The organism is Occallatibacter riparius (genome assembly GCF_025264625.1).
Lineage (GTDB): Bacteria > Acidobacteriota > Terriglobia > Terriglobales > Acidobacteriaceae > Telmatobacter > Telmatobacter riparius.
Window position 1 is genome coordinate 5,756,101 of sequence record NZ_CP093313.1, and the last position, 115,343, is coordinate 5,871,443.

Genomic DNA, 115,343 nt, shown 5'->3' on the forward strand with positions numbered 1-115,343 from the left:
GGCAAAGTGCCCTTCTATTCCCGCTTAGTCCCCTGCAGAGAAGCCAGATGCTGCTGGCATTCCGCGACTCCCTCTTCCACGCGAAGCGAAGCATACAGAGCCTTCGCTTCCAGCCAGGAAGCGCGCGCCAGCTCGCGGTCGCCCACAGCTGCATTCAGCAGTGCATACGGCCGCAAGGTGTTCGCCAGGTCCAGAACCCGCGTCTCCAGGCTCGCCCGGTAAGCCTCCAGCGCGTCCTCATACAAAGGCCGAGCAGTCTCAAACTCCGACTCCTCCAGCCACATATCCGCGATGTGGCGGATCGCATGCGCCCAGGCCAGCGTGAGCCCTTCCTGCCGGTATTGCGCAGCAGCCTCGGCGTAGTACTTCCGTGCAGAGTCCCGATCGCCGGCCGCGCGAGCCCGGCGTCCCTCATCGATCAATTCGGCCGCACTTTTCATGCCCGCAGAATACATCCGCCTGGACGCAAGAAGGCCGCTTCATTTCCTGAAGCGGCCTTCTTTATCCAACCTGTGATTACCTGTGCGGGCTGCCCGACACATGGCTTCCGCCGCCACCCGAAGGACGTGGCGCAGGAGCCGGAGCCGAACGCGGTGCCGGAGCCGGCGCAGGTGCCGGACGATATACCGGCGCTGGCGCGGGATGATACACAGGCGGTGGCGCCGGGTGATACACCGGCACGCTCGGCGTCCTCGGAGCGGTCACCGGACCCGGCGACGGCGCCGGCGTGTAACCCGGCCGCTGCACAGGAGCCGGTGCATAAACCGGCCGCGGCGCGGTCGCCACTGGAGGAGCCGCATATCCCTGCCTGCCCGGAACCAACGGACCGCGGATCGTGCCACCCGGATTCGCCGTCCGGCCCGGCTCCCCGTTCACCGGTCCCGCCGTCACAAAGGTCTTGTGGAACCCTTCACGCGGAATGGCCACCGGCTTCAGCGGCTGAGCCACTGCTGTGCCAATTCTGATCGGATGCCCGCCGTCGCGCGGCGGCAGAACGCCCGGGCCGCCGGGCTCATTGCGCATCACCCGCACGATGGGTAGCACCGGCCGCACTTTAATCGGTGTCCTCACTCCCGGTCCGCCCTGCACGGGTCTCGGCCTGGGCTGATGCGGACGCATCGGCAGCCGGTACCACACCGGCAAATAGCCCACGTTGTAGTACCAGCCTCCGCCGCCGCTCCACCACGGATTGCACACGCCCGGAGCCCATCCCCACCCGAACGCGCCATACCAGTTCCAGGCGCCGCATTGGTAGGGCATATAGCCCCAGCTATAGCCGCTCACCCACATGTACCCGTACGACGGCGTCCACATCCAGTAGCCGCTACCGTACGGATCCCAACCGGCATCCTCCGCCTCATAGGGAGACCACACGTAGCCCTGATCCGGCACGTTGTACCAGGTGCCGTTCGAATTCAAATCGCTCCATGCCGGATTACTGCTGTTGGGCTGGTCGGCAGTCGCCGCGGTCGTCCCAACATCGGCGGTGGTCATCTCCTGGTCGCGGTCGGAGTTCCACGCGTCCCACGAGTCCGGCTCGATCGTTGACGACAGATTCAGGTTGTTCAGCGCAACGCTCTCGCCGCCCTTCACGTCCAGCGACGCGCCATTGGTCCCGTCGATATGCGCATTGCCTGAGAACACCGCGAACTCGCCAGGCGCCTCATCCAGCCTCACGCGCAGCACCGTGAACCCGCTCACCGTGACCACGTCCCCTCCGAACCGCACCCGCGTCGGACTGGCCTGATTTCCATCCTGCAGCTCGAAGTAGCCCATGCCGCTGTCGAGCGTCATTTCCGTGTCGCCGGCCTTCAGCACGCTCAACGTCAGCGAGCTCTCAGGAGGAATGCGCGCCACGCTCCCATCCTCAAACTGGATCTCGGCCCGCCCGTCTTCGCCCGTGGTGATCTGCGTTCCCTCAAACAGCGGAGTATTCGCAACGGCATGGTCCGCCAGCACATCCCCGCCCTGCGAGACCTGCACCTGACCGTCCACGCTGCTCAGGCGAACCGCGCGCCCTGAACCGCCGGCTGTCCCGCCGCCGTTCGCGTCATCGGCCCGCACCGCCGCGCCCAGAATCATCACCGTCGCTACCGAACCAACCGCTACTGCCCGCCGCAACCACGCTCCCGATTTCATGACGTCCCCTAGCCTTTCGACCCCCGCGACGTGCATCTCCACTTGCCCAACACTACTTAGACACCTTCTCTAACCCGAAAGTCGCGCCGAATGCCGGCGCAATCTAACCCCTACTCCCTTCCCCCCAAACCCTGCTTTACTATTTCCTGTTCCCTACTCCCTTTTCCCTGCTTTTCTGTTCCCTGTTCCCTGATCCCTGTTCCCTGCCCTTACGCCCCTGCGTCCGCTTTCGTCAGCAATATCCGCGCCCGGCGCTTCACCCGCTCCAGCACTGCCGGATCCTCCGCCAGCCGCTCCAGAATGTCGCGAATCGAACCAATCTGCTGCGCCCGCCCATCCGCAGCCGACTCCACCAGCACCTGCGTCTCGCGGTCCAAACCCAGCCTGTCGTGCAGCAGCAAAGCCTGCAGCCGGGCGCCTTCAATCAGCGTGGTTGCCACGCTCACCAGCGAGTCCCCCAGCGCCTGAATCTCCGGATCCTTCGCATAGTTGAACTCGCAGGTTCCCTGCCCCGCCGGACCCGTGTAGGTGAACTTCTTCTTCCCCTGGAAAGCGACTTTCAAATGGCTCTCGCACCCGGCCTTGAACAGCTTCTTCTTCTCCGCTATCTCGAAGACGTGCGCCGCGAACTCGGCGCTCAGCTGAATGTCGCGATCAACATCGCGAGCTTCGATACCTGGCTGACCTTCCGCCGAACCTCGCTCCGTTCTGAAGTGCCCCGTTCCATCCGGATGAAACTCCAGCGTCCACTGTGCAGGAATCAGCCCCGGATTCGAGAACTCGACCTCGAACAGCGAGCTACCCTCAGCCCGCGCGTACGCCGTAACGGCAAAAGCGGCCACGAACAACAACGCGAACTGCCGCAAGCAGGACCTCATCGCCCCGCCCCCTGCATCTCCAGCGTCTGCGCCGTATGAATGTGGCAAATGGCGATCGCCAGGGCATCGGCCGCGTCCGCCGGCTGCGGCAGCTCCGCCAGGTTCAGCAGCCGCTGCACCATGAACTGCACCTGCTCCTTCTTGGCCAGCCCGTAACCCACCACGCTCTGCTTGATCCTCAATGGTGCGTACTCGGCCACCGGCAGCCCCTCGCACGCCGCCGCCAGCAGCGCCACCCCGCGCACCTGCCCCAGCTTCAGCGCCGACTTCGCGTTCACTGAATAGAACACTTCCTCCACCGCCACCACGTCCGGACGCCACTGTGCAATCTGTTCGCGCAATTCGCGATACACCTGCTCCAGACGGACCGGCAGCGGCTTGCTCTTCGGCAGCTGAATCCCCCCGAGTGCCCTGCATGCCAGCCGCGCATCCCGTTCGCCGTCACATGTATCCACCACACCGAAGCCAGTGACCTCAGTGCCACAATCAATTCCGAAGACGCGCATTGGGCCAAGTTTACCGCAGTCTCAACCTGCCCGGCAGCCCTCTTCTTGCCCCAACCCACTCCACCCCACAAGTGTCATCCCGAGCCGAAGCCGAGGGATCTGCGGTTGTTCTTGCCTTGGCTTCTTGAAAGACTCACCACCAAACCTCCCGTGCCCCATCCTGTCGCCTTTTCTCTGGCGACAGGGTGGGAAGCCACCGAACCTCACCCAGCCGAGCTTTTGCCTTTTGCTTTTGCCTTTGCTCTTCTTTCTGTCATTCCCGTAAGGGAATCTGCTTCTCCGTCCAGGGCTCGCCACCAAACCCACGCCACCCCAGAAGTGTCATCCCGAGGCGAAGCCGAGGAACCTGCGGTGAGCAGGTGAAGGCGTGCGACATACCCGCAGGATTCTAGAGAACGGCTCCAACGGCACAGGCATCCAGAAATCGCAGAATGTCAGTCGGTAAAACGGGCTTAGGGAGCGCGTTGCGAGGGCGACCACCCGGAGCAATGCGCCTTGCCTCCTCGATCAGGTTGAAGTCCGCCGAGATGAAAAGAATGCGTGCTTCCGGGTGGCGTTGTTCGATCCATTCGGCAAGTTCGAAGCCATCCATGCCCGGCATCATCAAGTCCGAGATGACCGCATGAGGTTTGAAGGCTTCAACTAGGCCCGCAGCCTGTACACCGCTGTAGGCGACGCGCACCGTGTGACCTTTGGCCTGCACAATCATACCGAGCGTGTCGGCGACGCTATGCTCGTCGTCCACGATGAGGACGCGGAGGGGAAAGGAATCTTGCATCGCTACAGGTCCGGGACACCAATATATCGCGAACGTCCGCCGACCGACATAGCTTTGTTCGGTTTCAGGGGTTCTCCCTAGTGTCACGAAAGTCGCCGCCGGTCTACGCTCGTTCAGAAAGACACAGAGAGCATTCTTGAGGGGCATGGCAGGGCTATGCCCCTTTTGTTTTTCGTGCTACTGGCATCATTACAGCAGGTGCCGGCGGTCTAGGGCTTTCTGTAAATCGGGCGGAAGTGGCTCTGGATCGGCTCAGAACTGGACTGCGAGGGATCGATGGAGATGACCTTGGTGGCGGAGGCTTGTTCGGTGCTGGTCGCGGGGATCAATGAAACGCTGTGGTTTTCTTCATTGATAGCGGCGACAACATAGATTTCGGGACGTCCGCTGATTTGGACGTGATCTCCGACCTTCGGAAGGCTCGTGTGGTCTTTCATAAGGTTTGACTAGATGACGTGCTGTCGGCCCAGGAAGTCTCAGACAAGGGAAGACACTAGAGCAGGTGGCGGCGGTCTAGGGCGTGGGCTAGGCTCGGAAGTTACCTTTTCGTCACTAGATGCGCGTGGTGCGTCAGAGCCGGCGTGGGCGTCTGCGAGACTCAGGCGCGCGCCGGACACGCGCGCCTGAGCTCCACCTGCTGAAGGAGAGTGCGGTCGCCATCAACAATGCGGTTGCGAACCCTGCTTTCGCACTCGCCAACCCCTACGAACTGCGCTTCGGGTTGACTCACGACAGAGCCACAATCGGCTTTGAACACGAGCGTGCATCAACGCGCCTTAATGTTTCCCGCGGGAAACGCTTGCGCAGCGCAGGCCGTGATGGCGCCCTTCTCCGCGCCGGTGATCACTTTGACCTGAGCCAAAATGTCCAGCCCCTGAGTGATGCAGCTGACGATTTTCCCATGGTTCTTGGCGCCGGCAGCACAATCATCCGCCAAGCCTCCCACCACCTGCTGCAGGAGAGTGCGGCCGCCGTCAACAATGCGGTTGCGAACCTTGGTTTCGCATTCGCCCACCCCAACGAATATCGCCTCGGGCTGGCTCACCACAGAGCCGCAATCGGCTTTGAACAGCTCGTCTTTACAGTAGTCGACGTGACAGTCTTCGTGAACTTCAAACTTTGTCCAGGTAACATGCGCATCGTGAATAATGCCGAAGCCTTTCACCGCGCAACTGTTGCTCTGATCGTCATACAAGTCGTAACCGTAAGCCCAGTTGGATTTGACGATCGCTGAATTGTTGACATAGGCGCTGTTCCACGCTGCCTGGAAGACTGCATCGTTCTGATCACCCGGGATCAGCATTTGCGATGAGATGGAAAGTATCTCGGCCCACACCTTTCGGCCCGATGTGCCTCCGCCAAACTCATACGAAACAGTAGCCCCGGAAGCGACATCTTTGACAGCACATACCTCATCTGTTCGATTGTTGATATAAACCCCGTCAGATGTTTCGTTGCTGTCGGCGCTGCCGCTGAAAAACTGAACGCAACCGACCGCCTTGAAAACTGCCCTCATCGGGTATGGGGTATTGTTGGTTACGCTCACAGTGGTTCTGGCAGCAGACGCGGAGATGGGAAGAAACATCGCAATCGTGAAAATTGCGACTCCTGCGGTGATAAGAGTTCTACCGGCAAACGCAAAAAGCCTTTGCATGGACTTACCTCCTCACTCGTATTTCGGTGTTTCCCACGGGGCGTTTTGGATTGTGTCTCAAGGGGGTGTGTGGAAAAGGAGGGAAATACGCCTCCGGGAGGCGAACCAATCCGTCGGCAATTAGGCCACCAAAATCAGACCCGATAAGTGATCATCAGCACCTTACTGTGTGACAAACCAGGAGTCGGGCCGTGCGCAGTTCGCTCAGTTCCGTCATGCCTACCGCCGCCTCACCTTCAAAGGAGATGATTCATGCCGCCCAACTCAATGTCCGCACGGGCAGTCCCCTGCTGATCCTATGGTGGACCTTTACGGTCTTCTTATTTGGGATCTTCATCGGCGACGCTGCGGTCGTGGTGCGTAGCCGCGCCCCCATATCTACAGGTCTCTATAGCTTTTGCCATTGGGATGCGTCGGGCGGAGGGGCGCGCCTTGCGGAGGCGCCTGCGCCCCGCAGCTTGAGATGGCCCCCGCTGAGTTGGGCTCTATGCTTTTGCGGTTGCTGTTGTTTTGTCCTGGGGCCCTGCTGAATTGATTCCCAGCGCTGGGATGGCACGCGCGCGGGACGAGATGCAAAGGGCGTTAGGGTGTCCGTCCGCGCGGATGGAATGAGCTTCGCCGGGGGGGGCGCTGAGGCAGGGGCTTGGGGGCGCCAACCACCAGGGAATTAGGAAAGCGAAGCGCTGTGCGGGCCGTGAACCTCGACGGCAGAGCCCGGGCGCTGATCACGCGCACACCGCAGCACGACGCGTGACACACCACCGAGGCGACCGACGGGAGCGTTTCGGTGGGTCGCGCGGAATGCGTAACCTCGGCCCTTCGGACAGACCAGCGCGTGGACCACGAATTGGGATGTGTCCAATGGCAATGGCTTGTGCGCGGTGTCCGCGGTGATGCCTGGCGCGCGATGCGTGGAGCGGAGCGAAGGGCGGACGGGTGAAGGCCGCGGGCGCATGGTTCGCGCGCGGTGTGTTCGGCCGTCACGAGCGAGACTCGGCCGATGGCGCGCAGCTGGCTACGAAATGAAGGATCTCCTTGGGGTGGGCGGGTTTGGCCAGCAGTGTATGAGAGTGTCCTCTGTGGTTCCCTTCCTCAGCTAACGCAACGCTCGCTTCGGCTCCCGAAAGCAGCAGAACCTTGGTTGCGGGCCAATGATGTGCAATCCAGTTGGCGAGGTCAATGCCGCTCATACGAGGCAAGACCACATCGGCAATCACGACCTGGGGGGCGAACTTGAGAATGCATACAACGGCCTCTTCGCCGGTGGAGGCGGTGCGCACATCGTTACCAGCGGCTTTCAGGATCGAGGAGAACATATCGGCGATGACTTGGTTGTCATCGACGACGAGGACACGTAGGGGAGGGGTATCCATGAGAGGCCTTGGGAGCAAGGGGGATTTGGCCCGGTCCTCAGCCTAGCGCCGGGCGAGGCGGCGGGTTAGTTGGGGAATACCCTAGTTATGTGACTAATTCCTCAATTTTTATTGCATGGTGAACATCACTTCGAGCGCAATTTTGGTCGGATGGAAGCAAGCCTACGAACTTGAACAGAAGATACCAAAGGGCGCGTATAGGTATAGCTACCTATGGTCTTTTATGGCATGCTTGCCGTGGTCAGAACGGAACCTAGGGCTCGCCCTAGTTGGTTCGGGCCAAGTTGTCCGGGTAAGTTGCTGTTACCCCCCCGGCCCCATGAAAGGTTACAGGGCCAGCTGAGAGGGCAGCATCTCAGGAGGTCCAATGCCTATTCCGAAACTATGCGAGCGGGTGCGCGTTCAAGGAGAGGGCGACAGAACCTACATGGTCATCAAGGTTGACGCACCGAGGGAGACTGTCGAAGTTATCGCAGAGTCCGGGCCGACGAGGGTCCTTGAGAATGTGCATTTCTCCATGATAGTTGGACCGAGTTAGAGCAGCGCGCGGCGGTCGAGGGCGTCTGCGAGACTCAGGCGCGCGCCGGATACGCGCGCCTGAGCTTCCGGGACACTGCACCGCAAACAGGAGGCAAGGGCGGTGAGAGATAGGTTGTCCCGGTAGGCCAGCAGTAGAGCGGACTGCTGGCGATCTGCGAGGGTGGAGAAGACCTGCTCAAAGCTGAGGACGCGCACTAGGCGCGAATCGTGGGCGCGCTGCTGGCGTGGTGTGTAGCCGCTGGCTTGCAGGTTGACCGTTAGACCGGAGCGCAGCGCGGAGCGCTCAGAACACCAGCGACGGAGGGCGGCGACGGCGAGGGCTTCAAAGCTGCTCATCGGGCAGGTGGCCCGTCATGAGGTCACCACAAACCTGAGTGCCCCATTCATCCCGAGCCTTATCGTGGATGAGTGTTTCAAATCAACGTAGAGACAACAGCTTGTTCCGGTGGAGCTATCGAAACAGAATGAACTCATCAGATTGGCGTTTAGTCGGCTTCGATGCGAATGAAACCGCACTGGATGGCGGGAAAACTCCCCTTCCCGGCCACGTACGCGAAGTGTTCCTGCTTCGCCCGGAGATCGAGTTACCGTATTCAGTGGACGGACATGTATGGCCTTCAGTCTGGGGCATGAGCGATCAATCGCAGGAAAATGAGAATGGCTTATGGCCGAATCTAGCCAGGATGCAACAGCGGTTAGTACAACAGGGTCGAACAGCCATCCTGGTCGCCGTGGAACTTCTCGTTCCGAAGAATCCTCCAGGTCTTGGTTTTCCATACTCTCTCATCGATTCGACTCCCGAGCCGCAAACGGTACCGGAAGGTAGCACCTGCCTTGGTTTCGACGTGGCGGACGCGGGCTTTTTGAGTGCTCTATCGAACTGTGGATACAGCGGGGAAGAACGGGCAGTGTTGAGGGCCAGGTGGCGTGACAGGATCAATGATTTTGGGCTTTTGAAGTCGGAGGAAGATGCTCTTGAATTCAAAGAACTGTCTGACGCGAGAGTGCCGGAACACGCTCCGTTCTGGGTCTACAGGCTCTCTCGATTGCACGTCTCTGAGAGACTTCATCGGATCCGCGAGAAGTTACAACATTTGCGGTCGGTCGATGTATCGCTTAAGCAGTATGGAGCGAAATCCCATGAATATCGGCTTGGCCCTTCTCTCGGAGAAATGCAGCTACAGCAATACGAGCGACAGCACGGGGTTGAATTGCCTTATGAATACCGCGGATTCTTGATGGAGGTTGGGCATGGTTGTGCGGGGCCATTTAATGGACTGTTCGCCCTCGACAGCCGAGACCCCGAATTCCTCAACATGTATGGCGGCGACTTAGCGAAGCCATTCCCCTGGACCTCGTCCTTCAATCCAGATCAATGGCAGCGAGGCGATGACACCGGCAATGTGGAAGGCATCGAATGGGATAAAGACGGAAAGTTTGTTGGAATGTTTCTTCCAGGCGCTCTCTACCTTTGCCATCAGGGATGTGCAATTCGGAACTTTCTAATTGTTTCTGGCCCATCCAAAGGGGAAGTATGGAGAGAAGACCAGGCCGGCGGAAAAGGAATCTTCCCCGAGGTTGATGGACACGGAAAAAGGATCGGATTTCTGGACTGGTACGAGCAGTGGCTTGATAGATCACTCCAGAGCTTCACAGCGTAGGCATGAAGCAGTTGGCCCGGCCATGAGGAGATCCCCAACAGCCCCCCCACTCTCGTGACCGCCATCACATACACGGTAATTCCGACGTCCTTATCATCGAACGGTCTTTCAGAAGGCAGGGAGTAGTGTCTCATGAATCATCTCCCGCAGCGATTCATCGAGAGAGCAAAGCAGCATTGGTCGCGCACTGCCCCACGAAAGGCAAAAATGGCGATTAACTACAAAGTAACTGGGGTTACTAGAAAATTAGCTACCCCTCCCCCTGTTTTTACTTCTCCATTTATTCGCCTAAAATCAAACTAAACGACACACTCCATTTATCTTATCGGACTACCAAATTCCATAGCGCCGAAACAAGTCGTTATAACGAAGAATGCCTGATTGTACTCATCAGTAAATGGGCTCCCCCGTGCGCGCGGCTGTCTGAGCCCGACCAGCGAGTTGAACTTTGCGGAGCGATTCCTCCATCTCATTTCATGACCAGCATTTCCTCTGGTTGTGAGCTTCAGAGTAATTTCGGTTGGCAGTCGGCCCGGTCGTGAGGTCACCAGAAACCTAAGTGCCCCATTCACCCGGGCCCCGGCATGGATGATTGCTTCGCGCGAGCGAAGTGTTCCTGCTCCCTCTGGAAATAGAGCACCGGATTCAGTCGACGGACATCTATGGCCTTCGGTCAGGGAAATGAACCATCAACCGCACGACAATGAGAATGGCTTATAGCTGAACCCAATGCGAGCGACAAGCAAATTGTTCAAACATCAATCTTTACAATTTCTTTACAAGTCTCTCGCTCGCCCACATTGTGAAGCAACAGCCCACGTAGGCCTCACATCCCACCCGACAAAGGAATGGTCAGCATAGGGGTCCGGGGGTGCTGATTCAGATCCAAACAGGAGAGGGATACCGCTATGAATCTGAATGCATACAGCCCGGAAATCATCATCGGCGCCTGCGTTGTGGTGCTCGTCGTCATGCTGCTGATCGCGTGCGGCGTGCACCTCCAGCGCAGCCGTCGCCGAACTGAGGACTTGCGCCGCCATTTCGGACCCGTGTACGAGACGGCGCTGGCCTACTACGGTTCGCGCCGGCGCGCCGAAGCCGCGCTGGAATCGCGGCTGCATCGCGCGGCGCGCTTCGATGTGCGACCGCTCTCGCCCACCCAGCGCGCCCGCTTCCTTTCGGAATGGGATACGGTTCAGGCCCGGTTCGTCGATCATCCGCGCGGAGCGGTCGTCGAAGCGGACGAGTTGATCAACGCAATCCTGGTGGCGCGCGGCTATCCAGGCACCACGTTCGAGCAGCGCTCGTCGGATCTCTCCGTGCACTACCCGCGCCTGATCGATTCCTATCGCCGCGCAAACTCCATTGCGATCACGGCCGGAAAGAACGAAGCCACCACGGAAGAGCTGCGCACCGCAATGATCCACTATCGTGCGCTGTTTGAGGAACTGGTCCAGACCAAGACCATCGAAATGCGCCGCGCGGAAGCAGCGTAAAGGCAGGGAATAGGAAGTAGGGAGTAGAAAGCTACCGAGAGCGCCATTTCTGCGAGCAGAACCGAAGACGAACGCAACGTAAAACGGATTGACCGGCGCTGTTTTGTTTGCTATTCCCTATTCCCTATTCGCTGTTCCCTGCCCTTCTCACTTCTCCGGCGCGTAGTACCCTTCAGGCGCGGACACCGTCCAGTCTTTGTTGCCGGCGGTCACCGCAATCTTGTGGAATCCGCCGTCTTTGTCTTCCTTGTCCGGCGTGTAGGTCAGCAGATACTGGTTGCGCAGCTCCTCCGAAATGAGCTTGTAGATCGGTTCCAGATCTGACGTGTGCTTGGCCTCGTAGGCGTGGCCGCCTGTGCGGGTCGCGATCTCCTGCATGATCTTCTTGCCGTCGATGCCATTGCCGCTGGTGGGCTCGGGCTGCTTGCGATTGCCGCCACCACCTGGATAGCCGCCTCCGCCGCCCGGGTAGCCTCCGCCTCCGCCAGGATAGCCTCCGCCGCGATGGCTACCGGGATACTCCGCGAATCCGGATTTCTCCTGCTCGCCTTTGAAAAAAATGGTGTAGATGGACAGGCCCGCCTTGTCGGCTGCATCCACCGCGTCGTTCAGCGTTTCCTTGCTGCCACGGTCGCCGCCGTTTGAAAAGATCACCAGCACCTTGCGGCCCTTCTTGTCCTTCATGACTTCATCAGAAGCCAGGTAAATGGCATCGTAGAGCTGGTCGGTCGCGCGCCTGTTCGTGGTGGGAGTCCGCTCGTCCCCGGTGGTCTCCGGGCCGCCGCGATCATCGTGCCGCGTCCCGGTCGAACCCATATCCTCGATCTCCTGGTGAAGCTTGTCGCGCGATGCGGTGAAGTCCTCCAGCAGCTCCACTTCGCGGTCAAAGTGAATGAGAAACGCCTGGTCCTTGCTCCCGTCCGCCGGCAATGCCTGGTCTACAAAGCCGCCGAGAGCTTTGCGCTCGGCCTCCATCGCGCCACCCATAGGGCGGCTCGTATCCACCATCAACCCGATCATGAGCGGCTGGCTTGCCGCATCGCGCGAAAGGCTCTCAATTGTCTGCGGACGCCCGTCCTGGGTCAGAGACAGATCGCTCTTCTGCACGCTCGAGACGATCGCGCCCTTCTTGTCGCGCACTACGACGGGCAGCGTCACCTGCTGTCCACTGGCCTTGGCCTTCGCAGGCGAAGCATCCGGAGCTTGCTGGCTGCGCGCTCCCTGGCAAGCGAAGGCGCCCAGAACCATACCCGCAACAACGAAATGTAATTTTGATCTCACAACACTCGTCCGTAACGACATAGCTTCCATGGTTTAGACGCAAACTGCGAGCCGGAAGTACTTTGCGGGGTAAATTGCCGCAAATCGCTCGCGCCCACAGTCCGTCGTGATCGACGGCATCAAGCCTCGCTCTTCTTGGCCTTAGAGCTTACACCGGATTATTTTCCCTCAACCGCCCGGGCCATGGGAGAATTGGAAAACTCTGCAAGCATATGAGTCATTCCAACTCGTTGAAGCCAACCGCCGGCAGGTTCTCTCCGTGGCTGGCGGCGCTGCTCGGAATCGTCGCAGTTAAAGCCGTCCTGTCCTTTTCCGTCGGGTCGGTGCCCTTCGTCTACTCCTACAGCGGCATCAGCTACCTGCTTCTGCTGGTGCTGGTCGCGGGCTTTTCGATTCGGAACGGAGTTCTGGACACCTTGCGCGGACGGCCTTTCTGGCTCCTGCTGGCAGGGGGTTGCGGGCTGTGGGCCTGCCAACAGTTTCTGGTTCTCTACTACGAACTCATACTGCACATCGATCCTCCCGACACGTCTGTCGCGGACGACGCGCTCTTTCTCCATCTAGCGCCGTTCATGGCGGCGGCGGCCACTCTGCCGAACGTATACGTGCAATCCGACCGGCGCTGGATCTGGAATTCGCTTCTCATCTTCTGCTTCTGGCTGTTCCTGTATGGCTTCGTAGTCGCTCCATATAAGTATTTCGCGGCCACGCCGGGCGCCTATGGCCCTCGCTTTGACAATCTCTACCTGATTGAGAGCCTGGCGACGATCCTGGTTCTGGGCGTGACTTCGTTCCGTGTCACTGCTCCGTGGCGACGCATTTATCTTCATCTGCTCGGCGCTTGCGCTCTGTATGCCGTCAGCTCCACCGCAGCGAACCTAGCCATCGATGCCGGAGGCTATATCAACGGCAAGCTCTACGGTATCGGCCTGCTGGCTTCGGCCTGCTGGCTGGTCTGGGTTCCCGTGTCTGCCCGCATAATTCCCAAGCCCGATACCGATGCGGCCAGGCTCATCAATGAACCAGGTTCGCGTACTTCAGGCTGGGCTCCGTTGGCCGTCGTGATGATCGCCATCCCCATGGTTTGGGAGTCGCTTCACCGCACCGAGGACGTCAATGTACGCAAGCTTCGCCTCATCGTGGCAAGCGCGACGGTTGCGCTGCTGGCCGGAGGTTCGTGGCTGAAGGAGTATTTCGAAAATCGCGAGCTCGCGGCAGAACGCAAGCGCGCCGACCTTGCGCTGCGTGCCAGCGAAGAGAGATTCAGGCTGGCGGCCGAGGCTGGAAGGATGTACGCGGTGGACTGGGATGCCGCAACCGATGCCATGGTTCGCTCCGGCAACGTTCAAGAAGTGGTTGGGGTGAGCGATGAGGAACTAGGCCCGACGCTTCATGGGTTCATGTCGCATGTCCATCCGGACGACCAGGACTGGGTCGCCGCTTCTCTGCGCGAACGAGATCCTGACCATCCCACCAGCCAGATCCAATACCGGTTGGTGCGCCCCGATGGCTCCATCGTCTGGCTGGAACGAACCGATCAGGCGTTCTTCGATTCAGAGCGCAGGCTGGTTCGGATGATGGGCATGCTATCCAATATCACAGAGCGCAAGCAGGCCGAGCACGCGCTGCGAGAAAGCGAAGAGAAATTCCGCAGAGTGTTTCTGGACTCCGGCGTCGGAATGATCATCGTCTCTCGCGAGGGGTGCTTCCTGGCGGCGAATGCCACGTTTTGCGGTGACCTGGGATACACGGAAGAGGAGCTTCTCACGCAGCCATTGCAGTCGATTGTATGCAGTGACGACTGGACCGAACTCCTAGCCAGACTGGAGGAAGCAATCGACGTGCGACGCGGCTTCCGCAGAGAGGAGGTCCGATGCCTGCACAAGAGCGGGCGCGTTCTTCACACCGAGTGCAGCGCCTCATGGATCAAGGACAGCGAAGGCCCCGCACAATTCTTTGTCGCTCAGTTGGTGGACATCACGGCACGCAAAGAATCGGAGCAGGCTCTGGCCGCATTCAATGGAAGGCTCATCCAGGCGCAGGAAGAGGAACGCACCCGTATCGCGCGCGAACTGCATGACGACATCAGCCAGCGCGTGGCCCTGCTGGCGATCCGTTTAGGGATGCTCAAGGCGGCACCGGGCGGACTGCCCGATGACATGCTCGATCAGGTTTCGAAGACGCAGCAAGAGACCGCTGAGCTGTCACTCAGCATTCAGCACCTGTCGCACGAGCTGCACTCATCGACGCTGAAGATCGTGGGACTCAGCGCGGCGATTAGGAGCTGGTGCGGCGAGTTCGGCGAGAAGCGCAACCTCGACGTGTCGTTTGTCAGCGAGGACGTGCCGGCCCAGATGCCTGCCGAGGTGTCGCTCCACCTCTATCGAGTGATGCAGGAAGCGCTGAACAACGCAGCGAAGTACAGCGGGAGCAGCAGTTTCGACGTGCGCCTGTGGGGAACTCCGGGGGAAATTCACCTGAGCGTGGCGGATTCCGGGAAGGGCTTTGATGTGCGTGCCGTGGAGAGCGGACGCGGGCTCGGCCTCAAGAGCATGCGGGAACGGATGCGGTTGATCGATGGATCACTTGCGATCGAGTCAGAGTCGGGTTGCGGAACAACGATTCACGCGTGCGTGCCGGTGAAATCAGACGAGCAGGCTGCGACGACGGCATCGCAAAACATAAAGGTTTGAGGAGCGCAGGGGCAAATCGATGAACAAGCTTCCCCGACCCGTTTGGATCGTCGTGATCTCCCTCATCGGACTCGCGGGAATCGTCTGCTTGTACAAGTTTGCCGAGGCTCTGAGGGCATTCCCGTATTCTCAGTGAGCAGCGCATTCAGATTTATTACGACCGCGTCGCTTCGCTCGTAGCTGTACGAAACAGTGGCACGCGTCGGGTGAGGCGCCACGCGCTTTGCAGCTGCCGCCACACAAGGAGGAAGAACCACCAATACCAGGCGAGCATCGCAAACAGCGAAGGAAACGCAGGTGCCTCGCGCATTTCTGGAAACGCCCACGGATGCGGTGCCTGCGTGCACAGCTGCACTAGAAGCCATATGAGTCCCGAGAGGGCCACCAGAGCGACCGAGCAGAGCGTGCAATAAGTAATGAAGCCGCCTGGTTCCTCGTACCACCGCGGGTGACGTCTTAGGGGAAACCCACCAACCAGAAGCCATGTAACCGCAACACAGACGCAGAGCCCCAGGGATGCCTTCTCCTCGACGGAGCGCGAGTGATGGAACCAAGTCTCGCCCGCCATGCCGGCGATCTGCCACCGACCCGGACACGTCATCCTCCAACCAGAGATGGCGATTGCCGGCATGTCCGCGCCAAGGATGAGCGTCCTTGCCGTCGAGAAATTCTCCCAGCCGCCGCATGGGCTGAAGTAGACCGTATTGCCATCGCTCGGCTGTACCACTGGCGGTGGCGTCACGGGAATGCTCTCCCGTTCGCGGAGCCACTGCCAGATATGGGATTCTTCCCAGACGACGCACGGGATCGCCACCGCCAGATGAATTGCAGCCAGCAATAATCCCCGCCGCCAGTTCATGGCTTAAGAGCTTACACCTCAGCAGATTCGCGCAAGCCGCAGCTTCGCTCCATCTTCGCCTTCCGGACGCGGCTATAATCCCTCCATGGACTTTCAGCTCGTCACCCAATACAAACCCAGAGGCGACCAGCCGAGGGCCATTGAAGAGCTCGTGTCAGGCTTGGCTGCCGGTGAAAAGCACCAGGTTCTGCTGGGCGTTACGGGCTCCGGCAAGACCTTCACCATGGCCAAGGTGATTGAGCAGGTGAACCGGCCGGCGCTGATCCTGGCGCACAATAAGACGCTCGCCGCCCAGCTCTACCACGAGTTCAAACAGTTCTTTCCCAACAACGCGGTCGAATACTTCGTCAGCTATTACGACTACTACCAGCCCGAAGCTTACATTCCCGCCGGCGACCTATATATCGAAAAGGAAGCCACTATAAATGAGGAACTTGACAAGCTTCGTTTAAGTGCTACGCGAAGCCTTTTCGAGCGCCGCGACGCCATCATCATCAGCTCGGTTTCGTGCATCTACGGCCTCGGTTCGCCGGAGGCTTACTACGGAATGCTGCTGCTGCTCGAGAAGGGACAGAAGATCGCGCGCAAGGACATTACGCGACGACTGGTGGAGATTCTGTACGAGCGGAACGATGCCGACTTCCGGCGCGGTACCTTTAGGGTGCGCGGGGACGTGATCGAGGTGTTCCCTACTTACGACGAGAATGCTTATCGCATTGAGCTGTTCGGGGATGAGATCGAGTCGCTGGCTCAGATTGATCCGCTGTTCGGGACGGTAAAGCAGAAGTATTCGCGACTGCCGATTTATCCGAAGAGCCACTACGTGGTGCAGCCGGAGCGGAAGGCGCAGGCGATCCAGTCGATTGTGGAAGAACTGACGGAGTGGACGGCGGTGCTGGAGTCGCAGGGGCGCATGGTGGAGTCGCAACGCGTGAACCAGCGCACGCGGTTCGACTTGGAAATGATCAAGTCGATGGGCTACTGTCACGGCATTGAGAACTACTCGAGGCACTTCTCGGGCAGGCTGCCGGGTGAAGCGCCGCCTACATTGCTGGACTACTTTCCGCGGGATTATCTGGTGTTTGTGGACGAGAGCCACGCGACGATTCCGCAGGTGCATGGGATGTGGTACGGGGACCAGAGCCGGAAGCAGAACCTAGTGGACTATGGGTTCCGGCTGCCGTCGGCGCGCGACAACCGGCCGCTGAAATTCGAGGAGTTCGAGAACCGGGTGCACCAGACGATTTACGTGTCGGCGACGCCGGGGCCGTATGAGCTGACGAGGTCGGCGGGGGTAGTTGTGGAGCAGGTGATCCGTCCGACGGGGCTGATCGATCCCGAGGTGGAGATCCGGCCGGTGAAGGGGCAGATCGACGATCTGCTGGCGGAGATTCGGGATCGCGCGAAGCGGAACGAGCGGGTGCTGGTGACGACGCTAACCAAGCGGATGGCTGAGGACCTGGCGGGCTACTACACCGAGGTGGGCGTGCGGTGCCGGTATATGCACTCGGAGATTGAAACGCTGGAGCGAGTGAAGCTGCTGCAGGGACTGCGGAAGGGCGAGTTCGATGTTCTAATCGGCATTAACCTTTTGCGGGAAGGCCTTGATTTACCAGAGGTTTCGCTCGTCGCGATTCTGGATGCAGACAAGGAAGGATTCCTGCGGTCGTCGGGGTCGCTGATTCAGACGATTGGGAGGGCGGCGCGGCACGTCGAAGGGCGGGCGCTCCTTTATGCGGACCGGATGACGGACTCGATGAAGCGGGCGATCGGGGAGACCGACCGCCGGCGCGATATTCAGCGGGCTTACAACGAGGAGAACGGGATCACGCCGCAGTCGGTGATCAGCACGATGGAGATGGGGCTGGCGCAGATCCTCAAGGCCGATTATGGCGACATCAGCGAAGAGGAAACTGCGGGCGTGCCGGAGTTTACCTCACAGGCGGATGTGGACCAGTTCATCGCCAAACTGGAGACGGAGATGCGGGAGTCGGCGAAGAAGTTCGAGTTTGAGAAGGCGGCGAAGCTGCGGGATCAGATTAAGGATCTGCGGGACAAGGAGTTCCTTTTCGGCTGATTCTTGTTTAACTCATTCAAAAAAACAGCTTACTATTGCGGGCCAGCTGCATAAGTCGGGACGGACGCTGCTGCTTTGCGGGGCGCGGGAACAGCTGGCAGAGTTGCTGGCGGGGTCGGAGTTTACGCAGCAGGTGGGCCGGGAGAACATCCTGCCGAATGTGGAGGCCGCGCTTAAACGGGCGCGGGAGATTACGGCGGCATTCAGCGGGATTGGGCCGGAGGTGGCTGCGGTACAGGAGCGAATGTCGCTGTGAACTAGCGGAGTCATCCGTATTGAGCCGCTTCCCTGCCCGGCCCCCAAAGGCGAGGGACCGGGGGCACCCGCAAAGGGAAAGGAAAAGCCCTCGCATTGCGCGAGGGCTTTTCCGTGTTTATTTCCTGGGGGCAAAGGCTACGCCGCGCAGGACTTCTCCGGAGGCGGCGGTGCGGATGACTGTGAACTGGCCGAGGCCACCTTCGGTGGGCAGCGTGGTCGCCTTGAGGAGGTCGATCACCTTGACGAGTTTGTTGGGATCGGCGCCCTGGTCGCCGCTGGCGCTGACGGTGGAGGTGACGGCGTAGAGTTCCACGGTTCCCTGCCCATTGACTTTGCCGGTGAGGTTACGGCAGCCGGCTGTGGCGGGGCTGGGATAGTTCGACACTGCGTAGGGAACGCCGAGGTCGAGACCGGCCTGGAGCGTGTAGAGAAGGTGCCAGATTCCGTCGGTCTTCGTCCACTTCTGGATACCTCCGGAGCCGGTTGCGGCGTCTGCGGCGACTCCGTCGCCTTCATCGCAGACATAGAGCGTGTTTGCGTTGGCGAAGAAGATTCCGAAGGGGAACATGACGGGGGCAGGGTTGCCATTCTGATCGACGCCGCTGGCCAGCGAGGTGGGAAAGCCCGGAAGGATGGTAATAGGCAGCGCTGCAAGCTCGGCCGGCGTGCCACTGGGAAGGGTGCCGGCATTGCCGACCTGATAGACGGTATTGATGCCGTTGCCGCCGCTCCCCTTGGTCACGTACATGGTGTTGTTGAAGATGGTCAGGCCGCGGAAGTTGTTGTCTTTGCCGGGCTTGTCAGGTGTGGAGTAGCCGACCTGCGTGGTCTCGAAATCGCCAATCATGGCGATGCTTGGCGGTACCGGGGGCGTCTGGCCGGGAATGAGCAACTCGGCGCCCGTGGACCTGACCAGGTTGCGACCGACCTGCGTGGTGGGGAGCTGGGACTTCGAGAGCCCGCCGTTGTTGTTGTTGCCGGTGAGGTAGTAAGTGCCGTTCGCCTTGAAAGCGGCGCGGCCGTTATTGCCGCTGTAGGCATTTCCGTTGGTGTACTGGATGTGGCCATTGGCGTCTACTTCAGCGACCGAGCGGTAGTACTGAGAGTTGACAGGATTGGTGGGGTCGATGACGCCGGGAGTGTTGGAATTGGACACGTCGAGCTGGTTGGGAGCGGTGAGGAAACCAGTGGCGCCGCGATAGCCAACAAAGGTGATCGACTTGCCGTCGTCTGACAGGTTCAGCGAGAGCTCGGACTTGGAGCTGAAGCTCGTCACGATCTGGTCGCTGGGGATAGCAAGTGTATTGAAGAGCTTGCCTTCCGTGGAGATGTTGTCGAGAAAGATCGGCGAGGTGACGCCAAAGGCTCCGTCGGGGCCGTCGTTGTTGAAGACGGTGGGGTAGGAGCCATCAGCGGTCGCGGTGGCGCAGGTTACGGTGACGCTGGTTGTGCCGCCTCCGATTTTGGGCAGAGTCACTTTGCCGGGAACGCAGTTCGGCGGGAGCGTCTGGCCCACGGTAACCGTGGAGGCATCGCCCGTGTACACACTGCGGCTGACGACCAACGAGTTGGGGTGAAATCCCTGGGCTAACACGGTGGGTACCGTGGCCATTGCCAAGGCACATGAAATCAGAGTCTTCTGCATTTGATCGGCCTCCTTGAAGACAGCCTGAAAGCTAACATTCGCGGGGAGGCGGCGTTCTTACTGAATGATGAAAGGTGGGTGAAAAACTTGCGGAGGGCTCTGGAGATCGAGTGCGAGGTGTGAATCCGTATTTGCGGTTTCCCGCCCTTTCGCCAGAAGCCACGAAAGGACGGGGCACGGGTGGTTCGTGGTGGAGCAGTGTCCAAAAAGCGGGTTCTTCGCTGCGCTCAGAATGACAAATCTGTGCGGGAGCGAGCGGGACTACAAGAGTTTGCAGTTGAAAAGTTTGCGAGATGGTGGGACGTTCTGAGGGGTCGATCTATGGTGTGAGGCATATCACATGCGGAACGCCTAAGATAAGGAAGAATGAAGACGCTGGCCTGTCCCCATCCGCGTCTTCAGGAATGCAGCGGGCCGGAAGCCAGGGAGGCGATACGGCGCGATGCAGGGTGCGCCGGGTTCCCTTCCCGGCCGCCGGTACGTCGAATCCCTGAAGACACTGAGCAGAGTCTGCTTGCGGGTCGGTTTAGGGGTCGTTGGGGTTGTCCAGCCTGCGAGAATGGACAGAGATAGCTTTGGAGCTCTCATGGCAACATTCGGAAGTTTTGCCCTCATAATTGCGCTGGCGCTGGCTGCCTATAATCTGTTTGCCGGGGCCGTATCGCTGCGCTTACTGGCTACGGGCCAGGCCGCGCGGGTAGCTCCGGAGCGTCTGGCAGACACCGCCCGCCGCGCCGGGATCGCCGGGTTTGTAGCCGTCACGGCCGCCGCGTTTGCGCTGGTGTTTGCCGCGCTGACCAACGATTTCTCCATCACGTACATCATGGAGCACTCGAACCGCGCGCTGCCGTGGCCTTATAAGTTTGCGGCTCTGTGGAGCGGGCAGGAGGGGTCGCTGCTGCTGTGGGCGTGGCTGCTGGGGATCTACGGATTCGTACTGCGGCTGCGACACAAGACGGACGTGAAGCTGTTTGCGTATGCCGGGACGATTCTGGCGGGCATTCAGCTGTTCTTCCTGGCGATATTGAATTTTGCGGCACCGCCGTTTTCGGTGCTGAAGGGCGGGATTCCGGAAGACGGCAACGGGTTGAATCCGCTGCTGCAGTATCCGGAGATGGTGATCCATCCGCCGATGCTGTATCTGGGCTACGTGGGCTTCGCGGTGCCGTTCGCGTTCGGACTGGGCGCGCTGATGATGCGCTATCCCGGCGAGAAGTGGATCAAGATTACGCGCGTGTGGACGCTGGTGAGTTGGCTGTTCCTGTCGTGCGGAATCTTTCTTGGCATGCACTGGGCGTACGCGGTGCTGGGCTGGGGCGGCTACTGGGGATGGGACCCGGTGGAGAATGCAAGCTTTATGCCGTGGCTGACGGGCACGGCCTTCCTGCACTCGGTGATGATGCAGGAGAAGCGCGGCATGATGAAGAGCTGGAACGTGTGGCTGATCTTCTCGACCTTCATGCTGACGCTGCTTGGCACGCTGCTGACGCGCGCGGGACTGGTGAGTTCAGTGCACGCGTTTGCGCAGTCGTCGATCGGGACTTGGTTCTACGTCTTCATGGTGATTGTGCTGGCGGTGTGCATCTTCGCTTACATTCTGCAGCGCAGCCATTTGAAGACGGACAATCACCTCGAGTCGCTGGTGAGCCGCGAGTCTAGCTTCCTGTTCAACAATCTTGTGCTGCTGGTTGCGTGCTTCGTGATCCTGTGGGGAACGCTGTTCCCGATCCTGAGCGAGTATGTGCAGGGCACGAAGGTGACGGTGGGCGCGCCGTTCTATAACGCAGTGGCGGTGCCGATTGGGTTGTTCCTGCTGTTCCTGACGGGTGTGGGTCCGCTGCTGCCGTGGCGGGCCGCCTCGATGAGGGCGATCAAAAAGAACTTCATTGTTCCAGTGATTGCACTGTGGGCGACGGTGATTGTGTGCATGGTGGGCGGAGCGCGGCCCTGGGACGATACGGGGTTTGTGCAAGGCAAGTTCTACGCGCTGGTGGGATTCGCATTGTCGGCCGCTGTGATGGTGGCGATCCTGAGTGAGTTCTATCGCGGGGCGCGGGTGATTGCGAAGCAGACAGGGAAGAACCTAGTGGCTGCGACGTATCTGCTGAGCCGGAGGAATACGCGGCGGTACGGCGGATACCTGGTGCACATCGGACTGGTGATCATCATCGTGGGTCTGTGCGGCGCGGCGTTCAACAAGAACGTTGAGAAAGAAATGGGCCTGCACGACAAGATGGAGATCGGGCCGTATGTACTGGAGGGCCTGGGGTTCAGCCAGGATTCGAACCTGAACTATGACTCGGAATTCGCCACCCTGGATGTGCAGAAGGGCGGCAAGAGCGTATTCCAGTTGAGCCCCGAGAAGCGCGTGTATCACGCGAGCCAACAGCCTCAGACGATGGTGGCGATTCACTCGAATCCGTTTTGGGATTTGTATGTGGTGTATGAGGGCGTGAATCCTGGGACGGGACAGCCGATCATCAAGGCATTCTTGAATCCGCTGGTGGGATGGATCTGGGGCGGATTTGCGCTGCTTGTGTTCGGAACGCTGTTCGCGATTGTTCCTCCGCTTACTCCTGCGACGGCCGCGCTGAAGGTTCCGGCGAGAGCAGCCACTGCTGAACCCGCGGTTGCCGGGTCGGCGCAGGGAGGCCGGGGATGAAGGCGCTGGGCCGGACAAGTTTCTGGATGAAAGGCGCCCAGGCGCTGCTGCTTGCAGTGGCAGTGTGCTTTGCGCTGGGCGCGAGCGATGCGGGATCGCGGTTCACGGACCTGGGGCACAGGCTGATGTGCACGTGCGGCTGCTCGCAGATGCTGGGCGAGTGCAACCACGTGGGGTGCCCTGAGAGTGACCGCATGCGTGGCGAACTGCGCGACGATATCGCTTCGAATATGGGCGACCAGGAGATTCTGAACGCGTTCTCGTCAAAGTATGGCGTGACGGTGCTGGCCGCGCCGACGACGCATGGATTCAACCTGGTGGCGTGGATTGCGCCGTTCGCGGTGCTGCTGGCTGCGACGTTCGGCGTGGTTCTGCTGGTGCGCCACTGGACCGTAGGCAAGACTGCCCTAGCCGGGGTGCCGGGCGGGACGGAAACGATTACCCCTGAAATGGCGGCGCTGCGCGAGAAGATTCGCCGCGAGACCGGCGCGGATGGAGGGTTTTAAGCCATGACACAGACCATGGGCCTTTTGATGGGCTGCATTCTGCTGATCGCACTGTTTCTGTATACGTTCTGGCCGGAGAACGGCTTTGCAGGCCAGACCGACAAGACCCGGCTGGAGTATCTGCTGGAGCGGAAGGAACAGCTCTATGAGAATCTCCGCGATCTGAATTTCGAGTTTCGCGCCGGCAAGTATCCTGAAGAGGATTACCAGGAACAGAGGACAGTGCTGGAACGCGAGACGGCTACGCTGCTGGCGGAGATTGAGCATTTGTCTTAAAGACAGCGGAGCTAGCGGGGTTAGCGGTGCTCGCGGCGCTAGTCACTCATTGAAGCGCGAAGTCTCATCAACACAGAAGAAACCAGGACTCACACAAACACATGAGATCGAAGAACCTTAAGCTTACCTCTGCCGTATTCTGCTCATTTCTCCTCGGCACGACGGCGTATGCGGCCAGCGTTTCAGGCACGGTGACCAACAAGACAACGGGCAAGCCGTCGGCAGGCGACAAAGTGACGCTGGTTTCGCCGATGAGCGGCATGGCCGAAGTGGCGACGACGAAGACCGATGCGAAGGGGCACTACACACTTCAGGAGCCTGGCGAAGGACGCTACCTGATTCGCGCTGATCACCAGGGATCGGGCTACTTTATTGAACCGCCACCGGGCGCAGGGCCAGGAGACATCGGCGTGTATGATGCGTCGCCGAGCGTGGCGGTCACGGTGGAAGACCAGATCTTCAACCTTGAAGCGCCGAACCCAAAGCAGCTCGACGTGACGGAACAGTACATTGTGCACAACAACAGCTCGCCGAAGATGACGAAGTCGGGCGACAGCACGTTTGTGTTTTCGTTGCCGAAGGGTGCGGTGGTCGATATGGCCGAGGCCACGCGGCCGAGCGGACTGCCGACGATGGCGCAGCCCAAGGAGCTGGGTTCGAGCGGGCATTACGCATTCAGCACGCCGATTGAGCCCGACCAGGGACCGGACAAGATGACGGTCTTCCAGGTGCACTACCACATTCCGTACACGGGCAAGTACACGTTCAAGCCTTCGGTGCTGATGCCCACGGCGAATCTGGCGGTGCAGTTGCCAAAGAGCATGACGTTCACGCCGGGATCGGGTGCGGCGTACCAGCCGATTCCGCAGGATCCTTCGCTGCAGACGTATCTGCTGAAGAATGCGCAGCCGGGCGGGTCGTTCGAGTTTACCGTTGCGGGAACTGGGTCGATGCCGCGCGAGCAGCAGCAGGGCGGTGGTCAGCAGGAAGCTGCGCAGGGTGGTCAGCCTGCGGGTGGCCCAGGTGGCGGTATCGGCGAGCCGATTAACCAGCCTGATCCGCTGACGAAGTACAAGTGGTGGATTTTGGGCGGGCTGGGGCTGATTCTGGCGGCAGCGGCGGCGTTCCTGCTGCGCAAGCCGGCGCTTCCCGCTGGTGCCGTGGCCGGAACTGCGCCCGTGGCGCCGCATCTGCCGGCGGCCGCGCATGCGCCTGCCCACGTGGCGAGCCCGGCGGGAAGAAACGGCGCGCTGCTGGCGGCGTTGAAGGAAGAGCTGTTCTCAATTGAGAGCGAGAAGATTGCCGGGACGCTGAGCGCGTCGGACTATGCCGAGCAGAAGGCGGCGCTGGAGATCGTGCTCAAGAGGGCGCTGAAGAAGTCGTAGGCACCTGCGGTGCGGCCAACTGCGCCTTCGGCGCCAACCACGGAACGCTCGCCTTCATGGCGGGCGTTTCTATTTGCGTTGGAACTAAACGTTGGCGGGAGCGGTCGGCATCTCGGGCATACGCCAGACTTGTTCAAGAACGACGGGGACGGTTGCGCGGAGGGTGGTGCCGCGGTCGATGACGGACTGGATGCTGAGGCCGCCGTTCACGAGCTTGAGCCTCTCGCGCATGCTGATAATGCCGAGGCCAGCGGCTTTGTCCACGTTCGTTATGTCGAAGCCGATGCCTGAGTCTTGAATGGTTAGCTGAATCTCGGTGTCTGTGCCGACCAGAGAGAGCTCGACGTTGCGCGCATTGCTGTGCTTGAGGATGTTCTTGAGCGCTTCCTGACTGACGCGGAAGAGGCAGAGGCGGATGTCGTAGGCGACATTGCGCGGGATATTCTCGGAATGGAACTCGATATCGATGCCGAGGCGTTCCCCCATTTCCTTGCACAGACGCCGGGTGGCAACGACGAGCCCGAAGTGCTCGAGGCTGCTGGAGTGCAGGCGGTGGGATAGCGACTGGAGGTCGAAGGCCAGCTCGCGAACGTGGTCGAGGACCTTGCCGGCTCCCTGGAGTTCCATGGAGATGACAGCGAGGCGCTGGCCAAAGTCGTCGTGCAGTTCGCGCGCGATGCGGAGGCGCTCTTCTTCCTGCGCCTGCAGCAGCCTGCGGCCGAAGGTGGAAAGGGCTTCTTCCATTGTTTTTCGGTCGGTGATGTCAAGGCAGGACCCGATGTAGCCGGCGAACTCTCCGTCGGAGCTGTAGCGCGGAACGCCCGTGTCGTAGATCCAGCGATACTCACCGTCATGGCGGCGGAAGCGCATTTCCTGGTGATAGAGCTCGCGTTTGGCAGCGGCCGCTTTGAACACCTCCAAACAGCGCTCCCGATCAGCGGGATGGATGGTCTCGGCCCAGCCGTCGCCTAACTGCCGCTCAAGCGGAACGCCAGTGAAGTCGACCCACGATTTGCTCAGATAGGTGCTCATAGCGTGTGGATCGGTCATCCAGATCATCACTGGAGCTACCTCGGCAACTTCGCGGTATTTCTCTTCGCCGCGGCGGCGCTCCAGCTCGGCGAGGTAACGATCAGTGAGGTCGACGAAGGTGACGACGCTGCGATTCCCTACGAACGAAACGCTGAATTCGATGTACTTCTGCGAGCCGTCTTTGCACCGGACCAGCGCCTCGAACGGCTCAAAGCTTTCGGACCTCTCGATGGCTCTCTTGAGACGGGCTTCCCACCGCTCCTTCATCGTCTGCCGATAGCCTTCATCCGGATAAGCGAGCGCCCACCAATGCCCCACGTCGGGGACATCTTCCCGGGTGTATCCGAAGAGCTCAGTAAATCTGCGATTGAGCATCTCGCATTTTTGTTCGGGCAGGCTTGTAACGACCATGGCCACCGGGCAGTGAAGAACAAGGTTCCGGTTGAAGGCTTCGCTCTGCTCGAGGGCGCGGCGAGCGTTGACTCGCTCGGTGATGTCGCGGAGAAGGATGCCGAAGAGTATAGCGCCTTCCACCTGCGTGCGCGTGATGGTGGCTTCGAAGGGGAACTCTTCGCCGTTGGTGCGAAGGCCCCAGAGCTGGTCTTCGGGGCCCATGGGCTGGGAGGTAGCACCGCTGTCAGCGAACGACTTCGCATGGCTGCATTGGATTTGGCGGAATCGCTCCGCTAAGAGCATGTCGACGGAGCTTCCCAGAACCTCGCTCGCGCGATATCCGAAGACCCGCTCGGCGGCGGGGTTGAAGAGCACAATCTTCCACTGCTCGTTGAAGGTGATGATGGCGTCCATAGAGGACGCTACGAAATCGCCTGCACGCTGCTGGATTCCAGGTATGTCGAAATTCGAACCGCCGTCACCGTGGTTCTCCACCAGGGTCTCTCCTCGTGTGCTCGTCCGACCTGGGAAGCAGCCTCTCGAACACTAACTATAGGCTTCTGCCGTGGCTTTCAGTCTGTATGCAGACTGGAATACAGCAACTCTTCGCCCAATTGCCGCGACGGGTGAAGTCTTTTGGGGGCCCGGGTATTTCGCATCATTCTAGCTCGAACTGGGATTTTGGCGCGCCTGCACTTGTTGACAGTATCGAAAATGTATCCGGATGTGGTTATGAGGTCAAAGGCCAAAAGAGGTCGTTTCCCACTAGAACAAGAAATGAGGCCCGGAGCGCGTGCTCCGGGCCTCGTGTTTGTGGCTGATTCTAGCGATTAGCCCTGATGACCGCCGCCCTGACCGGGGCGTCCGCCGCGACGACGACGACGACGGCCGCGGTTGTTGGCTCCTGCGCCACCGCCCTGAGGACGGCCGCCGCCGGGCTGCTGGCCGCCGACGGGAGCCGCGGCGCCATCGGCGCGGTTGAAGTTGGGCTCGTTCTCCTCGTCGAACTCCTCGCCGTCTTCTTCGTCGAAGTCTTCTCCGCCCTCGATGAGAATGGTGCTCTGGTTCGAGGTAGGCTGCTTCTCGTCGAACTCATGGCGAGGTTGCTGCGGGCGCTCCTGGCGCTCTGGGCGTTCGCGACGGTCTCCGCGATCTCCACGCTCGGAGCGCTGCGGCTGCTCGGCCTGGGGCTCTTCGCCTTCAGCGGCAGGTGCGCCGGATTGCGCTGCGAGCTTGGCCTTCTGCTCCTTGATGAGGGCCTTGCGGCTGAGCTTGATGCGGTTGCCCTCGATGGCGAGAACCTTCACCATCACCTGATCGCCTTCGCGGAGTTCGTCTTTGACGTCCTTGACGCGGTGCTCGGCGATTTCAGAGATGTGGAGGAGGCCGTCGGTGCCTGGGAAGAGCTCGACGAATGCGCCGAACTCCGCGAGGCGAACGACCTTGCCGAGGTAGACCTTGCCGACTTCAGGCACGGCGGTGATGTCGCTGATCATCGCGAGGGCCTTGTTGAGACCTTCGGCGTCGCTGGAGGCGACGGAGACCTTGCCGGTGTCGTCGACATCGATCTTGGCGCCGGTCTGCTCGACGATGCCACGGATGGTGGCGCCGCCCTTGCCGATCAGGTCGCGGATCTTGTCGGTGGGTATCATGACCGTCTCGATGCGCGGAGCGTACTTGGAGCGCTCAGTGCGCGGTCCGCCCAACTCGGCGTCCATCTTGTCGAGCAGGAAGAAGCGGCCGCGGCGCGCCTGATCCATGGCTTCAGAGAGGATCTGACGGGTGAGGCCGCCGATCTTGATGTCCATCTGAAGAGCGGTGATGCCCTTGCGGGTACCTGCCACCTTGAAGTCCATGTCACCGTAGTGGTCTTCGGCGCCGGCGATGTCAGTGAGGATGGCGTAGTCATCGCCTTCCTTGACGAGTCCCATGGCCACACCGGCAACTGCGCCCTTGAGGTTGACGCCAGCGTCAAACAGAGCCAGCGAAGCGCCGCAGACGGACGCCATGGACGAGGAGCCGTTCGACTCGAGGATGTCGGAGACGATGCGGATGGCATACTGCGATTCGTCAGGCAGGACGGCGGAGATGGCGCGCTCGGCGAGTGCGCCGTGGCCCACTTCGCGGCGGCCGACGCCGGTCATACGGCCGGTTTCGCCGACGCTGAACGGCGGGAAGTTGTAGTGGAGCATGAAGGGCTTCTTCATTTCGCCTTCATAGCTCTCCATGCGCTGCGCCTCATCGGGCGTGCCGAGGGTGGCGGTGACGAGCGCCTGGGTTTCGCCGCGGGTGAACAGAGCCGAGCCGTGGGTGCGGGGCAGGACGCTGGTCTCGATGCTGATGGCGCGAATCTCGTCGAAGGCGCGGCGATCGGGACGGATCTTGTCCTTGGTGACCTGCTCGCGGAACGTGCGCTCTCGGAGCAGCTCGTAGTACTCGGAGAGCTTCTTCTTGGCGCCGGTGGTGTCGTCGGCGGGAATTTCCTTGGCGAGCTCATCTTTGATCTGCTTGACGAGGGCGTAGCTCTCGGTCTTGGCGTGGGTCTTGGTGTCGAGGGCGTCCTTGAGGCGGTCGCCGATCTTCGACTGAAGCTCGTTGTAGTAGGCGTCGTCGTGGGCCGGAGGCGTGAAGGAGCGCTTGGTCTTCCCTGCCTTGGAGGCGAGATCTTCGAGAGCGGCAACAATCTTCTTGATCTGCTCGTGGCCAAACTCAATGGCGCCGATCACGACTTCTTCGATCTCTTCCTTGGCGCCGGCTTCAATCATCACGATGCCGTCTTTGTGGCCGACGACCATGATGTTGAGGCTGCTAGTGGAGCGCTCGGCGTAAGTGGGATTGACGATGTATTCGCCGTCGACGCGGCCTACGCGCACAGCACCAACAATGGCGCCGAAGGGGATGTCAGAGAGAGCCAGGGCAGCAGCGGCAGCGTTGATGGCGACGACGTCAGGATCGTTTTCCTTGTCGGCGGAGAAGACGAGGGCGATGACCTGGGTCTCGTTGCGGAAGCCTTCAGGGAAGAGCGGGCGGATGGGGCGGTCGATCTGACGAGAGGTGAGGATTTCCTTCTCGGAGGGGCGCCCTTCGCGCTTGATAAAGCCGCCGGGGATGCGTCCGCCGGCGTAAGTGTACTCGCGGTAGTCGACAGTGAGCGGGAAGAAGTCGATGCCTTCGCGCTGGTCAGGAGAGGCGACGGCGGTGGCGAGAACGACGGTTTCGCCGGCTGTAACCAGGGCAGCGCCACTGGCCTGCTTGGCCATGCGCCCGGTCTCAAATACCAGCCGCTTGCCGCCAGCCAGCTCGACAGCTACTTCATGCTTGGTAGACATAGTGTCCTCTTTTCGTTTGTTCGCTTGGGAAACTTGAGGGCGGCACGACCGCAGAGACGCGGGGCCGCAGAGCCACCATGCAGAAAGACGCCCACTTCGGCGGGCGCGTTGCTATCTGTGAGGTGGCGGATAAAGGTATCGCGGAGAAGCGACAACTGTGCGCAAGCCCTGGCAACAGGAGGAGTTCGCCAGGTTCGGCATGGCCCCAGGCCAATATAGGAGGGGCCATGACCAGCGTGCGGTCTGGGCACTTCCGCGTCAAGATCGGAATCTGGTTTGTTTCCTGTTACTTGCGGATTCCCAGCTTGCCGATCACATCGCGGTAGCGGTCTGTGTCGTGCGTCTTGAGGTAATCCAGAAGACGGCGGCGCTTGCTCACCAGCATCAGAAGGCCACGACGAGAGGCGTGATCCTTCTTGTGGGTCTTGAAGTGCTCGGTCAGCTCTCCGATCCGCTCGCTCAGAATCGCGATCTGGACCTCGGGGGAGCCAGTATCCGTATCGTGGGTGCGGAAACGTTGAATCAGGTCAGTTTTCTTTGCAGTCGCCAGCACGGCGTGTGTTACTCCTCTTACTCTCTTAGTCCACTCTCAAGTGTCTGGATCAGATTATCACGGATGCGAGGTAGAGCGAAACCCGGGAGGAACCCGGGCAGGCGCATGCAAATGCAGGGGTTTGTGAGGATTAAACGAGGAAACCGGGTGAAACGATTACACGGCGCATTGCGTAAGGACTTGATGCGGGAACGCGGCGGGGCCGGAGGTCAGGGGTGAAACGGATTCTGCGGGTCGGATTCTGGGTTTGCACCGCAATTGCGGTGCTGGTAGTAGTGCGCCGACTGATGGCGCTGGGGACAGGGGAAGGGGCGACGTCGCGAGCGCCGGAGCTGGCGAATCTGGACGCGTCGTTTGCGTCTCACATGGCTCTGACGCTGGCGCACATCATCCCCGCACTGCTTTTTGTGCTGATCGTGCCGGTCGTGATGTTCGGGCGGGGGCGGCTTGCCAACGTGCTGGAGCGGGTATTGTATCCGCTGGGTATGATCGTGGGCGTGACGGCCTATGCGATGAGCGCATTCGCGGTGGGTGGATGGGTGGAACGGGCTGCGGTGCTGACATTCAATACGTGGTTCTTGTGGTGCCTGGCGCGGGCGTGGAGGCTGGCTGGTTCCGGCGACGTGGAATTGCAGCGGCGGTGGCTGCTGCGGGGGATCGCTACGCTGCTGGGAATTGCAACGACGCGGCCGGTGATGGGCATGTTCTTCGCGACGAGCCGGTTAACGCACTGGCAGCCGGCGCAGTTCTTCGGATACGCGTTCTGGATCGGGTTTTCGATCAATGTGGTGCTGATTGAAGTGTATGTTCGGCGGCGTGTACATGCCTTCGCAGCATGAGCTGTGTGTGTCGACGGGGCTGCGGCGGGGTGAATCCCGACGCAACTCCCGTCCCTCCAGCTACTGCACGGTGAAGTTGAAGTAGTTCTGAGCAGTGACTGTTCCAGTGGCGGCGTCAACGGCTCGGATGGTCACGGTGTAGATGTCGGGAGTAGTGCCCGGGATCGTGGTCCCTCCACCGCCGCCGCCTGATCCGCCCGATGAGCCGCCGCCACCGCATGCCGCCATCGAGCCAAGCGACAAAAACAGCAAAGCTGCAACAACCAGATACCTACGACGGAATTTGCGAGCGGGCACGAAGCACAGCAGCAGGGATCCGAAGGCGATCGTCACCGGTCCCCACGATGCCGCCGCGCAATTCGGTTTTGCAATCGCGTTCTTGGTGGGAGCGGTTGTGGAGAGCGTCAGTATGGATTCGACGGCTTGAGCGCTGTTGACTATTGTCACCTTGGCAGGGTTGAAACTGCAGGTGGGGATGTGCTGATCGCTGGAACTCTTGCCAGCGACCGTGCAGGTAAAGTTCACGTCACCTGTGAAGCCACCATATCCGGAAACGTCCACGGGCGTCGTGGAGCTTACCCCTGCGGACAGCGGCCCGGTGGGCGTGGACGGATAAAAGCTAAGTCCCAGCCACTGCCCTGCCGCGTTCCAGCAGCTTGCCGGGCAGTTGACGGTTACCGGAGAGGAGTTTCCCGAGGCGTTGAAGTTACGGTCGCCGGAAAAACTCGCAATGATGGAGTTGTCACCTGCCGCCAATTGCATGGGATCAGTCTGGATGTAGGCCACGAAGCAGTAGGTCGTCGCTCCCGTGCACGATTCGAGCTGGAAATAGTTGGTGGTTCCGAGCACCACGTTGCGCGTAGTGTCAGTAAACGTAACGGTCCCCCCGGGTGAAAAGTTCGCCATGGAGCCGATGGGAGCTGATATCTGCGCTCTGAGCTGCGTCTGCTGCGGATTAGGCGGATAGGGCAGCGCCGCGAGTGAAATGGTGGTCCCGACCGGCGCAATGGTGAAATTCACGGTGCTTGCGGTGCTCGCGTTATAGCTCAGGTCGCCGCTGTAGGAAGCTGTGATGGAATGCGGACCGGCCTGCAGATAATTCGTGTTTGCTTCGCTGTTGCCCGTTGAGTCGAGCGCCGCCTGCGCGGCGAACGGATACGCTTCGCCGACGGCCTCGTCGCTGAAGATAACGGTGCCGGTGGCGTTGGTGACGGGATGCGCGCTGGCCGCCTGCGACACGCCCACGGGCTGGGCATTCACCGTAATGAAGGTGCCGAGCGGCAAGGTCTTCCCTGCCGCGTTCACTAACTGGTAGGTCGAGTTCACGCTGTCAACGGAGAGATTGAGCACGCTGTCTTCCGGCGCGACTGTGACTTTCACCGGCTGCGAGATGCTGCCGCTGTGGCTGGCGTCTCCACCGTAGCTGGCATAGACGTTGTAGGTTCCGCCCGGAAACTGGCTGTAACTGCCGGGGGCCGACCCGGCGCTCAGAGCCAAGATGGTTGACGTCGGACTGCTGGCGGTTGCGTTGGGCTGCGAGGCATAGTCGTTGGTGATGGCGACTGCGCCGGTTGCGGATGTGGGGTTCACGCCGGCCGTGATGGTAACGGGAGAGCCGTGTGTGAAGGTCGACTTATCGAGGCTCAGTGTGGTCGTCGTCGCGCCCCGGGAAGCGTCGTTCCAGTGATTCACCAGCTGAGTGGCGTCGATGCTACCGAGGCCAGTAGCCATGTTGTATTTCGCCTGGGCGTTGTAGCCCATGAGGAAATTATTAGAGCCACAGTTGGGCGAGCCGGTCTTGCAGTAGACCGAATTATTGCCATTGGTGATGGAGTGGAAGATCGAGGGAGTGGTCTGCGCCAGCTTGTAGAGCACCCAATTCGCCTGGCCTAAGCGGGCGCCTGCGCCAAGCTTTTGCGTCACCAGCGCAAGAATGCCGGCGAGCGCAGGGGCGGAGGTGGAGGTTCCGCCTACGCCATGGACAGTTGAGGACGATCCCGCACTGCAGTCACTCTGGATACACAGCGCCCACATGGCGTTGTAATGAGAGGCGCCGGCGAACAGCGACACGTCAGGCAAATCGCGCACGGAGTCAGTGTTGCTGGGCGAGAAGCCCTTCTGCCAATCCGGCTTGGGGTAGCCGCCCGACGAGTTTGCGGCGCTGCTTGCGCCGCCGCCGCCGGCCCAGATGTTGGTTTGGCCGGAACTCAGAAGAGGCTTATTGGATGAAAGGGCGCCGTTGGTCTGGGTAGAGTCGTTCCAGGGTTCCTCGGGGATGTAGCTGAGCGCGGAGGTGAAATTGGTACTGTTCGGCCCAACGTAGGTTGTGAAGCTGCTGCCGAGTGCGTCGAAGTCCGTGCCGCCGACAGCAATGTTGTAAGGCGTGGAGGCGAGGCCGTTCACACCGAAGCCCTGCGTTGCGGCGGTCACCAGATTCTGGTTGTCGCACCCTGCGGAGCCGGAGTCGCCGCTGGAGACCGTAACGGTGATGCCCTGCGCCGCGGCCTGCTTCCATGCATTCAGAACCTGCAGGTTGCCAGATGCGCCAAGCGCCGCTTCACACGCGCCGTAGCTAACGTTGAGGATGCTTACCTGGTTGTCGTCAATTGCGCGATAAATGGCGAGGAACAGCCCAGGCTGAAATGCGGTGTCACCGGCAGCGTAGTAGATGACGTTAGCGCCGGGGGCAAGGGCCCCGGCAATCTCAAGGTCAGCGGCGGCCTCGGTCTCGTCGGCGTACGGATCGAGATTTGCGGGGTTGCCGTCGATCACGCTGACGGCGCCCTGAATGTTGAAGCTCTCCAGGCCGAACATTTGGCGATAGAACGTATCACCGACGAAAGTAAGCGCGGTGGTGCCGGCAACGCCTATCGTGACGCCGGTCCCATCGTAGGGGCCTTGGCCGCTGGCGAGACGGGTATTGAGCGAATTGGGCGTGTTGTAGATGGTGGCTGCATCGCCAGGCCCAAGAAGCAGGTAATGAGTGCCGCTGCCGGAGATGGTCAGATCGGGCGTGAACCGGCGCAGGTTTGCATCCCATTTGGCTTTCGGCCCCGTCACGATATTGGGTTGGGGCTTGAAATCATTCAGGCTTGTAATGCCTCCAATCACGGGCACGAGGGCAGCGGGAATCTGCGGATCGCCTACATTGGCCAGGTGCTCGACCCCGGCGATGCTGAAGCGATGGATGGAGGTGCGGAAGGCCTGTTCGACTTGCTCGATGGTGCCGGAGAACTCGATGGCGGTGCGGCCCTTGTTCATGCCGGCCACGGTGAAGCCGCGGCTGCCAAGCCACTGCTTGACCTGCGCAGCGTCGGCATCCGAGATGCCGAAACTGCTACCAAATTCATCCGGGGTCAGAAACTTGTGAAACTGGTCCGAAGCGGGATCCTGCACATCATCCAGATAAGTATTGAGCGCGGCTTCCTGTTGCGGACTGCGTTTGAGAATGAGCATGAGGCGATCGGCGCGAGCCCCTGCCGGGGCGGGGCCCACATCAAATTGCGCCCGCGCCATGGGATGGATGTTGCCGCGGAGCGTGACCCGCGCATTCTCCATCACGGGTGACGTTATGAGCGAAGGGGCAATCGGGTTCTTATTCTGGGCTGAAGAACTTGTGGAGAAGGCAACTGAGATCGCGAAGAGACAATAGGCAACAGGGACATGGCAAAGCTTGCGCACGAGAGCACCCCGAAAGACACTGCAATTTGATTGTTGTTATTCGCGTCGGGAGTATAGCACGACAGGAGGTATGTCCGGCACTATACGGGGTGCATTCGATCGAGTGGCTTAGATCGGGAATGGGGACGCGCCGTCTTCGTTCCAGTTGTAGGTCATGGTTTGCGTTCCGTTGGCGCGATGAGATGTCCAATGCTGTGGAGTGGTGGTGAGGAGCGTGTCGTCGGCAATGGCGGAGGGCGTTGCCGCCGCGATAGCAAAGGCTTCACGCAGCACATCTTTCTGGGGATTGCCAACCGCGCCTGGCTCGAGCGAGACGATCAGCGCAGTTTCGCTTCGCGCGACCGCATCGAGCCACATGCGTGTCTTCTCCCATTCGATGGCTTTGGTGAGCGGGACACAGTCGGCGTCAACGATGAAGAAGGCGCGGTTCTGCGGGAGGCGGAAGGCAAGGGTGTTGACACCCATGCGGCAGGTTCGCTCCCAGTCGCGTCCGCTGACGTCATCTCCCGTTCGATTGGCTTCAAAGAGACCGGCCGCGAGATGACCGATAGTGTTGCAGCCGATGATGACGGTCTGGTCGCCGGCGGCCTGACGCAGGCCACGATACAAATCGAGAACGATTTCGGCGTTAGTGCGTGAACGATCGTTGAAGTGCCAATTGCCGGTGGTCATCGATGGACCCATCTCACTGCCCCACGCGCCGAACAGCTCGTAGGTGGAGTAGTCATGCTTCACGAGGTCGTTGCCCCACTCGACGGCCTGGCGCATGGTTTCGAGAACAGCATCGCGAGCTTCGGGAATGGTGGGATCGTAGGCAAGATCTCTGAGGCGCTCTGAGTGGTTGCCGAAGCGGGCATCGGGAAGAAGGAGCTTGCGGTCGGTTCCCTCCTGCGCGCGGAGGGGGCGAATCCACAGGCCGGGGCGCGCGCCGTGGGAGCGGATCTGCGCGGTCAGGGCTGCCATGTCAGGGAAGGCCCGCTTGTCCTGCCAGCCGTCGTCGACGATGGCGAATGGTTTGGGAGCGCTGGCGGGCGCGAGGGAGGCCACGATGTCGGCATCGCGGAGGATGCCTTCCGCGGTGTTCTTGCCGTAGGCGTAGTACCAGTCGTTCGATCCGTAGACGGTGGTCTTCGGCAGGCGTGGCGAGGGGCACATGGTGCGGCAGAAGGCAGACAATGCCGTGTGGATCGATTCGCCGGGTTCTCCGCGACGGCCAACCAGTGTGGCTGCTTGCAATGCGCGCGCGCCTAACTGGACACCCTCTCCGCCGTTGCGCACGTCGAGCCAGAGAGTGATGCCTGCCGTGTCGACCTGCCACATCGCAAAGCTTGCTGCGCCGGTCTCGACGCCATAGCAGTGCGTGACACTGTTCTGATGAACGGCGCAGTACCAGGGCAGAGGGCGCTCAGGGATGACGTTGCGCCAGCCGAGGTCGCCATAGGAGCGCTCCCATGCGTCGCAGAAAACCAGGATGTCCTCAGGATGCGCGATGTGCCAGCGGAGACGCAGGTGCGTTACAGCGAGAGCAGGCGCTGAGAGCGAGACGGCGATGCCGGTCTGGGTGTTGGCTAGGGTGACGGCGAAGTCGCCGGAGCGCCACTCGCCTCCGGAGCGAGTGAGGGGGCGCGCGTTGTCTAGACCGGCGTAGATCGTTATCTGCGCGGGTGCTTCGTTGAGATCCGCGAATGGAAGAGATGGCTTGCTGCCGCTCTGTGCTTGCAGAGGCATGGCGGCGAGAGATGCCGCGGAGGTGGCGCCGAGGATGAGGTCGCGACGATTCATAGGCGAAGAAGAGATACCCTTCACAAGCGGAATTACTCACCAGCGTAACAAGACCCGTCCGGATAGGCCTCGGTCCGATATCGGTTGGGAGCAAAGACCTATAGTGTTTACGGGAACAGGGGTCAAAACAATGAGTTTTGCCGTCATTCTTCTGGGTGGCACCGGGCAGGTGGGCGGTGCAGCCGTGACCGAGCTGCTCGCAATTCCGGAATGCCGGGAAGTGGTGATGGTGACGAGGAAGCCCATCGCGGCGCGGGCGCGGGTTAACAACGTGGTTCTGGATACCGGTGCCCCAGACTTTGCCGCGCGCATCGCGGCTCTTGCGCGCGACGTGCTGAGCCAGGGACCGGCCAGCGCAGTGAGCTGCGTGGGCGTGGGTTCCGGCTCAATGCGCTGGAGCGAGGAAGAGCTGCGGCGGCTTGAGGTGGGCGTGGTGGGCGCCTTTGCACGCGGATGCCGGGATGGCGGAACCGCACAGTTTTGCCTGCTTTCGGCCGCAGGCAGCAGCGCCCGCAGCCGCTTTCGTTACGTCCGCGTGATGGGTATGAAGGAAGACACGGTACGCGCCGTCGGTTTCAAGCGCCTGGCCATCTTCCGTCCCGGCATCATTGTGGGCAATGCGCATACACCGGCCTGGGTCGGCTGGCTTGGGAAGCTGGTGCCGGGGCGCTACGGCAATATCGATCAGCAGATTCTGGGTCGGTCGATCGCGGCAGAGATTGCTTTATGTAGTGAGGACGCCGGCGAAGTGGTCCGCGAAAACGCAGCGATGAAGAAGCTCGCGACGCGTCTGGCGGCTCACTCGATGCCTGGGACGTCGCCGATCCAATAGTTGGCGCGGGCTACGATTTTTGCGCCGTAGTCGTTGGCGAGTTTCACGCGGATTGAGTGGAGGCCAGGGGTGGGGTCAGTGGGGCGGAAGGTCAGCAGATAGCGATTGCGGGCGTGCTTGGCCGCGTCGAGAACGCGCTGCTCAAACTTCTTGTCGGAGATGAAGGTGGTGTACTCGCCGCCGCTCATGAGGGCGATCTCTTTGGTGACGTTCTTGCGGAAGGCCTGCACGAGCGCCATAAGCGCGGACATCATGTTCAGGGTGCGGTTCTCGCCGGAGTCTTTCATGTCGTGCAGGAACTCGGCGGTGATGGGCGAGAACTCCACGGTGAGGACGAGGACGTCGCTCTCGCCGATTTTCTTGATGAGGCTTTCGATTTTGGTGTGCTTGCTGCCGTGGTCGCGAGCCTGGCTGATGAGCAGGAGGACGCGGCGGTAGTCCTTGGGCTGGGTTTGGAGCAAGTCGACGGCGTAGCTGACGGTATCGAGGATGGCGTCGCCGCCGTCTCCGGGCTGGAGAGTTTTGAGGTCCTGATTCAGGTCTTCAGTGGAGTGGGTGAAGTCGCGGAGCAGGTGCGGGATCGAGTCGAAACCGACGAGGGCGGCCTGGCTGCGCGGGTCGGAGAGGAAGGAGTCGAGGAGCGGGCCGAGGCGGGAGAACTTGTCGAACTCGAGGACGCTTGCGCCTCCCTGCTCGACGGCGACGACGAGGGCCACGGGGGCGGTGTCCATTTCTTCCTGAACCTGGACCTTCTGCGGCACGCCGTTGTCTTCGAGGACGAAGTCGTCGGCCTTGAGGCCGTAGACGACGGAGCCATCGTGCTTCTGGACGAGGGTGGGGACGAGGACTTCCTGAGTAGTGATGCGGAGCGTGGGCTCTTGCTGCGAGCCGGACATGGGGAGGGGCGGCTCGGCGGGGGGCATTTGCTGCGACTGCGCAGGCTGCTGCGCCGGCGCAGGCTGCTTTTGGGCAGAGAGGCATGGCAGGGTGAGGATGGCCGCAGCGAGGCAGATCAGGACCCGAAAGCGATGGTTCATTCCTGGGATGGCTCCAGTTCCGATGATACCCATTGGAGTGTTGGACGTATGGCGGAGGCGGAGTGTTCAGTGAAGGAGCATGGGAAGGGCGTCGTCCCTTTACCTGGAGCTGTCACATTGAAATGTGACCATGATCACTGTCGCTTGCCGGGTGAGGTGTTCTAATCGCGCCGGTTCTCCGGGTTCTTTCCCTTGGTACGCCATGATGCCCGATCGGGGCATTGCAACAAATGCCACCCCGGACGGCACGGCAACTACCCGCACGCCTTGAGGAGGCGCGAGGGGTTTCCCTGATGGTCTGCCATGAACCGGCTTATGGCCGAGTTCGCCACGAAACCAGAACAGTGAAATCCGAAGATCCATCAGCTGGGACCTGAAGCTGCGTTCGCAAACCAAAGAACGCACTTACCTGACCTGCAGTGTCGAGCCGCAGCGTCGGCCAGCGCTCTTTTTCCGATCTGACCTTCGGCCTGCGGGCTCACGACAGCAACGCGAGAAGAAACGAGGAGGTAAGTTATGAATTCCGCCGAGCCGAATTCTCCGAACCAGGCATTCATCGGCGAAATCAGCGTGGACGAGATCGAAGCTCTTCAAAGTATCGGCATCGAATCAGAAGTCTCTGCCACAAATGAAGCCCAAATCGCCCCAGCCAAGCCGGTTCCGTTGCCCGGCAAGCAGCCGGTCATTCCAACGCAGCCGATTATTCCAACTCTTCCTTACCGCAAGGTGAGCGGCCGCTATCGCGGAACAGCAAACGGATTTGTATTGGAACTCCGCGTGGACATCGACGGGATTCATCCGCTCCTGAAGGTGAGCGGCGACTACTTCAGCATGCAGGGAGCGACTCTGGTCTATTTCGGCTCCTTCATCGTGAATGCGCCGCATGTGACCACGTCCAAGCAGTTCGTCACGATCACTGGAGTTGCTGCGGATACGTGGAATACCGCATATAACCACATCAAGATCACCATCCGACGGAGCCTGCTGCTGCAGTCTCCAGCGCCGGCGACCGTGCAGTGGTTCGACGCGGCAGGTCACCTGGGTGCAAGCTATCTCTGCCAATACCAGTCGGCCTATTTCCGCAGAGTGGAGTTTGAAACCGATCGCGTTTCGGACGAGATAACTCCCCCTCTGGATGTCTATAACACCGGATCCCTGCCCTCGGGAGGGGCTGCCCGGAATCTCACGGTTGTGGACGCCTACAAGGAAGCGGGAATCGAACTGGTTCCGGACAGCGCGAGCGACGTTATTCCGATGACCGAAGTGGGCGCCGACACGAAATGGAACGACGCGGAACTGCACGCATGCATGCAAAAGCACTTCAGCCTCTGGAAGGATGTGCCGCAATGGAAGGTGTGGGAAGTGCTGTGCTGGGCCCACGTCGAGGGACCCGGCTTGCTGGGGATCATGTTCGACCAGCAAGGGCCGCAACGCCAGGGGTGTGCGGTGTTCTATCAGGGAATGAACGGAGTGACTCCTGCGATGCGGCGCGAGCAGCTCTACTGCGAAGTGCATGAATTGGGGCACTGCTTCAACCTGCTGCATTCGTGGCAGAAACAATACGCCACTCCTCCGCAGCCGAACCGCCCGTCGTCGTACTCGTGGATGAATTATCCATGGATGTTCCCTGGCGGCGGAGAAGGAGCTTTCTGGAGCGGGTTCGATTTCCACTTCGACGATCCGGAGCTGATCCATCTGCGTCATGGCTATTTCCTGGATGTGGTGCCGGGCGGACATGATTTTGGAGTCGGAGCAGCTCTTGAGGATAAGACGGCGTTCATCGATTCAATCACCGACAACTCCGGCCTCACGCTGACTCTCTCTACCGAGAAGCCGGCTAAGAGTGTTCTCTTCGGGGAGCCGGTTCATATCAAACTATCTCTTCAGGGGCGGCCGGGATCGACGGTTGATCCGCACCTGCAACCGAACGAGGGGCGAGTCCAGATTGGGATCTGTCGCCCGGATGGCAAAGTGCTCACTTATCGGCCGCTGATTGACCACTGCGTCAAGGCACAGCTGCTGACCATGGGCACGGAGACGCCGAAACTCGAAGAACTGGTGTACTGCGGATATGGCAAGGACGGGTTCTATTTCGACCGGACCGGCTTCTACCAGATCCGCGCCATCTACAACGCTCCGGACGGCTCGCGTGTAATGTCGAACATTTTGCATTTGCGCGTGAGACATCCAGTGAATGCAGCCGACGAGGATGTAGCGGATCTTCTCTTCGGCGACGAGCAGGGCACCTTGCTCTACCTGAATGGTTCGGACTCGGAGTTCCTGAGGAAGGGCAACGAGCGCTTTGACGACGTGCTCGACAAGCACGCGAACCATCCGCTTGCGAACTACGTTCGCATCGTTAAAGGGGTGAACGCAGCTCGCAAATTCAAACTGATCGACCCTCTAGCGGCGAAACTGGTGGTGCGTCCTCCGGATCCTGCGGCGAGCGTCAAGATGCTGAAACTCGCAGTGGATCAGAAGATCCTGGCACTGGACTCCCTGGTATCAGAGCGTCTGCACAACGTGATCGCCGAGAACGAACGGGCAATTGGCCGCGTTGCTGCTGACGAAAAACGGGTCAAGGCTGCGGTATAGCCTGGCCGACTTTGAGGTCCTGTTCAACTGCGGACCGGGGCGGGCAAAGCACCTGCCCCGGATCCCCAAGAACCGAAAGAGGAGAACTGGATGGCTACTCTGAGCATTCTTCTGGGCGACGGATTTCGCGACGACGACGTCCTCGTGAAGATTGAGGGCCGGGATGTCGCGCGGAAGAGTCACGCCACCACGGATCTGCGCACATCCTCTGCGGGGTACGTCGAGGTTTCCCTCTCTCAGGCCGCGCAGCTCACGATCGAGGTGCCGAGGCAAGGGCTGACCGGAGTGGTGGACGTGGATGTCGAGGTCAATCCGTTTCTTGCCGTCTCTATCGAAAGCGGCGCTCTTGTATTCCGCAAGTCTGACAAGCCATTCCGCCTCATGTGAAGGGGAATTCAAATCAGGCGTGCCATAACTCCCTGGAGATGTCCTATCGCAGCGCGACCGTGCCTTCGGGGGCTTGCATCAGTTCGTTCTTGGCTTGCTGCATTGTGATGCTTTGCGGGAGCTGCTTGAAGTGCGTCTTGATGTCATCTTCCTGCTCTGAGATGGTTTTGAAGATGAGCGCGTGGCCGTTGATGTGGACATGGGTTTCAGTGATCTGCCAGATGCCATCGCCGGTCTCGCGGCGCTCGACGTCGAACATGCCGCCGGCATTCAGCTCGCCGAGCAGGCCGCCCATGATCTTCACGTCCTGAATCATTTTGCCCTTGAGGCTGGCGATGCGGAGCTGACGGGTGTCGACCGCCATATCGCCTTCCATTGCGGCGAAGACGCGGGCCTCGAGATCAGGCGGACGGAAATTGGGATCGGGCTTGAAGTGGAGGATGGTGTTGTCGCCCTGCTCTCCGGTTTTGGTCCAGATGAAGGCTTTCGGCAGCATCTGAAGCATCTCTGTGGCCTGCGCGTCGTCGTGCGAGGAGGACTTGCGGGCCTTGGCCTGGGCGCTGGTGTCGCCGAGGAAGCGGTTCAAGCGGTCGAGCTGTTCTGACTGGCTGAGCCTGTGGCCGTCGAGTTGGAGGATGCGCTTGAGGCTGCCGTTGGCGGTGTCGGCAACCCACTGTTTCACGGGGCTTTCGGGCTTGCGATCATCTTCGTAGTAGAGCCAGCGAGTGTGATCGGCCGCGTCTTTGGCGAGCTCGTTCTGAACAGCTCTCTCGACGAAGGCCCGTGCGTCCTGTGCCTGGATCTGGGCTGCGGAGGATCCGATGACACAGGCGGCGAGCAGCCACGGAATAGTCGCGCGCATCATTACAATCTCCTGATTGCAGGGCCGACAGGTGCACAAGCGCCCCGTGAACTTGGATGCATATTGAAGGGCCTGAAGGATGTTTCGCGTGTCGCAGCAGGGTGAGAGAGACGGCGGATGAAGGCGATTGATCCTTTACAGGAGCGGAGTAGAATGAGGGCCGCGGCAGGCGCCGCGCACGCGCAGGAGGTCAGATGATGAAGGCTTCTCCACTGTTGGAAGTTGAAGTATCGCAGCGGCTTGCGGCGATTCCGAGATGGGCGGAAAAGAACAGCGAGATTACGCGGACGTTCGAGTTCCGGGATTTCAAGGCGGCGCTCGCATTCGTGAACAAAGTGGGTGAGCTGGCGGAGAACGCGGGGCATCATCCGGACATCGATATCCGATGGAACAAGGTGAAGCTGGCGCTGACGACGCACGATGCGGGCGGGCTGACGAACAAGGATTTCGACCTGGCCGCCAAGATCGACGGCGTTGGCGGGATGTAGTTAAGCGCGGCGGTTGGCGCAGGGGGCATTAGTCCGCGGCGAGTTGCAGCGCCTCCGCAGCAGGCTCGCTGAGGGCAAGGACTGCCGGTGAGCGCTCGGCCTGCAGGCACTCGATCAGGCGATGGCTTTCGACGGGACGGCAGAGAAGGTATCCCTGCACCTGGTCGCATCCGAGATCGCGAAGGACTGCCAGTTGTTCGGCGGTCTCCACGCCTTCGGCGGTGACGTTGAGATTGAGGCTACGGGCCATATTTACCAGGGCGGAGACTATGCTCGCGTCCTCCCGGTGCGCCGGCAGATCTCGGACGAAAGCGCGATCAATCTTCAGCTTGTCCATGGGGAAATGCCGGAGGTATCCGAGGCTGGAATAGCCGGTTCCAAAATCATCAAGAGCGAAGCTGACGCCGATCGATCGCAGTTCATCCATGATGCGGCGAGGTTCGCCTTCGCGGCTGACAAGCAGGCTTTCAGTCAATTCCAGTTCAAGGCGCTGGGGAGAGAGTCCGGTTTCGTTGAGGATGCTTCGCACGAGGTTGCAGAAGTTGGCTTGCCTGAGCTGTACCTCCGAGACATTGACCGCCACGCGCGAATGGGCAAGTTCGCCGGTCCATGCCTGGGCCTCGCGGCAGGCGGTTCGCAGCGCCCACTCGCCGATGGGAAGGATGATTCCGGTGCGCTCCGCAGTGGGGATAAAGCGATCTGGCGACACGGATCCGAGTTCGGGATTGTGCCAGCGAAGCAGGGCCTCGCAGCAGGTGGGCTGGCCGGTGAGGAGGTCGATCTCCGGCTGAAACACCAGCGAGAGTTCGTTGCGTTCGATGGCGGTTCGGAGATTGTTCTCGACGGTGAGCTGTTCAAGGGCGAAATCCGTCATCTCAGGCCGGAAGAGCGTACAACAATTGCGGCCGCTGTCCTTGGAGGTGTACATCGCCGCATCGGCGTTCTTGATCAGGGTGTCGACGTCCTCCCCATGGCCGGGGAAGAGGGCGATTCCGATGCTGCAACTGATATTCAACTGCCGCCCATCGATCTCGAACCCCTGCTCGAGCCGGCGCAGCAGGCGCTCCGCAACAGCCGAGGCGTCGGCGGGGCCATCGACTCCGTTGATGACAAGAAGGAATTCGTCACCGCCCAGGCGGGCGATTGTGTCCTGTTCGCGCGCGCAGGTGCGGAGGCGATCTGCGAGCATTTTGAGCAGCCGATCGCCATAGGCGTGGCCGAGCGAATCGTTGATGTGCTTGAACCAGTCCATGTCGAGGAAGAGAACGGCAAGCTGTTCGCCGTGGCGCCGTGCGCTCGCCAGCGCTAGCTTCAGACGGTCAAAGAGCAGAGCGCGATTGGGCAATCCGGTGAGTGCGTCGTAGTAGGCGAGATAGCGAATCTGGTCATCGGCGACTTTGCGGTCAGAGATATCGACAACCCCGCCCTCAAGCACGGGATGGCCGGCGCCATCCACCAGCCTGACATTGCTAAGGGCCCATGCCCAGGTGCCATCGGCGCGGTGAAACAGGTGTTCGAAGTTCACCAGTGAATCCGATGCAAAGTTGCCGCTGGACAAGGTGCGAATCATCTGCCGTGCCACGTCCTGGTGGGCCAGCAGTTCGGCCCTGTCTGCGAACCCGAGGATGTGCGCGCAGGCATCGTTGCAGTCCAGAACGGTTCCGTCGGGTTTGGCAGTAAAGAGCCCGGTCAGGTTTCGCTCGAAGGTGCGGCGATATCGCTCCTCGAGTGCGATTTTCGCCTCCATGTCCTGCTTGATGATGTCCATCTGACGGCGGACCTGACGGCGGAGCACGACCACCCAGCAGGCTACCAAGATGGTGAACACTCCGAGGGCGGCACCGATAGCCCGCATTCTTCGCGCGGTGAGCCGAGGCGGAGCGGAGATCAGGCGGACATCGAGGGCGCTACCCGTCACTCCCCGGTAACGAACATTAGCTTCTACCAAATGCATGGGAAAGCGGGGGTGGTAGCCGGGAGCGCGCGATTGAAAGGCGGCCGCAAGGGTGGTCACGTCGGCGACAGGGCGATTGGAACGGAGGTCTTGCCCGCTGAGTTGTCGGATGGCGCGTACCGACGTGAGCGGACGTGCGGCGTGGGTTAAAGAGGCCGCGACCAGAACGCAGGCGACGAACAACACGACACTATCGGATCTGCTCACCCGTAAGCGCAAATAGGACGCAATTGCGCCCCTTCTGGTGAGTCTCTCCAGAAGCCGAGAACGTATTCCCTGCGCAATTCGGTTCACAGCGCCTTCCGCGAGATAGCCCGCCCTGGTTGATTTATCGGAAGACTAAGAGAAAACTGCAGTGGCGCAACCGTTACCGCACCGGTGAAATGAGCCAAAAGGGTCGCCGCCGGCGGGCGCGGATTGTTGCGGACAAGCGGCTGCGTTCATGCTATGCTCCGCACGTGCCAGCAACGGCTTCCCTTCCTCAGACGACAATCCGGCGGCATACGACCCTGGTGCGCGTGACGCACTGGCTGACGTTCGTGTGCTTTGTGGCGCTGCTTGTGACGGGCCTGGCGATCGTTGTGTCGCATCCGCGCTTTTATTGGGGCGAAACCGGCAATGTGAACATGCAGCCGGCATTCGTGATTCCGATCCCGGCGTCGCGAGCGACGGTGCCGACCGGCTACAACTACGTGATGCCGGATCATAACGGGGCAGGCCGGTACCTGCACTTTGAGGCGGCGTGGGGGTTGGTGCTGACCGCGCTGGTGTATGGGATTGCAGGAATTTGGACGGGGCACTTCCGCAAGAACCTGCTGGCAGGTCGCGGCGAGTGGAGCTGGCGTCCTTATTGGAAGCGGACTGCGCAGTATCTGCGGATGTCGCGGCCGGACACAGATGAGGCGGGAGCCTACAACGTGCTGCAGAAGGCAGCGTACGCGGGCACGGTGTTTGTGCTGTTTCCGGCGGTGATATGGACGGGGCTGGCGCTGTCGCCTGGATTCAATGCGGCGTTTCCATTTTTTGTCAATGTGCTGGGAGGCAGGCAGTCGGCGCGGACGCTGCATTTTCTGGTGACGATCGCGCTGGTGATCTTCTTTGTAGTGCACGTCGTGATGGTGGCGGTATCGGGGTTCAGGAGCCGCATGCGTGGCATGATTACGGGCCGCGTGGGAGACGAGGAGGAGGGCGCATGAATCCGATTTCGCGAAGGAAGCTGATCACGGGCGGGCTGGTGACGGCCGCGGGCGTCGCGGGCGTGGCTGCGGGTGTGCCGCTGGCGAAGAAGTATGGGCTGATTCCGCCGGATTGTCGCGGGGTGTACGGGCCGGGCGAGACTTTGACTTATGGCGTGCAGAGGCTGCTGACTACAAATGCGATGGCACGGACGTTTCCGCGGGAGATGATCTCGAAGGTACCGTTTGCGAATGAGATTGCGCCGCCGAGCGATGCGTTCAAGAAGTTGGAGGCAGGCGGGTTCGCGGAATGGAAGCTGGCTGTGAATGGGATAGTGGCCCGGCCGACGGTGTTCTCGCTGTCAGATTTGAAACGCATGCCGGTGCATAGCCATATCACCGAAGTGAGCTGCGAAGAGGGCTGGTCGTATATCGCGGAGTGGATTGGCACGCCGCTACACGGGGTTCTGCGAGAGGCGGGCGTGCTGCCGCAGGCGCGGTACATCGTCTATCGCTCCATTGAGAAGGATTGGTGGGAGAGCGTGGACATGGCGGATGCGATGCATCCGCAGACGCTGCTGACCTATGCAATGAATGATGGGGAGCTGCCGGTGAAGTTCGGCGGGCCGCTGCGGCTGAGGGTACCGCGGCAACTGGGATATAAGAGCGTGAAGTTTGTCGTGGGCCTGACCGCGACGGATTCGATGAAGGGGTTCGGGAAGGGGCTGGGATCCGCTTCGCCGGAGGCGGGGTATGCATGGTATGCGGGGATCTGACTCCGCTCAAACGGAGCCTCGATGGGGCACGCGACTCAGAGCTCTGATGAAATTTCGCGGCGGGTGTTTTTCTTGCGATACATTGCGAGGTCGGCTGCGTTGAGCAACGCCGCCCGCGTTAGGCCGTCTTCAGGATAATAAGCGATGCCGGCGCTGACGGAGCCGTGAATGATCTTGCCTTCGAGTTCGAAGGGAGGGTCCAGCGATCGTTCCAGGCGATGCGCGATGTCTTCGACGTCGGCACGGGTACGGGCGCCGCTGACAACGACTGCGAATTCATCGCCGCCGAGGCGCGCGAGCAGATCGCCGGGGCGAATCTGGCGCTTCATGCGCGCTGCGACTTCGCGCAGATACAGATCGCCGAAGTTGTGCCCGTAGCAATCGTTGACTTGTTTGAAGTTGTCCAGGTCGAGATAGATCAGGGCCAATAGCCCTTCGCGCTCCTTTGAGGGAGCGGCGTCAAGGTGCTGATGCAGTGAGAAACGATTGTGCAGGCCGGTGAGCAGATCGTACTCGGATCGTTTGACCAGATCAGAGTGCATGCGGCTGGCTTCGATGGCGAGAGTGGCCAACTCCGCGGCGCTCGAAAGGATGTCGGACTCGTCGGGATTCGGGGATTGGCCTTCTGAGAACGCGGCCCACAGCGCGCCATAGGGGCGGCCGGCGCGGCTGGGGAAGTCGATATGGGCGAGGCGCAATCCTTCGGTTTCGGTAGGCCTTTCGCCGACGACGTCGCCGTTGTCGAGCACACACCATGCGCGCGAGCCCGGCAGTGCAGCCGAAACCAGGCGGGAAATCTGCACCAGGATTTCACCCAGTGGGTGAAACCTGTTGATATGCGCGAGAATGCCGTTGCGCATCTGCTCGAGGTTGACCATCTGCGCAGCCCGATTGCGAAGGCGGCGCTCGGTGATCCAAGCGCGAAGGCCGATGGCGAAGATGATGACGAGCAGAACGCCGACCAGTTCAAGAAGATGCTGGACGTTCAGTAGCGGAGGGCTGGCGAGCTCGACGAGGTCATCTTGCGAGCGAAGCAATATCTCGAATGGAACGATGCCCTGATAGAAATCTCCGCGGTCGCTCTTGCAGATGCCAGTCACACTGAGGTTCGTTCCAGGCGCTACATTTTTCAAACGCGGGAGTGTCTGTGCAATGTCTCTTCCGGGATAGCGATAGACGGCGGAGAACAGGTGATCTCCGGAGATGAGCACAAACTCGTCGTGCGCAGCGCCGTGAATGGTAGTAAGAAGACGGCCTTGCACGGTGACCAGATCATAGGCGCGCACCCCGCGGGCCAGTTCCGTCACATCGGCCGGATGGGGCTCGACGGGCGCAAAGCGATGCGAGGGTTGGATGGTGGTGTTAGTCAGCGTGAGGAAGCCATTGCTCACCTGCGGAAAACCGCTGCCCACAACCCACTCGCCAATGCGCAAAGGACCTTCATAGTTTGTGGCGAGCCAGAGGCTCCGGGCGCCATCCTGCAATACGACCGTTGTGCCGGGCATATAGTAGGTGACCGCGCCGGCAACGTTGATTCGCTGAGAACGGTCAAGGACGTTATAGCCCTTGATGACCTCGTCCATCGGGGTGAGCACGGCGGTGTCAGGCTTTGGCGGGGCGGGGTGGACGATCTTGACATCCGCAAGCGAGGGGACCTCCAACAGAATCCCGGTCATCTGCGTCTTGCTGTCGAATTTGCCGGCGGCGACGCCTGTGATCTCTACTTCGGCATCGAGCAGATCGGGCATGTCCTTCGCCACGCTGTTGAAGACCTCGGCGTCTACGGGACCTCCATCCATCTGCAGGTGCAGGTACGTACTGGGAGAACCTACGTCGAGGATCGTATTGGCGCTGCGCACCCTTGCCAGCACCTTGACGCGTCGGCAGTCAAACTCGGCACGGATGAGCTGCGAGAAATCCGCCGGTACAGCGGGAGGCGCCAAACCGTGATGAAGAACAGTGACCTGGGAGGCCTTGATTTCCGGCCTGAAGCTGGCGCGCGTAATGCCGGTAACCTGGACACGATCGCCGAAGGTCAGGTCTTCGTTGACGGACGTTTCAACATAGATGCCCACGTCGCCGTCCTGCACGAAAAGGTCGACGTTGCCGCGGCGATAGTAGGTGACGGTGGCCTCGAAAGCGACTGGCAGAAGCTCGGTGGCCTGCTGGTTTGTGAGCTGATGGATAGCGCTAAGGGAGGTGAGGGGCGCAGGGGAGGAGCTGGCGCTCAGACAAGCGGAGAGCGCCAGGTACAAGAAGACGGTAGCAATGCGCCATCGCGCCATTACGCCTCAACCACGAAGCCCCAAGAGCAGGCGATTTCAGTCACTGGCGCGTATCGAGCAAGCCGATCATGGCTTTCGCGCCGTTACGTCCGGGATTATACTGATGCACGAGGGGAAAGGCACTGCGACTTTCATGGGATCAGGGGAAGGTTCACGCGGTTCCTTATACAAATTCGAACTCTACGCATTGCTTCAGCGCTGCGAGAACACGGAAGTTTTCCGTGCGGAATCCGTGCAGCAACTGCAGGTTCCTCGTTCCGCTGACCGATTTGGGGTAATCTTCATCCGCGCTGTTCCTATTTGGGCTTCAGGAGCGATCGCACTTGGTGCGGCATGCTGCGGATGATGAGATCGACGGCTTCCCTGGGTGAGTTTGTAACGCGGCCGAAGCCGAGTTCCTCCTGCTCAAAGACACCGTGCTTGACGAGGTGCTTGCCCCAGGTTTGCAGGCCCTTCCAGAACGATTCGCCCATGAGCACGCAGGGGAACGGGCCGATTTTGCGGCACTGAATGAGGGTGGCGGCTTCGAACAGCTCGTCGAGCGTGCCAAGGCCGCCGGGCATGATGATGAAAGCGCAGGAGTACCTGACGAGCATAACCTTGCGCGTGAAGAAGTAGTTGAAGTTGATCGTCTTCTGCACGTAGGGATTCGGCGCCTGCTCGTGGGGCAAGATGATGTTGAGGCCGTAGCTGGTGCCGCCGGATTCGAAAGCGCCGCGATTCGCCGCCTCCATGATTCCGGGACCGCCGCCCGTGAGGGTGGCGAAACCGGCATTGGCTAGTTCCCTGCCCACCTGGCGGGCGAGCTTGTAATAGCGGTGGTCTTCCTTGAATCGCGCAGAGCCGAAGACGGTGACGGCGGGGCCGAGGTCGATCATGGCGTCCGCTGCGGTGACGAATTCGGACCGGACGCGCTCGAGGCGGGCCTTTTCCTTCTCAGGAGTGCGGACTTCGGTGAGGAAAGCGGCGTCTTCCGCTCCGGGGCCGGACTTGGGAAGCTCGTAACCGGCGGTCCCGGCCTTGCTCCAGTGCTCGAGCCAGCCGCGCTCCCAGTCGTCTTGCGCAGTAGGACTGCTATGTGGCTTGCTGGGCGTGACGGTGCTCATGAGTATCCTCCGCGAATGTCTGATTTGCGCCGTTGAGTTTAGTGCGGCGCAATGCGAGGAGGAACTGATGGATCGTACAGGTGTGGATGGAGGCCCCCGGTCGGGCTTCCGGGTGACCGGCTGGTCGGAGCGCTGAGCGGGCTTCCGTCTTTATGCGAGCGCTTCTTCGGTTCGTGCGAGGAGGATGTTGCGGTCTTTGAGGTGCTGGAAGATGCGATCCGCGCATCCCGGCGCTGAGCCAATGCAGGACGGCGGCGAGATGCCCTTCTGCTTGTAAAGACCCTCGAGCACGCAGCGCACTACGCCTGTGCAGGAGTAGCCGGTTGAGCGCGACATGGAGCTCATACGCGTCTCAGGATCCCAGGTGACGAACATGTCGTAGGAGATTTTTTTGGGCTGGCCGTCCTGCGCGCCGCGGAAGTTGATCTGCATGATGGTGAACTCGTCTTCGTCGTCCTTGGGCGTCCACTTGTTCGGAGTCCATGGCTGGCGTGTCTGCTGCAGTTCCTGGATGTAGCCGATGTGGCCGGGGAAGCGCAGCGTCTTCTCTTTCATGTCTGGAATGCGGCCCTTCATGGTGGTGATGAGGGAACGCAGGCCGTCGGTGTTGAAGGCTTCGAGTCGGAGATCGTGGCCGGCCATGTGGAAGTCGAGCAGCTCCGGTTCAGACAGTGGCGGCATGGTGATGAGCTCGCCATTGCGCACATAACGCGCGGGACGCGTGTACTCTTCCCACACGTCAATAGGCGAGAACGTGGGCAGGTACCCATTGGGGCCGGTGCCGTGGAAATGCAGGCCGCCGATGTAGAACGTAAAGTCGTCGATTTGCATCTGGTTGACGAGTTGGCCGGCGAGATAGTCGGGAATGCCGGGCGCAACGCCGCAGTCGACGGCCGCGATAAGGTTGCGGCTCTTGGCCAGATCGTCGAGTTCGAAAGCATCTTCCGCGAAGAACGAGATGTCGACAACGTTCTTGTCGTTTTCGAGGATGGTACGCAGCGTCGAGAAGCCCATGAAGCCGGGAACCGCGCAGACGACGAGGTCGGCGTCCTTGATGGCCTGGCCCACGGCTTTGGGATCAGCGAGATCGGTGACACGGGTTTTCACGGGGAAGCGTGCGGCGAGCGCGGAGAGGGCCTGCTCGCTGATGTCGGCGGAGGTGACGTCGTATTCGGTGGAAAGATCTGCGGCTATGACTTTGCCGACGCGGCCGGCTCCGAGGACGACAATTTTTTGGCTCACTCGTTCACCTTTTCGTGCTCTTGGGGATGATCTGAGGTGCGGGAAAAGTTTAACAAACGCTCGGGTAGAGCCGCAGATCCCGCGACTGCCCGGCGTTGCTCTCAAGCGACACTGTGGTCAGGCGGCTTCGATTGGTTCAAGCCGTGCGGTGAAGTGGCGCAGGAATGGGGCTTCGTAGGTGAGGCGGAGGCCACGTATCTGCCCGCGGTGGGCAAAGACTTCGAGGATGACTTCGACGAGGTAGTCGATGTGTGACTGCGTGTAGACGCGCCGCGGTATGGCGAGGCGCACCAGATCCATCTGTGCGGCTTTGGCGAACATGAGGGTGCCGATTTCAACGCTGCGGACGCCGCCCTCGAGATAGAGTTCGCAGCCTAGCGCGACGCCGGGAAACTGATCGCTGGGGATGTGCGGGAGGAAGCCGCGGGCGTCGATGTAAATGGCGTGGCCGCCAGGGGGCTGCACGATGGGCACACCGGCCGCAGCGATGGCTTTACCGAGATAGGCGGTGGAAGCGATGCGGTAGCGGAGGTAGTCCTCTTCGAGCGCCTCCTGGATGCCGACGGCGATAGCTTCGAGGTCGCGGCCGGCGAGGCCGCCATAAGTGGGGTAGCCCTCAGTGAGGATGAGCAGGTCTTTCTCCTGCTGCGCGAGGAGGTCGTCGTTGGTGCAGAGGAAACCACCGATGTTGGCCATGCCGTCTTTCTTGGCGGACATGGTGCAGCCGTCGCCGAGAGCGAACATCTCCTGCGCGATCTGCTTGGGCGTATGGTTTTCGTAGCCCGGCTCGCGCAGCTTGATGAACCATGCGTTCTCAGCGAAGCGGCATGCGTCGAAGTAGAGCGGAATATTGTGCTGCTTGCAGACGGCAGCTACTTCGCGCGCGTTCTGCATACTCACCGGCTGGCCGCCGCCGGAGTTGTTGGTGACGGTGAGCATGACCAGCGGCACGCGCTCGCGGCCCACGCGCTGGATGAGGGCTTCGAGCGCGGCCACGTCCATGTTGCCCTTGAAGGGATGCGTGGAGGCGGGCTGCTTGCCTTCCGCGATGACGAGGTCGAGAGCTTCGGCGCCGGTGAACTTGACGTTGGCGCGGGTGGTATCGAAATGGGTGTTGTTGGGAACGACATCGCCCTTCTTGCACATGACGCCGAAGAGGATGCGCTCAGCGGCGCGGCCCTGATGGGTGGGGATGACGTGCTTGAATCCAGTAATGTCCTGGATGGAGTTGCGGAAGCGGTCAAACGAGCGGCTGCCCGCGTAAGACTCGTCGCCCTGCATGATCGCCGCCCACTGGTTGGTGGACATGGCGCCCGTGCCTGAATCGGTGAGGAGGTCGATGAGGACGTTATCCGCGGGGAGCAGGAATAAGTTGTAATGCGCGGCTTTCAGCAGCTCTTCGCGCTGGGCACGCGTGGTCCAGCGGATGGGTTCGACGCTCTTGATGCGGAATGGCTCGATGATGGTCTTGATGGGCATGATGGCTGTCTTATGGAACCTGAATGATTCTAAAGGCAGCCATCAGGCCTCTGCCATCAATGCGAAAACTTGAAGACGCACTCGGATGAATCGGTAATTGTCTGGTTGTTGGCCAATTCAATCTTGGTCACGCGGAACTCGGTGCCTTCCGGGGTCTTTGCAGCGAACACCTTCTCCTCGAATTTGACGTCGGGCCACTCGAGGCTGTCGGATGCGCCTGCCTTGATGTCCTCATCAGAGAAATAGGTGGCCGGTTCGAAGTGCTTGCCTTTGCTATCGACATAAATAGCATCGAAATCGACTGACTTTACGGCGACGCTGGACACATTCTTGAGTGATACAAAGACCTTGTATCCCGTTCCCGATTCAGCTTTTGTAATTCTGCCCGCAGTCACCTCAACCGGACACGACGCGCTCCAGGCGCTCACGGATCCAACCAGGGCCAACGCGGCTAACCACAAGTACTTCATGCGCAAACTCCTTCCAGAATTCTGAACAGACGAACTCCGTTGCAACCAGGGTGCCTAACTTACGCCTGGAAAGCGGATCTGTTCTTGACGAACTCTAAAGTTTGCGCTGCGCGGAACTCGTCTGTATGTGATCTCGTTCACGCGTGATGGCCGCGATGCATCCGAGCGCGATGCGCGGACTAACTTCAGTACGTGAGCGAAAACGTGATCAGCGGGTATAGAGGAAGGTGCCGCAAAGGTCAGTGGAATTGCGGATCGCGTCGAAGGTGAAGACGGGAGGGGTAGCGCCGGAAAAGAAAGCGACGTGGAGGTTGCGGCCGTCGATCCAGGTGGCCATCCACTGCGTCTGCTCCTTGCCGCAGAGCGTGTTCTTGTGGAGCAGGCGCTGATCGGCAGCAACGCTGATGTGGTAGAGGTTACCGGCCTGCGCGACGTTGCTGTCGGCATCGAAGACAGCGCTGATTTCAACGGGCTTAAGGGCGCGGACGGGCACCAGGGGCCACGCGAGGAAGTTCATGGTGAGCTTGGCGTCCGTAATGAAAATGTCGCCGGTAATGGAGGAGGCGGTCTGACTGGAGGCTCGCCAGTAGCCTTTGTCCTGGGCTTTGACGGGGAGGGCAACGGCAAGGGACAGCGCAATTAGCGCGAGAAACTGCTTCATATTGAAAGCATGGCATTCAGGACAGGCGCCGGGCAAATCAGTCCGCGATCCTGCTGAGCCCCGGAGGTGGATAGTTGGCAGCAGGATCATCCAGAACCAGAACCCAGTCGGGGCCGTAGGACGGCGAGCGAAACTCATGCAGCGTGCGCGCGTCGATGGGCCCGATGAGAGTTCCGACGCCGGAGCGAGGATCGTACCACCAGGCGCGCAGTGTATGGCTGCGCATCGGCTGCAGGTTCAGGGCCACGGCCTGGTCGTTCTGCGGAAAATAGATGAAGGCGAAGGTTCCCTCACGGTCACGCGTGGCCTGGACATGCAAGCCGCCGCGTCCCGCATCGCCCTGAATGAGCGACTGATCGGGTATGCGGGAGAAGAAAGGACGGGACTCGATGAGAGCGCGAAGGTAACGCACCTGGTCGCCGCCCGCGCTGTGAAGCGCTTGAATCCAATCGCGGTCGGGGTGATTTTCCGGAGGATAGTGGGGACCGGCGAACTGCCAGATAGAGTGATCACCATAGGTGACTCCGCAGGCACCAGCAAACACCGATCGATAGACCTGCTTGCGCACGTCATACGCGCGAAAATATCCCGTCGCCGGATCCCATTGAGGCCAGGGATTATATGGATGATCTTCGTAGTTGGGCTCGAGATCGAGAGTGGGCTTTGCTGGCGATAGCGCGTAGTCACGTGCGATCCACTCCCAGACGGGGACATCGTGTCCACCGCCGTGGCCGCTCTGCATGCCGTTCACGGAGAGCCACGGCTCGGTGTGCAGATAAACAGAGGAGGAATCCGGACCACCCTGCGGGTGATAAAGGATCAGCGGGGTGCGGCCGAGACCGTCATTGAGCCCCTGGGCAACAGCGCGCCAGATGGGAGTCCAGTCCTGGTCGGGTGGGAAGCCGGCATCGTGCCCCATCTTCTGCAGGTAATCGTTGTTCATGCCCGCGAGGCGCGGCGGCCGGTCTCCGCCGAGGATCCAGATGACATTGGTGCGATCGCGAAGGCGGTCGGCGAGGTAACGGGCGAAGTCGTGGGCAACGGGAAGGTTGTCGTTCCGGAAGAGGCGAGGACCGCTGCCCCAGGGCGCGGTGAGCTTATCGCCCCATATAGGAACCAGCGCCACGTAGAGCCCGCGCGAAGCGGCTTCGTCGACGATCGCGACAATGCGATCGAAGTAGCGCGGGTTGGGCCGGAGCGGATCGTTATCAATGAATGACCGCTCGCCCCAGATGCTGGGTTCCGTCACCCCATTGAACTCCGAGAGCACGACGGTTTGAATGACGGTGAATCCCTGCTGAGCGCGCGTTGCAAGATAGTAGCTGGTCTCCTCCGGAGTGGTGCGATGAATGAGTTCCCATGAGGTATCTCCAAGCCAGAAGAAGGGGCGGCCATCTTCGGTTTGAAGATAGTGCCCGGCCGGATTCACCTCAACGCGCGGAAGATGCGGATGGGCAGAGGCACCGAATGCCGCGGATGACGCGATGGCGGAGATGAGGACCGAGAAGATTAGGCGATGCAGCATGGGAACCTTTCCAGGTTTTTGTCACCAGTTAAGGGTGCGGCGGATGATGGGCTCGAAGTCGTCAGCCATGTGGCGGTGCTGAATGCCGGTGGGGTGTCCGTTGCAGGGGAGCCCCGGGTAGTGCTGCGAGGGCGCGTAAATCACGCGCGAATCGAGGCTCTGCCCGGCAGCGCGCTGGACCATCCGGGCGAGCAGCGGGTCGGTAACTATGGAGCCTTCTGTAACGAAGATCAGCGAGTGCGGATAGAGGCCGCGGACCTTGTGGAGGAAATCGACATAAGCCGCGACCCAGGCGGTCTCGTCGAGAGGTTTCTTCTTCTCCAGGTTCATGTCGTTGGTGCCGATGGACATGAAGATGGCGTCGGGCTGGAAGCGCGCGGCGTCCCAGGGGACGCGGCCTTCGGGCTTGTCGACCGGGATGGCGAGAGTGAGGAAGTCGGGAATGTTGACAACGTTGTCGGCGAGGGCAAGGCCACGGTAGTCGCGGACCAAGCCGCGGCCGCCGAAGCAGACGAGTTGGGTTTCGGCATCGAGGCGGCGGCCCAGCAACATTCCGTAGGACTCATAAGCGTTGATGTCGGGCAGTGCGGGGTCGTGGGTGCACTGGGCGTTGTTATCGATGCCGACACCGCAGGTTACGGAGTCGCCGACGAACATGAGCTTGCGCTGCGGCAGCGGCGGCAGATCGAGCAGCGTAGCGCCGGGCGAGAGCGTGATGCCGTCGAGCGTGAGCATGCCCTGCCATGTTTCGGTGCGCTTGTAGATCTCGACGGTGTGCGGGAAGTCGTCGAGGTTCTCGCCGAGCGTGACGGTGTTGGCGCCGGACTTAAGGATGGCGAGCATTGGCGCTTTGTGATCGACCACGATGGTGAGCGCCGTATTGGGTGTGTCCGCGGTGAGTTGCAGCGCGGCGCCGGTGCCCTTGAACCGGAACTCAACGCCAGTAGCGGGATAGGCAAGATGCGGATGCGCGGGGTCGCGGTCGTCGGTGCGGCCGATGAGACGCAGATGAGGATCGTTGATGGGCACCTGCGGTGCGGCCAACTGCCCTTCGGGCGTCTGGGCGTTTGTATACAGACAGGGCGCTAAAAGCAGAGCGAGAGAGAGACCAATGCGGCGAAGAAGCATGATGAAGGCTTTCTGTTGATCTGGTATCGCAAACAGGAAAGGTTATCATGCGGAGTGAATCGAATTACGCAAAGTCCTGGGAGGTCAGGGGTGCAGGAATTCCGCAGAGAGTTTTTGAGGATGGCAGGGCTGGGTGTGGCGGGGGGTGCGACGGTGCTGCTGACGAGTCCGGCGGCGCGGGCACAGGCGGGAGGCATGACGGGCGAGCGGCCAGTGTTCTTCGACGTGCGGCGGTTCGGGGCCAAGGGCGACGGCACGAGCATTGATACGGGCGCGATCAACGCCGCGATCGAGGCCGCGGCGAACGTGGGCGGCGGGACTGTAGTGTTTCCGGCGGGTGTGTACGCGAGCTACTCCATCCACTTGAAGAGCAACGTGGCGCTGTTCCTGCAGCAGGGCGCCACGATCCTGGCGGCGCCGACTCCCTATGACGGGACGAGCAACGGCTACGACAATGCGGAGCCGCAGGGTGCCTGGGAGCCCTTCCAGGATTACGGGCACAACCACTGGCACAACAGTCTGATCTGGGGCGAGGACATTCACGATTTCGGGATTTTTGGGCCTGGGCTGATCCACGGCAAAGGCTTGAGCCGCGGCTGGGACCGCGAGAAAGCGCTGCCCAATTCGAACGCCAAGGGGGTGGGCAATAAGGCAATCGCGCTGAAGAACTGCCGCAACGTAATCCTGAGCGATTTTTCGATTCTGCAGGGCGGCTGGTTCGGCGTGCTGGCGACAGGCGTGGATAACCTGACCATCGACAACGTGAAGATCGACACGAACCGCGATGGAATCGATATCGATTGCTGCCGGAATGTGCGGGTATCGAACTGCGCAGTAAATTCGCCGTGGGACGATGCGATCTGCCCGAAGAGCAGCTATGCGCTAGGGCATGCGCAAGCTACGGAGAACGTGACGATTACCAATTGCTACGTGACGGGCGCCTACGAACTGGGCACGATGCTGGACGGCACATGGAAGCTGCGCGACGTGAAGAACGGCGAGTGGGGTACAGGACGCATCAAGTGCGGGACAGAATCGAATGGCGGTTTTAAGAACATTGCGATTTCGAATTGCGTGTTCGACAAGTGCCATGGGTTCGCGATCGAGTCTGAAGACGGCGCGATTGTCGAGGACATCACGATCACCGGCGTGACGATGCGCGATGTGGTGGCGCCATTCTTTCTGCGGCTGGGTGCGCGCCTCAGAGGGCCGAAGCCGGAGACGGTCGTCGGGCGCATGAAGCGCATTCTGATCTCAAACGTGACGAGTTCGAATGCGGCGCTGCTGCCGTCAATCATCGCGGGGGTTCCCGGGCATCCGGTAGAGGACGTCAAGGTCAGCGATGTGTATCTCGAACACGTGGGCGGAGCCGGGGCCGATATGGCTGCGTTGGCGCCCCCGGAGAAAGCGGAGGCCTATCCGGACCCACCGATGTTCGGGCCGTTGCCGGCGTCAGGATGGTTCGCGCGCCACGCGAAAAATCTTGAGATGACGAACGTGCAGATCGCCGTTAAGGACGCCGACGCGCGGCCCGCCTTCCATCTGGAGGATGTGCAGGGGGCAGACTTCTTCCGCTTGAAGTTGCCGGGCGCGAAGGAGCAGTTTCGGCTGAAGAGTGTGTCGGATTTCCGCGTCTTCGGGTGCCGGCATTATGCGGACCAGACGGTGGATGAGACGGAAGAGATGAGGGTGTGAAAATCGAGTGGTTAGTGATTAGTGAGTGGTCACGACACATCACACTAATCACTAACCACTCACCATCACAGCTTGCTGCGAAAGTAAGGCAGGCAGAGTTCCAGGCCGTGGCGCAGCGTGATCTTCGGTTCCCATTTGAGGAGTTCCCGGGCGCGGGTAATGTCGGGTTGGCGGCGTGTGGGGTCGTCTTCGACGGCCGGCTCATAGCTGATTCCACTCATGTTGTTGGTTACGCCTATCACTTCTTGGGCGCATTCGAGCACGGTGAACTCGTCAGGATTGCCGATGTTCACGGGCAGATGTTCGAAGGTGCGCGACAGCCGCATGATGCCTTCGATCAGATCGCTCACGTAGCAGAAGCTGCGGGTCTGCTGGCCGTTGCCGTAGATGGTGAGAGCCTCGCCGCGCAATCCCTGCATGAGGAAATTGGAGATCACACGACCGTCGTCGGGATCGAGGCGCGGGCCGTAGGTGTTGAAGATGCGGACCAGGTGGGTGTTGACGCCGCGGTAGCGGCAGTAGGCCATCACAAGTGCCTCAGCGTAGCGCTTGGCTTCGTCGTAAACGGAGCGGGGGCCGATGGGGTTGACGTGCCCCCAGTACGACTCCGACTGTGGATGCTCCAGCGGGTCTCCATAGCACTCAGATGTGGAAGCGTGGAGGAATCCGGCCTTGTAGCGCTCAGCAATACGTAGGGCGTTCTCTGTTCCGAGCGAGCCGACGCGCAGCGTCTCGACGCCGAGTCGCATGTATCCCGGCGGGCTGGCCGGTGAGGCGAAGTTGAAGACGTAATCGACCTGACCGACATCGAAGGGCTCACAGATGTCACGCGACTCGAAGGTGAAACGGGACTCATTCTCGAGATGCGCCAGGTTGTCGGTGTTGCCCGTTGAGAGGTTGTCCACGCCAATCACAACGTGGCCCTCGGCGAGAAGGCGATCGGTCAGATGAGAGCCAAGGAAGCCGGCTGCGCCGGTGACGAGGATGCGAGTCTTCAACGATGAACGCTCCGAGGATGATGATACAGGGGCCAGTGTTGGTGATTAGTGGCTAGTGACTAGCGGCTTCGAGTAGATGAAGGCGGCACGGAGGCGGGCGTAGTAGTGCTCTTCCCTGCTCTGCTGGCTATATCCGTGAGCCTGATAAAGACGGATGGCGGGAGCGTTTTCCGTGTCGACGTGCAGCCAGATCGCGGCGGCTCCGGCGGCCAGGGCAGATTGTTCGAGGTGTGTAAGGAGTTCGCGGGCGACACCTCGGCGGCGGTGCTCGGGAGAGACTTCAAGAGTCTGGATGTAGGCATAGCGATCATGATCGGGACCGGCCCACTCGACATGGGCGAAGCCGGCCATGTGCTTGGATGCATGCTCAGACTCTTCGGCAATCCAGGTGGCCGAGTCGGAGTTCCGGATAATGCTACGCATGTAGGAGCGGGGAAAACGGAGGGGCGGCTGGAAGCAGATCTCTTCGATGGCGTATAGGGGTTCGAAATCGGAGGGCTGGTAGAGGCGGTAGAGCATAGAGGCAGCGAATAGTGATTAGTGGTTAGGTAAAAGAGGCCCCAAAATAGTGTGGGGGTCCGAAGACCCCCACGACGGCCCGGTCAGAGGCCGGCGCCATAAAGGCGTGCTCTGACTAGACCTTCGCCTGGACGCCGTCGATGACGTCGAAGAAGCGCTGGTCGAGGCGGCGGTTGGTGGCAACCGCTTCCTTGATGGTGATGTCGGTGATGTCAGTTCCCTTGAGGACCGCAATGCGGCCCCACTTGGCTTCATGCACCATGTCGATGGCGTGCAGGCCGTAGCGCTGGCCGAGCAGGCGATCGTAGGCCGTGGGCACGCCGCCACGCTGGGTGTGACCCAGGTTCACGCTGCGAGTCTCAAAGCCAGTCTTCTTCTCGATGAGTTCGGCGAGCGCTTCGCCGATGCCGGAGAGGCGGGCGTGGCCGAAGGCGTCGACTTCCGCGGAGCCGGTGACCTGGCCGCCTTCGGGCAGATGGCAGCCCTCTGCAACGACGACGACGCCGTAGTGCTTGCCGTGGTCGTAGTTGTACTTGAGCAGGGCGCAGACGTGATCGAGGTCGATGGGCTTCTCGGGAACCAGCGTGACGTGCGCCCCGCCGGCAACACCCGCGGCCATGGCAATCCAGCCGGCATCGCGGCCCATGACTTCGACTACGACAACGCGGTTGTGGGAGTCGGCGGTGGTGTGAATGCGGTCGACAGCTTCGGTCGCAATCATGACGGCGGTGTCGAAGCCGAAGGTGGCGTCGGTGCCGTTGATGTCATTGTCGATGGTCTTGGGAACGCCGATGGCGTTGATTCCGTGCTCGGCTAGGAAGAGGGTGACCGACTGTGTGTCGTCGCCGCCGAGGGCGATGAGGGCGTCGATCTTGTTCTGCTTCAGGACTTCCTGAACCTTCTCGATGCCACCGGGGATCTTCTTCACATTGGTACGGGAGGAGTGAAGGATGGTGCCCCCCTTGAGCTGAATGCCATCAATTTTCTCGAGCGTGAGAGGGATGAACTGGTTGTCGAGGACGCCGCGCCATCCGTTGAGGAAGCCGATGAACTCGTCGCCGTAGTGGTTGATTCCCTTCTTCACCGCTGCGTAGATGACCGCATTCAATCCGGGGCAGTCACCGCCGCCGGTCAATAGAGCAATTCGCATCGAAAGTCTCCTGAAGTTGAAAGATCGCGCGGCGCAGGGCCGCTGAAGGTCTGACGTCTGCTATCCGGGCCGAGTGGCCGGTTTGACACCTTATCCAGTGTACTCTGCGGCTGTAAAGGGGGTTGGTGATGACGCTCACGCGAATGCAGGGGACACAAAGGCGGGCACAACTGGACTAAGGGAATCGGCTGCGCTCGAATCGGTAGAATGGGGGAACGCTCAAAAACTCGCTGAAAATATGCTTGACCGATTGTTCGGAATCCAAATGCCCGGCCCAGGAACCCTGCTGCTGCTCGCTTTTGCCAGCGCGGTGGTGGTGCTGCTGCTAGTTCTGCTGCAGTTGACGCGGCTGGGATTCCTGATCCGAAGCACGATTCCCGACCGGCCGCGTCAGCGTATGTTCATGGCGTCAGTCTCATTTCTGATCACATTTATCGGGGTGCGCGTGTTGGTGCATCTGATCGTCCAGAAAAAAGGCCCGTTCGACTGGGTGGTGGTGAAGGGACACCACATTCATCACCTGGTGTGGGGAATCCTGATCCTGCTGCTGATCGGATATGGGTATCTGCTGGACCTGGGGCGGTCCCATTCGCCGCTATCAATTTTCCTGAGCCGGTTGATGTCGGTGAGTTACGGGGTGGGCGCGGCATTAACCCTGGACGAGTTTGCGCTGTGGCTGAACCTGGATCCCAACGACTACTGGAGCCGCGACGGCAGGTTGAGCGTGGACGCTGTGATCCTGTTTGGAGCGATCCTGGCAACGGGAGCATGGGGCGCGCCGTTTTTTCGCGGATTGGGCAGGATGTGGACCAAGCGACGGGTGGTTGGACGAGGCCTGACCTTCCCTATTCGGCACGTGCGGTTGCTTCGTCCGCGTAGATTTCGGAAACGGCCGCCGCATAGCGCTCAGCAATAACGCGGCGCTTGAGCTTCATGGAAGGTGTCAGCTCGCCTGAATCCTGCGACCACTCGTCGGGGACGATGCGGAAGCGCTTGATGGTCTCGAAGTTGGCCAGCCCGGAATTCACTTCGCGGATGATTTCGTTATAGAGCGCATTGACACGGCGATCCGCAACCAGAGATGCGCGGGTTACGCCCTCAAGACCGTTGTTGCGGGCCCATTCGTCGAGAGCAGCGAAGTTGGGCGAGATAAGCGCCGAGATGAACTTATGCTTGTCTCCGATGAGCGCAACCTGACCAATAAGGATGTTGGTCTTGATCTTATTCTCGATGGGCTGCGGGGCGACGAGTTTGCCGCCGGATGTCTTGAGCAGTTCTTTCTTGCGATCGGTGATGTAGAGGAAGCCATCGTGATCAAGGTGGCCGATGTCGCCGGTGTGGAACCAGCCCTCGGCGTCGAAGCACTCGGCGTTGGCCTGAGGCTTGTTCCAGTATCCCTGAAAGATGAACGGGCCGCGGCAGAGGAGTTCGCCGTCGGAGGCGAACTTGAGCTCGACATTGGGAACGGGTTTGCCGACGCTGCCAAGGCGGTGGTTGGGTTCGGAGTTTAGGGCGATCACCGGCGAGGTTTCCGTGAGGCCGTAGCCCTCCCAGACCGGGATTCCGACCGAAGCGAACCAGCGGGCGGTGTCGACGCCCAGCGGTGCGCCGCCGGAGATGAAGACTCGAGCCCGGCCGCCGAAGGCCGCCTGAACTTTGCTGAAAACCAGCTTGTTGGCCAGTTTCCACAGCGGCGAAGCAGGCGTGCGGGCGGAGTAAACCGTGTCAATGTGCCCGGCACCGATCTTGACCGCCATAGCGAGGAGCTTCTTGCGGATGGGGCTGAGAGCGGCACGCCGCTCAACCTCCTGGCGGATCTTTTCGTACACGCGCGGAACGCCGACCAGCACAGTGGGCCGGACCTCGCGCATGGCGTAGGGCAGGCGATCGAACTGCGAGCAGTAGATGACCTGAGCGCCGCGGCCATACATAACGTAGTCAAGGGCGCGCGCCGTGATATGCGAAAGCGGCAGGAACGAGATGCAGGCGTCTTCGCGGCTGAAGGAGAATTCACGGGCGCAGGTGTTCTGGTTGGCGGCGATGTTGCCGTGGGTGAGCATCACGCCCTTGGGTTCGCCGGTTGTGCCTGACGTATAGATGAGAGTGGCGAGGTGGCCGGGCTTGACCGAGTGGACGATGGCCTCGAACTCGTCGTCTCGCTGGCTGCCCCGTTCGTCAGCGCCGGCGACCAGTTCCGAAAACGGAATAGCGCCGGCAGTGGCATCGGCCGAATCCATGATGACGATCCGCTGCAGCGGCGTGTTGGCGCGGACTTCCGCCAGCTTGTCGAGTTGCTTGCGAGTGGACACGAAGGCAATCCGGGTGTCGGAGTCGCGGAGCAACTCGGCCATCTGCTCGCCGGTCAGCGTGGGGTAGATGGGCACATCGACCGCGCCGAGGGCCAGGATAGCGAAGTCGGCGATGGCCCATTCCCAACGGTTTTCGGCAATGATGGCGACCCGGTCGCCTTTCTGTACGCCCCAGTTGTGGAGCGCGTGGGCAACGGCGCGGACACGCTGATAGATCTGGCTCGACGAGATGGGCTGCCACTCCGAAGAGGCGCTCTGCCACAGGATTGCGCGCGGGTTACCTGCGGCAGCGACTCGCAGAAACAGGTCGTTCAGAGTGGCGATGGGTGCGGGAACGGTCATTTTTCGGTCAGAGATGGGAAGCCCGGTTTTCAAGGAACATCGAGAGTTTATCAGTTGCGAGGCCAAACAATCGGCACACACCGTAAAAGGACGGTCAACCGGTTGCAACTTTTGAACATGAACTGAAATTTGGTTGTTTCAACCGACGTTCCTCAGGCGATAGACTAATGAGCAATATTCCATCTCTCCCTCTGGTTCCTGGCGGAGTACCGAGCAGTATGCCCAACAAGCACTCGCTGTTTGAGTTGCACAGAACCGACGCGCGCATCACGATCCGATTGGAGAGGGTAGAGGTCGTCTGCGTAGCAGGCGCCGTGGTGATTGCGGCCGCCAGCCTGGCAACGAAGCTGCTGCCGGGGCTGCGCGGTTCAAGCCTGCGTTGGACCGAAATGCCTCTGGCCTGCGCGGTGGCCGCCCTGGCATGCAGCGTTGGACTTGCCCTCGCAAGCGAAGAAGGCTCAGCTAAGGCAGCGTGGTCGAGGAGAGCACTGGGACTGCTGACCGCGTTGGCGGGCTTGGCGGCTGCATTTTGGCCAAAGCTGACGGCAGCCGGGGCACTAAACGCACTCCAGGTAACGCCGAGCCGGTCGATGAGCTTGCTAATCGCCATCGCATTCGGTTCATTGGGAATCGTCGTCCTGTGCGCGCATGCGGGAAGAGGATCGCGGGGGTGGATTCCCGACGGGGCATTGTTCGGCGCTGGTTGGGTGGTGCTGACGCTAGTCATGGGCGCGGCATTCGGCGCCTTGCACACCTTTGGGGACGCTCCACCCGGACAGGTGACGCCCGCAACGACGGCTACCCTGTTGCTGCTGACATTGGCGGCTGTGGGAAGGCGGGTTGAGTACGGGCGCTGGTCCATATTCATCGGCCGGGGAATCGGCAGCCGCATGGCGCGAGCAATTCTGCCGATTGTGCTGCTGCTTCCGATGGCACGGGAACTCATGCGCGCACGCATGATGCGGACGCACCTGTTTGCCGCTCACTATGCTTCTGCGATTCTGGCTGCGACCGGGACCGCCGTTGCCTTGGCCCTCCTGCTCGCCGTTTCCTGGCAGTTCCGGAGGCTGGAGTGGAAGGTCCAGAGTTTGAGCCTGCGCGATGAACTGACCGGCCTGTACAACCTGCGCGGATTCCACCTGCTCGCCGAGCAGGGGCTGAGGATGGCTCGCCGTTCGCGCGTGCCTTTCTCGGTCTTGTTTATAGACGTGGATAATCTGAAGAAGATCAACGACCAGTACGGACACTCGGCGGGATCGGATCTGCTGGTGGAAGCCGCCGGCTTTCTGAAGATGAACTTCAGGGAAACGGACATTCTGGGGCGAATCGGTGGCGACGAATTTGCCGTGGCAGGTCAGTTCGGTGTTGAGTTGATCGAACGCGCGGAGGAACGCCTGAAGGCCGGTTCCAATAACCGCAATGCGGGAGACGGCCCGCCCCTGAGCCTGAGCATTGGACATGTAAGCGCCGACCTGAAAAGAACCGAATCGCTGGAAGACCTTCTGCAGCGCGCCGATGCTCTGATGTACGAGCGCAAGCGGATGAAAAAGCTGCAGGCTGTCTAGGCAGGTACTCACTCGACTCGAAAATCTTCTTCTCTGCCCCTCCCGCAATCCGGGAAAAGCCCTCCCTCTGGACCAAATCCTGTGGAAATTCCTTTGTATAGTTATGCATTGCAATGTATATTTATACATGCGCGGTTCCCACGCGGGGCCGCGCTTTCGATTTGGGGAGAAAGACGCCGCACCGATGAAGCACCTGCGACACAATGCGATCCGGGAACTGGTGGCTGCCTCGCCGGTGAGCAACCAGGACGAGTTGCGGCGGAAGCTGCGCCGGCAGGGATTCGAGGTCACGCAGGCCACCTTGTCACGCGATATTCACGAGATGCGCCTTTCCAAGGGGCCAGCCGGATACATGCTCCCAAATGGAAATGGGAACGGAGCCGGTGAGATCGAGGATGATGGTCCTCCTTCGGTGGCAGAGGTGCTCGAAAGCTTCGGGATGCGCGTGCAGCGCGCGATGAACCAGGTGATTATGCGCACGGTGATGGGCGGCGCGCAGCCGGTTGCCGCGGCTCTGGATTATGAGGAGTGGCCCGAGGTAGTTGGAACCATCGCGGGCGACGATACGGTGCTGGTGATCTGCCAGGATGTGAAGCATGCAACGGAAGTTGAGAACCGGTTGAGGACGATGCTGGAGTCATGAGCGGATCGGTACAGACGGCGGTAATCGGAGTAACGGGCTATGCGGGCGCTGAGCTTGCGCGCATTCTGCTGCATCATCCGCGGCTGAAGGGCAAGCCGCCGGTGTTTGCCGGGCGCCTCGATGAGAAGGCGATCGAGCGGGGTGGGATTCCACTAGGTGAGATTCATCCCGAACTCATTGACAGCAAGGGCAGCGGCAATCTGCGGCAGCAACAGTTCTCGTGGGATCTGCTGACCGACCTGGATGTGCAGGTGCTGTTCCTGGCGACGCCGCACGAGCAGTCGCGCGAGTGGGCTCCCGAAGCGCTGGAGCGTGGTATGCGCGTGATCGACCTGAGCGGCGCATGGCGGCTGGATGAAGCGGCCAATCGCGCGGTGTATGCGTTTGAAGATGAGGGCTCCGCTCGGGCCGCGGAGATTCAGCAGCAGGCCGTGTATGGAATGCCGGAGCTTCATCGCAGCGAGATTCGCAAGGCGAAGCTGATTGCAAATCCGGGATGCTACTCGACTTCAGTCATTCTGCCGCTGCGGCCGCTCGTAACCGCAGGTTTGCTGGATCTCGATCACGGAATTGTTGCGGACTCGAAGAGTGGCGTAAGCGGAGCGGGCAAAGCCCCGACCGCGAAGACGCACTTCATGTCCGCAGCGGACAACCTTTCCGCGTATGCAGTGTTCGGGCACAGGCATACCGGGGAGTTGCTGGAGCAGATCGGGCTGGATGCGGAGCAGATTGTATTCACGCCGCACCTGCTGCCGATTCCACGGGGAATCCTCTCGACCATATATGTGAAGTTCAAGCAACCGCAGACGCGCACACAGGTTCTCCATACGTATCGCGACTTTTTTGCCGGGAGCTCGATGGTGCGGATTCACGAGCATGGTTTGCCGCAAATTCAGCACGTGGTGCGGACGAGCTATTGCGATATCGGAATCCAGCTTTCACACGACGGAAAGCGCGCGGTGATTGTGAGTTGTCTCGACAACCTGCTGAAAGGAGCATCGTCGCAAGCGGTGCAGAACATGAACGTGATGTACGGCTGGGATGAGGCGGAGGGGCTTGAATGAAATTTGTAGTCAAGCTCGGCGGAGCAGGATTGGAGACTCCAGTGCTCCTTGAGGGGTCGATGCGCGCAATTGCCGAACTGGTGCGCGACGGCAACCAAGTAGCCGTGGTGCACGGCGGCGGCGTGCAGTTGACGAAGACACTCAAAGCGCTCGGCAAGCAAAGCGAATTCATCAACGGCCTGCGCGTAACCGACGCTGAAACGCGTGACACAGCACTCATGGTGCTGGCTGGCAAGGTGAACAAGAGCCTTGTAGCGGCACTGGGCGCACTGGGTCAGCCGGCGGTTGGAATGTCCGGCGGAGACGGCTTAATCTTCCGCGCGCGCAAGAAGCGCACCACGCCGGATCTTGGATACGTCGGCGAGATTGCAGCGAGCGATCCGCGCTGGATCGAGGCAATCTGGAAGCTCGGCGGCGTGCCCGTGCTGTCCTCGATGGCGCTGGGCTTTGACGGCGAGTACTACAACGTGAATGCCGATGAGATGGCGGCGGCCTGTGCAATCGCGTGCCGCGCGGATGCGCTGGTGTTCCTGACCGATGTGCCCGGCGTGCGCGGCAACGATGGCGAAGTGATGCGCTGGCTGTCCATCGACCAGATTGCGGAGATGGCAAAGAGCGCGATCATTTCCGGCGGCATGCTGCCCAAGCTCGGGGCATGCCGCGAAGCGCTTCTGAACGGCGTGAAGCGCGTGAGGATCTTGCCGGCTGAGGCTGCCGGATTTCTTCCCGATCTGTGCAGTGCTCGCGTAGCGCACGGCACAGAAGTGATGGTGGCTTGAGGAGATCAAATTGACAAGGCTGGACCAGATTCGCGCCGCCGAGGCAAAGCTGCTGCTGCACACCTACGATCGCAACCCAATCCTGTTCGAGCGCGGTGAAGGTGCGTACCTGATTGACGAGAACGGTGCCAAATACCTCGACCTGCTTAGCGGCATTGGCGTAAATGCGCTGGGTTATGCGCATCCCGCGATCGAGAAGGCAATTGTGGAGCAGAGCCGCAAGCTCATCCACGTTTCCAACCTCTTCTATCACGAGGGGCAGGCGGAACTTGCGCAGCGTCTGGCGGATCGCACCGGCATGGACCGAGTGTTCTTTGCGAACACCGGCACCGAGGCGTGGGAAGGCGCACTGAAGCTGGCGCGCGCCCATGCGGGGCTGCTGCGTAGCGAAGGCAAGCAGATCAGCACGAAGTTCCTGGCGATGGAGCAGAGCTTCCACGGGCGTACATTCGGATCGGTATCAACAACGCACAAGGCGAAGTATCGGGAGCCGTTCGGGCCGGTTGTGCCGGGCGTGGAATTCGTTCGATTCAATGACATCGCGGATCTGCAGGCGAAGTTTTCAAGCGACGTGTGCGCCATCCTCGTCGAAGCCATTCAGGGCGAGGGCGGCGTTCGCCCCATCTCGCAGGAGTTCTTTGCAGAAGCTCGGAAGCTGGCTGACTCGACCGGAGCGCTGCTGATGGTCGATGAAATCCAAGCGGGCATGGGACGCACGGGCAAGTGGTGCGCTTACCAGCAGTACGGAATACAACCGGATGTAACAACGCTGGCGAAGCCGCTTGCGGGCGGCATTCCCCTAGGCGCAATCTGCTGCACCGAAGAAGCCGCGCGTGCCATCCACGCGGGCATGCACGGCACGACTTTTGGCGGCGGCCCTCTGGCGTGCGCTGTGGCCATTGCGGTAATCGACACGCTGGAGAAGGATCGCCTGCTCGCACATGCGGCGGAGCTGGGCGACTATTTCATGGACCAGCTGCGCGGCCTCGCAAAGAAGCACGAAGCCATCATCGATGTGAGAGGCAAGGGTCTCATGATTGGCGCGGAGTTGGATTCGGCTGACTTGGCGAAGCTGACCGTGGCAGAGATGCTGAAGCGCCACATCGTCATCAATTGCACGAGCGACACGACACTACGCTTCCTGCCGCCATACATTCTGGACCGCACGCAGGTGGATACGGCCATCGCCGCGCTTGACGAGATTTTCACAGAACATGCAGCCGCGTTTGCCGGCGCGCACAATTCACAGGCCGCAGGAGGACAGAAACGTGGCTAGCAGAGTAATGCTTTTGAGAAAGGAACCCGAAGTGCCAGTGCACCACGATTCCGACATTTTGAATGCCGCAGCACGTCTCGCCGGCGAAGACCTTTGTTCCATCGGCGATCTGTCGAGCGCCGAAGTGCGCGCGATCCTGAAGCTGGGTCACGAAGTGAAGCGCAATCCGCGTGAGTATCGCCGCGCCCTCGATGCAAAGCAGATGGTGCTGATGTTCGAGAAGGCCAGCCTGCGCACGCGGCTGAGCTTCGAGACCGGCATCAACACCATGGGCGGCAATGCCATCTTCGTAGACTGCACCAATTCGCCGCTGGGCGAGCGTGAGTCGATCGCCGATGTGGCACGCAACGTGGAGCGCTGGGTCGACGTGATTGTCCTGCGTACCTATGCGCACGACACCATCACGGAGATGGCGGCGAACTCGCGCGTGCCCGTGATCAATGCGTTGTCCGACTTCGAGCACCCCTGCCAGGCTCTGGCAGACTTCATGACCCTCGAAGAACATTTCGGTTCTGTCACCGGGCTGAACTTCACATACGTGGGCGACGGCAATAACGTCTGCCACTCGCTGATGCTGACGGGCGCTCAGCTTGGCGCGAACGTGACGATTGCGACTCCCCGCGGCTATTCGCCGGACATCGAGATCGTGACCAAGGCGCGCGACATTGCCGCTGAGAACGGCTGTGAGGTGCGTCTGCTGCAGGATCCGCATGCGGCCGTTGAAGGTGCTGATGCGGTCTACACCGACGTGTGCGTGAGTATGGGGTTCGAGCACGAGTCGACCAAGCGTGCGCCCATCTTCAGGCCCTTCCAGGTGAACGAGACGCTGATGGCGAAGGCCAATGGGAATGCGGTTTTCATGCATTGCCTGCCGGCGCGGCGTAATGCCGAAGTGACAGATGCTGTCCTAGATGGGCCGCAGTCGATCGTGTTTGACCAGGCGGAGAATCGCATGCACGCGCAGAAGGCACTGCTGCTGCTGTTGCTGGGCGGGCTGGCCAACGTGGACGCGTTCAACGGATAGACGAGGTTTTCCTTTAGCTTCTTGCCAGCCGCTGGAGATCCGGCGGCTGGACTTTTGATCGTGCTGATCGTCGAATCATTGTGCACTGGGCTGAAGTGGGCCAGAGGAGTTGGTCAGAAGTTGACATCGAACGAACAAAAATCCGGGAAGATGTGGTCGGGACGGTTCCTCTGCCTGTTCCTATTGCTTGCGGCAACTCTGACTTCTCCCTCCACCGGTCAATCTGTTCAGACGGCCGCCGGCGCAGCTGGCTTCTGCTTTCATGCATCCGGAGTTAACCTGCCCATCGGAAAATTCCTACTAATCCGCAAAGGCGACCAATTCGGCGCACTTCGAATTACTCAAATTACGCCTAGGACGCAATCGAAACCAACCGCAGGCGAATGGTTGGGCTCAGTTGAGTATGAGAGCTATTTCATTTTGAAGCCCTCCGATTCCTTCTCGAATCTGGCTAATCGAAAGCATTCAGGAGAGCTTCGGTTTGGCCGAATGAAGGGCTTCGGCTTCCACTACAGCTGGCAATCCGGCAATCAAGAGGCAGTGGTAGGACCTTGGAAATTTCGCTTCTTCGACCAGGACGGGATGTTTATGACTGCCGTTGATTTCTGGAACGGAGTTGATCACGATTCGGGTCTAGAATTCGCGCCGACAAACATCACTGAAGTGAATCAACTCAATCCTCGCGAAAGGGAGTTGCACTGGTATCCCTACGACAGAGACAGAGACATTCAATGTCCAGTACAAGCCTTTGGCAAACAGAATCCATCGACAATTTCGAGCACTCATGACTGATCAACAACAATCCGGGAAGATGTGGTCGGGACGCTTTCGTGAGCCGCTTGATGCCGAGTTCGAACAGTGGCAGCGGTCGATCGTGTTTGACTGGCGGCTGCTGGAAGAGGAAGTCGCGGCCAGCAAGGCGCATGCGTCCGCGCTGTGTGCAGCCGGCATCATCACAGAGAGTGAAAGAGCGGAGCTCCGCGCAGCACTGGATGCGATTGCTGGCGATTTCGCGACCGATGCGGGCAAGGCCAAGGTGCGAGATCACGCCATAGCCGAGGACATTCACCACTACGTTGAGTTGTCGCTGGTGGAACGCGTGGGCTCGCTCGGGCGCAAGCTGCACACAGGACGCAGTCGCAATGAGCAGATTGCCACGGACCTGCGGCTGTATGTGCGCAAGCAGGTCGGGCTGGTCGTCGAAGGGATCGCGGCATGGGCGGGCGCGCTGATTGAGCTGGCGCATGCGGCCGGTGACGCGGTGATGCCGAGCTATACGCATCTGCAGCGTGCCGAGCCTGTGCTGGTGGCCCATTGGCTGCTGGCGTACACCGAGATGCTTCTGCGCGATGCGGGGCGGCTGCGCGACTGCGCAGATCGCCTGAATTACTGTCCGCTAGGATCGGGCGCGATTGCTGGCGCGACTCTGGCTCTGGACCGCACGATTGCAGCTCGCGAGTTGAATTTCACGGCGCCCACCGCGAACTCCATGGATGCGACCAGCGATCGTGATTTCGTACTTGAGTATCTGCAGGCCTTGACGTTTGTTGGGCTGCATGCAAGTCGCTTCGCTGAAGAGATCACGCTGTTTGCGACGGCGGAGTTCGGATTCGTGAATCTGCCCGAAGCGTTTTCGACTGGATCGAGCGCGATGCCGCAGAAGAAAAATCCCGATTTGACCGAGCTGTTGCGCGCGAAAGTCGGACGCATTCACGGTGCCGCCGAAGCGGTCACGCTGCAAATCAAGGGATTACCTCTCGCCTACAATAAGGACATGCAGGAGACCCAGGAGCCCGCGTTTGCAGTGGATTTTGTTCCGCAAATGCTGCGACTCGTCGCGCGCTTCACGGCCGCATTGGAGTTCAACTTCGACCGCATGAACGCTGCGGCCCAGACGGGCTACCTCAACGCCATGGCTGCTGCGACGTACCTGGTGCATAAGGGAATCCCCTTCCGCACGGCACACGAGAAGATCGGCAATGCGGTGCGCTACGCGCTGGAGAAGGGCGTGGAACTCGGCGAATTGCCGTTGAATGAACTCAAGCAGTTCGGCGAAGAGTTTGAAGCTGACTTCTCTAACGAGATCAACCTGAGCGCTACGCTCGATTGCCACGATGTGATAGGCGGGACAGCGCGGAAGCGTGTTTGCGAGGCTCTCGAAGCTGCGCGGAAGGGTGTTGCAGCGCTATCGGAATCCGCAGAGGAGGCCGTTCATGCTGGTGCGTAAGGCGCGACTGCAGGATGCCTCGAATGTGTACGACCTGGTGAACTCGCTCTCGGGCGACGGCACGCTGCTGAAGCGCACCTTCGCAGAGATATGCGAAAACATTCGCGACTTCACCGTCGCAGAATCGGACGGCGGCGTGTTTCTCGGCTGCGGCGCGCTTCATCTCTATGGCCCGCATCTGTGCGAAGTGCGCTCGATTGTAGTGAAGCCTGAAGCGAAAGGCCAGGGTGCCGGCGGCCGCATTCTGAGCGCATTGATTGAAGAGGCGGAGGAGCACGGCATCCAGTCCGTGTGCCTGTTCACGCGCATTCCCGACTTCTTCTTCAAATACGGCTTTCGCGTCGTGGAAGACAAGGCCGACCTACCCGACAAGATCTTCAAGGATTGCCAGAGCTGCCCCCGCCTACACCGCTGCGACGAAGTATCGATGGTGCGCGGCAGGCTGCCGCGTATCTCGATTCTGGGACCCCGTAAGGAAGCGCAGGAGCTAGTGCGGCTGTTGGGCTAGGAGCAGCAGTGTTAACCGTGCTAGACAGCTTTAAGCTTTGAAGCGCCGATCGCCGCTTGACCATAGCTAAGACCGCCGTCACCGGGGCTCACGCGACGGTGCGCGAATACCTCGAAGCCTTGCGATTCCAGCTCCCTTCTCAACGAGCGAGCGAGGCGGCGATTGTGCATCACGCCGCCGCTCATCGCAACCGTAGCGACACCGTTCGCTGCGCGTGCCGCAACTGCTGCGCGCAAGAAGGCATCTGCGACACCTGCGTGGAAGCGCGCGCCGATCTGAGCCGGGGTGACTCCGCTGCGCAGATCGACGACCAGTTCCTTCCACAGCACTGACGGGTTGATACGCATCGGCTCACGCTTGGCCCAGTCACCCTGAACGAGAGTGAGTTCGTATCCCGCGGCGTCGTTCGGTTCGTCGACCGCAACGCCTTCGAGTTCAATAGCTGCCTGCGCTTCGTAGTCAACTCTCCGGCGGTTCAATACAACAGCGGCCACTGCATCGAACAGGCGGCCAAGACTGGATGTGAGCGGCGCGTTGATGCCACGCTCGATCATGCGCGAGAGTAAACGTGTCTCCTGCCCGGATGCGCCGACGAGCTTTCCCGCTTCTTCTTCCGAAAATCCGGCAGCGAGCAGATGCGCGAACGCCATCCTCCACGGTTCGCGCACCGCAGCATCGCCACCCGGCAATGCAACGTAATCAAGATGGGCGAAGCGTTCGAAGCTGTCGTGGTTCGCGATGAGTACTTCCCCGCCCCAGATCCGGCCGTCTGTGCCGTACCCTGTGCCATCAAGAGAGAGGCCAATCACGGGGCCCTGAATGGCGTGCTCAGCCATGCAGGCCGCTATGTGCGCATGATGATGCTGCACGGCAATGGTGGGAATATTGTGCTCCGCGGCCCATTGCTTCGCCCAGGTGGTTGAGAGATAACCCGGGTGAAGATCGTGCACAACAGCTTGCGGCTCGATCTCGAACGTGTGCATCAGATGCGCGAGCGATTCAGTGAAGAAGTCGAGCCCGGTAAGGTTTTCGAGATCGCCGAGGTGCTGGCTCTGGTAGGCATAGCGGCCGCGCGCAAGAGTGAAGACGCTTTTGAGATGACCGCCGACTGCAAGCAGCGGGGGTGAATCAAAGGGCAATTCAATGCCGAGGGGAACGTATCCGCGAGCTCTGCGAATCAATTGGGGCGCGCCATCGACGATCGCAGTAACAGTGTCGTCACAACGCTGCAGTATTTCGCGATTGTGCATCAGGAAGGCGTCAGCAATGTTGCCAAGGCGCTGCCGGGCCTCCGCGTTATCAATGGCTATTGGCTCCTCCGAGAGATTGGCGCTGGTCATGACGAGCGCGCGAACGCGCGTGTCGGCAAAGAGCAGATGCTGCAGTGGCGCATAGGGCAGATAGACGCCGAGCCACGGAATACCCGGCGCGACAGACGGTGCAAAGCCGCTTCCGGCGCGGACGCGGGCGATCACGATGGGGCGGGCCGACGTCTGCAGCAGCGCGGACTCTTCGTCGTTGATCAGGCAGAGAGAGCGCGCCGCTTCCATGTCACGCACCATCACTGCCAAGGGCTTGCCATAGCGATGCTTGCGCTCGCGCAAACGCGTCACAGCTTCTTCGCTGGTTGCATCCACCGCGAGGTGAAAGCCGCCGATGCCTTTGATGCCCATGATGCGGCCTGCCAGCAATTCTTCGATGCACTGCGCGATTGGGTCATCGGAAGCAATCTTCTCGCCCCGCGGCGATTCCAGCCACACGCGAGGGCCGCAGTCCCAGCAGGCGTTAGGCTGCGCATGAAACCGGCGATTGAGCGGATCGTCATATTCGGCCCGGCACGCTGCGCACATTGGGAATGCGGCCATCGACGTCTGTGGCCGATCGTAGGGAATGCGACGCGTGATGGTGAAGCGCGGTCCGCAGTTGGTGCAGTTCAGAAACGGATAGCGATAGCGTCGGTCCTGCGGATCGAGCAATTCCCGCAGGCAATCCGCGCAGGTGGCCGCGTCCGCGGGAATACCGGTGCTGACCTTGCCCAGCACCTGACTGTGCACGATGGTGAATGCGGTCTCACCGACGGGGGTGAGTTCACTCACCTGCACGGAATCGATGCGCGAGATGGGCGGAGCGTCAGAGGTTAGTCGATGCAGAAAGTCTTCGACAGCATGTTCGGCACCTTCGATTTCAATCGTCACGCCATCAGTGTCATTGCCGATGTGCCCGCCAAGGGCGTTTTGCATCGCGAGGCGATAAACAAAGGGACGGAAGCCGACGCCCTGCACCACTCCGCGCACCAGCACTGATTTCCGAATTCGGTGTTGTGCGGAGGAAGGGTCCACAGTGGGCTCGCTCTTGATGGTCAGGCTCAGCATACCGCACGCGCGGTTGTATGGCACATCCTCTTTATTTTCGAAGACTTCAAGGTGAATGGCATCACTACGCGAAATGTGCTATGAGCAACCAAAAGATAGAAAACACCATATAACTCAACAGCAGTCAGGCCGCGCCGTGCGTCTGCACTGCGGCAAAATCAGCGGGCGGGGCGCCCGCGATAGCTATCGCAACAAGATCAGGAAGGACGAGTCAGGAGAGTAGATCTATGAAGAAACAAGTTATGGTTTTGAGCGCGGTGCTGGGCGTTGCGAGCCTGGGTTGGGCATCCGACAAGACGCCCAAGGAAGCGGCCACCGACCGTCTGGATAATGCTGCCGCTGTGCTGCACGCCGTTATGGATGCGCCCGACAAGGGCGTTCCGCAGGAAGTGATGGATCATGCGAAGTGCGTGGCCGTGGTTCCCCACATGGTGAAAGGCGGCTTCGTGTTCGGCGCAGAAGGCGGCCGCGGCGTAGCCACCTGCCGCACCGCAAACGGCTGGAGCGCACCGGCGTTCTTCTCGATTGAAGGCGGAAGCTGGGGCCTTCAGATCGGAGTGGAAGGCATTGACCTGGTCATGATATTCCAGAACGACAAGGGCATGCAGCATCTGCTCGAAAGCAAGTTCAAGGTGGGCGGCGATGCCTCGGCAGCCGCCGGCCCGGTCGGACGTCATGCCTCGGCCAATACCGACTGGAAGATGGACGCTGAAATCCTCACCTACTCGCGCGCGAAGGGCGCTTTTGCAGGCCTGACACTGAACGGCGCGGCGGTTCATGAAGACAAGGACTCGATGGCAGCCGTTTACGGGCCCGACGTGAACGAGCGCTCCGTACTCACCGGCAAGGTTCCCCCGCCGGCCTCTTCGCATGCATTCCTTGCGGCTGTGCGCGGCGCCAAGGCTGAAGCCAGCGCGGCACACGACTAACTCACCGCGATCCGCTGCCCCGCGGATTGCAGCGACCACGAAGCCCCAGCCACGCCCATTGCGGCAGGGCTGGGGTTTCGTGCTTTATACAAGCAATGCTTTGATAACCGCTCGTTGTGATCGCCGCTCGCCTCAACGTATTCTGTACGTCGAGACCATATCCGGCCCATGGTGAATCCAGTTTTCCTTCACTACAGAAAGCAGTTTGCAATCCTGGCCTTCTTCGCGATTGCCCTGTCCTCCACAGCGGCTCTTGCGCAACGGCCTGACCGCAACGCCACGATCAAGAAGATCGACGCCTCGGTTACAAACCGTGACGAGAACCTGCTCGGCTACACGGTAACGGAGCTCTATCGTGTGTATCGCGGAGCGGACAAGACACATCCCGCCGCTGAGATGACGGTCAAGACCACGTATCGCAAGGAAACCGGGAAGAGCTATGTGATCCTGTCGCAGAGCGGATCGGAACTACTGCTCAAAGAGGTCCTCGGCCGCATTCTCGATAGTGAGCGAATGATGACCCAGCCTGCCAACCGAGCCCAGGCTGTGCTGACCACCGCGAACTACACGATGACGGTGAAGGGCGATGACATGGTGGACGGGCGCGCGTGCAACTTGGTGGCGATCGTGCCCAAGAAGAGCTCGCCGTACCTGTTCCGGGGGACGATTTGGGTAGACGCTCAGGACGGATCGATCGTGAAGCTGGATGGCGTGTCATCCAAGGCCGCCTCGGTGCTGGCAGGAGCAAGCCAGGTCTCGCGCCAATACACCAACATCAATGGGCTGCCGATGGCGACGCACGCAGAAGCCGAGGCCGGAAGCTGGCTGCTGGGGCAAACCACCATCGACATCGATTACAGCGGCTACGAAATGACGCTCCGCAGCGGCTCGAGCGGTCCGCAGACCGTTGGACAGGCGGGCGTGAAGGGCGTCCGTTGAGTGACGGATGACGCAGACCGGGTGAACAGGTCCTGCTCTATACTTCAGGTGTGATTCTGCTCACTGGCGACTGGAGACTCGATGCTGCGCTGGGTTCCTGCCTCGTGCTGGGGCTGCGGCATGGGTTCGATTACGACCACTTGGCCGCCATCTCCGACATAACCGCCGTACAGCGGAACTGGATGAGCGGATTGCGCCTGGGAATCACCTACGCGCTGGGTCACGCCTTCATGGTTGCAGCGCTGGGTGTGGCGGTTCTCCAGTTGCACATGGGCCTGCCCGAGGGTCTCGATCACTGGACGGAACGGCTCATCGGCGTCACCCTTATCGTGCTGGGCATCGGCGTGGTGGCGGGCATTTTGCGCAAGCCGGAGCATGGACACCATCACAACCGGGTGGATAGCCGCCTGGCCATTGCGATCAACGGGCTAATTTGGGGCGCGTGGCGTGTCCGCCGCACTTGGAATCCCGACCTGCCGCGGCCGGAGCGGTTCCGCTGGATGTATACCGGCAAATCGGTCTTTCTGATCGGGATGCTGCACGGGATCGGCGCGGAAACACCCAGCCAGTTGGCATTGTTCTTCCTGGCCAAGAGCCTGGGGGGGACCGGTAATGGGCTTCTGGGACTGGCAGCGTTCTGCGTTGGTCTGGTGGCCATGAATGGGCTGATGACGGCGTCGCTGGGCGGCGCGTTCAAATCCGGCGCATTCCATCCTCGCTTCTATCACGCAATTGCGTGGGCCGGCGCAGTTTATAGCTGCCTTATCGGACTGATCTTCCTGTTCGGAGTCTCGGACTGGCTGCCCCAATTAGGCTGACGCCGCCATCTCCCATTTACTTCGCTGGCCAAACGGCCTCGACCGATCTAGCGAGTTCCCTGTGCCCCACTGCGTTCGGATGCAGATTGTCATACATTTCGCGAGGAGTTCCAAACATGTACTTCCGTGTGTCGAAGAGCCTGAGATTCAAGCCGTCTGACGAGAGCAGGTTCAGATCATCCGTGATGTCCTGGGTGTATTGAAGGCAGGCGGCGTCCGAAGAGAGGCACCCTATGTTCTCGCCAGTATGCCGTTGAGCAGGGATCGTACCGAGAAGGACAACTGGCAGAACATCGCCTGATTCGACAACGGGAGAGCCTATCCCGACAATGGATACACCTCTATCCCCCGCACTGGCTTGTGTGAATTGCACGACGTGCTGGCCTGCATCCACGTTCGTAATTCTGATAAATCCCAGCGATTTTGTGGTTCCATTTGCGGTTTTTATTAAAGGATTGGGGCGCACCCGCAACTTTTCGACTACCTTGCCGTCGATTGCATAGCTATAGGACGCGTCTGAATCGTCGTCGATGAGCGGCCATGCATAGATGGAGCCGGCCTTGGATAATCCAACGCGAAAGCTTGCAGAAGCGCCGTCATGCCTGGTAGTCCAGACCTTGAATCGACCAAAGGTCTCCATTTCGACCGGCCCTGAGACACTCGAATCCGGGCTTCCTGCGAGCACTTTATGCTCCGCCGGAAGACCCAGCCAGGTGACCACAGCAAGATGGCACTGCATGAATATCTGCTCATATCGCCCCACGCCACGATGATCGACATCGTTGGTTCCGATCAGAACTGTGGATATCGGAAGGTCAGCGAGCGGCGGATTCAGTCCCTGAGGGAAAATCTGCCGTGCCGCTATGTCGCAGCTCTGATCGCCACCGAGGGCATAGTCCGTTACTTGGACGTTTTCTGCAATGCCGACGAGAAATGGATACGCCTGGCTCGGTTCCTCGAGTCCACCTCCCCTGGTAATGGAGTCGCCAAAGGCGTCATAGCGTCCTGGATAACCGCGAAAATGCAAAGTGGCGCAGCCACAGATCACACATGCAACAAGCATGCCAAAGCTAAGCTTCATCAGAGCCACATGAGGTTCCAAACGAACGCGATCTTTCTGCCGTGAGGTCTGCAGCTTTAGCTCGTCAACCGAAAGAATCGCGGCGGTCAGCTCCGAACGGCTAGCATCTCCGGCTAAGTCTCATTTGTAAAGTGAACACTCTCCGGTGAATTGTATGTGCGTGTGATCACATACTAAAGAAATACTCTTGGCCTAAAATCCCGGCGCATGTCGGACGTCGCTCTCATTCTCATTGCGCCCTGTTCCCTTCTGGCCGGTGCCGCTCTGCAGATTCTCATTGCGAAGCTCTGTTCGGCTCGAATCAAGGGGATCGTCGCCACACTCTCGTGTTTGCCCGCGCTGTTGGCAGTCGCCGGAACGGCGCCGCTGCTGCAGTCCGGGCAGGCCATTCACGCGAACCTCGCCGGATGGGATGGGCCCCTGGCCCTTGTGCTGCACGCCGACGCACTCAGTGTGCTCTTCGCCCTGATGGGCACGGGGATCGGCGGCTTTGTGCTGCTCTATTCCATCGGGTACATGGCGCATGACAAGGCGGCAACGCGCTTCTACGCGTCGATGCTGGTCTTTATCGCCGGCTTCGTCGGGCTCGTATTCAGCGCAAACCTCTTGATCTTCTACCTGTGCTGGGAACTGGTCGGCCTGTGTTCCTTCAGCCTGGTGGGGTTCTGGTACACCAACCCAGAGGCCGTCAGCGGCGCGCGCAAGGTGCTGCTGATGACGCATATTGCCGGGTACGGGCTGCTGGCGGGGATCCTGTTGCTCTACTACCGCGCCGGAACCGCCCTGTGGACCGACCCCGCCGTCGCGCATGCGTTCACCGGTGGTGTGTTCTTCCTGATGCTGGCTGCGCTGGTTGCCAAATCAGTTCAGGTGCCGCTGCATACGTGGATCCCGGAAGCAATGGCGGCTCCCACCCCGGTAAGCGCATTGCTGCATGCCGCCTGTTATGTGAAAGCCGGCGTCTATCTGGCCGCGCGGCTGCACAGCTTTGGCGCCTGGCCGGCGTCGTGGGGCCAGAGCCTGATGTGGATTGGCACCCTCACCATGGCAGTCGGCGTGATGTACGCCATGGTGCAGACCGACCTGAAGCGAATGCTGGCCTTCTCCACGGTCAGCCAGATCGGCTACATGATGATGGGGCTGGGAATCGGCACTCCACTAGCCATCACGGCGGGCCTGCTCCACTGCCTCAATCACGGATTCTTCAAGGGCGGACTCTTCCTCACGGCCGGGTCGGTCCAGCACGCCACCGGCACGCGCGACATGAACGAGCTTGGCGGCTTGGCTCCCAAGATGCCGCGCACCACCCTCTCGTGGCTCATCGGCATAGGCAGCATGGTGGGGTTCCCGCTGATGAGCGGGTTCGCCAGCAAGTGGATGCTGTATGCAGCCGCGTTGCAGTCAAACAACGTGATTCCCGCCATGATCGCGTGGGCCGCAAGCCTGGGCACGGTGTTCATCGGCGCCAAGGCCACCAGCGCAGTGTTCCTCGGTCCCGCGGAAGAGAAGACCGAGAATGCGCATGAGTCGCCCATCTCCATGCAATGGGGCATGGGCCTGCTGGCCGCAGGAAGCATCGTCCTTGGCATTGCACCGCAACTGGCCGTGAACACGCTGCTGAATCCTGTGCTGAGGGCCTTCTCCCTTGGGCAGGGAGTAAATGTCACGTGGCTGGGCCTTTCCGCCGATGCGGGCATGTTCTCCTCGATTGGCGGCCTGATGCTGGCTATCATTTCGCTGGTCCTGGGCGGGCTGATCTATGCGATCGGCTACGCGGCGCGGCCCGTGCCCGTCGCAGTTTCGGCTGGCGGAACTGCTGTCCTGGGCGGACGCGGCGGCGGCATTTTCACTGGAGGCGAGCCCCTCCCGGATCGGGACCGCCTGACCGCCGGCGACTTCTCCGATATCTTCCTGCAGAACTGGCGTTCGTTCTTCCAATGGACGAATGTCGATCGTGCTTACCTTGGCGTCTGGAAGGGTTTGCAGGCTGCATCGCGCGTGCTCGCCGCTGGTGTTGCATGGATGGAGCAGAATGCGCTCTGGCTCGTAGTTGCCCTTGCTGCTGCTGTGCTTGCCGCGTTGCGCTGGATCCTGCCTGGAGCGCCGTCCATAACGGCAGCCCCGGCATCAGAACTCCCGCAGGTTCCCCTGCTGATGATCGCCTCGTGTGGCGTTGCCGCTACGGCACTGCTCGCAGTCACGTTCGCGATCAAAGGAACACGAGCGCATGCGTCGCTGATGCTGCTGGCCGGTGCCTCTGCCGTGGGCGGCCTGATGATGCCGGGAGCGTGGCTACGTCTTGGCCTGCTGGAATTAGCAGCGCTACTCACGGTGGTGATCGTCTATCAAACGGCGCGCAGCCAGACAGCCAAAAACGTGTATCTCGCGGTCGTCGCGATCTCCGCAACGGCCAGCATCGCCGCGGAAATGCTCGACGCCGGCAGCCAGTGGCAGCGCGCGTTGCTCCTCACCGGGATATGCGTAAAGCTCGCCGCGGTACCCCTCTTCTTCTGGCTGCTTCGGCTTGCCGACGAGGTGCCTGCCGTGGTGCTCGGCCTCATCATCGCGGTGATCGATATGGCCGCGTTCGGTGAGTTTCTCATGGCCACTCAGGCCAATCCCGGCGTGCTCATACCGCAAGCGACGATCCTCTACGCTGCCGCACTTACCTCATTACTGGCAGCCCTGCTCATGCTCTCGCAGCGATCGTTGAAGCGCCTCCTGGTGCTCTCCACGGTTGAAGACGTCGGTTTCCTTCTGCTTGGCGCCGCCTCCGCCACGCAGATTGGAATCGACGGGGCCATCGCCGCCGCCGCCACGCACTCTCTGGGCAAAGCGCTGCTATTCGCGTGCCTGAGCGCGCCGGAAGCAGGCGGTGAGTTGGAATCAAACCCCATCGCACTCGCAAGCCGATATCCGGTCAGCGCCTTCGGATTCCTCTTCGGCATGCTGGCCATGCTCGGGGTCCCACCCCTGCTCGGTTTCATCGGTCGCTGGCGCCTCTACGAAACAGCACTGCGCATCAGTCCTCTGCTTGCCGCCGTATTCATCGCGTCTTCTATCCTGGCGCTGATCGCGTATACGCTCGCTCTCACGCGCAACTGGTGGGGTCCCCCTGACGAACCGGTCTCCCAGGACGGCCGCGAGCCACGCCTCGTGCAGGCAGCGATCGTTGTACTCTTCCTCATTCTGCTGGCCGGCGGAGCGTGGCCAGACCTTTTGCAGACGCTCACAGGAGGCCGCCTATGAAGGCCCTGGATCGGCTTATGTGCACCTGCCGCCGCCGCAGCCCCTGGCTGTTCCACATGAACTCCGGCAGTTGCAACGGCTGCGATATCGAGCTCGTCGCCGCCATCACTCCCCGCTACGACGCCGAGCAGCTTGGAGTGCAACTGGAAGGCAGCCCGCGCCACGCAGACATCCTCTGCATCACCGGACCAGTGACCCGCAACGCAGTCGGCGCAATCGAGACCGTCTACGGCCAGGTGCTGAATCCGAAAGCTGTAGTCGCCATCGGCTCCTGCCCGGCCACGACAAACGTATTCATCGACAGCCGTACCATCGACGGGCCGCTCGACAAGCACATCCCTGTCGATGTCTTCGTACCCGGCTGCCCCCCGCGTCCCGACGCCATCATCCAGGGAATCGTCAAGGCCGCGACCATCCTGGCAGAACGAGCCGCATCGCCCTCTCCGCCAGAAGCGCCGAAGCCTGAAGCAGCGCCGGAGGTGCAGGCATGAATCTCCTCACCGCTCTGGCGCGGTTGCTCATCTTTCCCGGACTTCTCTTCTGTGTTCCGGCGGCTTGGTTCTTCCTCTGGGTCGAACGCAAATCGGTCGCCCTCATGCAGGGCCGTATCGGGCCCCCGTTCATGCAGCCTTTCTACGACTTCGTCAAACTGCTCGGCAAAGACACGCCTGATCGTCCCGGCATCGTCGGCCTGCTCATGCGACTGTGGCCGCTGCTCGCAGTTGCGTCCACGGCCGGCGCAGTAGCGCTCCTACCCGTGCTACCCGCGTATGGCGGATTCCAGGGCGACTTGATTCTGCTGCTCGCCCTGCTTGAAGTGCCGCCCATCTGCATCATCGCAGCCGGATTCTCCTCGCGCTCCATCTTCTCGGAGATCGGCTCGGCACGCGAAGCTGCCCTCACCGTCTCGTACAACGTGGTGTTCCTGCTGGCGATCCTCTCCATTGCCGCCGCGCAGCACACCTTCCGCCTCGACGCTCTCGCGCACCTGCCGCCATCGCCGCTGCTCTGGCTCGGCATCATCGCGCTGGTCATCTGCCTGCCTGCCAAGCTTCATATCAATCCGTTCTCACTACCCAATGCGGAACAGGAGATTTACTCCGGCCCCATCATCGAATACTCCGGCCCCGAGCTTGCCATGTGGGAGCTCTCGCACGGGCTCGAATGGGTAGCCGCTACCGGACTTGTCGCCACGCTGGTCGCCCCGCAAATAGGAACATGGTGGCTGGCGGCCATTGTCTTCGTTCTGCTGTGCTGTGGCCTTGTTGTTCTGCTTGCCGCAGTCGCAGCCGCAACAGCGCGCATCGCCATCGATAACACAGTCCGCTTCTACTGGCAGTGCACGCTCGTCTTCGCGGTCCTGGTCGTCTCGTCCGCCATCCTCATGAGGTTCAGGTCATGAACATGCTGCTCATGCTGTGGAAGAACTTCTGGAGCGGCCCTCGGACGCTGCTCTTCCCCGAACGGCCGCGCGTAACGCAGCGCTTCCGCGGGCTCGTCCAGTTCGACCCCGACAAATGCGGCGGCTGCGCCATCTGCAAGTTCCGCTGCACCTCGCGCGCCATTGACTTCAAAGGCGGCAAGGGCGAGTTCACGTGGAGCTACAACCCCGGCCAGTGCACCTTCTGCGGCCGCTGCGTTGAGGGCTGCAAAGATCACGCGCTAAGCCAGGAAATGGCCCCGCCTCCTATCTACACCACATCCGGCGAGTTGAAGAAGTCCTATACCGTCGCACGCAAGGCCACCGTCAAGCCCGCCACTGCACCGGCCGCGCAGACCTCAACTCCCGCAACCTCCAACATCGGAGGCGCACAATGAGCACTCCTGCAAGCACTCTCCCCGCAATGCCCGAAGTTCCGGGTATATGGACTGAACGGGGCGGCGTCTTCTGGCTCGACGAGCACGGCCTCAACGTGCGCGAAGTGGCCGCGAGCATGAATGCCTCCGGAGCGCGCTTTGTCACCATCACCGCCTATCAGTTGCCAAAAGACGAAGGCTTCCGCCTCGAATATCACTGGGACCTCGCCGGCCGTCTGCTGGGCTTTGGATTCAATGTGGCCGGCAGCTCAACCGACAGCATCTACGACCTCTGCGAAGCATCTGACTGGATCGAACGCGAAATCCACGAGGGTTTCGGCATCAACTTCACCGGCCGCGAGTATGAGCCTCTGCAGATACGCAGCGGAGCCGCCATCGGCGTCAATCTGCGCGAAATCGGCCAGCCTGGCCCAACGCCCAAGCAGGAGGTCCTGCAATGAGCTACAAAATCCCCATGGGCCCATTCCACCCCGCGCTGGAAGAGCCCTACAAGCTCGACATGACCTGCGAAGGCGAAACCGTGCGCGAAGCGAAACTGCACATCGGCTTCAACTTCCGCGGCATTGAGCACCTGGCCGAGACGCGCAACTACATCCAGGTGGTCGCCCTCATGGAGCGCGTGTGCGGCATCTGCTCTTTCATCCACACGCTCACACTGTGCCAGGCCATGGAGAAGCTCACCGGCCTGGAGCCCCCTCCGCGCGCGAAATACATCCGCGTGGCAATGGCCGAGCTCGAACGCCTGCACTCGCACGTCCTCTGGGCCGGAATCGCCGCCAAACTCATGGGCTTCAAGACCATGTTCATGACATGCTTCGAGTTACGCGAGAAAGTCATGGATGTGCTCCAAGCCATTTCCGGCAATCGCGTCAATTACTCAATGAATTGCATCGGCGGCGTCAACCGCGATATCGAAGACCCGCTCTCGCTCCTCCCGATGATCGACGTCCTGGAGCGGGAGATGGTGCGCACCGTCATCCCCATCTTCACAACGAGCAGAACAGCCATGTCGCGGTGCGCGGGCATCGGGGTGCTCACGCATGAGAAGGCCTTATCGCTCGCCGTCGTCGGCCCGGTTGCGCGCGCTTCGGGAGTTGGGCAGGACCTCCGCCGCGACGCTCCCTATGCCGCTTACGAAGAGATGCAGTTCGAAGTGCCGGTTGAGCCTGACGGCGATGTAAAGGCCCGGCTGCTGGTCCGCGCGCTTGAGATTCTCGAAAGCTGCAAAATCCTCCGCCAGGCGCTGGGCAACATGCCCCCCGGCGAAATCGTCACGGGCGACGGCAAGTTCAATTTCATCAGCGGCACAGCCACAGCTCGTGTCGAAGCGCCGCGCGGTGAAGTCATGTATAGCGTTACGTGGAAGGAACATTCCCGCAATCCATCACGTGTTCACGTGCGCACGCCCACGTTCGCTAACATGCCTGCCGTCCGCTACATGGTCATGGGCGCCCGCCTCGCGGATACGCCGCTCATCCAGGCATCCATCGATCCCTGCTACTCATGCACTGACAGGTGACGCCCGTTACTTTCCAGAAACTGGCAATAGTGCCAATTGCGAACAAATCTTCCCGACGTATCATCGGGCACATTCTTAAGTGACAGATGTCACGGCCAATCGTGTTGCTTTTTGACTATAAAGAAGCGAACGCGACGCGCAATAAGAATCGCCGCACGAGTTCCACGCGGTGAAAGGTCGCGATCGGGAGGAAATGTGCCAGTATTCACACCGCCCCCGCTGCCCAGTGACGACAAGCGTTGGAAAATCGTCAATGGCACCATGCGCAAAAACGGGTTCGCCCGCCACGCACTGATCGAAACCCTTCATACAGTTCAATCGTCGTTCGGTTATCTGGACGACACGGCCATCCGTTTTGTGGCGCAATCGCTGAAAGTTCCTCTCAGCCAGGCTTACGGGGTGGTGACCTTCTATCACTATTTCAGCCTGAAACCTCCCGGCAAGCACACCATGACCATCTGCACCGGCACGGCCTGCTACATCAAGGGCACAGACAAGCTTGTGGCCGATGCAGAAAAACACCTGAATGTCTCTGCGGGCAACACCACCAAGGATGGCCAGATCAGCCTGATGACTGCCCGTTGCGTGGGCGCCTGCGGACGCGCTCCCGTCGTTCTCACGGACGGCCAGATGGTCGGACAGATGTCATCGGAGCACATGATCGAGCAACTGGAAAGGTGGGCGGTGGAATGACCATTGAAGAGCTTGATCTGATCGCCAAACAGGTCCGCGCAGAAAACGCCAAGTTCGACTACGAAGTCAACGTCTGCATGGGCACCGGTTGCCTGAGCCAGAACTCCGACAAACTGAAGGACGCCCTGGCCAAAACAGTGGAAGACAGCGGCAAGAATGCGCTGATTCGCCGGACCGGTTGCATGGGCTTATGCGCGGCTGGACCTCTGGTGTTGGTCGACCCCGACGAGGTGCTCTACCAGCACGTCGAAGAAGGCCACGCCCAGAAGATCGTTGACAGCCTGGGCGGCAAGCCAGTGGCCGAGCTGCAGTGCGAGCTCCGCGACCACTTCGACCAGCAGGTCCATGTAGTGCTGGAAAACTCCGGCCAGATCGATCCCGAAAGGATCGAAGACTACATCGCGCACGACGGCTACCGCGCCCTGCTGATGGCGGTGAACGACATGACGCCCAGCGGCGTGATCCGCCAGATCACCGAGAGCGGACTCCGGGGGCGCGGCGGCGGCGGCTATCCCACCGGCCTGAAGTGGTCCACCGTTGCCAAGGCTCACGGCGAAACAAAGTACGTGATCTGCAATGGCGACGAGGGCGACCCGGGCGCATTCATGGATCGCTCAGTGCTCGAAAGCGATCCGCAGCGCGTCATCGAAGGCATGGCGATTGCCGCCTACGCCGTTGGCGCCAACAAAGGCTACGTCTATGTGCGCGCAGAGTATCCGCTGGCGGTCAGCCGCCTGCAGGCCTGCCTGCGCGATGCGCGCCGCCGCGGTCTGCTCGGCAGCAACATCGGCAACACGCCCTTCAGCTTCGATGTAGAAGTTCGCCTGGGCGCCGGCGCCTTTGTATGCGGCGAAGAAACCGCGCTCATCGCCTCCATCGAAGGCCGCCGCGGCACACCAAGGCCGCGTCCGCCCTATCCCGCGGTCAGCGGACTCTGGGGCAAGCCGACGCTCATCAACAACGTTGAGACCTTTGCCAACATCGCACCCATCATCCGCAATGGCGGGCGCTGGTTCGCCGCCATGGGATCCGAGCGTTCGAAGGGCACCAAGGTCTTCGCTCTCACCGGCAAGATCAAGAACACGGGGCTTGTCGAAGTGCCCATGGGCATCAAGCTTCGCGAAATCATCGAGAAGATTGGTGGCGGCGTTCCCGACGGCCGCAAGTTCAAAGCCGTGCAGACGGGCGGCCCTTCCGGCGGCTGCCTGCCCGAATCCATGCTCGACATCGGTGTCAGCTACGACGCGCTGATGGCGGCAGGCTCCATCATGGGCTCCGGCGGCATGATCGTCATGGACGACACCTCCTGCATGGTCAACGTGGCTCGCTTCTTCGTCGAGTTCTGCATGACCGAGTCCTGCGGCAAGTGCATTCCCTGCCGCGCCGGCACCGCGCAGATGTACACCATCCTCACCAAGTTCTGTACCGGCACCGGCACCATGGCCGACCTCGAACTGCTTGAAGAGCTCTGCGACACCGTCAAGAGCGCCAGCCTGTGCGGCCTCGGCCAGACCGCTCCCAACCCTGTGCTGAGCACGCTCAAGTACTTCCGCAACGAATACATCGACCACATTGTGCACAAGCGCTGTACTGCAGGCGTTTGCAACATGGCGGCCTCCACGGCCAAGCCCGCCGAGGAGGTGCTGGCATGAGCGACACCGCAGAAGTCAAAACTCTAGTCATCGATGGGCAGGAAGTCAGCGCGGTTCGCGGACAGACAATCCTCGAAGTGGCCCGTGAGAACGACATCCAGATCCCGACGCTCTGCCATCTCGAAGGACTCACCGATGTCGGCGCATGCCGGCTCTGTGTGGTCGAGATCAAGGGCAGCAACAAGCTCTTCCCAGCCTGCGTCACTTCTATCTACGAAGGCATGGAAGTCAGCACCAACTCCGAGCGCCTGCAGAAGCACCGCCGCATGATCCTCGAGCTGCTGTTCACGGAGCGCAACCACATCTGCTCCGTCTGCGTGGCGAACGGTCATTGCGAACTGCAGTCGCTGGCGCAGGACCTGGGCCTCACGCACGTGCGGCTGCCCTATCGCAATCCCGAGTTGACGATCGACGCTTCCCACGAGCGCTTCACGGCCGATCACAATCGCTGCATCCTGTGTACGCGTTGCGTTCGCGTCTGCGCCGAAGTTGAAGGCGCGCATGTGTGGGACGTGATGGGCCGCGGCATCAACTCCATGATCATTACCGATCTTCACGAGAACTGGGGCGAATCAACCTGCACGCGCTGTGGTAAATGCGTCCAGGTCTGTCCCACCGGGGCTCTTTACGATAAGGGCAAGATTGGATCCGACCACCCCAAGTACCCGGATTTTCTCCCGTACCTGAACCTGATGAGGGAAGCGCGATGAGCAAACTAAAACTAGCAACAGCATGGCTCGACGGATGCTCCGGATGTCACATGTCGTTCCTCGACATGGACGAACGGCTGCTCGAACTGGCAGAGTTCGTCGATCTCGTCTACAGCCCCCTCGTCGATTTAAAGGATTTTCCTGACCAGGTAGACATCACGCTCGTCGAAGGCGCGGTAGCTTCCGTCGACGACGAAGCCAAGATTAAGAAAATCCGCGCGCACACAAAGATGCTCATCGCCATAGGCGACTGCGCCATCACTGGGAACGTCCCGTCGATGCGCAACCCCATCGGCCCTGAGCCCATCCTCGATCGCGCCTACATCGAGAACGCAACCCTCCAGCCGCAGATTCCCTGCGTAGTGGTGCCCAAGCTGCTTAAAGTGGTCCGGCCGGTTCACGAGTTCGTGGAAGTGGACGTATTCCTTCCCGGATGCCCGCCCTCGGCCGACACTTTCCACACGGCCCTCACTGCCATCATCAGCGGAGAGCCGCTGGACATTCCGGCCCTCACCCGCTTTGGAGCCTGAAAGGATCAGAGACTGTCATGAGCCAGACCATCACCATAGATCCTGTCACGCGCCTCGAAGGCCACGGCAAGATCACCATCCAACTCAACGATCAGGGCGAGGTTGCCGACGCTCACTTCCACGTCACGCAGGTGCGCGGATTCGAGCGCTTCTGCGAAGGCCGCCCCTTCTACGAGATGCCCGCCCTCATGGCGCGCATCTGCGGAATCTGCCCCGTCTCGCACCTCGTCGCATCCGCCAAGGCATGTGAGGCCATCATGTCGGTGCGCATCCCGCACACCGCCGCGCAGTTGCGTCGCGTCCTTAACCTTGCTCAGATGGTGCAGTCGCACTCGCTGAGCTTCTTCCACCTCTCCTCGCCCGACCTGCTGCTGGGCATGGAATCCGATCCAACCAAGCGCCACATCTTCGGCGTGGCCGCGCAGAACCCCGAACTCGGCCGCGCTGGCATTGCCCTGCGCCGCTTCGGCCAGCGCGTCATTGAGCTGCTCGGCTCCAAGCGCATTCACACCGGCTGGGTCATCCCCGGCGGCGTCACCGATCCGCTCACCGCCGCCAATCGTGACGAAATCCTCGCCATGATGCCGGAGGCCTACAGCAACGTGAAGCTGGCTCTGGCCGCCTACAAGCAGCTCGCGTCCAACTTCAAGCAGGAGATCGAAGTCTTCGCCAACTTCCCGTCGATGTACCTCGGCCTGATCAACGAAGACGATTCGATCGAGTTCACCGACGGCACATTGCGGCTGATCGATGAGAAGGGGAAGACCGTCGAGGAAAGCATCACAGCGACGCAGTTCCCCGATCTGATCGGCGAGGCTGTCGAGCCGTACTCCTACACCAAGTTCGTTTACTACAAGCCGTTCGGCTATCCGGAGGGCAGCTATCGCGTGGGTCCGCTCGCCCGCCTGAACATCGTCAAGAAGATGGGCACGCCTCTGGCCGAGCCCGAGCTGGCCGAATTCAAGCAGCTTGCCAACGGACCGGTAGAGAGCTCCTTCTACTACCACCACGCCCGGCTCATCGAGGTGCTCTACGGAATCGAGAGGATCGAACAGATCCTCGCCGATCCGCTCATCCTCGACAAGCATGTACGTGCAACAGCCGGCGTGAACCGCCTTGAAGGCGCTGGCCAGAGCGAGGCGCCCCGCGGAACGCTGCATCATCATTACAAAGTCGACGCCGACGGCAAGATGGTCTGGGCCAACCTGGTAGTGGCAACGGGCCACAACAACAACGCGATGAACAAGGGCGTTCTGCAGGCCGCGAAAGCCTACGTGCGCAACGGCAAGTTCACTGAGGGCGCTCTCAACCGGGTCGAGGCTGTTATCCGCACCTTCGATCCATGCCTGAGCTGCTCCACTCACGCCTTCGGCCAGATGCCGCTCGCCATGACGATCCTGTCAGCGGACGGTGAAGTCGTCGACAAGGTCGTTCGCTAATGCATTTCCTGAGTAGCTCTGTCTCGAAGCCGATGCTCTCAAGTCGCCGCGACCATCAGGGAGCGGAGACCCAGCAGGACGCCGGCGAGGACACAGAAACTCAGGAAATGCCGGAGAACCTTATGAGTACTCCCTGGGTCCGATGCCTGATCCTCGCCTGCGGAAACACGCTCCGCGGGGATGATGGCATCGGACCATTTCTTTGTTCCTGGGCCGGCGAGCGGTTCGCCGGCGAACCCGGCGTACAGACAATCGCGCGCCAGCAGTGGACCCCCGACCTCGCCCAGGACATCGCCAATGCTGAGTCGGTTCTCTTCATCGACTGCGCAGTCGACCTGGGACCAGGGCAGCTTCTGCTGCGCCAAATCAAGGCCGCCCCACCCGCGGCCGTTTCCACGCACCATTCCGGCGCCGCCGAGCTGTTGCGGCTCGCGCAGGATCTCTACAACGCCACACCGCGAAGAGCCTGCCTGCTAACCATCGGCGCCGGTTCCGTCGACCTTGGCGAAGAGTTCAGCGCGCCAATGCAGGCCGCGATCCCCAACGCCAAGGGGCTGCTTGAGCTCACCCTGCGGCAGTTACTGCGCCGCCCAACCGTCTAGCGGAGATAACCCGCCAGTTTGAATGAGTACGCGTAATCGCCCGCCAGCTGCGCCGGAAGCGTAATCTTCAACCCATTCCCTTCCGCCGCCGCAGTCAGTGTGTTCGTACTTCCAAGTTGGCTCACCCTCGCGTCCTGTTTCGCAGGCACATCCGCCAGCGTGAGCGTCTGCGCCTTCGGCTTCCCAATCACCGTCACGTACAGGTCGTCGCCCTTGCGTGTATACCGCACTTCATTGCCCTCAGCCGACTTCCCTTCTGCATGGGTCCAAGGCGTCGTGTCGTAGATGGCCTCGCCGTTCTGCTTCAGCCACGCGCCCAGCGCCTTCAGCCGCTCCATCTGCACTGGCGGAATCGTCCCGTCCGCCTCCGGCCCCACATCCAGCAGCAGGTTGCCGTTCTTGCTCACGATATCCACCAGGAGCGCAATCAGCTCGCCCGGCGCAATCGTCTCCTTCTCACCTTCCGCCCGGTTGTAGCCAAACGAGCGTCCCAGTCCGCGGCATTCTTCCCACTTCTTCTCGCTGATCTTGCTCAGCTTTTCGTACTCGGGCGACTTGAAATCCGCATGCTTGATGCCGAACCGGTCGTCAATCACGCCGTCGGGAATCGCGTTGTAATAGTCCGCCTCCACCTGCAGCGCGCGCCCGGTTTTCGGCCAGTCGATATCGTTCCACAGCAGCATCGGATGGTACTTCTCGATGAGCTCGTGAATCTGCGCGAACGCATAATCGCCGTACGCCTTCGACTGCGGCTTGACCGTCTCATAGTCCGACGCAATCCGGATCGGCCCGGCATTGAACGTCCAGTCGTAGCCGCCCGAGTAATAAAGCCCCATCTTCATCCCCTGCTTGTCGACGGCCTTGGTCAACTCGCCGACCAGATCGCGCTCAGCGTGCAATTCCGCCGGCTTAAGACTTGGGTTGGGATTCGGCGTCGTGCTCGGCCAGAGCGTGAACCCCTCGTGGTGCTTGCTGGTCAGCACAACGTAGCGCGCTCCGGCCATCTTGAATGCCGCCGCCATCGCATCGGGATTCCACTTCCTCGACTCCCGATTGAACTCCGGCGCGAACTCGTAATATCCCTTATCACCGTAGTGCTCGCGGTGATAGTGCGCCGTCGGCGAATCAGGCACCCGCATCGTGTTCAGATACCATTCCGCGTACGGGTCGTACTTGATGTAATCATTCGAAGAGAAATCATGATCCGGATGGGTCAGCGGCGCCCACCCTGGCACCGAGTACAAGCCCCAGTGGATGAAGATGCCGAGTTTGGCCCCAGCATACCAATCCGGCAGCGGATGCTTGTCCAGCGACTCTATCGTCGGCTCATATTTCTCCGGGGCCTGAGAGCGGAGACTGCTCGCACCCATCAGCAATGCAACCGCCACAGCACACAAAACGCCGGTGTTTCGCTTCATCTTGTTTCCTCTGTCGTGCTTCGAAGGAATCATAACAACCCAGACCGGGATGCCCTCTTCCATCACACCTTCATCGCGCGCAAAAAGAACGGCTGCACTCATCACATAGTGCAGCCGGGATTCGAATCGTACTTAAAGAATCAGAACGCTGCCACAGTCTGACGCAGGCTATAGGAGCTCAGCGTCTTGATATAGTTGCCGCGGTCGAACGGCGAGACATCCGGCACCGATCGCCGGCTCAGGCAGCCGCGGGTCCCGGCCAGCGACGTATACTCGCGCTTCTCCAGCCAGTACTGCAGATCGGCCAGCACGCGCCCAATGTGCTCGATGCCGTGAATGTGCAGCGCCGAGGCCATCATCGCTACCGAACCGCCGGCCATGATCGACTTCAGCACATCCTCTGCCGTGTGCACACCGCCGGTGATCCCGATATCCATATTGGTATGCCCATAGAGAATTGCCGCCCAGTGCAGCCTTGGCAGCAGCTCCGATGGAGTGGAGAAGTGCAGCGAAGGCCGTACCTCCAGCGTCTCAATATCGAAGTCCGGCTGGTAGAACCGGTTGAATAGCACGATGCCGCGAGCGCCCGCGTCTTCCAGGCACGCCACAAGGTGTGGAATGCTCGTGAACGACTGCGACAGTTTCACCGAAACCGGCACTTTGACCGCACGGCAGACGCCTTCCACCAGGTCGAGCAATTGCAGCTCAACATCGCGTGAGGTCTGGCTGCGATCCGTCGCCAGCGCATACGTATTCAATTCGATGGCGTCAGCTCCGGCCTGTTCCATCTCCTTTGCATAGCGCACCCAGCCGCCGCTGGTCGCGCCGTTCAAGCTAGCCAGGATCGGGATGCTCAGGGCCTCCTTCGTACGCCGCAGATAGTCGAGATAGACATCGTGCGTCATCCGATAGTCTGCCTGCTCGGGCAGGTAGTGCAACGACTCCGGAAACGAATCGGTGCCGCGCGAGAGGTCCTCATCCAGCGCCTGCGACTCCAGCGTTAACTGCTCTTCGAACAGCGATGTCAGCACGATCGCCGACGCGCCGGCGTCTTCCATCCGGCGCGCGTTATCCAGCGACTCTGACAGCGGGGTCGAACTAACCACGATGGGCCCTTTCAGGGGCAGGCCCAGGTAAGTCGTCTTAAGATCTATCATTCCGTCCCTCCGGCAGCTACCGGTTCAGGTTTCTCGCTCGGCTTTTCCACGGGAGCGATATGCGGGGTTTCACCGCGGCCCGGCATGGCGGCGCGGGCGCTGTAGACACGCCATTGGCGCTCCACATCGTCCTGCGCTTCCTTCAAAAGTTCTGCGGCCAGTTCCGGGTTTCCGCGAGCGAGCATCGTGTAACGCGCTTCGCGATAGGCATACTCCTTCAAGCGGATCGAGGGAGACTTCGAATCCAGCTGGAAGGGGTTCTTGCCTTCTTCGCGGAGCACAGGGTTGTAACGCATCAGCGGCCAGTAGCCGGACTGCACAGCCAGCTTCTGCTGTTCGAGTCCGTGCACCAGGTCGTAGCCGTGCGCAATACAGCTTGAGTAGGCGATGATGATCGACGGCCCTTCGTGCGCCTCGGCCTCCTGGAAGGCCTTGACCACATGCGTGTCGTTCGCACCCATGGCCACCTGTGCCACGTAAACGTAGCCGTAGCTCACCGCTTCCATTGCGAGGTCCTTGCGGCTGTTGCCCTTGCCGCTGGCGGCGAACTTCGCCACCGCGCCGCGCGGGGTCGCCTTCGACGCCTGGCCGCCCGTATTCGAATACACTTCGGTGTCGAGCACCAGCACGTTCACGTTCTTGCCCGAACCGAGCACGTGATCCAGTCCGCCAAAGCCGATGTCGAACGCCCAGCCGTCGCCGCCCAGGATCCACACGCTCTTGCGCACCAGCGAGTCGGCAATCGCCGACAGGTTGCGCGCATCGCTCGAGTCGATGCCGGCGAGCTTATCGCGCAGCACCTTCACCCGGTCGCGCTGCGCATTGATCTCCGTCTCCGTCTTCTGCGAAGCCGTGAGCAGCACGCTGACGAGTTCATCGCCCACCAGGTGCGCCACCCGCATCAGCAGCGTCTCGGCAAATGCCTTCTGCTGATCCAGAGCAACGCGCATACCGAATCCGAACTCCGCATTATCCTCGAACAGCGAGTTGGCCCACGTCGGCCCGCGTCCCTGCGCGTTCTGCGTATAGGGCGTAGTCGGCAGGTTGCCGCCATAGATCGACGAGCAGCCCGTCGCGTTCGCAATATACAGCCGGTCGCCGAACAACTGCGTCAGCAGCTTGATATAAGGCGTCTCCCCGCATCCAGAGCACGCGCCTGAAAACTCGAACAGCGGCTGCAGAAGCTGAAGATCCTTCACCTGCCCATGCGACAGTTTCGAGCGATCCACTTCCGGCAGCCCGAGGAAGAAGTCCCAGTTCTCCCTTTCCTTCTCGCGCAGCGGTTGTTGCGGAGCCATGTTGATCGCCTTGTGACTGGCGTCGCTCTTGCTCTTCACCGGGCACACTTCTACGCACACCCCGCAGCCAGTGCAGTCTTCCGGAGCAACCTGCAGCGTGTAGCGATCGTTCTCCATGCCCTTCCACTTGGGCTTTGCCCACTGGAAGTCCGCCGGCGCGTCTGTCGCCAGATCAGGGCTGTACACCTTCGAGCGAATCACGGCGTGCGGGCACACCATCACGCACTTGCCGCACTGGATGCACAGGTCCTTGTCCCACACCGGAATGAACTGCGCGATGTTCCGCTTCTCCCACTGCGCCGTGCCCGTGGGGAACGCGCCGCCGGCGGGCAATGCGCTCACCGGAAGCGAATCGCCCTTGCCGCTGGCAATCTGCCCAAGCACATCGAATACAAACTTCGGCGCCTTAGGCGAGAGCGAACCCACAATGTCGAACTCAGACGACACCACACTGGGCACATCCACCTTCTCCAGGTGCGCCAGCGCTGCATCCACGGCCGCGAAGTTCTTCTGCACCACCGCCTCGCCGCGCTTGCCGTAGGTCTTCTTGATCGCCTTCTTGATCTGCGCAATCGCCTCTTCGCGCGGCAGCACGCCGCTGATCGCGAAGAAGCACGTCTGCATGATGGTGTTGATACGCGTGCCCATTCCCGCATCGCGCGCCACCTTGTAGCCGTCGATCACATAGAACTCGATCTTCTTGCGGATGATCTCGTCCTGCACCGTCTTCGGCAGCGTCTCCCAAACCTCGTCCTTGCCAAACGGCGAGTTCAGTAGGAACACCGCACCCGGAATCGCCGGCTCCAGCACATCAATCTTCTCGAGGAAGCTGAAGTTGTGGCACGCAATAAAGCTCGCCTTCGAAATCAGATACGTCGACCGGATCGGCGTCGGCCCAAACCGCAGATGCGACGTCGTCATCGAGCCCGACTTCTTCGAGTCATAAACGAAGTAGCCCTGCGCGTAGTTGTCCGTCTCGGTTCCGATGATCTTGATCGAATTCTTATTCGCGCCCACCGTGCCATCCGACCCCAGTCCGTAGAACAGAGCGCGTACCGTCCGCGGGTCCTCGGTCGAAAAGTCCGGATCATATTCCAGGCTGGTATGGCTCACATCGTCATCAATGCCGATCGTGAAGTGATTCTTCGGCGCCGCCTTCGTCAGCTCGTCGAAGATGCCCTTCACCATCGCAGGCGTGAACTCCTTCGACGACAGTCCATAGCGCCCGCCGATCACCGTCGGCATGGCAAACGGCAGCGCATGCGCATTCTCCGCCAGCACTGTGATGATGTCCTGGTAGAGCGGCTCGCCCGTGGCTCCCGGCTCCTTGCAGCGATCCAGCACCGCAATCGACTTCACCGACTTCGGCAGCCCGCCGAGGAACGCCGAAGCATCGAACGGCCGGTACAGCCTCACCTTCAGCAGGCCGACCTTCTCGCCACTGCGGTTCAATGCGTCCACCGCTTCTTCCGCGGCCTCCGCACCCGAGCCCATCAGGATGATCACCCGCTCCGCATCCGATGCACCGTAGTAGTCGAGCAGGTGATACGCGCGACCAGTCTCCACGGCAAAGCGATCCATCACGGCCTGCACGATTCCCGGCACAGCCCTGTAGTAGGGGCTGCACGCCTCGCGCGCCTGGAAGAACACATCGGGATTCTGCGCGGTTCCGCGAATAATCGGCCGGTCCGGGCTCAACGCGTTCTGCCGGAATTGGATGATGTACTGGTCGTCCACCATCTCGCGAATCGTCTCGTCGCTGATCGGCAAAATCTTCCCCACCTCATGCGACGTCCTGAAGCCGTCGAAGAAGTGCATGAACGGAATTCGCGCTTCCAGCGTCGCCACCTGCGCAATCAGCGCCAGGTCCGCGCACTCCTGCACCGAGTTCGACGCGAGCATCGCCCAGCCAGTCGAGCGGCATGCCATCACATCCGAGTGGTCGCCAAAAATCGAGAGCGCATGCGTCGCCAGCGTGCGAGCGGTCACATGCATGGTCGCCGGGGTCAGCTCACCGGCGATCTTGAACATGTTGGGAATCATCAGCAGCAGGCCCTGCGATGCCGTAAAGGTCGTCGCGAACGCGCCCGCCTGCAGCGCGCCGTGCAGCGCACCCGCCGCGCCGCCCTCGCTCTGCAACTCCTCTACAATCGGCAACGCACCCCAGATGTTCTTCTTCCCCTCTGAGCGCCACTGGTCAGCCCACTCGGCCATTGGCGACGAGGGGGTGATGGGGTAGATCGCGACAACCTCGGACAGCCGATAGGCAACTGAGGCGGCTGCCTCGTTCCCATCCATAATGACCATTTCCTTTTCGCTCATTCCATTCCTCACAGCGCATCAGCGCTTCGTATAAGGCGTTACGGACACGGTTCCATCCGTGCTCGGATTCAAAGTTCCGCCCTAGTGAGTCTCTTCTCTGAGCCAGTGAGCCGCTGTGACGCGAGACACACGGGGGCAGCCAATTCCCGTATCGTGAAACATATCTCGCATTTTGCGGATAGCCAGTGGCCGGCGAGACTCGGGCACGCGTGAGGGTGAGCCTCGCGCCTGAGTGACCGAGAAGCTACGGCGGGTCTGTGTCAGCGGAGCCGACTGTCCTAAAAGTCGCGCTACGGGTACGCGCGTTCGGAGACTCGAGCGGCGCGACGAGCCATTTTGTTCGAATCCCGCCTACGTTTCAGCAGGTGCTCTATCACGCTGAGTAGTTCCGGGGGATGAATGCCCGGTGTTACCCGCTCGTCATACAGCTGGTCTTCCAGAAGGTCTCCGCGATGTCCGAGAAGGATGATCCGAGCATCCGGCCACCTTCGTCGAACATATTCAGCGCTGCGGCGCAAATCGCCTTTGGACTCGGTATGCTCCAGAACCGCAACGGAGATAGCCTCTGTCTCGTTAACCGAGAACGAGCAAAGATCCCAGTAGTTGCTCACCACCAAGAGGGTATAGCGATCCTCAGGGAGCAGTGCGAGGAGCAGACGATGATGCATCTGCGATGACCCGACACATAGGACCTTCAGTGCTTTCGCCATCTCGAGCCCTCCTTAACCTATTCGAGAGCCCGTTGTTAAAAACCGAGTAGTCCACGTAGCCTAGCCCAACCGTGACTCAATTGCAAGGGTTTCCCCTAGGTAACGTGCGCGAACTCGACCGCTGCGGACTGGTTCGAAGCAGGTAACAGCGGTCTTACGGGCGTGTGGACCAGATCTCCACCCTTCGCAAAGTCCATGAGGGGGGAATCCACGTCTCCCGGCTTTGGGGACCTGGGTAGGACGCCCGCGCTACCGCTTAATTTGGCCGTGCGCGGATGCGACGGACGATCAGTGACCCTCGGCACCCCTTCGTGTGGGAACGCGACAAAGCAGGCCCCCGTTATTGCCGACGACGCCACTGAACTGCGCCTCGATCACGCTGAGATAGCATCGAAACATGGCCAGGGTCAAAAGCCCGGAAAAGAGAGAAGCCCTCCTCCAGTCCGCCGTGCGTGAGATTGCCGAGTCGGGACTGGGGGTTTCGACCGCGAAAATCGCTAAGGGGGCAGGTCTCGCCGAAGGAACCATGTTCCGTTACTTTCCTTCGAAGAACGACCTGCTGAATGCCCTCTACCTCGAACTAAAAATCGAAGTTCTGCGCGCTATTGGGGCTGACTTTCCTCACAAAGCCGATCTGCGCGAACGTGCCCGGCATATCTGGACCGAGTATCTGCGCTGGGCGATGGATCGCCAGGCGGAACGCAAGGTCTCAGCGCTCCTCAATCTTTCCTCGGTCATAACGGAGGCAACCAGGGCGAAGCTGAGCGACGAACGTGGACCTATCGATCAAACCATGGAAGAGCTTGGAAGTCGCGGCGCCTTTAAGTTCCTGCCTGCAGGCTTCGCTGCGCATTCCATGACCGCGATGCAGGCAGCAGTAATGGAAATGGCATCCAGAAAACCGGCGCAAACAAAGGAACTGATCGAACAGGCCTTCGAGGCTTTCTGGAGAATGGCGAAATAGTCATCTTCCTTACCTAAAGAAATGAGCAACCACTCGCTCATTCTAGAATCTACCCAGACAGGAGGCCTCATTCATGGCTAAAGTCTGGCTAATTACAGGAAGCGGCAACGGTTTAGGACGCGATATTGCGGAGGCAGCGCTCGCAGCAGGAGACAGTGTCGTAGCTGGCGCACGACGCATAGACGAGCTCAAGCCCTTGGTCGAACAGTACGGAGACCAGCTCACACCCGTCACCTTTGATGTTCGCAACGAACAAGCAGCGAAGGCGGCTGTGCAGCTGGCTCTGGATACCTACGGAAGGCTGGATGTCTTAGTCAACAACGCCGGTTACGGATATTTCGCGCCCTTCGAGCAAATGACCTCCGAGCAGTTTCGCGATGTGGTGGAAACCTGCTTCTTCGGCGTTGTCTACAGCACGCATGCGGCCTTGCCCGTGATGCGCCGGCAAAGAAGTGGACATATCTTTCAGATATCCTCCATCGGAGGACGCATCGCCATGCCCGGCAATTCCCCCTACCACGCCGCGAAGTGGGCGGTTGGCGGATTCAGCGACTCCGTAGTCGCGGAAGTGGCTCCGCTTGGCATCAAGGTATGCACCCTCGAACCTGGTGGTATCCGAACGAACTGGGCACAGAGGGCCGGTGAAAACTCTCCTGAAGTGCTGCCGGAATACGAAGAAACCGTTGGTGCGATCTATAAGCTCCTGGCGTCAGTTCGCGGACAATCCGAGGGCGATCCCAAAAGGATTGCCGCACTCATCCTGAAACTCGCCAACTCGCAGGATCTCCCGAAGCGTCTGATACTTGGCAGAGATGCGGAGACCCGCGTTAAAAATGTCGAGTCCGCCCGGGCTGCAGAAGCCGAGCAGTACCGCGACTTGACCCTTTCGACGGTGTTTCCGGACGCACCCGAGATTCCGGGCCTGGTAAATCACTAGCGAAATTGGGCCGGGCTCGATCAATCAGGCATGGGTCACAAGGTTGCGTAGAACCAACAGCGCAGAGATCCTCAGCTTCACCTCTTCATAAGGCGCAAACCAAACCGCGGCGGGTGTCCATAGATAGTCCGCACCCGCCGCGGCCGGATATTGCCTCGGAGCCACTCGGCGTATAGTAGGGAGAACTTTAGCTCGCTGTCACGAGACGCTCTGAAGCAGAATGCGCCCGCTTCCCCAAGCGAGGGAGCGGTGGTGCGCGATGATTCTTCGGTCCTCGAGCTTGTGCATGGTTGTGCTTGCCATGGCGAGTTTGCTGTCAGGTCAGCAAAGCGGGCTCCAAGACCCCTCGCATGCGGCACTCTCGAAACTCCTCCCCGAGCCACTTCCATCCGGCGTCGTAGCGAAAGCCCCTCCAGGCTTCTATACCCCTGACAATCTCTATCAGTACATGGATGGCGCAGCCGACGTATTCGTGCTCTACGGCGTCCGCACGCTTTTGCATCTGGATGCGCGCGACCCCAGCGTGGATGTCACGGTCGATGTGTTCGATATGGGTAGCCCGGATGCCGCCTTCGGTATGTACGCCGCTGAGCGCGCGCCCGACTATCACTTCATTTCCATCGGTGCGGAAGCCTATCAGAACACCGGCATTCTGAACTTCGTACAGGATCGTTACTACGTAAAGCTGGCGGGGTTCGGCGAAGGAGCCGATGCCGCGCTGGAGACATGGGCGCGGACGCTTTCGTCCCGCATCGGCGCCAATCCTGCCCTTCCTTCGTTGTTAGCCCGGCTGCCGGCAGAAGGCCGTAAGCCGCACTCCGAGCAGTACATGCCCAACGATCCGCTGGGACATCCCTTCCTCGGTCCCGCATATGTGGCGGCATACAGCGCCGGCGAAGCTGAAAGCAAGTTGTATGTCACCGTCGCCCGCGACGATGCTGACGCGCTCCAGAGGCTGAAGCAGCTTCAGGAGCACTTTACCCGCACAGGCAAGTGCGCGGCCGCACTCGATCTCGCCGCGGGAACAATCCGCGGCCAGAACAGCTTCGAAGGAACCGTGATCGCGCGCACGGCGGGGCGTTACCTGCTGGTGCTATTAAATCCGGTGTCCGGAAACGAGCGGATCCTGACCAGCGCTGCGGACAACCTGAACTGAACATCAATCCGGGCGCCCGCTGCGGCAGGTTCTGCGAAGGCGCTCCAACTCAGCGAGGGAGTAGCAATGAGCGACGAGTCGCGCAGAGATTTTCTGAAGACCTGCGCATTGATTGGGGCCGCAATGCAATTGGGCGAGTTCGCCTCACCCGACGCGATTGCCGCCACTGCCGGTCCGGCACTCAGCATCGCCCACTACCGCAGCAGTCCGCAGGACGCAGCGGCCATTGCCGAGGAGGCTCGCCGCCTGACCATTGAAGCCGTGAACGGCCTCGGAGGGCTGGGGCGGTTCATCGGCAAAGGCGATGTGGTCTGGATCAAACCCAACATCGGCTGGAACCGCAGCCCGGAGCAGGCTGCCACCACCAATCCCGACGTTGTGGCTACCTTGGTTTCTCTCTCCTGGCAGGCCGGTGCCAAACGCGTCATCGTCAGTGACAACTCCTGCAACCCTTCAGTCCCATCGTTTGCGAGAAGCGGCATTCAGCAGGCCGCCCAGAAGGTCGGCGCAGACTGTTTCATCATGGATGACCGCAAATTCCGCAAGACCAGCCTGAAGGGGAAGGCTATTCCGGCATGGGAACTGTACGGCGATGTTCTGGAGATCAACAAGTTCATCAATGTGCCCATCGTGAAGCATCACGGACTTTGCAAAGCGACGCTCGGGATGAAAAACCTGATGGGCGTAGCCGGTGGCCAGCGCAACCGGTTTCATCAGGACCTGAACAACACCCTCGTCGATCTGGCCGCCTTCATTCGCCCCACGCTAGTCGTCATGGACGCCATTCGCGTGTTGACCGCCAACGGACCTGTGGGAGGCAACCTCGCCGACGTGAAGCGCAAGGACACAGTGGCGGCCGGAACCGACCAGGTGGCGATTGATGCATTCGGCGCCGGTCTCCTGGGCTACAAGCCGCAGGAGATTGGATACATCGTTGAAGGCAATGCGCGCGGACTTGGGACCATCGACTTCGAGTCGCTGAAACCGCGGCGCATCGAAGTCTAGCTGCAGCAAGAGTGAGAGCTTTTCATGATGCCACACCGAAATTCGTGGCGGGTTTGGCTCAGGCGTTTGACCCAGGGCGGATTCCTGCTGTTGTTCCTCATCTTGTTTCTGCAAGCCCGATACATGCCCGTCAACCAAACCGGACGGCACGTCAAGCTGTTCTTCCTCTTTGATCCCCTCGTTCTCGCCGCATCCTGGCTGTCGTCGCACCAGGTTGCCTCAGGGCTTCTCTTGTCGCTGGTGACGATCGGCGGAACGATCCTCTTCGGCCGCTGGTTCTGCGGGTGGGTATGTCCCTTCGGCGCGCTGCATCATCTTCTCACCGGCCTGCGGAAGCAGAAGGCCAAGCAGAAGATGCTGACAGACGGCTATTCGCCCTGGCAGAAGACAAAGTACTACGTACTCGCAACGCTTCTTGTGGCGTCGCTCTTCGGACTCAACCTCACCGGCTGGCTCGATCCGTTTTCGTTGCTCTACCGAAGTACAGCCATCGTCCTGTACCCCACGGGCAGCGATGGTGTGAAATCGCTGTTCGGATGGATTTATCAGGTTGATCCCGGCATCGCCAAACTCAGGCTCACCGCGGTGTCCGAGCCGGTCTATTCGTTCCTGAGCCGGACGATCCTGCCCTCCACTGACATTTACTTCTGCGGCATCGTCCTCATTGCCATTCTCTTCGCTGCCGTCATTTTGCTGAACCTCTACCGCGCACGTTTTTGGTGCCGGTATATATGTCCACTCGGCGCCATGCTCGGAACAGCCGGCAAGAACCCGCTCATCCAGATCAAGCGCAATGAGGATCTCTGCAACAACTGCCGCCTCTGCGTCGTCGACTGCCAGGGCGGCGCTGACCCCGATGTTCCGGACGGGTGGAAACCATCGGAGTGCTTCTATTGCTATAACTGTGAATCGGCCTGCCCCCATCAGGCAATCTCATTCGGTCTGCATGTTCCCGCAAGCAAGTCGGCGAGCACTCCCGCACCCTTGCGCTGGCTCTTGCACTTCGTCCGCGCGCCGCGCCAACAGAAGCTCGACCTGGGGCGGCGCTCCTTGGTCATCGCCGGCTCAGCGGGACTTGGCACCGTCCTGCTGGCGCGCGCGAGCGCCCAAGGCAAAGGCCATACCTGGAATCCCGCCCTGATTCGACCTCCCGGCTCCGTCGCAGAGGATGAGTTCCTGGGCAAGTGCATCCGCTGCGGCGAATGCATGAAGGTGTGCCCCACCAATGCCCTTCAACCGGCGTTGACGGAAGGCGGATTTGCCGGCCTGTGGACGCCGGTCCTGAACATGAAGCTCGGCTACTGCGAATATGAGTGCAACTTGTGCTCGCAGGTCTGTCCCACCCAGGCCATAGGAACGAACGCTCTCGAACAGAAGCAGCAGATCAGAATTGGCACGGCTTTCTTCGACCGGAACCGCTGCCTTCCGTGGGCCTTGGCGCGCACATGCATCGTGTGTGAAGAGCATTGTCCTACTCCAAAGAAAGCCATCTGGTTGCAAGAGGTGCAGGTGACCACGCCCGAGGGCGCCAGCCTTACCGTCAAACAGCCGCACGTCAATCCCGATCTTTGTATTGGCTGCGGCGTCTGCCAGAACAAATGCCCCTTAACCGATCAACGTGGTGTGTACGTAACCAGTGTCGGCGAGACGCGCAATCCCGGGAACCAGGCGTTGCTCGGCGGCTCCGAAGGATAACCCCTGCGGAGGCAGGATCGAACGGCTGTCATGCTGGAGGATACGATGAAAAGTTCTCATTCATGGAACCGCAGGGACTTCATAGCGAAGCCTGCAGCGTTTCTGGCCGCGTCGCAGTTGCTGGGCGCCTCTGACGCTTCCAAACTTCTGTTCGGGCAAACCGCTAAACCGGCGGCAGAGCCCGCTGTAGCGCCTTCCCGGCCCCTCTATCGCACCCTGGGCAATACCAAAATCAAGCTCCCCATCGTGAGCATGGGTGTGATGAATGCCGACATCCCCGGCTTGGTGCGCCGCAGTTACGAGATCGGGATTCGGCATTTCGATACCGCCGCAGGCTATCAGCAGGGACGAAACGAGCAGATGGTCGGCCAGGTAATCAAGGACCTGGGTGTTCGTCATGATGTAATCATCTCGACCAAGATTCCGCACCCGAGAACTGGCGGGCCATTATCGAGTACGCAGACCGCAGCAGTCAGACAGGCTGAGCTGAAGGCCCACTTCCTCAACGCGTTTGACGACTGCCTGAAACGGCTGCAGATGGACCACGTCGATATCCTCTACAACCATGCCTGCGACTCAGAAGAGCCGATCAACTCACAGGGTGCGCTGGAGGCGTTCACGCAACTCAAGAAAGAAGGCAAAGCGCGCTTCATCGGCATCTCGTCCCATCAGCCCGTCATGGCATTGAAGCAAGTGATGAAGCTGGGAGTGCACGACGTAGTGCTCGTGCCGATCAACTTCACCATGGCCGACAATCACGAATTGCTCGACACAATCGACCAGGCGGCCAGCAGGGGAATCGGCATCATCGCTATGAAGACACAGGCCGGCGGTACCATGCGGCCGGCTCCCAAGCTTGGCAAGCCGCTCACTCCAGCCAGTCAGACGGCCCTGCTCAAATGGGTGCTGCGCCACCCGTCGATCACGACCGCCATTCCCGGCTACACCACCTACGAGCAGATGGAGCAGAACTTCTCGGTCGCGTCCAATCTTGGTTACACTCCGGCGGAACAGCAGTTTTTTTCTAACGAGCCCTTTACCGCGGAAGCGCAGTTCTGCCGCCATTGCGGTCAGTGCGTCGCAGACTGCCCACTGGGTGTGGACATTCCAGAGTTGATGCGGTCGCACATGTACGCGGTCCAGTATGTGAATTACGCACTCGCTGCTCAAACCATGGCTGCGATCAGATCGGGCAGGGGGCTGGATGCATGCGAAGGGTGCACAGCCTGCCAGGCAAAGTGCCGCAATTCCGTCAACATTGCCATGAAGATAGAGACCTTGAAAGAGATCGCCTCCATCGGACGTAAGCTGGCGTGACCTGGTAATTCGAGAGCCACATGGGGCGTGTCTTGATTTCGCCCGGGAAACTGCCCAGCGGCACCGTCAGAGCCGTGCCTGCACTCGCCGGCTTCACCGCCGTCGTCGGTCAGGCTGTCCTCCTGCGGGAAATCATCGTCCTGTTCAGCGGCAATGAGATCTCGCTCGGCATCGCACTGGCCGCCTGGCTTATCTGGACCGCCACCGGCAGCGCCCTCGCAAGCCGAAGTATGTGGGACCGCGTGCCTCCTCGCGCGGCAGTCGCCATTCTCGAATGTCTCAGCGGGATCGCGCTCGCGCCCACCATCTGGCTGCTGCATTGGGGAAGAGCCGCATTCCAGGCAACGCCGGGAGAACTGCTTGGTCCCCTGCCGATGCTTGTGACTGCGCTCGCGGCTCTCAGCGTGTTCTGCAGTCTCTCGGGAGCCATGTTCGTCGCCGCTGCGCGCCTCATTCGGGAACAATCCACCGTTTCTTCCAGCGCGGCAGCGGGCAGGGTCTATTTGCTCGAAGCGCTGGGCTCCGGCCTTGGCGGAATCATCAGCAGCCTGCTGTTCCTCTATTCTGTTGGGCCATTCTCGATCGCCATCCTGATCGCCGCCCTCAACGTTGTCACAGCTTCCATCGTCTTCCGCATTACGCGCTGGAAAGCGGTATGCGCTCTGCTAATCAGCCTTCTCGCGGGCATTCCCGTCTCGCTCGGCGTCGGCCCCATGCTCGATCGCGCGGCCCTCGCCCATGTGTGGCAGGGATTCGAGGTCGTGAGTTCCCGCAATACGATCTACGGAAACCTGGTGATCGTGCGCACCGGCGATCTCCTGACCGTCTATAGCAACGGCGAGAAACTGGCCACGACGTCCGACGACGCCGCAGCCGAAGAAGCCGTGCACTACGGCCTGCTGGAACACCCGGCCCCCGCAACGGTCCTGCTCATCGGCGGCAGCATCGGTGATGCCGTTAATCAAGTGCTCGAACATCCTTCGGTCCGTCGCATCGATGTCCTCGAACTCGATCCAGCTCTTCTCGAAATTGCGCGGCAAATCACCCCCGATAGAACGGCCGCTACACTATCCGATCCGCGCGTTCGCATACACGTAGCCGATGCCCGCCTCTGGCTGAAAACCACGAGAGACCGCTTTGACGTCATCCTGCTGAACCTGCCTGACCCCGCAACTGCGCAGTTGAACCGCTTCTACACCGAAGAGTTCTTTCGCTCCGCTCGCAATCACCTTGCGCCCGGCGGAATTCTCTCGTTTCAGGTGCGCTCCTCTGAAGAAACCATCAGCCCCGATCTCGCCGCGTTTCTGCGGTGCATGGCCAGCACGGCGCGCAGCGTATTTCGGTACGTGATCATCATCCCCGGCGAAACCGCGCACTTCTTCGCGACGAACCAGCCGAATCTCCTCACCGAAGACCCGCGGCTTCTCATCGCGCGGCTGCGCGAACGAAACCTGGCCACCCGATACGTCCGTGAATATTCCATCCCGTTTCGCATGACCCCGGATCGCATGGAGCAGGCGCATGCCATCCTGCAGCCGCCTCCCGGAACGCCTGTCAATCGAGACTTGCGGCCGATCGCGTACTACTTCGATGTCGTCCTGTGGAGCGCCCAATTCCACTCCGCATTTGCTCGTACTTTCGCAGCGGCAGCGCACATTCCATTCACAACGATTCTAGCTGGCACAATTTTCTTTCTTGTGTGCTTCGTCGCTTCCATCCGGTTCCGACGCCCTTTCAGCACGGGCTCCTCAACGGCACTCGCCTGCGCAGGTATCAGCGGCTATACGTCAATGGCGCTCGAAATCATCCTGCTGCTCTCGTTTCAATCCGTATATGGCGTCGTCTATCAGCAACTAGCTCTTCTCATCGGCATGTTCCTGGCAGGCATGGGACTGGGGAGTTGGTTTGGGCTGCGCCGCATCGCGGCCGCGCGTGCTCCGTTGATGCTCTCGGTTGCCCGGGTCCAGTTCGTATTGTCCGCTTCCGCACCCGCGCTGCTGCTCGCTGTAACGCTCCTCGCTCGCTGGCCAGACACGGCAATCATTCTCGCCGCCGCGCAGGCTGTGTTCCCTCTCCTCGCCTTGATGTGCGGCCTTCCCGGCGGCTACGTGTTTCCGCTGATTACCGAAATCCGGCTGAAGGGCCGCAGCACGCCGGCGGGAGCCGGAGCCGTGTACGCCTTAGACCTGCTCGGAGGCGCAGTCGGCGCGCTGCTGCTCAGTGGCTACTGCATCCCCGTCTTCGGCTTTTGGAATACCGCCTGGCTCACCGCGGCAGTAAGTCTCGCGCCTGCGTTTCTGGCGGTGTGGACTTTGAAGTCGCACCCGGCGGCGCATCTGGCTGCGAGCGGTTCTCGCTGAACACCAGGGCCGTGAAAAGGAAAATGTCGGTGTTATGGTCCTGCCAGCAATCGCGCTGCATGCCCGCTTTCACGCACGTCTGTTCCAGGAAATGCGTGCGGTCCCATCCCTGTTCCACTGGAACCTGCGGCAGCAGCAACCCTTCGGAGCTGCCGTTCTTCATCAGCAATCCGTGCTGCCCGATCTGGATCTCGCGCACATCCCGGACGCGCCGCAGCGGCGAGAGCACTGAGATCTCATACTGCAGCCGCGGCAGCTCCGGTTCCGTCACGGCATGGAACCGCGGATCGCGCAGAGCCGCCAAGGCCGCCGTATCACGAACGGTCAGGTAGAGCGGCTCCGCTGCAGACGTGTAGCCGATGCACCCACGCAGCTCTCCGCCTTCTCGCAGGGTCACAAAGGCTCCCCGCGGCGCGTTCAATGCATCTGCCGTCACCTCCGCAGGTTCCCAGACCTTCCCCTGCCGCACGGCATGCTCTACTGAGGTGCGGGCGATCGACAGCAACTGCTTCTTTTCGTCGGCCGTCAGTGAAAATGGCTCGTCTGCCACCTGCCCCGCATCTGCCTTCACCAGTGCCACAGCCCCGTATCCGACAACACGGGATCGATCGCCACTCGTGTCGCCTGAGTTCGCATAACGCATCACCTTCGCCTGTGTCGCGCCCATGCGCTCGGCCGCGATCATGGCCGTCACAATCGGACCGCCGCCGCACGCCTCCCACACCCGCATCTCGAAGTTCCGCGACATGCTCAAGTAGTCCCATTTCTCCACCGCGTGCAGCGTTTGCTGGTCCATGCGCACCGCGTCCTTGTAGGCGTGATAGTGAGATAAGTCGGAACTCGCCACAATGAGCGTGTCGTTATCTCGGATCAGTTTGGCCAGAGCTGTCCCCAAGTCGCGGCTGCTCTCGTAACTCTGGTCGCCCATCACCACCGGAACCAGCTCAAAGTTCCCCAGCACCCGCTGCAGCCACGGCAGTTGCACCTCCAATGCATGCTCCGCACCTCGCGACGTCGGCTCGTGACCTCTCCCCGATAGCCTGATCGTCTCGCCGGTCTTAGCCAGCTTTCGCGCAAACTCCTTGTCCACCGCGACCGTCCCGAGCGGAGTCGCATAGCCGTCGCCGTCATATACCGACGTGAAACTGAACGCTTCATAGTGCGATGGAGCAATCACGACGACTCGCTTGTAGCTTCGGCCCTTCAGTGCAGCATAGGTGTACGCGGCGATCGGGCCGGAATAGGGGTAGCCAGCATGCGGCGCCGCCACCGCCAGAATCTGCCCGGGTATTGCCGTCGGCGCAGCCCTGGCCAGCAGATCGTCCATCATCGCCGTCAGCGCCTGCGGATCGGCCGGATAGAAGCTACCCGCCACTCCGGGCTGTCGCACCTTCTCGAGTCCCGCCAGAACGCCGGGGCTCCACGTCGGAATCGCCACGATACTGAGAAGCAGCGCGATCATAATCATCATCCCTTTGAGCTTTCGCATCTCAATCTTTCGCATCGCCGCACCCTCGCGCTCACACGTGCCACACTCCCGGAATGGCATGGTTGCAGAACGGGCACGCGCCCTTGCGGATCAGCATCTGCGTCATCTGCAGCCCGGCCCGTTGCACCAGCATCTTCCGGCACTTCGGGCAATACGTGTTCTCGGCCGGGTGTCCGGGCACGTTGCCGATGTACACGTAGTGCAGCCCCTCGGCATCGGCGATCTGTTTTGCACGCTCCAGCGTCGCCACCGGAGTGATGGGCAGGTTCTTCAGCAGGTAATCGGCATGAAACTGCGAAAAATGTAAGGGCACATCCACGCCGAGATTGCCTTTCACCCAGCGCGCCAGGTCGCGGAATTCCTGCTCGCTATCGTTCAGGGTCGGCACCACCAGGTAGACAACCTCAAGCCACTTCTCCATCCTGCGCAGAGCCACCAGGGTCTCCAGCACCGGCTTCAACTGCCCAGATACAACCTGCCGGTAATACGATTCGGAGAACGACTTCAGGTCGATCTTGACCGCATCCATCTTGCCGTACGCCCTGCGCAGCGGTTCCTCCTGGATGTAGCCGTTGGAAACCACGATGCTCCGAATCCCCGCGGCGTGACCGGCATCTGCCGTGTCCATCAGGTATTCGACAAACACAACCGGCTCGCTATACGTGTATGCGATCGTCGGGCACGCGGATTGCCTCGCCAGCTCCGCCACCCTCGCGGGGGGCGCGTAGTTCGCCGGCACTTGTTCCGGGCGCGACTGCGAGATGTCCCAGTTCTGGCAGAACTTGCAATTCACGTTGCATCCGGCCGTCGCCACTGAGAACGCCATCGTCCCGGGCAGGTAGTGGAAGAACGGCTTCTTCTCGATCGGATCGATATGCGCGGCGCACGCGCGCGAGTAAACCAGCGTGTAGTAAGTGCCGCCGCGGTTCTCGCGTACGCCGCAGTACCCCCGTTCACGATCCCCAACGACACACGCACGCGGACACAGTTTGCACTGAATTCTCTTCTCCGCCTGCTTCTCGTAAAACCGCGCTTCGACTGTGAAGCGCGCGTCGTCCTGACTCTCCGCCGTCGCCTTCGGCGAGACCGCACCCAGAGGCTCGGCCAGCCCGACCATCCCTTGAGCCGCTCCTGCCCACAGCGCGCATTGCAGAAACGTGCGTCGATCAGAGCGTGGATTCAAGCATTGACCCGGCAGGTGTAAATCCCAACTGCTCCGGTGCTGCAAACTTAACTCGTGGGTCATGGTCACCTCCATCACGCCAGCGCGACTTCCACGCGATCGATTTTTCGCGGGTCATTGGTTCCCAGCCGATGCTGCGGGTCAGCGGCCGTCGCCAGCCATCGCGGCCCTCGGTTCTCGGCTTCCAGCGTTTTCAGTCCGTGTTCAGCGCGCTTGCGCTCGATGATCTGCCATCCGGTTGTATCCAGAGCAACCGGGTCCTGCGATGCAATCAGGGCGTTTTCCTGCCAGCAATACTGCGGCTTATATGCGGGCCCGCCCTGGAAACACGCCGTCGTTGCATCGCAGATTGTCAGCCGCATGCGACTATGGATCTCCGGCAGCATGTTCAGATCGGCTATATACGGATTGCAGCCATCGGGATGGTATTTGTTTGGATTGTGGATGGCTCCATACAGGTTCTTCAGCGCGATCGTCACACCGGCGCCATCGTGATCCTTCAGCACGGGCAAATTGATCAGCACATCACAGCGCTCGGTCAGAATTTTGGATACGCGGCTCCCCACATTCCCCCAGCTCGACAAGCCATCTTCGTAGCCCACCCGATCGGTGCCGAAGCACTGCACCTGGTTGCCGCCCACGGCGATGCGGAACCCGGCGCGCTCGAGTTCCCGCGTATCGCGGTCCCAGACCACAATGGCCGTGGCACGCACCCCGGCTTCCTGCAAACGCTCGCAGATAGCCTCAACCAGTAGCGGATTGGTGGAGATCCCGCGGCCTCCTAGTGAATTCACCTTCAGTGCGACTCTCTGCCCGGGCCGAACCATCCTCGTCCACGCCTCCGCCGCGCGCTCTGTGCGGAACAGCGCTTGCATCGTGCGATCCAGCATGCGCAGCAGACGCCCCGAATCAACGCTCGAACCAGCGCCGCGCAGACCGGGATCCCGAGCGACCACCACACGCGAAGGCGGCTCCGCTGCAGTCGACACCACGGCTTCCGCTGGGTAGATCTTTTCGCCCGTCGCAAGAAAAGCGAGGCTCCCCACGCAGCTCTTCAAAAACGTACGGCGCGCCGTCATGGGTATCAGGCGCATGATGCGTGATCCCGCCTTCGATCCTCCGGCCCGCCTGCGTGGACATGTTCAGGGCTCAGGGAGTCCCCTCGGCCGGCCAGCATCCATTTACCGCCGCACGACGAAATTCTTCAGTGACTCGCATCACGATCGTAACTAGATCGATTGCGCGCACTCCGAACGATTTACTCGTCAGGTCGCCAACTCGCGTTTCAGCCGCCACGATTCTGAAAACGTAATTCTTGACAATCGATAGTCGACCTTCTACCATCGGCATCCATGTGGGGGTAGACGGTCGACTATGAGCAACGAAAAGCCGCAGCATGCAAACCTTCTCCTTGGCACCCTGGACATGCTTATTCTGCGGACGCTTGTTTGGGGGCCGGCTCACGGCCGTCAGATCGGTAAACACATTCAGCGCACCACGAATGACTTCCTTCAGATGCAGCACGGTTCACTCTATCCCGCGCTGCATCGACTCGAAAAGCGGGGCTGGGTTACGTCCAATTGGGAAATGGCTTCTGACCGCAATCGGGAGTTCAAGTACTACCGTTTGACCGAGAAGGGCAAGAAACAACTCCAAGTCGAGGAATCGCAGTGGAAACAAATGACTGAAGCCGTGGCCCGCGTGATGTGGCCATCCGCCGAGGAGAGTTGATATGCGATGGTGGCAACTGAAGAAACGCGACGCAGATCTCGAGCGCGAATTGCGTTCCGATCTCGAACTCGAAGAGGAAGAGCAACGTGAAAAAGGTCTCTCTCCCGAGGACGCCCAATACGCAGCCCGCCGCGCGTTCGGCAATGCAACCTTGATCCGGGAACAAACGCACGAGGCCTGGGGATGGGCCCAGTTCGAGCGCTGGCTACAGGACGCCCGCTATGCACTCCGCCAGATCCGGAAATCACCAGGATTTGCCGCGGTGGTGGTATTGGTGCTGGCTCTCGCAATTGGTGCAAATGCAGCAGTCTTCAGCGTGCTGAATGCGGTGCTCCTTCGCCCGCTCGAATTTCCGAACGCAGATCGCTTGGTCCAGATCACTTCCATGAAGGCAGGGAAGCCAGTGGGCGTGTCAGGGCCAGACTGGCGCGATTTTGCCACGCAAAACCAGAGCTTCGAAAAGATCGCGATCTACGACCAGTGGCGGAAAAATGTGAGCACGTCGCGGCGCGGAGACGATCCCGCGGAGGTCCTGGTAGGGCTCGCATCGCCGCAGTTCTTCGAGGCATTGGGCATTCAGCCGCTTTTGGGCCGTCTGTTCACTGCGGACGAGGGTTTGCAGGGGCGTAATCACGTAGCGCTGATCACCGAAGGGTTCTGGAAGGCTCACTATCAGCGCAACTCCATGATTCTGGGTCATACGCTGACCATCAACGACCAGCCCTATACCATCATCGGAGTCTTGCCTGACACGATTCCAGGGTGGCTGCATGGAGCGCAGGCGCAACTGCCAGTGTTTGAGCCGTTTCTGCCCGAACCGGGAGTGTGGGACGAATCGGCTCGCGCCGGACGCGGATATGGCGCGCTGGCACTGCTGAAACCCGGCGTGAGCGTTGATAAAGCGCAGGCAGATCTCGCTAGGATCGCCCGGAGTCTCGCCTCCACGCATCCCGTCGATCGTGGAGTGGATATCTCCGTAGTGCCCCTAGAGACTATGCGGACGGGCAATCTGCGACCGCTTCTGTTGCTGCTCATGGGCGCGGTTGCGTTGATTCTGCTGATAGCATGCTCGAACCTGGCCGCCTTACTGCTGGCGAGAAACACTTCTCGGCAACGCGAGTTCGCAATGCGGAAGGCGTTGGGCGCAGGACGCGCCGCTCTGGTACGCCAAATCTTCACCGAGATTTTGGTGCTCTCGGTCCTCGGTAGCGGCCTGGGACTGTTATTGGCTTGCGGAGCAATACGCGCCGTGCGATTGAACGACCCAGGAAAGATTCCCCAGTTGCTTGCACTCACGCTGGACTGGCGGGTAGTGCTCTTCACGTTAGCTGCGGGGTTGGGAACCTGCCTGTTCTTCGGAACCGCGCCCGCGCTACTGAGTGCGCGGGTCGACCCAGCGGATGCTCTGAAACAAGGTGGACGCTCAAGCAGTGGAGTCGCGCGGCAGGGGTTCCGAAGAATACTCGTGACCGGGCAGATCGCGTTATCTCTGATGCTTCTGGTTGCAGCGTCACTAGTCCTACAAACACTCGAGCATCTCGAACGCCAAGATCTGGGCTTCAGAGTCGACCACCTGATGCGTGGACATCTGTATCTTCCGCCGGTGCGCTATGCAACGGCGGATGCGATCACGCGATTCTGCGATGAACTCACCGATCGAATCCGAGTCCTGCCCGGCGTCAAGGACGTCTCCGTGACCACCGTCTATCCTCCACGAGACGGATGGCACATGATGTTTTCAATCGAGGGTCACCCCGTGTCCCGGCTCGAAGAAGTGCCATCCACCATCTTCGGTGTCGTCGACGCGAACTATCTGCGAACGGCCGGTATACCCCTAACCGCGGGGCGCGATTTCTCGCAGTCAGATCGGGAAGGTACGTTGCCGGTCGGGATTGTCAACCAGGCGTTTGTGAAGCAGTACTTTCCAGGTGTGGATCCGATCGGACAGCGGATAGAACTCGGCGCGCCGGCAAGCTTGATTGCACAGGACACATGGATGGGCGCGCAGAGAGAAACCATCTCTATCGCAGGGGTCATGCGCGATAACTACAATCAGGGACTCACACTGCCGGTCGCGCCGCAGCTTATTACGCTGTTTCGCCAGACTCCGCACGTCAACTTCGGCTTCAAAGACTTGCTGGTGCGGTCGAATGTGGCGCCGGAAACGCTTGAACAGGCGGTTGCGCAGCAAATCCATGCGCTCGATTCCCAACTTCCACTGTCCGAGGTGGAAACCATGAACCAATACATCGGAGACATGACTGCGGTGAACCGGTTCACGAGCGTGGCTCTGACCGGTTTCGCGGCCGTCGGACTGCTCCTTGCCATGTTGGGCATCTACGGGGTGATGGCATACCTTGTGGCCCAGCGAACGCAGGAGATCGGAATCCGGCTGGCACTCGGCGCGCCGCGCGGTGCGGTGGCGTGGCTTGTATCGTTGCAGGGATTCCGGATGGCCCTCAGCGGAGTCATGATTGGGCTTGTGGGATCCGTACTTACTTCGAGGAGCCTGGCAAGCCTGTTGTATGGAGTTTCAGCACTGGACCCGCTCACATTGCTGGCGGCCTCGACGTTGCTCGTCGCCATAGCCGTAGCGGCATGCGCAGTGCCGGCAAGACGCGCGGCCAATATCGATCCTCTACTAGCGCTGCGAGCGGAGTGACTCTTCGTTTGAAGATCGCGAGCTTCTCGAGCCGTTCGGCCCTGCAACGGCCGTGGCCGCACTGGAAGCGTCCTTCGTCTGCGCGCACAAGGCGACCGCGACCATCACGACGGAGAATGCTTTTGTCGCCGTCAGGCCGGTTGACGGGTTCAGCACGCGCATCACGATCACCGGATTTGCTGCGGCCACGGGTATGACCACTACGGCCAGATGGTGGAGTACCTGCGGATGAACGGCATTGTGCCGCCGGCAGGCGCCAAATAGCGATCCCGTCAGTCACGTATCTGCGTGCCCCATCCTTGAATCGGCTTTATCAGTTCAAGGGTGGGAGACCACGAACCCGGCAGTTTCCCTCTTCGCGGTATCCCACGTCATCCCACAAGCCCCTACCCTCAACACGCTGTCATCCCGAGCGAAGTCGAGGGATCCGCGGTTGTCTTTGGCGAACTCGCTGGGAGTAACAGTCTAGGCGAAGCGCAGGTGATTTAAGCGAATGCGAAATTGTTTCCGACTTGGCGGTCGACGTTCTGCTTGCCGGGTGCCCCATCCTTGAATCGGCTTCATCGATTCAAGGGTGGGAGACCACGAACCCGGCAGTTCCCCTCTTCGGAGTGTCCCACGTCATCCAGAAAGCCCCTACCCTCAACACGCTGTCATCCCGAGCGAAGTCGAGGGATCCGCGGTTGTCTTTGGCGAACTCGCCGGGAGTAACATGAACAGTCCAGGCCAAGCGCAGGCGATTTAAGCGAATGCAGAATCGTTTCCGACTCGGCGGTCGACGTTCTGCTTGCCGGGTGCCCCATCCTTGAATCGGCTTCATCGATTCAAGGGTGGGAGACCACGAACCCGGCAGTTCCCTCTTCGGCGTGTCCCACGCTCTCCCGCTCAGACCCGTGTCATTCCGAAGAACCGCGCGCTTTCTTCTCAAGCCTGACAACACATAAGAGCCGAGCTTTGAAAGAGCACGGATTTATCCGTGCCGCTCAGCGCCGCGCGCCGTAGGTGCGCAACGACAATAGCCCAGGCCAGGTCCGAGCAGCGCGAGGACTTGTCCTGGGTCAGTGCGCCATACACCTCACGCGTCCCGTAGGGCCGCGTCGAAGTCCCCTGGTTATTCCGTATTTTGGGTGCCGTCTGGCCTTCCTGCAACCCGTCGCATGACTCATGCCCGTCCGCCGATGCCCATCCGGTCATGGCGCCTCAATGAGCGG

General features: G+C 60.6%; 94 protein-coding genes. 52 read left to right on the forward strand and 42 right to left on the reverse strand.

The annotated features are described in order from the left end of the window. Positions 1 to 14: 14 nt before the first annotated feature. The 9 genes from MOP44_RS23585 to MOP44_RS23625 all read right to left on the reverse strand — a co-directional run bounded on the left by MOP44_RS23585 (position 15) and on the right by MOP44_RS23625 (position 8,204). Complete coding sequence (locus MOP44_RS23585; protein ID WP_260792860.1) at positions 15 to 440, reverse strand: hypothetical protein; 426 nt, start codon at positions 438 to 440, stop codon at positions 15 to 17. 76 nt (positions 441 to 516) lie between these two features. Beyond that, a complete protein-coding gene (locus MOP44_RS23590) occupies positions 517 to 2,139 on the reverse strand; it encodes a DUF6600 domain-containing protein (RefSeq protein ID WP_260792861.1) in 1,623 nt (540 codons plus the stop codon). A 209-nt stretch (positions 2,140 to 2,348) separates the two neighbouring features. Continuing rightward, positions 2,349 to 3,017, reverse strand: coding sequence for a hypothetical protein (locus tag MOP44_RS23595; RefSeq protein ID WP_260792862.1), 669 nt, complete (start codon positions 3,015 to 3,017; stop codon positions 2,349 to 2,351). Further along, a complete protein-coding gene (ruvC, locus tag MOP44_RS23600) occupies positions 3,014 to 3,523 on the reverse strand; it encodes a crossover junction endodeoxyribonuclease RuvC (RefSeq protein WP_260792863.1) in 510 nt (169 codons plus the stop codon). The genes MOP44_RS23595 and ruvC overlap by 4 nt, the downstream gene beginning before the upstream one ends. Before the next feature lie 388 nt (positions 3,524 to 3,911). Then, the gene (locus MOP44_RS23605) at positions 3,912 to 4,268 is read right to left on the reverse strand and encodes a response regulator transcription factor (protein ID WP_260792864.1); all 357 of its coding nucleotides are present in this window, start codon (positions 4,266 to 4,268) and stop codon (positions 3,912 to 3,914) included. Positions 4,269 to 4,510: 242 nt separating this feature from the next. Beyond that, positions 4,511 to 4,738, reverse strand: a complete 228-nt coding sequence (locus tag MOP44_RS23610; RefSeq protein WP_260792865.1) for a hypothetical protein — start codon at positions 4,736 to 4,738, stop codon at positions 4,511 to 4,513. A gap of 329 nt (positions 4,739 to 5,067) precedes the next feature. After that, positions 5,068 to 5,955: a hypothetical protein gene (locus tag MOP44_RS23615; RefSeq protein WP_260792866.1), complete on the reverse strand. Its 888-nt coding sequence runs from the start codon at positions 5,953 to 5,955 to the stop codon at positions 5,068 to 5,070. 980 nt (positions 5,956 to 6,935) lie between these two features. Continuing rightward, complete coding sequence (locus MOP44_RS23620; protein WP_260792867.1) at positions 6,936 to 7,328, reverse strand: response regulator; 393 nt, start codon at positions 7,326 to 7,328, stop codon at positions 6,936 to 6,938. A 534-nt stretch (positions 7,329 to 7,862) separates the two neighbouring features. After that, positions 7,863 to 8,204, reverse strand: coding sequence for a hypothetical protein (locus MOP44_RS23625; RefSeq protein WP_260792868.1), 342 nt, complete (start codon positions 8,202 to 8,204; stop codon positions 7,863 to 7,865). A 128-nt stretch (positions 8,205 to 8,332) separates the two neighbouring features. Between MOP44_RS23625 and MOP44_RS23630 the strand changes: the two genes are divergently transcribed. Then, on the forward strand, positions 8,333 to 9,529 hold the full coding sequence (locus tag MOP44_RS23630; protein WP_260792869.1) for a hypothetical protein: 1,197 nt from the start codon (positions 8,333 to 8,335) through the stop codon (positions 9,527 to 9,529). A gap of 908 nt (positions 9,530 to 10,437) precedes the next feature. Further along, positions 10,438 to 11,025 (forward strand): hypothetical protein, encoded by a 588-nt coding sequence (locus tag MOP44_RS23635; RefSeq protein ID WP_260792870.1) that lies wholly within the window; start codon positions 10,438 to 10,440, stop codon positions 11,023 to 11,025. 147 nt (positions 11,026 to 11,172) lie between these two features. Here the strand turns inward: MOP44_RS23635 and MOP44_RS23640 are convergent, their stop codons facing one another. Continuing rightward, on the reverse strand, positions 11,173 to 12,273 hold the full coding sequence (locus tag MOP44_RS23640) for a VWA domain-containing protein (RefSeq protein WP_260792871.1): 1,101 nt from the start codon (positions 12,271 to 12,273) through the stop codon (positions 11,173 to 11,175). A 245-nt stretch (positions 12,274 to 12,518) separates the two neighbouring features. Here MOP44_RS23640 and MOP44_RS23645 point away from each other — a divergent pair, with 245 nt between their 5' ends. Beyond that, positions 12,519 to 14,999 carry a PAS domain-containing sensor histidine kinase gene (locus tag MOP44_RS23645; RefSeq protein ID WP_260792872.1) on the forward strand — a complete coding sequence of 827 codons (2,481 nt, stop codon included), beginning with the start codon at positions 12,519 to 12,521 and terminating at the stop codon, positions 14,997 to 14,999. Between the two features lie 154 nt (positions 15,000 to 15,153). Here the strand turns inward: MOP44_RS23645 and MOP44_RS23650 are convergent, their stop codons facing one another. Then, positions 15,154 to 15,858 carry a hypothetical protein gene (locus MOP44_RS23650; protein WP_260792873.1) on the reverse strand — a complete coding sequence of 235 codons (705 nt, stop codon included), beginning with the start codon at positions 15,856 to 15,858 and terminating at the stop codon, positions 15,154 to 15,156. 85 nt (positions 15,859 to 15,943) lie between these two features. Here MOP44_RS23650 and uvrB point away from each other — a divergent pair, with 85 nt between their 5' ends. Both uvrB and MOP44_RS23660 read left to right on the forward strand, forming a co-directional pair. After that, complete coding sequence (gene uvrB / locus MOP44_RS23655) at positions 15,944 to 17,935, forward strand: excinuclease ABC subunit UvrB (protein ID WP_260792874.1); 1,992 nt, start codon at positions 15,944 to 15,946, stop codon at positions 17,933 to 17,935. A 103-nt stretch (positions 17,936 to 18,038) separates the two neighbouring features. Beyond that, positions 18,039 to 18,191: a hypothetical protein gene (locus tag MOP44_RS23660; RefSeq protein ID WP_260792875.1), complete on the forward strand. Its 153-nt coding sequence runs from the start codon at positions 18,039 to 18,041 to the stop codon at positions 18,189 to 18,191. 117 nt (positions 18,192 to 18,308) lie between these two features. Here the strand turns inward: MOP44_RS23660 and MOP44_RS23665 are convergent, their stop codons facing one another. Beyond that, positions 18,309 to 19,838, reverse strand: a complete 1,530-nt coding sequence (locus MOP44_RS23665; RefSeq protein WP_260792876.1) for a hypothetical protein — start codon at positions 19,836 to 19,838, stop codon at positions 18,309 to 18,311. A gap of 586 nt (positions 19,839 to 20,424) precedes the next feature. Between MOP44_RS23665 and MOP44_RS23670 the strand changes: the two genes are divergently transcribed. The 4 genes from MOP44_RS23670 (at position 20,425) to MOP44_RS23685 (ending at position 24,667) form a co-directional block, all read left to right on the forward strand. Next, positions 20,425 to 22,500, forward strand: coding sequence for a heme lyase CcmF/NrfE family subunit (locus MOP44_RS23670; RefSeq protein ID WP_260792877.1), 2,076 nt, complete (start codon positions 20,425 to 20,427; stop codon positions 22,498 to 22,500). Beyond that, positions 22,497 to 23,006 carry a cytochrome c-type biogenesis protein gene (locus MOP44_RS23675; protein WP_260792878.1) on the forward strand — a complete coding sequence of 170 codons (510 nt, stop codon included), beginning with the start codon at positions 22,497 to 22,499 and terminating at the stop codon, positions 23,004 to 23,006. Before MOP44_RS23670 ends, MOP44_RS23675 begins: the two co-directional genes overlap by 4 nt. Positions 23,007 to 23,009: 3 nt before the next feature. Next, on the forward strand, positions 23,010 to 23,282 hold the full coding sequence (locus tag MOP44_RS23680; protein WP_260792879.1) for a hypothetical protein: 273 nt from the start codon (positions 23,010 to 23,012) through the stop codon (positions 23,280 to 23,282). A gap of 101 nt (positions 23,283 to 23,383) precedes the next feature. Next, complete coding sequence (locus tag MOP44_RS23685; protein ID WP_260792880.1) at positions 23,384 to 24,667, forward strand: carboxypeptidase-like regulatory domain-containing protein; 1,284 nt, start codon at positions 23,384 to 23,386, stop codon at positions 24,665 to 24,667. An 84-nt stretch (positions 24,668 to 24,751) separates the two neighbouring features. On the opposite strand, the gene MOP44_RS23690 is transcribed toward MOP44_RS23685, so the two are convergent. The 3 genes from MOP44_RS23690 to rpsO form a co-directional block, all read right to left on the reverse strand. Then, on the reverse strand, positions 24,752 to 26,587 hold the full coding sequence (locus tag MOP44_RS23690) for a sensor histidine kinase (RefSeq protein WP_260792881.1): 1,836 nt from the start codon (positions 26,585 to 26,587) through the stop codon (positions 24,752 to 24,754). Between the two features lie 335 nt (positions 26,588 to 26,922). After that, on the reverse strand, positions 26,923 to 29,421 hold the full coding sequence (gene pnp, locus MOP44_RS23695; RefSeq protein ID WP_260792882.1) for a polyribonucleotide nucleotidyltransferase: 2,499 nt from the start codon (positions 29,419 to 29,421) through the stop codon (positions 26,923 to 26,925). A 286-nt stretch (positions 29,422 to 29,707) separates the two neighbouring features. After that, complete coding sequence (gene rpsO / locus MOP44_RS23700; protein WP_260792883.1) at positions 29,708 to 29,974, reverse strand: 30S ribosomal protein S15; 267 nt, start codon at positions 29,972 to 29,974, stop codon at positions 29,708 to 29,710. 215 nt (positions 29,975 to 30,189) lie between these two features. Here rpsO and MOP44_RS23705 point away from each other — a divergent pair, with 215 nt between their 5' ends. Continuing rightward, complete coding sequence (locus tag MOP44_RS23705) at positions 30,190 to 30,813, forward strand: DUF2306 domain-containing protein (RefSeq protein WP_260792884.1); 624 nt, start codon at positions 30,190 to 30,192, stop codon at positions 30,811 to 30,813. A 60-nt stretch (positions 30,814 to 30,873) separates the two neighbouring features. Here the strand turns inward: MOP44_RS23705 and MOP44_RS23710 are convergent, their stop codons facing one another. Both MOP44_RS23710 and MOP44_RS23715 read right to left on the reverse strand, forming a co-directional pair. Continuing rightward, positions 30,874 to 34,371 carry a protease pro-enzyme activation domain-containing protein gene (locus MOP44_RS23710; RefSeq protein WP_260792885.1) on the reverse strand — a complete coding sequence of 1,166 codons (3,498 nt, stop codon included), beginning with the start codon at positions 34,369 to 34,371 and terminating at the stop codon, positions 30,874 to 30,876. Positions 34,372 to 34,602: 231 nt separating this feature from the next. Then, on the reverse strand, positions 34,603 to 36,276 hold the full coding sequence (locus MOP44_RS23715; RefSeq protein ID WP_260792886.1) for an alpha-amylase family protein: 1,674 nt from the start codon (positions 36,274 to 36,276) through the stop codon (positions 34,603 to 34,605). A 130-nt stretch (positions 36,277 to 36,406) separates the two neighbouring features. Here MOP44_RS23715 and MOP44_RS23720 point away from each other — a divergent pair, with 130 nt between their 5' ends. Beyond that, positions 36,407 to 37,108: a Rossmann-fold NAD(P)-binding domain-containing protein gene (locus MOP44_RS23720; protein WP_260792887.1), complete on the forward strand. Its 702-nt coding sequence runs from the start codon at positions 36,407 to 36,409 to the stop codon at positions 37,106 to 37,108. Here the strand turns inward: MOP44_RS23720 and MOP44_RS23725 are convergent. Then, positions 37,075 to 38,145, reverse strand: a complete 1,071-nt coding sequence (locus tag MOP44_RS23725) for a VWA domain-containing protein (protein WP_260792888.1) — start codon at positions 38,143 to 38,145, stop codon at positions 37,075 to 37,077. The two genes, MOP44_RS23720 and MOP44_RS23725, sit on opposite strands and share 34 nt — an antisense overlap. A 516-nt stretch (positions 38,146 to 38,661) precedes the next feature. On the opposite strand from MOP44_RS23725, the gene MOP44_RS23730 reads away from it, so the two are divergent. Together MOP44_RS23730 and MOP44_RS23735 are read left to right on the forward strand one after the other, a co-directional pair. Further along, the gene (locus tag MOP44_RS23730; RefSeq protein ID WP_260792889.1) at positions 38,662 to 40,740 is read left to right on the forward strand and encodes a zinc metalloprotease; all 2,079 of its coding nucleotides are present in this window, start codon (positions 38,662 to 38,664) and stop codon (positions 40,738 to 40,740) included. A 90-nt stretch (positions 40,741 to 40,830) separates the two neighbouring features. Further along, on the forward strand, positions 40,831 to 41,127 hold the full coding sequence (locus tag MOP44_RS23735; RefSeq protein ID WP_260792890.1) for a hypothetical protein: 297 nt from the start codon (positions 40,831 to 40,833) through the stop codon (positions 41,125 to 41,127). 43 nt (positions 41,128 to 41,170) lie between these two features. On the opposite strand, the gene MOP44_RS23740 is transcribed toward MOP44_RS23735, so the two are convergent. Continuing rightward, positions 41,171 to 41,992: a hypothetical protein gene (locus MOP44_RS23740; RefSeq protein WP_260792891.1), complete on the reverse strand. Its 822-nt coding sequence runs from the start codon at positions 41,990 to 41,992 to the stop codon at positions 41,171 to 41,173. Between the two features lie 191 nt (positions 41,993 to 42,183). Between MOP44_RS23740 and MOP44_RS23745 the strand changes: the two genes are divergently transcribed. Further along, on the forward strand, positions 42,184 to 42,477 hold the full coding sequence (locus MOP44_RS23745; RefSeq protein WP_260792892.1) for a 4a-hydroxytetrahydrobiopterin dehydratase: 294 nt from the start codon (positions 42,184 to 42,186) through the stop codon (positions 42,475 to 42,477). Between the two features lie 28 nt (positions 42,478 to 42,505). Here MOP44_RS23745 and MOP44_RS23750 read toward each other — a convergent pair whose 3' ends face one another. After that, entirely contained in the window at positions 42,506 to 44,617 is a 2,112-nt protein-coding gene (locus tag MOP44_RS23750; protein WP_260792893.1) for a putative bifunctional diguanylate cyclase/phosphodiesterase, read from the reverse strand. A gap of 272 nt (positions 44,618 to 44,889) precedes the next feature. Between MOP44_RS23750 and MOP44_RS23755 the strand changes: the two genes are divergently transcribed. Continuing rightward, positions 44,890 to 45,627, forward strand: coding sequence for a cytochrome b/b6 domain-containing protein (locus MOP44_RS23755; protein WP_260792894.1), 738 nt, complete (start codon positions 44,890 to 44,892; stop codon positions 45,625 to 45,627). Continuing rightward, positions 45,624 to 46,382 (forward strand): molybdopterin-dependent oxidoreductase, encoded by a 759-nt coding sequence (locus MOP44_RS23760; protein ID WP_260792895.1) that lies wholly within the window; start codon positions 45,624 to 45,626, stop codon positions 46,380 to 46,382. The genes MOP44_RS23755 and MOP44_RS23760 overlap by 4 nt, the downstream gene beginning before the upstream one ends. A gap of 35 nt (positions 46,383 to 46,417) precedes the next feature. Here the strand turns inward: MOP44_RS23760 and MOP44_RS23765 are convergent, their stop codons facing one another. From MOP44_RS23765 to MOP44_RS23800, 8 genes are all read right to left on the reverse strand, one after another. Beyond that, the gene (locus MOP44_RS23765) at positions 46,418 to 48,667 is read right to left on the reverse strand and encodes a diguanylate cyclase domain-containing protein (RefSeq protein WP_260792896.1); all 2,250 of its coding nucleotides are present in this window, start codon (positions 48,665 to 48,667) and stop codon (positions 46,418 to 46,420) included. Positions 48,668 to 48,963: 296 nt separating this feature from the next. Further along, the gene (locus MOP44_RS23770) at positions 48,964 to 49,773 is read right to left on the reverse strand and encodes an LOG family protein (protein ID WP_260792897.1); all 810 of its coding nucleotides are present in this window, start codon (positions 49,771 to 49,773) and stop codon (positions 48,964 to 48,966) included. 150 nt (positions 49,774 to 49,923) lie between these two features. Further along, positions 49,924 to 51,015, reverse strand: coding sequence for a saccharopine dehydrogenase family protein (locus MOP44_RS23775; RefSeq protein ID WP_260792898.1), 1,092 nt, complete (start codon positions 51,013 to 51,015; stop codon positions 49,924 to 49,926). Between the two features lie 117 nt (positions 51,016 to 51,132). Beyond that, entirely contained in the window at positions 51,133 to 52,494 is a 1,362-nt protein-coding gene (locus tag MOP44_RS23780) for a tryptophanase (RefSeq protein WP_260792899.1), read from the reverse strand. 56 nt (positions 52,495 to 52,550) lie between these two features. Beyond that, positions 52,551 to 52,964 (reverse strand): hypothetical protein, encoded by a 414-nt coding sequence (locus tag MOP44_RS23785; RefSeq protein ID WP_260792900.1) that lies wholly within the window; start codon positions 52,962 to 52,964, stop codon positions 52,551 to 52,553. A 208-nt stretch (positions 52,965 to 53,172) separates the two neighbouring features. After that, positions 53,173 to 53,625 (reverse strand): hypothetical protein, encoded by a 453-nt coding sequence (locus MOP44_RS23790; protein WP_260792901.1) that lies wholly within the window; start codon positions 53,623 to 53,625, stop codon positions 53,173 to 53,175. Positions 53,626 to 53,662: 37 nt separating this feature from the next. After that, on the reverse strand, positions 53,663 to 55,150 hold the full coding sequence (locus MOP44_RS23795) for a glycoside hydrolase family 140 protein (protein WP_260792902.1): 1,488 nt from the start codon (positions 55,148 to 55,150) through the stop codon (positions 53,663 to 53,665). Between the two features lie 21 nt (positions 55,151 to 55,171). Next, positions 55,172 to 56,278, reverse strand: a complete 1,107-nt coding sequence (locus MOP44_RS23800; protein ID WP_260792903.1) for an SGNH/GDSL hydrolase family protein — start codon at positions 56,276 to 56,278, stop codon at positions 55,172 to 55,174. Positions 56,279 to 56,368: 90 nt separating this feature from the next. Between MOP44_RS23800 and MOP44_RS23805 the strand changes: the two genes are divergently transcribed. Then, a complete protein-coding gene (locus MOP44_RS23805) occupies positions 56,369 to 57,973 on the forward strand; it encodes a rhamnogalacturonidase (RefSeq protein ID WP_260792904.1) in 1,605 nt (534 codons plus the stop codon). A 65-nt stretch (positions 57,974 to 58,038) separates the two neighbouring features. Here the strand turns inward: MOP44_RS23805 and MOP44_RS23810 are convergent, their stop codons facing one another. The 3 genes from MOP44_RS23810 to MOP44_RS23820 all read right to left on the reverse strand — a co-directional run bounded on the left by MOP44_RS23810 (position 58,039) and on the right by MOP44_RS23820 (position 60,640). Continuing rightward, on the reverse strand, positions 58,039 to 58,971 hold the full coding sequence (locus MOP44_RS23810; protein ID WP_260792905.1) for a UDP-glucuronic acid decarboxylase family protein: 933 nt from the start codon (positions 58,969 to 58,971) through the stop codon (positions 58,039 to 58,041). 45 nt (positions 58,972 to 59,016) lie between these two features. Beyond that, a complete protein-coding gene (locus MOP44_RS23815; RefSeq protein ID WP_260792906.1) occupies positions 59,017 to 59,490 on the reverse strand; it encodes a GNAT family N-acetyltransferase in 474 nt (157 codons plus the stop codon). A gap of 115 nt (positions 59,491 to 59,605) precedes the next feature. Next, positions 59,606 to 60,640, reverse strand: a complete 1,035-nt coding sequence (locus MOP44_RS23820) for a 6-phosphofructokinase (RefSeq protein ID WP_260792907.1) — start codon at positions 60,638 to 60,640, stop codon at positions 59,606 to 59,608. A gap of 265 nt (positions 60,641 to 60,905) precedes the next feature. Between MOP44_RS23820 and MOP44_RS23825 the strand changes: the two genes are divergently transcribed. Beyond that, positions 60,906 to 61,556, forward strand: a complete 651-nt coding sequence (locus MOP44_RS23825) for a hypothetical protein (protein ID WP_260792908.1) — start codon at positions 60,906 to 60,908, stop codon at positions 61,554 to 61,556. On the opposite strand, the gene MOP44_RS23830 is transcribed toward MOP44_RS23825, so the two are convergent. Then, positions 61,486 to 63,291 (reverse strand): AMP-dependent synthetase/ligase, encoded by a 1,806-nt coding sequence (locus tag MOP44_RS23830; protein WP_260792909.1) that lies wholly within the window; start codon positions 63,289 to 63,291, stop codon positions 61,486 to 61,488. The genes MOP44_RS23825 and MOP44_RS23830 overlap by 71 nt on opposite strands. A gap of 218 nt (positions 63,292 to 63,509) precedes the next feature. Here MOP44_RS23830 and MOP44_RS23835 point away from each other — a divergent pair, with 218 nt between their 5' ends. The 9 genes from MOP44_RS23835 to MOP44_RS23875 all read left to right on the forward strand — a co-directional run bounded on the left by MOP44_RS23835 (position 63,510) and on the right by MOP44_RS23875 (position 72,377). Beyond that, positions 63,510 to 64,856, forward strand: a complete 1,347-nt coding sequence (locus MOP44_RS23835; RefSeq protein WP_260792910.1) for a GGDEF domain-containing protein — start codon at positions 63,510 to 63,512, stop codon at positions 64,854 to 64,856. A gap of 127 nt (positions 64,857 to 64,983) precedes the next feature. Next, positions 64,984 to 65,499, forward strand: a complete 516-nt coding sequence (locus MOP44_RS23840) for an arginine repressor (protein ID WP_260792911.1) — start codon at positions 64,984 to 64,986, stop codon at positions 65,497 to 65,499. Then, on the forward strand, positions 65,496 to 66,563 hold the full coding sequence (gene argC / locus MOP44_RS23845; RefSeq protein ID WP_260792912.1) for an N-acetyl-gamma-glutamyl-phosphate reductase: 1,068 nt from the start codon (positions 65,496 to 65,498) through the stop codon (positions 66,561 to 66,563). Before MOP44_RS23840 ends, argC begins: the two co-directional genes overlap by 4 nt. After that, positions 66,560 to 67,342 carry an acetylglutamate kinase gene (argB, locus tag MOP44_RS23850; protein ID WP_260792913.1) on the forward strand — a complete coding sequence of 261 codons (783 nt, stop codon included), beginning with the start codon at positions 66,560 to 66,562 and terminating at the stop codon, positions 67,340 to 67,342. Before argC ends, argB begins: the two co-directional genes overlap by 4 nt. Positions 67,343 to 67,352: 10 nt before the next feature. After that, complete coding sequence (locus tag MOP44_RS23855) at positions 67,353 to 68,618, forward strand: aspartate aminotransferase family protein (RefSeq protein WP_260792914.1); 1,266 nt, start codon at positions 67,353 to 67,355, stop codon at positions 68,616 to 68,618. Between the two features lie 7 nt (positions 68,619 to 68,625). Next, complete coding sequence (gene argF, locus MOP44_RS23860; protein WP_260796697.1) at positions 68,626 to 69,642, forward strand: ornithine carbamoyltransferase; 1,017 nt, start codon at positions 68,626 to 68,628, stop codon at positions 69,640 to 69,642. Positions 69,643 to 69,663: 21 nt separating this feature from the next. Beyond that, positions 69,664 to 70,434 (forward strand): hypothetical protein, encoded by a 771-nt coding sequence (locus tag MOP44_RS23865; RefSeq protein ID WP_260792915.1) that lies wholly within the window; start codon positions 69,664 to 69,666, stop codon positions 70,432 to 70,434. After that, positions 70,427 to 71,869, forward strand: a complete 1,443-nt coding sequence (gene argH, locus MOP44_RS23870; RefSeq protein ID WP_260792916.1) for an argininosuccinate lyase — start codon at positions 70,427 to 70,429, stop codon at positions 71,867 to 71,869. The genes MOP44_RS23865 and argH overlap by 8 nt, the downstream gene beginning before the upstream one ends. After that, entirely contained in the window at positions 71,856 to 72,377 is a 522-nt protein-coding gene (locus MOP44_RS23875) for a GNAT family N-acetyltransferase (RefSeq protein ID WP_260792917.1), read from the forward strand. The genes argH and MOP44_RS23875 overlap by 14 nt, the downstream gene beginning before the upstream one ends. A gap of 20 nt (positions 72,378 to 72,397) precedes the next feature. Here the strand turns inward: MOP44_RS23875 and hypF are convergent, their stop codons facing one another. Then, a complete protein-coding gene (gene hypF / locus MOP44_RS23880) occupies positions 72,398 to 74,773 on the reverse strand; it encodes a carbamoyltransferase HypF (protein WP_260792918.1) in 2,376 nt (791 codons plus the stop codon). 203 nt (positions 74,774 to 74,976) lie between these two features. Here hypF and MOP44_RS23885 point away from each other — a divergent pair, with 203 nt between their 5' ends. From MOP44_RS23885 to MOP44_RS23895, 3 genes are all read left to right on the forward strand, one after another. Continuing rightward, positions 74,977 to 75,678, forward strand: a complete 702-nt coding sequence (locus tag MOP44_RS23885) for a lipid-binding SYLF domain-containing protein (RefSeq protein WP_260792919.1) — start codon at positions 74,977 to 74,979, stop codon at positions 75,676 to 75,678. Positions 75,679 to 75,846: 168 nt separating this feature from the next. Further along, on the forward strand, positions 75,847 to 76,617 hold the full coding sequence (locus tag MOP44_RS23890; protein WP_260792920.1) for a LolA-like protein: 771 nt from the start codon (positions 75,847 to 75,849) through the stop codon (positions 76,615 to 76,617). A gap of 50 nt (positions 76,618 to 76,667) precedes the next feature. Further along, positions 76,668 to 77,435 carry a hypothetical protein gene (locus MOP44_RS23895; RefSeq protein WP_260792921.1) on the forward strand — a complete coding sequence of 256 codons (768 nt, stop codon included), beginning with the start codon at positions 76,668 to 76,670 and terminating at the stop codon, positions 77,433 to 77,435. A gap of 16 nt (positions 77,436 to 77,451) precedes the next feature. Here the strand turns inward: MOP44_RS23895 and MOP44_RS23900 are convergent, their stop codons facing one another. Beyond that, a complete protein-coding gene (locus MOP44_RS23900) occupies positions 77,452 to 78,525 on the reverse strand; it encodes an SGNH/GDSL hydrolase family protein (protein WP_260792922.1) in 1,074 nt (357 codons plus the stop codon). 198 nt (positions 78,526 to 78,723) lie between these two features. Here MOP44_RS23900 and MOP44_RS23905 point away from each other — a divergent pair, with 198 nt between their 5' ends. The 12 genes from MOP44_RS23905 to MOP44_RS23960 all read left to right on the forward strand — a co-directional run bounded on the left by MOP44_RS23905 (position 78,724) and on the right by MOP44_RS23960 (position 90,728). Continuing rightward, positions 78,724 to 81,765: a proton-conducting transporter transmembrane domain-containing protein gene (locus MOP44_RS23905; protein ID WP_260792923.1), complete on the forward strand. Its 3,042-nt coding sequence runs from the start codon at positions 78,724 to 78,726 to the stop codon at positions 81,763 to 81,765. Next, a complete protein-coding gene (locus tag MOP44_RS23910) occupies positions 81,762 to 82,256 on the forward strand; it encodes an NADH-quinone oxidoreductase subunit B family protein (protein ID WP_260792924.1) in 495 nt (164 codons plus the stop codon). The genes MOP44_RS23905 and MOP44_RS23910 overlap by 4 nt, the downstream gene beginning before the upstream one ends. Continuing rightward, a complete protein-coding gene (locus tag MOP44_RS23915; protein WP_260792925.1) occupies positions 82,253 to 83,167 on the forward strand; it encodes a respiratory chain complex I subunit 1 family protein in 915 nt (304 codons plus the stop codon). The genes MOP44_RS23910 and MOP44_RS23915 overlap by 4 nt, the downstream gene beginning before the upstream one ends. Then, positions 83,164 to 83,583: a 4Fe-4S dicluster domain-containing protein gene (locus tag MOP44_RS23920; RefSeq protein ID WP_260792926.1), complete on the forward strand. Its 420-nt coding sequence runs from the start codon at positions 83,164 to 83,166 to the stop codon at positions 83,581 to 83,583. The genes MOP44_RS23915 and MOP44_RS23920 overlap by 4 nt, the downstream gene beginning before the upstream one ends. Next, the gene (locus MOP44_RS23925; RefSeq protein ID WP_260792927.1) at positions 83,580 to 84,023 is read left to right on the forward strand and encodes an NADH-quinone oxidoreductase subunit C; all 444 of its coding nucleotides are present in this window, start codon (positions 83,580 to 83,582) and stop codon (positions 84,021 to 84,023) included. Before MOP44_RS23920 ends, MOP44_RS23925 begins: the two co-directional genes overlap by 4 nt. Continuing rightward, complete coding sequence (locus MOP44_RS23930) at positions 84,020 to 85,102, forward strand: hydrogenase large subunit (protein WP_260792928.1); 1,083 nt, start codon at positions 84,020 to 84,022, stop codon at positions 85,100 to 85,102. The genes MOP44_RS23925 and MOP44_RS23930 overlap by 4 nt, the downstream gene beginning before the upstream one ends. A gap of 195 nt (positions 85,103 to 85,297) precedes the next feature. Then, positions 85,298 to 85,795, forward strand: coding sequence for a bidirectional hydrogenase complex protein HoxE (gene hoxE / locus MOP44_RS23935; protein WP_260792929.1), 498 nt, complete (start codon positions 85,298 to 85,300; stop codon positions 85,793 to 85,795). Next, complete coding sequence (locus MOP44_RS23940) at positions 85,792 to 87,447, forward strand: NuoF family protein (RefSeq protein WP_313901029.1); 1,656 nt, start codon at positions 85,792 to 85,794, stop codon at positions 87,445 to 87,447. Before hoxE ends, MOP44_RS23940 begins: the two co-directional genes overlap by 4 nt. After that, on the forward strand, positions 87,444 to 88,157 hold the full coding sequence (hoxU, locus tag MOP44_RS23945) for a bidirectional hydrogenase complex protein HoxU (RefSeq protein ID WP_260792930.1): 714 nt from the start codon (positions 87,444 to 87,446) through the stop codon (positions 88,155 to 88,157). Before MOP44_RS23940 ends, hoxU begins: the two co-directional genes overlap by 4 nt. After that, complete coding sequence (locus MOP44_RS23950) at positions 88,154 to 88,687, forward strand: NADH-quinone oxidoreductase subunit B family protein (RefSeq protein ID WP_260792931.1); 534 nt, start codon at positions 88,154 to 88,156, stop codon at positions 88,685 to 88,687. The genes hoxU and MOP44_RS23950 overlap by 4 nt, the downstream gene beginning before the upstream one ends. A 17-nt stretch (positions 88,688 to 88,704) precedes the next feature. Further along, on the forward strand, positions 88,705 to 90,126 hold the full coding sequence (locus MOP44_RS23955; RefSeq protein ID WP_260792932.1) for a Ni/Fe hydrogenase subunit alpha: 1,422 nt from the start codon (positions 88,705 to 88,707) through the stop codon (positions 90,124 to 90,126). A gap of 122 nt (positions 90,127 to 90,248) precedes the next feature. Beyond that, positions 90,249 to 90,728: a hydrogenase maturation protease gene (locus MOP44_RS23960; protein WP_260792933.1), complete on the forward strand. Its 480-nt coding sequence runs from the start codon at positions 90,249 to 90,251 to the stop codon at positions 90,726 to 90,728. On the opposite strand, the gene MOP44_RS23965 is transcribed toward MOP44_RS23960, so the two are convergent. The 4 genes from MOP44_RS23965 to MOP44_RS23980 all read right to left on the reverse strand — a co-directional run bounded on the left by MOP44_RS23965 (position 90,725) and on the right by MOP44_RS23980 (position 97,633). Continuing rightward, positions 90,725 to 92,146, reverse strand: coding sequence for an alpha-L-fucosidase (locus tag MOP44_RS23965; RefSeq protein WP_260792934.1), 1,422 nt, complete (start codon positions 92,144 to 92,146; stop codon positions 90,725 to 90,727). The two genes, MOP44_RS23960 and MOP44_RS23965, sit on opposite strands and share 4 nt — an antisense overlap. Positions 92,147 to 92,286: 140 nt before the next feature. After that, entirely contained in the window at positions 92,287 to 93,303 is a 1,017-nt protein-coding gene (locus MOP44_RS23970; RefSeq protein ID WP_260792935.1) for a dihydroorotate dehydrogenase-like protein, read from the reverse strand. Continuing rightward, a complete protein-coding gene (gene nifJ, locus MOP44_RS23975; RefSeq protein ID WP_260792936.1) occupies positions 93,300 to 96,923 on the reverse strand; it encodes a pyruvate:ferredoxin (flavodoxin) oxidoreductase in 3,624 nt (1,207 codons plus the stop codon). The genes MOP44_RS23970 and nifJ overlap by 4 nt, the downstream gene beginning before the upstream one ends. A 290-nt stretch (positions 96,924 to 97,213) precedes the next feature. Further along, a complete protein-coding gene (locus MOP44_RS23980; protein WP_260792937.1) occupies positions 97,214 to 97,633 on the reverse strand; it encodes a hypothetical protein in 420 nt (139 codons plus the stop codon). 397 nt (positions 97,634 to 98,030) lie between these two features. Here MOP44_RS23980 and MOP44_RS23985 point away from each other — a divergent pair, with 397 nt between their 5' ends. The 7 genes from MOP44_RS23985 to MOP44_RS24015 all read left to right on the forward strand — a co-directional run bounded on the left by MOP44_RS23985 (position 98,031) and on the right by MOP44_RS24015 (position 107,067). Then, positions 98,031 to 98,597 carry a TetR/AcrR family transcriptional regulator gene (locus MOP44_RS23985; protein ID WP_260792938.1) on the forward strand — a complete coding sequence of 189 codons (567 nt, stop codon included), beginning with the start codon at positions 98,031 to 98,033 and terminating at the stop codon, positions 98,595 to 98,597. 73 nt (positions 98,598 to 98,670) lie between these two features. Next, positions 98,671 to 99,534 carry an SDR family NAD(P)-dependent oxidoreductase gene (locus tag MOP44_RS23990; protein WP_260792939.1) on the forward strand — a complete coding sequence of 288 codons (864 nt, stop codon included), beginning with the start codon at positions 98,671 to 98,673 and terminating at the stop codon, positions 99,532 to 99,534. Between the two features lie 259 nt (positions 99,535 to 99,793). Further along, complete coding sequence (locus MOP44_RS23995) at positions 99,794 to 100,690, forward strand: DUF6599 family protein (protein WP_260792940.1); 897 nt, start codon at positions 99,794 to 99,796, stop codon at positions 100,688 to 100,690. Between the two features lie 66 nt (positions 100,691 to 100,756). Then, the gene (locus MOP44_RS24000) at positions 100,757 to 101,695 is read left to right on the forward strand and encodes a DUF362 domain-containing protein (RefSeq protein ID WP_260792941.1); all 939 of its coding nucleotides are present in this window, start codon (positions 100,757 to 100,759) and stop codon (positions 101,693 to 101,695) included. A gap of 24 nt (positions 101,696 to 101,719) precedes the next feature. Next, entirely contained in the window at positions 101,720 to 103,390 is a 1,671-nt protein-coding gene (locus tag MOP44_RS24005; protein ID WP_260792942.1) for a 4Fe-4S binding protein, read from the forward strand. Between the two features lie 45 nt (positions 103,391 to 103,435). Further along, positions 103,436 to 104,707, forward strand: a complete 1,272-nt coding sequence (locus MOP44_RS24010; RefSeq protein WP_260792943.1) for an aldo/keto reductase — start codon at positions 103,436 to 103,438, stop codon at positions 104,705 to 104,707. A 20-nt stretch (positions 104,708 to 104,727) separates the two neighbouring features. Next, positions 104,728 to 107,067, forward strand: coding sequence for a fused MFS/spermidine synthase (locus MOP44_RS24015; RefSeq protein WP_260792944.1), 2,340 nt, complete (start codon positions 104,728 to 104,730; stop codon positions 107,065 to 107,067). Here the strand turns inward: MOP44_RS24015 and amrB are convergent. The 3 genes from amrB to MOP44_RS24030 form a co-directional block, all read right to left on the reverse strand. Then, positions 106,973 to 108,571 (reverse strand): AmmeMemoRadiSam system protein B, encoded by a 1,599-nt coding sequence (amrB, locus tag MOP44_RS24020; protein ID WP_260792945.1) that lies wholly within the window; start codon positions 108,569 to 108,571, stop codon positions 106,973 to 106,975. The genes MOP44_RS24015 and amrB overlap by 95 nt on opposite strands. A 16-nt stretch (positions 108,572 to 108,587) precedes the next feature. Further along, the gene (gene amrS / locus MOP44_RS24025; protein WP_260792946.1) at positions 108,588 to 109,673 is read right to left on the reverse strand and encodes an AmmeMemoRadiSam system radical SAM enzyme; all 1,086 of its coding nucleotides are present in this window, start codon (positions 109,671 to 109,673) and stop codon (positions 108,588 to 108,590) included. A gap of 140 nt (positions 109,674 to 109,813) precedes the next feature. Further along, complete coding sequence (locus tag MOP44_RS24030) at positions 109,814 to 110,833, reverse strand: DUF362 domain-containing protein (protein ID WP_260792947.1); 1,020 nt, start codon at positions 110,831 to 110,833, stop codon at positions 109,814 to 109,816. Between the two features lie 280 nt (positions 110,834 to 111,113). On the opposite strand from MOP44_RS24030, the gene MOP44_RS24035 reads away from it, so the two are divergent. From MOP44_RS24035 to MOP44_RS24045, 3 genes are read left to right on the forward strand one after another with little or no spacing between them, the layout of a single operon-like run. Next, positions 111,114 to 111,470, forward strand: coding sequence for a PadR family transcriptional regulator (locus MOP44_RS24035; protein ID WP_260792948.1), 357 nt, complete (start codon positions 111,114 to 111,116; stop codon positions 111,468 to 111,470). A gap of 1 nt (position 111,471) precedes the next feature. Then, positions 111,472 to 114,132 carry an ABC transporter permease gene (locus MOP44_RS24040; protein ID WP_260792949.1) on the forward strand — a complete coding sequence of 887 codons (2,661 nt, stop codon included), beginning with the start codon at positions 111,472 to 111,474 and terminating at the stop codon, positions 114,130 to 114,132. A gap of 52 nt (positions 114,133 to 114,184) precedes the next feature. Continuing rightward, positions 114,185 to 114,364, forward strand: a complete 180-nt coding sequence (locus MOP44_RS24045; protein ID WP_260792950.1) for a hypothetical protein — start codon at positions 114,185 to 114,187, stop codon at positions 114,362 to 114,364. 692 nt (positions 114,365 to 115,056) lie between these two features. On the opposite strand, the gene MOP44_RS24050 is transcribed toward MOP44_RS24045, so the two are convergent. Then, complete coding sequence (locus MOP44_RS24050) at positions 115,057 to 115,326, reverse strand: hypothetical protein (protein ID WP_260792951.1); 270 nt, start codon at positions 115,324 to 115,326, stop codon at positions 115,057 to 115,059. Positions 115,327 to 115,343: the final 17 nt, after the last annotated feature.

Coding starts and splice junctions, on each gene's coding strand:
- MOP44_RS23585 (WP_260792860.1), bottom strand. CDS start 440: ATGAAAAGTGCGGCCGAATTGATCGATGAGGGACGCCGGGCTCGCGCG.
- MOP44_RS23590 (WP_260792861.1), bottom strand. CDS start 2,139: ATGAAATCGGGAGCGTGGTTGCGGCGGGCAGTAGCGGTTGGTTCGGTA.
- MOP44_RS23595 (WP_260792862.1), bottom strand. CDS start 3,017: ATGAGGTCCTGCTTGCGGCAGTTCGCGTTGTTGTTCGTGGCCGCTTTT.
- ruvC (WP_260792863.1), bottom strand. CDS start 3,523: ATGCGCGTCTTCGGAATTGATTGTGGCACTGAGGTCACTGGCTTCGGT.
- MOP44_RS23610 (WP_260792865.1), bottom strand. CDS start 4,738: ATGAAAGACCACACGAGCCTTCCGAAGGTCGGAGATCACGTCCAAATC.
- MOP44_RS23615 (WP_260792866.1), bottom strand. CDS start 5,955: ATGCAAAGGCTTTTTGCGTTTGCCGGTAGAACTCTTATCACCGCAGGA.
- MOP44_RS23620 (WP_260792867.1), bottom strand. CDS start 7,328: ATGGATACCCCTCCCCTACGTGTCCTCGTCGTCGATGACAACCAAGTC.
- MOP44_RS23625 (WP_260792868.1), bottom strand. CDS start 8,204: ATGAGCAGCTTTGAAGCCCTCGCCGTCGCCGCCCTCCGTCGCTGGTGT.
- MOP44_RS23630 (WP_260792869.1), top strand. CDS start 8,333: ATGAACTCATCAGATTGGCGTTTAGTCGGCTTCGATGCGAATGAAACC.
- MOP44_RS23635 (WP_260792870.1), top strand. CDS start 10,438: ATGAATCTGAATGCATACAGCCCGGAAATCATCATCGGCGCCTGCGTT.
- MOP44_RS23640 (WP_260792871.1), bottom strand. CDS start 12,273: ATGGTTCTGGGCGCCTTCGCTTGCCAGGGAGCGCGCAGCCAGCAAGCT.
- MOP44_RS23645 (WP_260792872.1), top strand. CDS start 12,519: ATGAGTCATTCCAACTCGTTGAAGCCAACCGCCGGCAGGTTCTCTCCG.
- MOP44_RS23650 (WP_260792873.1), bottom strand. CDS start 15,858: ATGAACTGGCGGCGGGGATTATTGCTGGCTGCAATTCATCTGGCGGTG.
- uvrB (WP_260792874.1), top strand. CDS start 15,944: ATGGACTTTCAGCTCGTCACCCAATACAAACCCAGAGGCGACCAGCCG.
- MOP44_RS23665 (WP_260792876.1), bottom strand. CDS start 19,838: ATGCAGAAGACTCTGATTTCATGTGCCTTGGCAATGGCCACGGTACCC.
- MOP44_RS23670 (WP_260792877.1), top strand. CDS start 20,425: ATGGCAACATTCGGAAGTTTTGCCCTCATAATTGCGCTGGCGCTGGCT.
- MOP44_RS23675 (WP_260792878.1), top strand. CDS start 22,497: ATGAAGGCGCTGGGCCGGACAAGTTTCTGGATGAAAGGCGCCCAGGCG.
- MOP44_RS23680 (WP_260792879.1), top strand. CDS start 23,010: ATGACACAGACCATGGGCCTTTTGATGGGCTGCATTCTGCTGATCGCA.
- MOP44_RS23685 (WP_260792880.1), top strand. CDS start 23,384: ATGAGATCGAAGAACCTTAAGCTTACCTCTGCCGTATTCTGCTCATTT.
- pnp (WP_260792882.1), bottom strand. CDS start 29,421: ATGTCTACCAAGCATGAAGTAGCTGTCGAGCTGGCTGGCGGCAAGCGG.
- MOP44_RS23710 (WP_260792885.1), bottom strand. CDS start 34,371: ATGGAGAATGCGCGGGTCACGCTCCGCGGCAACATCCATCCCATGGCG.
- MOP44_RS23715 (WP_260792886.1), bottom strand. CDS start 36,276: ATGAATCGTCGCGACCTCATCCTCGGCGCCACCTCCGCGGCATCTCTC.
- MOP44_RS23720 (WP_260792887.1), top strand. CDS start 36,407: ATGAGTTTTGCCGTCATTCTTCTGGGTGGCACCGGGCAGGTGGGCGGT.
- MOP44_RS23725 (WP_260792888.1), bottom strand. CDS start 38,145: ATGAACCATCGCTTTCGGGTCCTGATCTGCCTCGCTGCGGCCATCCTC.
- MOP44_RS23730 (WP_260792889.1), top strand. CDS start 38,662: ATGAATTCCGCCGAGCCGAATTCTCCGAACCAGGCATTCATCGGCGAA.
- MOP44_RS23735 (WP_260792890.1), top strand. CDS start 40,831: ATGGCTACTCTGAGCATTCTTCTGGGCGACGGATTTCGCGACGACGAC.
- MOP44_RS23740 (WP_260792891.1), bottom strand. CDS start 41,992: ATGATGCGCGCGACTATTCCGTGGCTGCTCGCCGCCTGTGTCATCGGA.
- MOP44_RS23745 (WP_260792892.1), top strand. CDS start 42,184: ATGATGAAGGCTTCTCCACTGTTGGAAGTTGAAGTATCGCAGCGGCTT.
- MOP44_RS23760 (WP_260792895.1), top strand. CDS start 45,624: ATGAATCCGATTTCGCGAAGGAAGCTGATCACGGGCGGGCTGGTGACG.
- MOP44_RS23765 (WP_260792896.1), bottom strand. CDS start 48,667: ATGGCGCGATGGCGCATTGCTACCGTCTTCTTGTACCTGGCGCTCTCC.
- MOP44_RS23770 (WP_260792897.1), bottom strand. CDS start 49,773: ATGAGCACCGTCACGCCCAGCAAGCCACATAGCAGTCCTACTGCGCAA.
- MOP44_RS23780 (WP_260792899.1), bottom strand. CDS start 52,494: ATGCCCATCAAGACCATCATCGAGCCATTCCGCATCAAGAGCGTCGAA.
- MOP44_RS23785 (WP_260792900.1), bottom strand. CDS start 52,964: ATGAAGTACTTGTGGTTAGCCGCGTTGGCCCTGGTTGGATCCGTGAGC.
- MOP44_RS23790 (WP_260792901.1), bottom strand. CDS start 53,625: ATGAAGCAGTTTCTCGCGCTAATTGCGCTGTCCCTTGCCGTTGCCCTC.
- MOP44_RS23795 (WP_260792902.1), bottom strand. CDS start 55,150: ATGCTGCATCGCCTAATCTTCTCGGTCCTCATCTCCGCCATCGCGTCA.
- MOP44_RS23800 (WP_260792903.1), bottom strand. CDS start 56,278: ATGCTTCTTCGCCGCATTGGTCTCTCTCTCGCTCTGCTTTTAGCGCCC.
- MOP44_RS23815 (WP_260792906.1), bottom strand. CDS start 59,490: ATGCTCTACCGCCTCTACCAGCCCTCCGATTTCGAACCCCTATACGCC.
- MOP44_RS23820 (WP_260792907.1), bottom strand. CDS start 60,640: ATGCGAATTGCTCTATTGACCGGCGGCGGTGACTGCCCCGGATTGAAT.
- MOP44_RS23825 (WP_260792908.1), top strand. CDS start 60,906: ATGCCCGGCCCAGGAACCCTGCTGCTGCTCGCTTTTGCCAGCGCGGTG.
- MOP44_RS23830 (WP_260792909.1), bottom strand. CDS start 63,291: ATGACCGTTCCCGCACCCATCGCCACTCTGAACGACCTGTTTCTGCGA.
- MOP44_RS23835 (WP_260792910.1), top strand. CDS start 63,510: ATGCCCAACAAGCACTCGCTGTTTGAGTTGCACAGAACCGACGCGCGC.
- MOP44_RS23840 (WP_260792911.1), top strand. CDS start 64,984: ATGCGCGGTTCCCACGCGGGGCCGCGCTTTCGATTTGGGGAGAAAGAC.
- argC (WP_260792912.1), top strand. CDS start 65,496: ATGAGCGGATCGGTACAGACGGCGGTAATCGGAGTAACGGGCTATGCG.
- argB (WP_260792913.1), top strand. CDS start 66,560: ATGAAATTTGTAGTCAAGCTCGGCGGAGCAGGATTGGAGACTCCAGTG.
- argF (WP_260796697.1), top strand. CDS start 68,626: ATGCTTTTGAGAAAGGAACCCGAAGTGCCAGTGCACCACGATTCCGAC.
- argH (WP_260792916.1), top strand. CDS start 70,427: ATGACTGATCAACAACAATCCGGGAAGATGTGGTCGGGACGCTTTCGT.
- MOP44_RS23875 (WP_260792917.1), top strand. CDS start 71,856: ATGCTGGTGCGTAAGGCGCGACTGCAGGATGCCTCGAATGTGTACGAC.
- MOP44_RS23885 (WP_260792919.1), top strand. CDS start 74,977: ATGAAGAAACAAGTTATGGTTTTGAGCGCGGTGCTGGGCGTTGCGAGC.
- MOP44_RS23890 (WP_260792920.1), top strand. CDS start 75,847: ATGGTGAATCCAGTTTTCCTTCACTACAGAAAGCAGTTTGCAATCCTG.
- MOP44_RS23905 (WP_260792923.1), top strand. CDS start 78,724: ATGTCGGACGTCGCTCTCATTCTCATTGCGCCCTGTTCCCTTCTGGCC.
- MOP44_RS23910 (WP_260792924.1), top strand. CDS start 81,762: ATGAAGGCCCTGGATCGGCTTATGTGCACCTGCCGCCGCCGCAGCCCC.
- MOP44_RS23915 (WP_260792925.1), top strand. CDS start 82,253: ATGAATCTCCTCACCGCTCTGGCGCGGTTGCTCATCTTTCCCGGACTT.
- MOP44_RS23920 (WP_260792926.1), top strand. CDS start 83,164: ATGAACATGCTGCTCATGCTGTGGAAGAACTTCTGGAGCGGCCCTCGG.
- MOP44_RS23925 (WP_260792927.1), top strand. CDS start 83,580: ATGAGCACTCCTGCAAGCACTCTCCCCGCAATGCCCGAAGTTCCGGGT.
- MOP44_RS23930 (WP_260792928.1), top strand. CDS start 84,020: ATGAGCTACAAAATCCCCATGGGCCCATTCCACCCCGCGCTGGAAGAG.
- MOP44_RS23940 (WP_313901029.1), top strand. CDS start 85,792: ATGACCATTGAAGAGCTTGATCTGATCGCCAAACAGGTCCGCGCAGAA.
- hoxU (WP_260792930.1), top strand. CDS start 87,444: ATGAGCGACACCGCAGAAGTCAAAACTCTAGTCATCGATGGGCAGGAA.
- MOP44_RS23950 (WP_260792931.1), top strand. CDS start 88,154: ATGAGCAAACTAAAACTAGCAACAGCATGGCTCGACGGATGCTCCGGA.
- MOP44_RS23955 (WP_260792932.1), top strand. CDS start 88,705: ATGAGCCAGACCATCACCATAGATCCTGTCACGCGCCTCGAAGGCCAC.
- MOP44_RS23960 (WP_260792933.1), top strand. CDS start 90,249: ATGAGTACTCCCTGGGTCCGATGCCTGATCCTCGCCTGCGGAAACACG.
- MOP44_RS23965 (WP_260792934.1), bottom strand. CDS start 92,146: ATGAAGCGAAACACCGGCGTTTTGTGTGCTGTGGCGGTTGCATTGCTG.
- MOP44_RS23970 (WP_260792935.1), bottom strand. CDS start 93,303: ATGATAGATCTTAAGACGACTTACCTGGGCCTGCCCCTGAAAGGGCCC.
- nifJ (WP_260792936.1), bottom strand. CDS start 96,923: ATGAGCGAAAAGGAAATGGTCATTATGGATGGGAACGAGGCAGCCGCC.
- MOP44_RS23980 (WP_260792937.1), bottom strand. CDS start 97,633: ATGGCGAAAGCACTGAAGGTCCTATGTGTCGGGTCATCGCAGATGCAT.
- MOP44_RS23985 (WP_260792938.1), top strand. CDS start 98,031: ATGGCCAGGGTCAAAAGCCCGGAAAAGAGAGAAGCCCTCCTCCAGTCC.
- MOP44_RS23990 (WP_260792939.1), top strand. CDS start 98,671: ATGGCTAAAGTCTGGCTAATTACAGGAAGCGGCAACGGTTTAGGACGC.
- MOP44_RS23995 (WP_260792940.1), top strand. CDS start 99,794: ATGATTCTTCGGTCCTCGAGCTTGTGCATGGTTGTGCTTGCCATGGCG.
- MOP44_RS24000 (WP_260792941.1), top strand. CDS start 100,757: ATGAGCGACGAGTCGCGCAGAGATTTTCTGAAGACCTGCGCATTGATT.
- MOP44_RS24005 (WP_260792942.1), top strand. CDS start 101,720: ATGATGCCACACCGAAATTCGTGGCGGGTTTGGCTCAGGCGTTTGACC.
- MOP44_RS24010 (WP_260792943.1), top strand. CDS start 103,436: ATGAAAAGTTCTCATTCATGGAACCGCAGGGACTTCATAGCGAAGCCT.
- MOP44_RS24015 (WP_260792944.1), top strand. CDS start 104,728: ATGGGGCGTGTCTTGATTTCGCCCGGGAAACTGCCCAGCGGCACCGTC.
- amrB (WP_260792945.1), bottom strand. CDS start 108,571: ATGCGAAAGATTGAGATGCGAAAGCTCAAAGGGATGATGATTATGATC.
- amrS (WP_260792946.1), bottom strand. CDS start 109,673: ATGGTCGGGCTGGCCGAGCCTCTGGGTGCGGTCTCGCCGAAGGCGACG.
- MOP44_RS24030 (WP_260792947.1), bottom strand. CDS start 110,833: ATGCGCCTGATACCCATGACGGCGCGCCGTACGTTTTTGAAGAGCTGC.
- MOP44_RS24035 (WP_260792948.1), top strand. CDS start 111,114: ATGAGCAACGAAAAGCCGCAGCATGCAAACCTTCTCCTTGGCACCCTG.
- MOP44_RS24040 (WP_260792949.1), top strand. CDS start 111,472: ATGCGATGGTGGCAACTGAAGAAACGCGACGCAGATCTCGAGCGCGAA.
- MOP44_RS24050 (WP_260792951.1), bottom strand. CDS start 115,326: ATGACCGGATGGGCATCGGCGGACGGGCATGAGTCATGCGACGGGTTG.